Raw genomic sequence first — 115,343 nt, 5'->3', positions numbered from 1 at the left:
AGTTATATTATCATGTACTTTTCTCTTTTGTCAATAGTCGTGTTATAATAATATTCTTAGAAAATATTGTTACTAAATGGTAGGAGTTGTATAACTGTGAAAATATCTGATTCAGAATTAGAAATATTAAGAGTGATTTGGGCCCATAATGGACGCATGATGTTTTCTGAAATTGTTGATGAAATACATGCACTAGGATTTGAATGGAAAAATAATACGATCCTAACGTTCCTTGCTCGATTGTCAGAAAAAAAAATCTTAGACGTTCAAAAAAAAGGCAGACGAAACGAATATATTGCGCTCTTAACAGAAAAAGAGTATTTAGAACAAGAAACGAAAGACTTTGTAGGAAAATTTTATGAGGGAGAAGTAAAAGGATTGATTGCTACTTTGGTTGAAAATGAATTGATTTCAGATAAAGAAATTGAAGATTTGAAAGAATATTGGAGAAAAAATAAAGAATGAGAACTGAAAACATATTGAACCTACTTATTTCTCTCAGTATTTCTGGTTCAATTCTTTTTGGTATTTGGCGTTTCATTCGATTCTTCCTTAAAGAAAAATACTCAAGACGTTTGCAATATTATTTATTATTGGTTGTTTTATTGCGTTTTGTTTTACCCTTTTCTCCTAACGAAAGTATTGTTGGCAAACTTTTTTCGTCTATTGAATCGACCTCTTTTTATGAAATGATTTATGGTTCTCCAATCAAAAGAAATCCGACTATTTTTATTGGTGATAATGTGAGCTTTAACAATAATATCATCATTGGAAGTAAAGAACATATTTTTGCGCCATACATACTCTCTATTTGGCTTATCGTTGCATTGGGTTTGATGATTCGAAAACTCACTAAATACCAAAGTTTCACTAAATACGTCAAATCTGATTGGCAGCCAATCAATGATCCAGCTATACTTGATATTCTGGCGACTGTTTGTGAGGAAAAACGTGTGACAGCTGCAATCGATGCATATACGACGCCTCTTATTACTTCACCATTATTGTTGGGAGGAAAAAAGAATTACATTGTGTTGCCTCATGAACATTTATCTTATGAACAACTGTATAGTATTTTTTCTCATGAAATGACACATTATAAAAATAGAGACCTTCTTTATAAGTGGTTCATGCAGCTGATTTTATGTATTCATTGGTTTAATCCATTTGTTTATTTTATTGAAAAAGTCATGAATCAAGAATGTGAATACGCCTGTGATGAAGCAACGACCCAACATTTTACCAATGAGCAGCAATTCAACTATGGTGCTACATTGATCGATATGGCAAAACATTCTGGACGTTATAATGAGAAAGTGGCCTCGATCACACTTTATGAAAATACGAGTGAAATAAAAAATCGTTTAGAAGCCATGCTTTTATTCGAGAAAAGAAAAAAGCTTAGACGAACTCCAGCGATTCTATCGATTACTATTTTAGTTGTGATTGCCTTTTTCTTAGGTGCTTATACTACCAGACCTATCGAAAACCAAGAGGAAGATGTTCCTACAGACACAATAACACCGACACCAAATAAACCATTAGGTAGACACTTCTCATAACAACTAAAACTGAAATAATAATGATACGCATAAAAAATATCCGCCCAAGGTTGCTCGGGCGGATATTTTTCTCTATTTCTTCGGTTCGTCTTCATCCATTTTCAGAACTGCCATGAAGGCTTCTTGAGGAACTTCAACAGATCCGACTTGTTTCATACGTTTCTTACCATCTTTTTGTTTTTCTAATAACTTACGTTTACGAGAAATGTCTCCACCGTAACACTTAGCCAAAACATTTTTACGCAACGCTTTGATAGTGGAACGAGCAGTGATTTTTTGACCAATTGCTGCTTGGATTGGTACTTCGAATTGTTGGCGAGGAATTAATTTTTTTAATTTCTCAACAATCACTTTACCACGTTCAAACGCAAAATCTTTATGCACAATAAAGCTCAATGCATCGACTTTTTCGGAGTTTAATAAAATATCCATCTTCGATAAATTACTCTTACGATAACCGATCATTTCATAATCTAGTGAAGCATAGCCTTTTGTACCTGATTTTAAACGGTCAAAGAAATCATACACAATCTCAGACAACGGCATATCATAAATAACATTCACTCGATATTCGTCTAAATAATCCATTGTGACAAACTCACCACGTTTACGTTGAGAAATTTCCATTACGGCTCCAACGTATTCATTCGGTACCATAATTGTCGCTTTAACGTACGGTTCTTCAACAAAATCAACCGTACTTTGGTCTGGGAATTCAGCAGGATTATCCACGACGATTTTTGTTCCATCTGTTTTTGTGACATGATAGATCACCGATGGCGCTGTTGTAATCAAGTCAAGATTAAATTCTCGTTCTAAGCGTTCTTGAATAACATCCATGTGCAGTAAGCCTAAGAAACCACAGCGGTAACCAAAACCTAATGCTTGAGAAGATTCTGCTTCAAATTGCAATGCTGCATCATTTAATTGTAATTTTTCCAACGCTTCACGTAATTCTACATATCGAGAATTATCGATTGGGTAAAGTCCGCAATACACCATCGGATTCATTTTACGATATCCAGCCAATGCTTCTTTTGCAGGATTATTTGCTAAAGTTACGGTATCCCCTACTTGTGTATCACGAACGGTTTTGATTGCCGCTGTAATGTAGCCAACATCACCGACCATTAAGAAATCACGACTGATTGGTTTTGGTGAAAAAATACCTACTTCCGTCACTTCAAAGGTTTTATTGTTATTCATCATCATGATTTTATCCCCAGGTTTTACCACACCATCCATGATTCGGACATTTAAAATAACCCCACGATAACTATCATAGACTGAATCAAAAATCAACGCTTTTAATGGTGCTTCAAGATCACCCGTTGGTGCTGGAACAATATCTACGATTTGTTCTAAAATATCTTCGATCCCAATTCCTGCTTTAGCACTAGCTAGCACAGCATCACTAGCATCGATCCCAATCACATCTTCGATTTCCGTACGCACACGTTCCGGGTCTGCTGCTGGTAAATCGATTTTATTGATTACGGGAATGATTTCCAAGTCATTATCTAAAGCTAAATAAACGTTCGCTAACGTTTGGGCTTCGATTCCTTGCGCTGCATCGACCACCAAAATAGCTCCTTCACAGGCAGCTAAACTTCTTGAAACTTCATAGGTAAAATCCACATGTCCAGGAGTGTCGATTAAATGGAAAATATACTCTTCGCCATCTTTCGCTGTATAAGTTAACTCAACAGCATTCAGCTTGATCGTAATCCCACGCTCACGCTCCAAATCCATCGCGTCTAATAACTGGTCTTGCATTTCACGATCAGAAACCGTCTCTGTTTTTTGTAAAATTCGATCAGCAAGTGTTGATTTTCCATGGTCAATATGAGCAATAATGGAAAAGTTACGAATTTTTTCTTGTCTTTGCTTCATTTCATTTATATTCATTAATAGTCCTCATTTCTTTTATGAAAAGCTGAATGAGCTTGTGATTATGTTCAATCAGATAGTACTGGCTCATCGCTCAGATCATTTTCAATCAGCACTTTCCATTATAGCAAGATTTCCACTAGAATTAAAGAACTTTCATTTGTTTATCCTTGGCTTTTACGAATCTATTTCATTTATTAGAATTAGTCATAGTTATTCGTTACACCTTTGCTTTTCCTGACTTCCAAGATAAAAAATTTTGTGCTCCATCTAAAGTATCAGTTTCTTCATGATTTGGAATTAAAAAAAGAACGTAACCTACTCGTTTTCAGTTAAAAATCCGCCTTTACCATTTCTTAGTAAGCAAATACTCTATTTATTCCTATTTTTTTGATATACTGGAGGTAGAAAAACAATTGGAGATGGAAAAATGGACCAAAAAGAGTTCAGAGATAGTTTAGAATTAAAAGCTGTAGATGAAAAATATGTCGATCAATTCAATGAATTATTGAGTTATGTTTTTCAGTTTACAGAAGCAGATTTAGAAGAAAGTGGTTATGAAAGTAAAAAAGAATTGATCAAATCAAAACAACCTATTTTAGCGCAATCAAAAGTTTTTGGGTGGTTTCATGAGGAGCAACTTATTTCCCAAATTGCAATTTATCCTTGTGAAGTAAATATTCACGGGACACTTTTTAAAATGGGCGGTATTACTGGTGTTGGAACATACCCTGAGTATGCCAATCATGGTTTGATGCAAGATCTTATCCATCTTGCGCTAAAAAACATGCGGGAAGATAAACAGTGGATCTCCTATCTTTATCCATATAGTATTCCGTACTATAGAAGAAAAGGCTGGGAAATTATGTCTGATAAGTTGTCCTTTAAGATTCGTGATACGCAGTTGCCTAAACAAGTTCAGGTGCCTGGTATGGTAGAACGTGTCAGTGTGGACCATGAGGATGTTTTTACAGTTTATGCAAAATTCGCCCGCCAAAACCACGGCGCTTTGATTCGAAGTGAATTCAACTGGGAAGAATATTGGCGCTTTGAAAATGAAGATGAACGAACAGCTGCTGTTTATTATGGGGCAAATCAAGAACCTTTAGGTGTGCTTTTTTATTGGGTAGCCGAAGATGTATTCCACATCAAGGAAATGTTTTATATCAACCAAGAAGCACGTAATGGATTGTGGAATTTTATTTCTGCTCATTTTTCGATGATTGATTGGGCTGAAGGTGATATTTATAAAAATGAACCACTTGCCTTTTTATTAGACGATAGTCAAATAAAAGAAACGATCGAACCTTATTACATGGCAAGAATCGTCGATGTAAAAGAGATGTTGCAAGCTTATCCTTACGCCAGCACAGCAAAACCGTTTCATTTTGTCGTTAGTGATCCAGTTGCTGAATGGAATAATGGCGTGTTTAGCTTATTGTGGGATGAGGAAGATCAAGTTTCTGTCACAAATGAAGCATTGGGACAAGCGGTTCATATCGATATTCAAACATTGACTTGCTTGTTGATGAATTACCGTCGTCCCACATACCTACATCGAATTGAACGTTTAGAAACAGACAAAGAGACGCTGAATTCACTAGAGCGAATATTTCCTGATCAAGAAGCATACTTCAGCGATTATTTTTGATGGTATTCTAAATAAATGCTAAAAAAGGATGATTGAATGGATGATTTCGTTGTTATTCCAACTCTACTAGCTGACAAAAACAGTCTGCAATTATCATTTGCAGAAATAGAAGCAAATATGAAGCAAAATCATCTACTACCTGAACTAGCTAAAACGTATAGTGCCTGGTGGACAAAAAAAGAACATTCCTATTCAAGCGCTTGGACTGCCTATGGTTATCAAGTAGATACAGTTGATTTAGTAAATCAACGTGTCTTTTTCTCCAAAAAATAATAAGACAACATAAATTTAGAGGTGACGAAATGAAAATATACTTTGCTGGACCAATGTTTGCGAAGTCTGATTTGCTTTATAATGAACACTTAGTGAAACAAATTCGTGCATTAGAAGATTCAATTGAGGTCTATCTACCACAGGAAAATGGTGCAATCAACGATAAAACCGCCTATGCAGATAGCAAAATGATTGCCTTAGCTGATACCGAGAAAGTGCTTGAAAGTGATCTATTGGTCGCTGTACTTGATGGTATTACAATTGATGCGGGTGTAGCTTCTGAAATTGGTGTAGCGTATGCTAAAAATATTCCAATCATCGGATTGTATACTGATACTCGCCAACAAGGTTCGGACAATCAAAAAAAATTAGCTGCTTTAGGAACAACAGCTGAAAATCAATTCCACTATCTTAACCTATATACCGTTGGACTTGTAAAATTAAATGGGCGTATTGTTAGTGATGAAGATGATTTTTTAACCTTAATCAAGAAACAGTTAACTAGCTAATGTAGTTAGTTATCCTAAAAATAGAAACACTGGAGGTTTTTATATGAAGTTAGAATTTGAAGACAAGCAAGAAAAAAGTGCTTTTTATTTTCTACTGATATTTGGTATCATCACATTAATTGTTAACATCATAAAAACATTTTTAGTTCAACCAACGGAACAATATGTCTTACTGACAGCTGAAATGATTGCGGGGATTGCGATTATCTTCTTGCCATTTGTTTTTACCAAGTTTACCGGACTTATTTTTCCAAAGATGGTTCGACTTTATTATTGGTTTTTCATTTGGATTGCTGTTTTTCTTGGAACTGGATTACGTTTGATCATTATCGTTCCATTTTGGGATAAAATTCTTCATGGCGTTAGTCCGATTTTACTCGTTGCTGTTGGTTATGCCATTATCGGCTATTGTTTACGTGATGCAGATTTTTCAAAAATCAGTCCTTGGTTATTTATTATTATGGGCTTTGCCTTTGCTGGATTGACAGGTGTTTTCTGGGAGTTTTGGGAATTTCTCTGCGATTCTCTTGGTAATATGAATTTACAAAGATACATGACCGAGGCGGGACAACCTTATATCGGCCGTGCAGCATTGATGGATACGATGGGTGATTTGTTTACGAATACAATTGGCGCATTGATTTTAACCGTCTATAGTTTTACACAAAGACACAAACCTGAGTATTTTAAAGCGTATGCCTTTAGAAAAGTGAATAAATAAAAAACAGCAACTTTAGAAATTCTAAAGTTGCTGTTTTTTTTTATTCTACTTCTAACTCAACGGAAATATTGCCTCTTGTAGCTTTTGAATAAGGACAAACTTCATGAGCTGCTTTCACTAATTCTTCGGCCGTTGCACGATCAACATCGTCAATTTTTACAGTTAAGACAACCCCAACTTGGAAACCAGATTGTTCATCACTAAATAGTGAAACAGTCGCTTTCACTGTGCTTTTTGATGTGATCTTTTGTTTTGACATCACAAGTTCTAACGCACTATTGAAACAAGAACTGTATGCTGCAGCAAATAATTGTTCTGGGTTTGTTTTATTTTCTTGATGTGGACCTGGAGAGGTTACTTGATAACTAAATGATTTGTCTGGTGAAAAAACTTCTCCTTCTCGTCCACCAGTATTAATGATTGTTGTTGAATAGATTTTTTTCATGATTCGTTCCTCCAATTCATAATATCATTACTCTATCGTACAATTATATTGTACACAACATTTATAGAGATGTACATTAATTTGCTTTATAAAATTGATTCGTCTAAAAAAACTTTAAAAAGATTGGGTCGATTTTCCCTTCTTTTTAAAGTCTGATTTTTTCTATTCTATTGGTCAACTTCTCTTATTTGTTTACTCAAAGAATTGATTTGTTTAATTAATGAAAAATAGTCTTCTTGATTAAAATCCAATTGGTTCAAGCAACCTTCCACTTGATCATAAATCTCATTTTCCAACTGAACGGCCTTTTCTGAGAGTGAAACAATTACAATTCGTTCATCTTCTGGCAAGCGATCTCGATGGATATACCCATTTTTTTCCATTCTTTTTAACATCGGAGTCAAGGTTCCAGTGTCTAATTCAAGTTTATCTCCAATATCTGATATACGTTGATCCGAAAATTCCCATAGAACAAGCAATACTAAATACTGCGGATAGGTCAAATTGAATGGTTTCAATGCTTTTGCATACATTCGATTAAATTGTTTTGAAGCACTTTGTAAAGAAAAACACAATTGCTCTTCTAATCTTCTACTTTTTTTATCCACTAGATCCCTCTTTTAGCTGTTATGATAATAGTTAGATTCTACACAATATCGTTTTTAAAATCAATTTATTTCTACTTGTATAAAAACTGAGGTAGTCTATAAAAAGACTACCTCAGTTTTTTAACTATTCTTCTAACGCTTCATTTTCAAAAACTAATTGTTCGTTTAATAAACTGATCGTCACTTTTGTTTTCGGTAAAATACGTCCTGAAACAATTTCTTTTGCTAATGGTGTTTCTACTTCTTTCGTGATAAAACGTTTCAATGGCCGTGCTCCATAAGCTGGATCATAACCACTTTCAGCGATCCATGTTTTCGCTTCGTCAGAAATCACTAATTCGATTTCTTGATGCTCTAAACGTTTCGCTAATTGAGCAGTCATTTTTCCGATGATGCCTTTGACATTTTCTAAACTTAATGGTGTAAATAAAATCGTATCGTCAATTCTATTTAAGAATTCCGGTTTGAAATTACCACGTAAAATCGTCATCACTTGCTCTTCTACTTCATCTGGAATCGTTCCTTCTGCCGTAACGCCTTCTAACAACAATTGAGAACCAATATTACTTGTCATGATCAAGACTGTATTTTTGAAATCAACAACGCGACCTTTAGAATCTGTTAATCGGCCATCATCTAAGACTTGTAGTAAAATATTGAACACGTCTGGATGAGCTTTTTCAATTTCATCTAATAAAACGATGGTATATGGGTTGCGTCGAACAGCTTCCGTTAATTGACCACCTTCTTCATATCCAATGTAGCCTGGAGGTGCTCCAACTAAACGAGAGACACTGTGTTTTTCCATATACTCACTCATATCGATTCGAACCATATGATCTTCTGAATCGAATAAATCTTCAGCCAAGGCTTTAGCAAGTTCTGTCTTCCCAACCCCTGTTGGTCCTAAGAACAAGAATGAACCTAGCGGACGGTTTGGATCTTGCAATCCAGCACGTGAACGAATCACTGCATCACTAACTGCATCTACTGCTTCATCTTGTCCAATAACACGTTTATGAAGCGTTTCATTCAATTTCATTAATTTTTCCCGTTCGCCTTCTACAAGTTTCGTTACTGGAATTCCAGTTAAACGGCCGACAACTTGGGCAATCTCATTTTCAGTTACGGCTTCTTGCACCATACGAACATGCTCTTTCGCATTTTTAGCTTCAAGTTCTTTTAGTTCTTCTTCTAATTGTGGAATCGTCCCATGGCGAAGTACGGCTGCTCTTTCTAAATCATAATTATTTTCAGCATCTTCTAATTCATGTTTCGCCTTGTCGATTTCTCCACGCTTGTTGCTGACAGCATTAACTTCTTCTTTTTCAGTTTCCCATTGCATCTTCATCGCGTTGGCTTCTTCACGCAGATCTGCTAATTCTTCTTGCAAGGCGCTCAACCGTTTTTTACTAGCATCATCAGATTCTTTTTTCAACGCTGCTTCTTCGATCTCTAATTGCATCAAACGACGCGTTACTTGATCAAGTTCAGTTGGCATTGAATTCATTTCAACCCGAATCGTTGCACTCGCTTCATCGACTAAATCAATGGCTTTATCTGGTAAGAAACGATCTGTAATATAGCGATCAGATAAAGTAGCTGCTGCAACTAATGCATTATCGTGGATATTCACGCTATGATGAATTTCAAAACGTTCTTTTAGTCCACGTAAAATACTAATCGTATCTTCAACCGTTGGTTCTTTTACTAGAACTTTTTGGAATCTTCGTTCCAATGCTTTATCTTTTTCCATATATTGGCGATATTCATCTAATGTTGTGGCACCAATCAAATGTAATTCTCCACGAGCCAACATTGGTTTTAACAAGTTTCCCGCATCCATGCTGCCTTCTGTTTTGCCAGCCCCAACAATGTTATGAATTTCATCGATGAATAAGATGATGCGTCCTTCGCTTTTTTTCACTTCTTTTAAGACTGCTTTTAGACGTTCTTCAAATTCACCTCGGAACTTAGCGCCAGCAATCAATGCTCCCATATCTAAAGAAAAGATTGTTTTGTCTTTTAAATTTTCCGGTACATCTTTACGGACGATTCGTTGTGCCAATCCTTCTACGATTGCTGTTTTACCAACACCTGGTTCACCAATCAAAACAGGGTTATTTTTTGTTTTACGAGAAAGAATCCGAACGACATCACGAATTTCTTCGTCACGTCCTATGATTGGGTCTTGGCTACCGCTTTTCACTTGTTGGACTAAATCTACCCCATATTTTTCTAGTGCTTTGTATTGTTCTTCTTGATTTTGAGAAGTCACACGATCTCCCCCTCTCATGTCTTCTATATTTTTACGTAGTTCTTTTTCCGTGATTCCCTGACTTGTTAGATACTTTGTCAAACGATAATTTTTCAATTTCATCAACGCTAAAATCACGATTTCGGTCGCTAGAAATTCATCTTGAAATGATTCTCTTAGTTTGTCTGCTTCCGCTAATAAGTTAAACAGATTTTGACTCATACTTTGACCGTATTGAATGTTGCTCCCTTGAATACTTGGATATTCATCAATTGCTTTATCGATTTCTCGCTCAAAAGCCTCTACATCTACTCCTGCATCTGTATAAAAATTACGACCAAAATGATTCGGCTGTAAAAAAATCTTCCATAAATGAGCAATATCGATTTCCTGATGATGACGGGTAACTGCTACCTGCTGCGCTTCTGCAATTGCCTCTTGTAAAGTTGTTGTCATTTTTTCGATATTCATAGAATTACCTCCCAAATTTGAAAGCTGTGTTAGCCCTCATAGCTAGATTATGTGACTAGCGGAATGTCCGCTTAGCCTGTACAAATAATAATAAAAATCGACGCATATATGTTTGTCACATTCTATTTTTATCTTTTTTCTAAAAGACTAGCCCACAACTTTCTACTATATAAATAGTATCGTTAATTTATCAAAAAGACATTAGGTCTTTTGTACGATTTTTTTAAGGTCTAAAGTCTGATTAATTTTGACCTTATGAATCAATTATACTCAATTGGTCAATAAAGGTCAAATAAAAAGCGATCTTTTTTTTGACTAAATTTTAAATCTATTTTAATGATAACGCAACTTGTTATTTAAGCAAAAGATATGCGATTATTAAGAAAAAAAGATTGGCATCCATAAGTGTTGGACCCAATCTTTTTATTGTTATTAAAGTAATTCACCAAAACGTTTTACATAGAACGTTTTAACAATCATCACTAACAGTAGATAACTAATGATTGTCAAACCTAACCACACAAAATAGTTTAGCGGTAGTTCTGCTAAGCCTAAGTTTTGACCAAAACCTGTAAACGGCAAAATCGTCCCGACCGCAATCCCTAATGAAGTAATTGTCGTTAGAATAAATGATGCCCGGCTTTGTAAAAATGGAATCTTAGGCGTTCGCAAAGTATGAATCACTAATGTTTGAGACCACAGCGATTCGATAAACCATCCAGCATGGAAAATAGCAATAAATGTTGCTTGTTGGGCTGGGGCTAAGTCATGATAATTTCCGCCAAGCATTTGAGGACAAATAACAAAGTACATCAACAAATAGGTAGTAATATCAAAAACAGAACTAGTTGGACCTAACCATTTCATGAATGAACCGATTTTCGATGCATCCCATTTCTTAGGTTTTTCTAAATAGTCATCATCAACGTGATCCCAAGGGATTGACATACAAGAAATATCATATATCAAATTCAAAAACAGCAATTGTAACGGTAGCATTGGTAAAAATGGTAAAAAGATACTTGCAACCACAACTGAAAACATATTCCCAAAATTAGAGCTCGCTGTCATTTTGACGTATTTCATGATGTTTCCAAATGTTGTTCTCCCTGCTAATAGTCCTCTTTCAAGAACCATCAAATCTTTTTCCAACAGAATAACATCCGCCGATTCTTTTGCAATATCTACAGCTGTATCAACAGAAATTCCCACATCCGCTTCTTTCATGGCAGGAGCATCATTGATGCCATCCCCCATGAATCCGACAGTATGACCTAGCTCTCTTAAAGCTTGAACGATTCTTGTTTTTTGTTGCGGAGTTAATTTCACAAAAATAGCATATTTTTCCGCAATCGTTTTTAGTTCCAAATCGTTCATACGAGCAATTTCATTTCCGCTTATAAGTTCTTCATTTGCTAAACCAACTTGCTTACAAACTGATTTTGTTACGAGTGCATTGTCCCCGGTTAATACTTTCACGCCAACGCCATGGTTTTTTAAGGCTTCTAAAGCCGTTTTTGTCGTTTCTTTGGGTGGATCAAGAAAGGCAAGATAGCCAATCAAAACCATTTCATTTTCATCTGAGACAGAAAATTCATCTACCGTGGCAGGGTTTGTTTTTTGGGAAACAGCGAGTACACGTAAGCCGTCCTCATTTAATTCTTCAACTGTTTTTAATAGCTCTTTTTTCAGCTCTTCCGTTAAAGGTGTTACTACGCCTTGATAGTCAACAAAACTTGAAATCTCCAACATTTCTTCTACAGCGCCTTTAGTGATCATTTGTGTTTTTCCAGAAGGGTCTTCAATTACAACACTCATGCGGCGGCGCTTAAAATCAAAAGGAATTTCATCTACTTTCGTGTACTTAGAAGAATCTATTGATAGCTCTGATTTTGCTGCATCAATAATTGCGACATCCATTAAGTTTTTCAAGCCTGTTTGATAGTAACTATTGAAAAAAGCATGACGTAATACTCGACTATCTTCTTTTCCATCACAATCTAAATGATACTCTAAAATAATTTTATCTTGCGTTAGTGTACCAGTCTTATCTGTGCATAAAATATCAATTGCACCAAAGTTTTGGATCGCGTTCAAATTCTTGATGATCGTTCCTTTTTTTGCCATACTTGAAGCGCCTTTGACTAAGTTTGTCGTAACGATCATCGGCAACATTTCTGGTGTTAAACCAACTGCTACAGATAAGCCAAATAGAAATGCTTCGAACCAATCTCCTTTTGTTAATCCATTTATTAAAAATACTGCTGGAGCCATGACTAACATAAAGCGAATCAGTAGCCAAGAGGTTTTACTGATCCCTACTTCAAAATTTGTTTGAGGATTTTTGTCAGAAACGTCTTGTGCGACTTTTCCAAAAAGTGTATCATCGCCTACTGATACAACAATACCTTCTGCACTTCCACTAATGACATTACTGCCCATGAATACAATATTTTCATATTCAGTTTCTACGCTATTCGCTTTCAGTTTATAATCTGCTCTTTTTTCTACTGGATAACTTTCGCCTGTCATTGCGGATTGTGAAACAAACAAATCCTTTGTTTTTGTCAAGCGAATATCAGCTGGAATCATATCCCCAGCAGATAATTTTATGATATCCCCACAGACGATTTCTTCGATTGGAAGTTCTTTAGTCTTTTTTCTCCGGACAACAGTTGCTGTCACTTTCACCAAATTATTCAATTTTTCAGCGGCCTGATTTGATTTAACTGATTGGATCAATGTCATCGTTCCACTGATCAAAACCATCGCGACAATAATCAAAACACCGACTAGATCACGATCTTCTGGTAGTGCGATCACATAATCTGTCACAAAAGAAATGATTGCTAACGTAATCAATACAATTGTAAACGGGGTAAAATACGCTTTGATTATTTCGACGAACAATGGTGTTTTCTTCCTATGTGAAATACTATTTTCTCCATATGTTTCTCTTGATAAGACTGCTTGCTGATGCGTAAGTCCGCCTTTGGAAGAATTGAAATAAGATAAGATATTGTCTATCGAATTTCTCGCAAAATATTCATATGGTTGGTTTCTTTTTATCGTTGTTTCTGTTCTTTTCTCCATTTGTTTCTCCCACTTTCTAAAACTCTTTTGAATGAAATTTTCTCTTCTTTTAGAAATGGACCAACGGAAAAGGAGCGCTATTTATAGGAGTTCTCTGACTATTCTAGAAACAAATAGACAATAATAAGCTCACTATATTCAATAACGGGATTCTTTTTACATCGGTCCTTGATCATCTGACTACTGTCATCCATTTGTTTCCATCTCCTTTAACTGTATAGGTTTATTGATTCTAAATTTCTCTGTGTTCTTTTGTGTCTGAAGTCTTTTCTCAAATCGTTTTAAACTGACTAATCCTTCTTCATACTCACAACCGCTACTTTGATACCCAAAACGATCATAAAATCCCCAAGCTTGCTTACGTCCTGTTAAAATTATGGTCTGAAATTTCATAAGTTCCGCAACTTTTTCCGCAAATTCAAGCAATTTCTTACCTAGACCAATACCATGATAATTGTCATCTATGGCTACTTGTTTGATTTGCGCCACTGTTTGGCTTTTTTTTGAAAGAAGTAAGGTTCCTACAACTGCCCCATCCATCATTACAGCCATATGAATATCGTGCTTTTCATCCACTGGCAACTCGGTGATCCATTCTTTACCTGAACTAGTTTTAAGTAATTTATTTCTTAAATGAATTCCGATCCAATAGTCTTCACTATTCCAATCAATAATCTTCACCATCACTGTTTTACCATTTTGATTCCTCCGTTCTTTTAGTTGCTCATTTGATTAATTTCGATAACCTCCGATAATTGGGATAACTCCGAAATAATTGTATTGACTGCCAAAGTACCATTTCTCGTGGCTTCAATTTCTAAAAAGAGTCTTACTTTTTTTCCCGCTAAATCTGTGCAAGAAAATTTAGTAAACGTTAAACAATATCGATCTAGTAACTGAATGATCTCCGTTCTCAGCATAACTTCACTGGTATTACTTGTAATTACTGAAAGGTAATGGATTGACTCTGTTTGCTCTTCATTTTGAACCGTGTAATCATCTATTTTAAAGGATAAATTTCTCAATAAAATATTGACTAACATCAAAACAATAGCGCAAGTAACTCCTTCAACTGCAAAACCTGCTCCAATCATACTTCCAACTGCCGCTGAGCACCATAAGGTTGCCGCGGTGTTAATACCTGTTACACTAAATCCTTCTCTTAAAATCACTCCTCCAGCTAAAAAGCCAATACCGCTAACGACTTGAGCCGCTATACGAGTTGGACTGCTGTCATCTTGAATCAAGGTTGATAATGACACAAATTGACAAGCACCAAATGTTACCAAAGTCATCGTTCTCATTCCAGCTAACTTTTTCCGCCATTGTCGCTCTGCACCAATAATCATTCCAGCAAAGATACTAGCAATAACGTTCATTAAAAATGCATAGGCCTGCTCCTTTCTTTGATTTGTTTTTAGATGAAAAAGCAAAAACCTTCCGCCAAAACTCAGCGGAAGGTCATAAATAAGCGCACAAAAAAAAGCCTGTATGATCTAGTCGTTGAGTTTTGGCACTATACAACGTAAAAAGCAGAGCTTTTAGCTACCTTATGAAAAGCCTTGTAATCGACAATCCCTGTTCTACCCATTGGCATCTCTCGATGTTTTTGGGCAGTAGCCTGTGTTTGTATAGGAGCCTCACCTAACAAATCTATTTAGTTATCTTACAGGTGAAACTATACCACCCTTTTTTAATGACTGTCAACATTTTTCTTTAAATTATTTTTTTGAACATCAAAAAAGGAGTAAAAAAAAGGAATTCAATCACTGTGTTATCGTGTTTGAACTCCTTTTTTTATTAAATTTTTTCTACTTTTAAAACTGAGTTTCCAGCAACCTGTGGCGGGATCGACATGGTCATGGCTGGTAAATCAACTAAAGTAAATTGAATTTTATCGCCACTTTTCAGGTCTTCTTCTTTCAGACCATTCGCTAATTGTTCCGCTGAAACATTCAAAATAACACCGTCATTTTTCATCATATTGAGAATGTTTTCTGGATCTTCAATTGCTTCGACCTTCGTTAAAACCAAACGAATCGACTGATCGACAATCTCATTTTTCTTAGCATCTTCAAGTAAAACAGCAGTAAAGAGTGATTTTTTTTGCTCTATATTACCCGATGATTGTTCTGTAGACTGTTCCTTTTTACTCGTCATAGAGGTCGCCCCGCTTTCTTTTGACTCACTTTTGGTGTTCTTTGTACAAGCTCCTATGGCTAATACTGTTGAAATTGCTAGTATAGCTATCAAAGATTTCTTCACTATGCTTCCTCCTTTGATCGTCTTCATACACTCTTATACATCATACTGCAAACTATTAACGCCATCCGAAAGTAGATCAGTTCCAGTTTCCATTTCATTCGGATCGTATTTCGCTTGAGCTACTAATAAATCGATCGTAAGATTATTTAGTTTAGCTGATTTTTCTAATTCTTCTAAAAAACGTTCTTTCAATAATTCGCGAAGCACTCTTAATGCTTCATTATCTGAAAATACCAACGAGCTCCATGTCGGTACATGTTGATCAACAAGATACAACGCATTGCTATTGTTCATACTTTCTTGAAAAACAGATGTAACCAATTTTAATAGCTCTTTTGTTTGTTCATCCGTCATCAATTTCTTCAAGCTATCCCAATAACGAACACGAATAACAACTGTGTATAGGTCTGCTTTGAACCGTTCTGAAAGGTCTGTAAGCATTAAAAAGTCGCCTTCATATAAAGAAAGTGTTCGTAAATGTGTTTCGGCATCAAGCGTATTTAGCTGTGCGCTATCTTGTCTTAGTTGTTGGTTCTCTTTTTCTAATAATCGTACTTGATAAGTTATTAGAAAAATACTTAAACAATACAATGGGGGGACAATAAGCCAAAATAATGAGCCATATGAAAATTTCTCAAAAAAGACATATTGATAACTTACAAAAGCCAATTGGCCGAATACAAAGACTAATGTAAACACCATTCCAGGGACGATTCCTGTAAAGAAAGTGATCACAACTAAAATAAGTGTAATTAATAAATTAACCAAATCACTAAAAAAATCGTTTACTCCTAAACCAATAAAAATCACAGTTACTACGACAAGTGTGATGAAAAATAATAGAGCTAGATCCATAATTATACTAACATATTTTTTATCTCGTACCATCGTTATTCCCTCCTTTTATATTTTTTTTAAGGATAAAGAACGTTGAAAGGCCAATGATAAACAATACTAGTAAAAAGACTGTAATATAGACCGCAAGTTTATGATTATTGATGACTCTCTCTCCAAGGTTTTCTTGGTCTGATCGACTTACATCTTTTTTAAAGCGGTAATCATAGCGTTTATAATTATTATCTATTACTACCGTATCTCCTTTATAAACAGCGTTGTTCTTTTGCGTATCTAGTTGTGTAGAAGCTAAAAATACTGTTTCTGGCGTTGTCCCCGTCAAAACAAGCATTGCTGCACTTTCTTTATAAGGAGAAAATAACAATTGTGCTGTTCCAATTTGTTTTCCGTACTCTTCTTCAATACTTAATTTTTCGTTTGAAAGGAATGTTTTGAACGATTTATCATATTTGAAAAACAACTTACTATTCAGACTTTTGATCAAGGGATTATCTTTTGGAGTTCCTAAAACAATCAAGTTATGTGTAGATAAAATTGCCTCTTTAGGAGGGGTTTTAAAATAAGTTATTTCCCCTACATTACTTTGTGCATAGTTCCCAATCAGATTAAAAAGATTTGTTACTGTTTTAAAATAATGTTCATCCATTTTTTCAGGTAGTATAATGCCTAAATCACCGAAGGAATGACTTTTTATAAACATGTTGGGATAGTTTGAAAACAACATCGTATCTAATTCCTGTGTCTTGATAAATGCAGCCGACGTGTTTTCAATATACGCCCAAGGTGTCTGATTCGTTTTTACATTTTTCGGATTCTTAACAATTAAATCAAACCCAACTTTTAAGACAAAGCTATCGGTCATATCTAAGTCATCAGGAAATTCTAAAAGCAACTCATCCGCACTTGCCTTAGCTGCACTTAATTTTTTACTTCCAATTGGCCGATCATTGATAGATATAGTCACTAAGGATGTGTCAAAATCTAAATTATCGGCATAATTAAATTTTAAATGCATTGTGCTCCCATTTGTGTTATTACGGTCGACTGGTAAATTCACAAAATACACTTGTTCTTGATGATTTGCACCACTTAACTTATCCCCACTTGAAGATAATGGATAGTTTCCGTCAAATTCTAAAGTAGAACTAAAAGTCGCCGTCGTGTTGGTAATTTCTTTGATTGGTTTTTCCGTCTGTGTCATCAACTCTTGATTGCCCAAATACCTTCCAGTTCGAATCAAAAGATCTTCATTTTTTGAAGTAGCGATCAATACGTGCTTTTCACCAGAATCTATCAATTGCAGTATCGCTTTTTCTTCTAAATTTTTATCACTGATTTGTTTTCGATATTCTTCTGGAATACTATCATACAATCCAATTATCATTTGATAGGGTTGATCGCGTTGCCCTTTTAATGAGTCTAGTTGTAATAACTCATTTTTTGTTGTAATGATCCGTGACGCACCAGCCAATGCATATGTTGCGGCTGATAATTCCTTTTCTGACGCATTCTCTGAGACTAAAATAACACTTTGCTTATTGGCAATAGTGTCTGCACCAATAAAGTGATTGTAAAATGAGTGAATCATTTGTTCTGGCAACATCAAATCATATTGAAAGTTAATATTGGACCCCTCATATATTGTTAGCCAATTTGCAGGCGTTTCGATCAAATTATATGAATTTTTCTCGGATCGATTGATGATTTGTCCTTAGATTGTCAATGTATTCGTCTCTTTGATCAATTCTAGAGGAACATTGATTTCTTTTTGCTGGATATCTCCTTTATGTTCTGGTCGCCATGAGTAAAATTTCACTCCATTGATTGCTACAGTTAAGTCAGAGTCTTGTGAATTTTCCAGTTGAGTAATTTGATAACTAAAATTCAATGTTGCTTTTTTTACATCCCAGTAATCAATTTTTGTAAAGTACATCGTCGCTTTGACAGATGCCCCTGTTAAAGAGGTTGTTGTATTTTGAAACGGCTGAGTAAATGTATGATTATCTTGTTCAGCGTTTTCTGCAAAGACTGCCTGACTATCAACTAAAAATAGCAACCCCACTAAACTAATTAATATGATGCCTATCTTTTTCATAATTCGATTCTCCTTACTTAAATCGTTCTGTTTTATACCATTTTGTTTGTGCTTGTTGATGAAAAATTGCTTCCTTGATGTACATAAACATGCCATAAGCTGCTACAACTAACCACATTTGACTATATGTAATATAGATCAATGCGATGATCAATAGATTTTCCACCTTCATTTCGCCTTTTTCCGTTGAAATACTCACTTATGTACTGAAAATAAATAACAGTACTGCTAACGCCCAAAGAGAATTGCTAAACCCTTCTAGTGTCGTATGCAAATAACCTGATACTGATAAAACGAGCATAATATCAGATAAAACTAAGGATGTCATCAAAAGAAAATAAATTGATAAGAAGTAAAGAATATCAAAACGAATTCTTTTCGCCTTAGGATGAAAAATCAATTTAGTATTTTTTACGATCACATAGATATTTCCTTTTACCCAACGAGTTCGTTGGCGAAACCAAATGGACAGTGTTTGAGGTTCTTGTTCCCAAGTAACTGCTTTGGGTTGGAATTTTATTTTATACCCCATCATATAAATCCGAAAACTAATTTCGGTATCTTCCGCTAAAGCTTTTTCATCCCAACCACCAATGGCTTCGATGATTGATCGTCGAACCACAAAATTTGTGCCTGGAATCGTACACAGCTTCATCAGTTCAAATCTACCAGCTTGAGCCATCCATTGAAATGCCAAGGTTTCAATATTGATGAAACGAGTTAATAAATTAGTGTCTTTATTACGAGTACGAAACTTTCCAATCACAGCTCCATATTCATTCCCATTCATCAGTTCAGCAACGAGATACGTTAAGGCATTCGTTTCGGGTGTATTGTCTGCATCGTAAATGGCGATTACTTCACCTTTCGCTTGTTTAAATCCGATATTCAGTGCATTCGATTTCCCTTTACCACCAGTTACAGCATCCGTATTGATGACTTTTAAATTTCGATTTGGAAATTGCTTGCCTAAGTCTGCTAATAATTCAGCGCTGTTATCACTAGAATTATCGTTGATCACGATTACTTCATACTGATCCGCAGGATAACTAAAATTCAACAATGCTTCAACAGTTCGTACGATCACAATGCCTTCATTATGCGCAGGAACCATAATTGAGACAAAAGGTATCTTACCTTCTTCCAATTTTGGTGGGGCAAGTTTGTCTGTTTTTAAATAATAAATGTACCCAAAAATTACCAACACGATATTTACGATCAGCAATGACCAAATTATGATCGTTGCCGCCAACATGATACCATCAGCGACTGTCATTTGTGATCCCCCTTTTTCTGAATATATTTTGAACGATAATTTCTTCTACCAAAGAAAAATAATACAGCTAAAACGGACATCGTTGCGACAACGACAACAATCAACACCACATTTGTAATATTAAATAAACGAGCAAATTGTCCTTTAAATGTCGTTTCAGGAATCACTTTATTCGTCACATTATTAAGTGAATTCACTAATTTCCCATTTAGATACCTGCGACTATTTAGCAGTTCGATATGTTGCGTTTGGGTTTGCAAGTCAAACTCAAAATGAGATTTTCCGATTTGATAAAAAAACAAGGGTGATTGATCTATTTTCTTTAAAACAGTTGCTATTTCCTTATCAGAATCAGGAAAAGAAAAACTCATCGTAACGGGCATTGGAAATTCATAATCCGAAGTATTTCCGTTACGCTGCCATGTGACGCCTTCCAAATAGTCAAAAGGAATGTTAAAAAACGCCGTTTTAAAAATCGTTGATTTTTTTGTTCGGCTACGATAATACTGTTTCTCTATCGCTGGATTTTCTCTCAAAATTACTGTTTTGCTCAATTCTAGACCATCAGCTTGGTATTGTGCATCTTGATTCCAATAGCCATATGCAGAAAGTCCAACTGGGAAAATACTTTCCTCGATAAATAAACTGATTTGTTGTTCTAACATTTGCGAAAGCGCATGATTGTCATTTAAATTAACATTGTTCACTACGGGAACTTCCAAAAAAATAATACCAGTACCCGATTCAAACGATCGCAGTATATCAGTAAAAATATCAAAAGGAGCCGTTGTATTATTCTGATTGGTGCTCGTCGTAGAAATAATATAAGGAATATTCGTCTTGGCTAACAACTGTTGGAATTTTGACGCAATACTCATATCTTTCATAGGATTCAATCCATCAATCGTTAAAATAGGACTAAAAGATTGATGTTCGCCTAACCACTGATTGACCAACTCCGCACTTTTCAAAAATACTGCTCCTTTTTGACTGAAAAAAGGCAAAAAGCCATTGTTCTTTTCCAACACCCCAAAAGGAATTTCTTCATAATCTATTTCCTGCGTTTCCAATAGCCCAATCGATAGACCCGCAGAACCCTCTAGAACTGTTATTTCATCTTGGTAGCCTAATGTTTGAGAATAAAAATGTTGTTCATCTTTCAATGTAAATTGCCTATGACTTAATTCCCGCCATTTTCCAGAAAAAAGACTTTGCTCATCTGCTGTCAATTTAGGACCAATATGCAACTTTTTACCTGAAAAAGCCTGTCGATCTTTCACGAAATGTTCACTAAGCTCTTTTTGTGGCCAATTGATCAGTGTAATGACACCGTCATAATCCGTATTGCTTAACATTCCTCCAATATATTTATCTGTCTCTACTGTTTGTACGATTGCACCAGAACTTGTTAATAATCGTTGAATAGCATCCACATCATTTTCTTTTTTTTCCGCTATATTCAAGCTATCGTAAACGAATAGGATTCTCGGAGGCTCATTTGCAGAGGCAACACTATAGGGATAAACGAAAAAAAACAGCAGTACTGAACACAGTCCAATAAAGCCCCACTTGAACCTATAATTCATCCTCAAATCCCTCCTTAATCACCATACCATCCATCCAAACACGTTTCCCAATAACATCTGACCAAATCAATACCGTAATAAGATCTAAATACAATGAAACTAAGAACAAATGTCGAATTAAATCTGCATCACCATGAAGTATGATTGATGAAATGAATACAACAAACAAATTCAACATAAACCCAAAGACAAGAAAAAAGCGAACAATCACTTCTGATTTTCGTTGTTTGAAGCCATTATAAAATCCCACACCATATATCCCAATCATTGTGACAGCAAACAAGATATAAAAACCAAATGATTTGGGAAAAACAGCCGCTTTTATTCGATTATAAAGGGTAAAAAATCTCGTTTGTTTCGTCTCTTCTAGGTTTGCTTTTTTTCATAATTCCCTAACTCAGAAGGTTTCACTAAATAGACATCTTGAACTGCCAAATCCAATAATTTTTTTAATTCCGTTGGATGGTTTACATAATTTAAAAGAACCCAAACTGGATTTGTCTTTTTGAGTAAGTCTTTTTGAACCTGATCCGAATCAGGAGCGACAGGACTATATTCATCAAAATAAGAGGTTCCTTTTGCTAAACCGTATTGCTGATTTATTCCGCCATCTCGCATCCGCCGGTCTGGGGTATTGGTTTCCAGCATGACGCCTCTAGTTAAACTATGATACAGATCACGATCATAATTAGAGGCAGGAATGAACACTGCTGCTAATAATGTGAACCCCATCATCGCCCCCAACACAGTCCATAGTGCTAAACGACTTCCCTTGCTTTTAGCAAAAGCGAACAAGCCAAGTCCAACGAAAAATAACCCAACGATCAATAGATATTGTTGGCGGGAAGAACCAATCAACACAACTGTACTAATAAATAGTAACGGATATACCCATGCTTTTTGTCTTCCGCGAGCCACTCTATATAAATAAATAATTGCAGCAAAAATATATAAAGAACCTAAAAAACTGACCGCTTCAGCATAAAAAGAATTAAAGTAGATCGTATAAGATGTATCACCTAAGATAAAAATGACAAATAACGCAATCAAATAACTTCTTTTCCTTGAAACACCAACGGTCAATCCAGTCATGAGCAAATAAATACCACCTAGGTAAACAATCAAATATACCCCACCTAAAAAACGAATATCAAATAACTCTGAACTAAAAAAGATCTTATTCAACCAAATGGCCAGACTAATAAAGAGTTGTTGAGTAGAAGCAAACGTTTTAGGATATTGATTGTAATACTGCATAATTGAAAAATTCTTGTTAAAATAAGTAAAAAATTGATAGTCGTTACTCTTTTCAATAAACAATCCACTACTATTTAACACTCTATAATAGCTCCCGTTATCCCCTAATCCATTGATTGGAGGGACAAATAACAAAATACTGGTTATGATCCCAACGACAATGACTGCAAAAAGCGTAGGAGAAATGTATTTCGAAAAATAGCGCAGATACTTTTGTCCGCTTTGTTTAAGTTTCATCACCATTCCTCCTCATTAATAATCATACGCTAAAAGAGCCATTAAATTATTGTATGAAAATACCTCTTTTGTACGAATATCACCAAAGCCACCATAAAGAGGGTTCTTCACTTCATCGATCTGAAAATTATTTAAAATCAAAATAGCCGAATCATATAATTCTTCATCATTGATGGCAACACCAATCAATGCTGCTAGGGCATAACTTGCAGCAGATTGATTTTTATCTACCGGTATCCCATTTAAATCGTAGGAGTTAAATAGCGTACCTTTACGTACTTGAGCCTTAATAAAATCAATACTTTCTTGCTTTTGGAGATCCACTTCCCCTAAATGAAGAATCGTTAGCAAGGATTCGATAATATTGATCGTACCAGTATTTTCATATTTCTCTTCTTTATGATTAAATTTCGTTTGATAAAATGGAAATGAATCTGATAAATAGCCATTGTTAATCAAATCATAATGATATTGAAGGTAATCAGATGACACATCATATTTTTTATAAAGATAGCCTAATACTTTCAGATCAATATAAAATAAAGAAGTATCCATCGATTTTTTCTTGTGATCTATATCATAAAAATCGATCAATACATTCTCATCCATCGAAGTATCCATAAAGTTTTTAGTGACGTCATCAATTTCTTTTTGATAATTCTCAAGACCAAAATGACCGCTTGCACCAATCAATGCACGAATAATACGTAAATCATCGACAGATGCATTTACTGGATATTTTTTCCCATTTTCATCAATACGATAACTGAACTGAACATCTTCATAAAATAAATCTTTCGTTTTTTTATAGAAACTATCAAATCGTTCTTTCGTATCTGTTAACTCAAGATTCCTTAAATAAATGCCTGAAGACTCACTTAATAATTCATGCCCTGTTGCAACTTCGCTTTCTTCTGATTGTGCCAAATAGTTTGTAGCGATACCGCCATCATCCTGCAACATTCGAGCATCAATAAAAAACTTCAATCGGTCTCTACGTTCTTTTGTTTCAGCTGATTGAAATTTCTTTTTCGGAATAAATGCTTGTTCGTTTGTTGTCATTAACTGTTCTATTTCAGGTATCACTTCTTTGACAACAATTTTCTTAGTTTGCTTTCTAAAAAAAATAAAGTAACCTCCTATTAGTACAAGAAAAATGCTTAAAATAAGTACGAATTTCTTTTTCATGCTTCACCTCAACAATTTATCTTTTCTTCTTAAAGTTTACATATTTTTCTCATTTTTTACTAATAATCAGCTATGAAAATACTCGTAATTCTATAAAATAAAAATAGTGTAGAAGCAAACTCATTGAGTCTACTTCTACACTACTACAATCTATTTAACGAACAATTGTCTCTATTCGTTATCCATTACGACGATCATTACCTGACATTGTAATTTCCTGTGCTAGATAACGGATACGTTCCATGATTCGACGAGCTTTCAACGGTTCTTGCTCTCCTCGCTGAGTCACAGATAAATGTTTCTCTAGATCCTTTAAATCAAGATTAGATGAAAAAAATGTCACTAATTGCTCTTGCATCCTGTACTGTAAGATCACACTTAATACATCATCACGAATCCAAGAAGTCATCGATTCTGCACCAAGATCATCAATCATTAAAACTGGTGATTTTTTAACTGCATCTAATTTTGGCCCTACCATGTCTTTGCCAATCGCTTGTTTCATCTCCACTGTAAATGTTGGAAAATGAACAATCGTAGTCACAAAGCCTCGTTCAGCTAAACTATTAGCTATCGCACCTAATAAAAATGATTTCCCTACACCAAAAGTCCCTTGAAGATACAGGCCTTTATGAAATTCTTTTGGCTCTGATGTATATTCATTCAGAAATCTCATCGTTTCCGCCATAGCTTGCGCTCGTCCTTGAGAGGCCGTGTCAAATCTGCTGAGACTGGCTTCTCTTACATCTTTAGGCATGTCCATCGCACGAACACGCTTGCGAATCTCCTCTTCTTTTTGCTTTGCAATAAGCGCTTCTGTTGGCACATAAGTGACATCGATATAATGGAAATTCAAGGTTAGTTTAGGTTCATAACCAGGGGCGATCATTGTTGGATCATTCAATTGATATTTACGTTTTTCTTGTACAAATTCATACAGTTTTGAATAGCTTTTCCGAATATCATCATCAGTCAAACGTTCACGATTTTCCTGAATAAACTGTTGTACATCGTTATCTTTCAATACAACTTCAACTAGCTCATTATAGCGGTCGTTCATGTCTCTACTTTGAATGATTTTGGACATTTCTTTTCCGACATCTTCCATTAATTTCCGCCTCCTTTACTCAAGAAATCTTGAATTTCTTTATCTAAGCGCGCTTGTTCTTCTTTGGATAATTTTTGTTCCTCAACTGGATTCTCTACCCAATCAGGTAAAGTCTCTTGACGAATCGGTCGATTGTTTTGACCATATCGCTGTCTTGTTTGTTTTTGCTCTTTCCCTTTTTTCGCTAGCTCTCGAACATGCTCTATAGCTTTTTCTGGTGAAAAAATACCACTTTGCGCCCACTCATTTGCAATTCGATTTACATAGTCAGCTTTTAAGGTTGGTTGTTTTTGAATATTGTAAACATAGTTAATCAACACATTGATCACACTATTGGGCAGACCAGACTTACTAACTAAGTATTTGACCAAAGAACGCTCTTGCGGTGTCGTATATCCTCCACGTCCACTCTTCAAGGCCTCTAGATAATTCAGAGGGAAATTATTTTCACTATCCATGATCATCTGAATATCTTGAGTAGAAAATCCGTTCATTTTTAATGAGTTGTAGCGGTATGTTTGCTGATCTTCTGCGGACAAATCGACTGCATCATTTTTTTGATATTCACTAGTCCTTTGCTTCTTATCAGGATCATAGGTTCTATATACTGCTCGTTCAAACTCTTTCACATCGATTTTGCTCGTGTAATAATCAAATGACTTTGAACAGAAGTCGATCATATCGATTTCTGTGATTCCAAATAAATTGTGAAAAACAAATACTTCTTCCTTGAAACCATCAGAATTATCCGGCAACTTGACTCCCAGTTTTTCAATGCCTTGAACAAAGTAAGTCCAATCAAAACTTTCATCCACCGCACTTATTTTTTGTGCAGGTCGTGGGTCGTTGAATGATTGTTCCATTTGACTGAGTTGCTTGCTTTGAGAAATCATTTGCTCTTCTTTGAATAGATAAACATCTTTAAATCGAGCAGAAACTTCTTCAAATCCTGTTAAATTTATAAATTTAGGTTTGAAATGGTTAAATAGCTTGTCTAATTTTCTTTGCCCTACACTGTTTAAAAGCGTCAATGACAATACTTCATCTTTAAAGAAGCGTTCAGCCGTTTCAGGATGATTCAACCGATATAAAAATTGCACACCTAGCTCAGAATTATGTTTAACAAAGGTCGACAATAACCCGATGCCTTCTAATTTTTTTCTAGCTGCTTCGATTTGTTTCGTACTAATATCCATCATTGTGATCAAATCGGCATGAAAAAGTGACTCACTCATGCCAGATTCCTCAACTTCTGATAACAATGTCAAATATAAACTAAGCGCTTGTGCACCTATAATCGGCTGATATAAAAGCGTCACTATAGCTTGCTCTTGATCAGACAAAGGGGATGCAATTGTCGCTTGAAAAATACTTTTAGGATGGACTTCTTTCCAATTGTCTTTCAAGGAAAGACCTCCTTATTTATTTGGTGTATCTGAATTTGAAGATTTTGCTTTGTCTACAATTCCTTGCAGTTCCTTCAAGAATACACTCATATCTTTAAATTGACGATAGACACTGGCAAAACGAATATAAGCAATTTCATCTAAATTGACTAAATCTTCCATAACATACTCACCGACTAACGTCGTTGAGACTTCATTTTCACCTAAACTACGTACGCGATTTTCAACGTTATCAACAATTTGTTCCATTTGCTCCATTGCAACTGGACGTTTTTCAGCAGATCGAATCAACCCACGTAAAATTTTCTCTCTATTAAATTCTTCTCGGTCACCATTTTTCTTGATCACTAGCAGTGGTGCCGCTTCAATTCGTTCAAATGTTGTAAAACGGTAATTGCAATTCTCACATTCTCTACGACGGCGGATTGCACGACCATCATCCGCTTGGCGGCTATCGATTACACGAGAATTATTATGATGACATCTTGGACAACGCATAGTGTTCACCTCATTTTATCTTATAGTATCTATCATTTTGTTTATTTTTTAATTTACTACCTGTATTATAACATGAAATGCTTGAGAAACCATCCATCTACCATGACTTCCTAAAGAATTTAATTGTGATTTAATATGATAAATTCAAATGTTCTGTTAAAGGAAAAAAAGAAAAAGGACATGAGACTTTTTTGCCTCCTTGTCCTTACTCTCTCATTTTTATCGAGTCGTCCAACCAGTTTTAAGAATCGTTCCTAATGAATAACACCTGATCCCAAATAATAAAACAGAATAAAAAAAGGAATACACAAACGTTATTAGGTATGTTTTTATATTTCGCTTTGTATAAAAAATATTTGATAAATAACTTACCAGTATGAAATAGACTACGGCGACAAAGGAGACTTCAACACCAATTCCTAATTTATGTTGCCAAAGCAAGGTAAGCGTCACAATAACATTATATAACCACAAATACGTTTCCAACAACTGCCAAACCATAGAAAAAGGTCGAATAAAACAGTATCTAAATGAAAATAGCGTCATTATCAGTGCAGATTTAGTCCAACGAACTTGTTGTTTAAAAAATTTTTTGAGCGAATTGGGGACATCTGTATAGCAAATAGCCGTTGATTGATAGACTGTCTTATACCGTCGTTCTAATGAAATATCAGTAAGTAAACGGTCATCTCCAGCAGAACAAGGTATGCCCATAAATGTTTCTTTTCTAAAGGTTCTCATATTTCGCTTTACAAAATTAGCTCGGTGCATACTTAATGCACCTGAACACACAATGACATTACCGGTTTGTGATTGTGATGCACGTCCGATTTGAAAGGAATTGGAATAAATAATATCTTGCAACCTCGTCCAAAAATTATCTGAAAGATTTCGAACTTCAATTTTCCCAACAACCGATCCAACTTTCGGATCACCAAAAGGACGAATCATTTCTTCCAATGCTGTCTCAGTAATCTCCCCGTCAGAATCAACTAATAAAAATAAATCACCTGTAGCCTGGATAAAACCAACTTCTTGAGCCTTTTTCTTCCCACTATTTTGCTCTAATCGCACACTTGTCAACTTGATATTTTTATTGACTTCATTTATATCTACTAAATTTTCTATCTTTAGATTTTTTATGGCTAAATACGCATCTTCATTCTCACTGCCGTCATCAATAAAAATAATCTCATGAATTGGATATGTTTGTTTCAGCAACGTTAGAACAGCTTTTTCAACAGATTCTTTGTCTTCATTAAAACTGGGAATAATCACTGAAATTTTGAATTTTTTCACAGGTCCTCTTGAAGGCAAATAGGTTAAGGCTAGACTCAATTTTGTCACTAAGTAAACAAAATTGATAGAATATAAAAACATGACGATACGATATTCCCTACTGGATGTATTTATTCTCCACAAATAAATTAAATATAACAAAAGTAAAAACAATGAAAGATAGAGTATTTTTTCTCCATATTGTTTGATTTTGATCATATTTAAACCAAAGTCAGATCATAAAACAATTGACTATTTCTTATTATATTTGCTTTATTATCTTCATAAAGTTGATGATTTACTGCGTAAATGACCATATCAAATTCTTTCAATTGATGGTATTTTTGTTCTAACCTACTCACATTATTTTGTGTTATATTCGTCGTTGAATAAAGAATATCATCATAAACAACAATAGTTGAATTTCGTTCTTTTAATTTTTGAATCAACGAGATAACGGAGGACATTCTGGTATCAGCAACATTTTTTTTGTAGGTTATTCCTAAAATAGCGATCTTCATTTCATCCAGTTTTTTATCAAGATTTTTATCATGATTTTTACCAATATACGCAACAATTTTATTTAGATAATAGTCTAACATCGAGTCATTGATTTCTCCTGCGGTTTCGATCAACGGCGTTTCTACTCCTCTTGCTCCCATCAACCACGTTAAATAATATGGATCAACCGGAATACAATGACCTCCGATACCTAAACTAGGTGTAAATTTCATAAACCCAAATGGTTTTGTAGCTGCTGCTTCGAGTACTTCATATACGTCAATAGATAAATCATCCGAAATTATTTGAAGCTCATCCGCTAATGCAATATTGACTAAGCGGAATGTATTTTCATATATTTTAGCCAGTTCAGCTGTTTTTAAATTAGAAACAGAAGAAACATGACTACCAAAAAAAAGCTTCGCTTCTGATAAGCATTCGGCTGTATGTCCTGCAACGATTCTTGGAATCTTTGCACTTAATGATTGCGTATTGCCCGGATCGATTCGTTCTGGAGAATATGCGATGAAAAGATCGACACCGATAGTGTAGCCAAGTTTTGAAAACACAGCTACAAGGTATTCTTCAGTCGTTCCAGGATACGTTGTACTTTCTAAAATAATCAATGAACCTATTTTCACTTTATTTTTAATCAACTCAACTGCTGATTTAATATAACTTAGATCAGGAATTTTATTTTTGTCGATTGGCGTTGGCACATCAATAATGTAGACATCTTTTTCTCGGATCAATTGTTCCTCATATGTAAAGACTGTCCCATTTGCTTTTAGCATTTGAACTGTTTCGTCCGTGACAGTGTCCAGGTGACTTATCCCTTTATTTAGCAGATCAACTTTGCGCTTATCAATATCGAAGCCAATGACTTTATGCCCTTTTTTTACATGATTTACCACACTGGGTAGCCCAACATATCCCAAACCAATCACAACTACTTCTTTTTCCATTTTTTCTCCCCACTATCCTTTTTTGTAAACTTATTTGTTCACAAAAGATAACACATATCTGACAAATTTGTCTATGATATTACGGGAAAAACAGTTATTTAAAATTATGTATAAAAATGTCTGTTTTTCATTCCAACAATTGTTTTAAACGAAAAAAACCACGTAATAAACAGTGTTTATTCGCGGTCTTTTTCTTTTGAATTTTGTTTTTTTAGATTAATATAAAAAAACAAACAGCATTTCATGTTATATTATCAAAAAATATTTTTTGCGATCCATTTTTTAACATCTTTTTCAGTCTCTTGTATACTATTTTGATTATCAAATACAATATCTGCCTTCAGCTTTTTCTCTTCAATCGACATTTGGCTGGCAATCCGTTGTTGCGCTTGCGTTTTTGTTAAATGGTCTCGTTCCATCAAACGAACTAATTGTGTTGCTTCTGGAACGTAGACAACGGCTACCTTATCAACATATTTATCATAGCCCCCTTCAAACAGCAACGGGATATCAACAAGGACCAATGAATTGAGACTTTTTTTCTCTGCAATCTGATTTAATATTGCCTCCTTCAAAAATGGAGAAAGCAGTTCATTGAGTTTTTTTCTTTTCGTTTCATCAGAGAAAATGATTTCGCCTAATTTTTTGCGGTCTAAGGAACCCTCTGGATTTAAAATCTCTGAGCCAAACGCTAATACAATTTGCTTCAATCCAGGAGTGCCGATTTCAACGATTTCTCGCGCAATGATATCGGCATCTACGATAGGGAAACCTAGACTCTTAAATACAGCAACGACCGTACTTTTCCCCGTTGCGATACCACCTGTCAGACCTAATACCATTCCCATCGATCAATTCCTCACTTTCAAGGTTTGACACTTCGGGCAAAAATGTGTGCCACGTTGGGCTACTTTTATTTTCTTGATTGGTGTCGCACATCGTGGACATGGCTTTTCAGTTTGACCATAAACATTTAGTGAAACTTGAAAAGTACCAGCTTCACCTAGGGCATTTAGATAACTTCGAATTGTCGTCCCTCCGGCCTCGACAGCACGCCCCAGCACATCAATGATTGCATGATACAAGCTTTCAACTTCCTTAGGTTTTAATGTATCCGCAGGTTGTTCTGGATGAATTTTCGCTTCCCACAATGCCTCATCCACATAAATATTGCCTAAACCTGTCACTAAACGTTGATCAAGTAACAGCGGTTTGATTGCTTTATGATGTTTTTTTAACCCTGTACGAAATTCTGATAATTTAAAATAGTCAGGAAGCGGTTCGGGTCCTAAAGCCAAAATCCCTTTATACTGTTCCCCTTGATTTTTAGGAACTAAAACCATGCGTCCAAATTTGCGAACATCTAAATAACGTAAATCAGTTCCATCGGTGAACGTAAAAATCACATGCGTATGTTTCGTCCATTCTTCTTCTGGGGTATGTGTTTCATATTTCCCTTCCATCCGTAAGTGGGAAATCATATCATAGTTCGTTAATTTGAATATCAAAAATTTCCCGCGTCGTTCCATTTTTTCAATGGTTTGACCAATCAATTGTTGTGCAAAGATATCAGCTTCTGGCGCTTCAATGATTCTAGGCCATAGAATCGTAACTTCTTTGATTGTTTTGCCAACAACCAATTTTTCCAGTCCTTTCCTGACTGTTTCAACTTCTGGTAATTCAGGCACGATTGCTCTCTCCTTAGAAGAAAAAGACCGAAGCGAACGCAACAAAGTGTGTTAAACTTTTTTCGTTTGGCCAGTCTTTTTCCTATTATTTTTATTAATTATTTTGCTTCATACCATGTTTTGCCCCAACTGCTGTCAGTCAGCAATGGTACATGTAATTGAACAGCATTTTCCATTACATCTTTAACTAGTGCGTTTAATTTGTCCAATTCAGATTCCGGTGCTTCAAAAACAAGTTCATCGTGCACTTGTAATAACATCGTTGCTTGCATCTTTTCTTCTTTTAACCGCTCTTGCATGTTGATCATTGCGATTTTCAAAATATCTGCAGCACTTCCTTGGATTGGTGTATTGATTGCTGTCCGTTCTGCAAAAGAACGTAAATTAAAGTTACGGGAATTAATATCTGGTAAATAGCGACGGCGATTATAAAGCGTTTCTACAAACCCCTTATCCTTGGCATCACGAACGATATCTTCCATATATGTTTTAACTCCTGGATATTTTTCAAAGTACGTATCGATATATTCTTGTGCTTGTTTTCTAGTAATGCCTAAGTTTTGTGACAAGCCATAATCACTGATTCCGTATACGATACCGAAGTTAACGGCTTTCGCTTGACGACGCATATTTGGTGTAACTTCTTCTGGTTTTTCGATACCAAAGACACGCATCGCCGTACTTGAATGTATGTCTTGCCCCTCAATAAACGCTTCTTTTAAATGTTTATCATCTGAAATATGTGCTAAAACACGTAGTTCAATTTGGGAATAATCTGATGAAAAAATCAACCAATCTTTTTCTCTTGGAACGAAAGCTTGACGAATTTTACGGCCTTCATCTAAACGAATCGGGATATTCTGTAGGTTAGGATCAACTGAACTTAAACGACCTGTTTGCGTTAAGGTTTGAACATATCTTGTGTGGATTTTATCATCCGGTTGAATTACTTTTAGCAGCCCTTCAACATAGGTTGATTGAATCTTGGCGATTTGACGATACACCAAAATATCTTCTACAATTGGCGCTTGTTCTTTTAGTTGTTCTAACACATCTACCGCTGTTGAATAGCCTGTTTTTGTTTTCTTAATAACAGGTAGACCCATTTTTTCAAATAAGATCACCCCTAATTGTTTTGGTGAATTTAGGTTAAATTCTTCCCCTGCTTCTGCATAGATTTTTTGCTCAATTTCGCGTAGTCGATCTGAAAATTCAATACGCATTTCTTTTAATCGATTTGCATCTACACGAATTCCTGTTATTTCCATATCTCCTAAAATTTTTGAAAGTGGCAACTCCATTTTATAGAATAAGTCTGCTTGATTCTTTTCGACTAATTCAGCATCTAGTTTTTCGGATAAGAAATCGATGGCATTTACTTTTCGTGCAAGGTGGCTAAAAAAGGCTTCATCCTCTTCTGGCAAGCCTTTTTTGGCTCCTTTTCCATATACTGACTCATCTGAATGGATGTCTGTATAGCCATAATGTTGTGCGACTCCTTCAATATCAGCGCTATTGTCATTTGTGTCCAATAAGTAAGCTGCTAATAGTACGTCAAAGGTGATGCCTTGCGGTTTTCCAACATATCGATTCAACGAAACATACGTCCGTTTTGCATCATATACTGTTTTCTTGTATTTATCTGATAACACCCACTCAACAAAAGGTTTGCTTTCAAATAGTGATAAGCTGTTGGTTACATAGACTTTCTTTTTATTACCCCAAGCTACTCCTACAATTGGAGACGTGTGATAATTATCTTCCAGCATCTCAACATATAATGCCATGTCGTCAGTAAACATTTCTGATGTGAATGTATCGACTACATCAAAATGCACATCTTCAAGTTCAACGGTTTCTTCCTCAACATTTAATTTGCTTAGCATTTGCTTAAATTCCATTTCTTTATAAAAGGGAATCAATTTATCTAAATCTTTGCCTTCGTATTTAAGCTCATCTATGTCAAGTTTTACTGGGGAATCCACATTGATTGTTGCCAAGCGTTTTGACATAAATGCTTGTTCTTTATCATTGATCAGATTCTCTTTCATTTTGCTTGGTTTCAAATTATCGATATTTTCATAAACGCCTTCAACTGAGCCATATTCTTTTAACAATTTAATCGCTGTTTTCTCACCGATTTTTGTTACACCTGGAATATTGTCTGAAGTATCCCCTGCTAAACCTTTCATATCAATAATTTGATTTGGCGTTAGACCATCGTATTTTTCTGCTACGTGCGCTGGCGTATAACTTTCTAGATCACTGACACCCTTAACGGTAATATCGACTTTGACTGAATCTGTGGCAAGTTGCGTTAAATCTCGATCTCCCGATAAAACAACTACATCGAATTCTTCTTTAGGAACTTTAGTTGCTAAAGTTCCGATGATGTCATCTGCTTCATAGTTATCTAATTCATAATATTTAACACCTAAACCAGTTAGTAATTCACGAATATAAGGCATTTGCTCTTTAAATTCTCCTGGTGTTTTCGAACGACCTGCTTTATATTCAGGATAAAATTCGGTTCTAAAAGTTGTTTTCCCTGCATCAAATGCAACTAAAACATGGGTTGGGTTTTCTTTTTCCATGACGTTTTCAAACATATTATTGAACGCGTACACCGCATTTGTATGTAAGCCATTTTTATTTTTAAAGCGTTCTAAAGAATTGTGCAACGCAAAAAACGCTCGAAATGCGACACTATTTCCATCTACTAGTAATAACTTATTTTTTGTCATCTTTTTTCTCCTCATCTTCAGCAAACTGGTTTCCCTCTTATTCTAACAAAAATCGGCCAACTTTGCAGTAGGAAGGAACTAAAGTTCGTAAAGCTTTACTGAAAACAAAAGAAAACCCGCTCTGCACACTCAGAGCGGGTCAATTAGGAGTTCACACAAATGAAATTTTTGTAACGTTTGTCTTTCTTCTATGTCTATATAGTACAAATAATATGTGAATATTATATGAACGAACGACTCCTAAAATGTAATTTTTTTAGGGAAAAACGTTCTACGATCCTATTTTTACTCTTTCTAACGGATGTCAGTTTCCTTATCTAAACGAAGAATGCCGATTTTTAGAGAAATGGCTTATAGAAGTTATTCATTCGTTTTTCGATTATCGACACCACGATTTTAACTAATCATTGATTGTTAAGTTGAGTAAGGTCAATTCGTTATTCCATGCTATTTTTCTTGCGATCTAACCAGAAAACACTCACTAGTACGAGTATAAATAGCCCTAACCAAAGGATGATTCGAGTATTTTTTTCACCTGTAGAAGGGAAATTCCCTCTTGATTGTGTTGTTGGTGTAATACTCGTTGTGCTTGGTTTAAAGCGAACCGTTTGTTGCTCGTTGTTTAAGTCTAAATGTTTAGCAATTATCTCGTTTCTACTTTCTAGTATTTCAGTAAACACGATTCCATCATTTGTGAACTGTTTCCCGTCAATTATAAATTCGAATTGAATTGTTATTTCTGTTTTTTCAGCGATAAACGTTTTCTCATCACTAATATCATTAATTAGTGAACCGTCTGACAAACGATGTGCTTTCACTTTGACAGTATATTGATTGCCAATAACTAACCCTGTAATCTTTGCAGATTCTTTAACGATCAAATTATCGGTTGGCTCAAGGACTTTTTCACCATTTTTACCTTGAGCTATTGTAGAAATACTCGGATCATTAAAACGAACCGTTTGTTCTTGATTGTTAAGATCATGATGTGTCGCAATATTTTCATCTTCATGACTTAGTGTTTCAGTGAAAACAATGCCATCACCACGTAATTCTTTTCCTTCAAAAATAAACTCAAACTCGATTATTTTTACTTCTTTTTCTGCCACGAATGTTACTTCCTTGCGAACTTTCTCATACACTTTTTCTGTCGAAAGTCGGTAGCCTTGAACGACAACTTTATATTCGTTCCCAATAATCAATTTTGTAATCTCTGCTGTCTCTTTTACTAAAACTTTTTGAAGTGGATCAAAGACTTGCTTTTGTTCATCGCCAAATGCTTTGGTTTTAATTTTTGGGTTTGTAAAGACGATTGTTTGTTCTTGATTGGATAAATCTTTGTGCTCCGCAATTGTTTCTTCTTCATACAGTAAGGTTTCTGTGAAAACGATACCGTCTCCAGCTAGTTCTTTACCTGATAGGATAAAATCAACTGTCTGTTCCATCTCCGTTTCAGTAGCTGTAAAGACCAACTCTTTTTTGATTTTTTCATACGGCTTACCTGTAGATAGACGGTAGCCTTGAACGATTACTTTATATTCGTCCCCAACAATCAAATCTGTTAAAACAGCGGTCTCTTTCACAGGGACTTTTGCATGAGGATCAAACAGTTGTTTTCCTTCTTCTCCATAGGCTTTCGTTGTAATTTTTGGATCAGTGAATCGAACCGTTTGTTCTTCATTTGTCAACTCTTCGTGATTTGCCATTTCTTCACTTTCATAAAAAAGTTTTTCTGTGAATACAATGCCATTTCCTTTAAGCTCTTGACCATCTAATTCAAATTCAAAAGTCAACTCCATCAATGGATGAGTTGCAATAAATGTTTTGGTTAATGCTGCATTTTCGTATGTTGTTTCATCACTTAATTTATACCCTTGAACCGTCGTTGTATACTTATGTCCAACCACTAAATCAGTGAATGTCACCGTTTCTTTTATGTTTACTTTTTTCTGTGGATTGAATAATTTACGGCCATCTTCACCTTGCGCTTTTGTTTTGATTTCTGGATCATTGACCTTGATTGTTTGTCCCAAGTCATTAATGTCTTCGTGTGATGCTACTTCTTTTTTCTTGACTGTATCATAAATGTATTCGTAAAAAACAATCGTTTTACCACGATATTTTTGTCCATCCAGCTTTGCTTTAACAACATGGAATCCTTCATAGGCAAGTGGAGCAAAAGAGCCATTTAAGGTATCTAGGACTTCTCCTGTTTTTTGATCAACAATTTTTGTTGTATAAAGATATGTGCGACCAGCGAAAAGCCATTTATACCGTATCGTGTCTTCTAAATTGATTTCCTTTGTCGGGTCAACAAATTTCTCTCCATTTTTCCCAGTAGCAGTGGTATTAAGCTCCACAGGTATCGTTTCGTTCTCTACATCCACTACAAGTACTTCCCCATCTTTTTCAGGCGTAACTTTAAACGTATAGTCATTTCCATTTGGTAAGAATCCATGTAACGGTTCTAATTCTTTGAAGATGTATCCATCTCGGTTATAAATCAAACTCTCAATGTTTATTTCTCCGTTAGCATCCGTTTTATACTCACCAATTTTGCTTTTAGTTACACCTGTTACTTTATACAATGCAAATGGTACGTCTTTTAAGGGACGGTTGGCATCTTTTTCCAATTTGATCAACTTGATTGGTTGTCTTGCCCAACGATTGGTAAATTGTCTAGTAAGCAATTGGTTGACTTCTACGATGACTTTTTGAGGTGTTTTGTCAATAACTCTACCGTCTGGTGCTTTGATTTCAGTCAAGGTCACTTCTGTTCCCATCAAAATGTCATCTAAACGAGCGATCCCATCTTGATCTGTCGTACGTTCTTCAACAATTCCTGAATATTCAAATCTAAAAACTGCATCTGCTAAAGGAAGTCCTTCTTCATCTACTTTGAGTGCAGCGATAGAACCTGTTTTGATTATATTTAAACGGATTTTTGTTTTAGTCGGTTCTATCTCACCAGCCGTTACCATTGTCTGTTTTCCATCTTTTACCCAAAAATACTGGGCACCAGAATTAGGAGAAGTTCTTTGAAAATTGATTTCACCATTCGTAGAGAGAACAGAAGGTGTAATTCTTAATGTATTTCCTTGTTTACTGATACTTGTATTTGTTCCGTTACTCACTTCACGATATTGGGCAAAGACACCTCTACTATCATTTAGGTCTACTGTTTCGCCCGCTACAACTGTAAATTCTTGTTCATCAAATGATGGTTTAGTACGATAGTTATTTATATTCGCTTCAATTTGAGCTTTATAGGCTTGATAGTTTGTTAATTCGCTTTGTACGCTAAAACCTAAAGATTCCCATACTGAAAATTGTGTTGCTATATATAGTTCATTAGAGTCAGCTCCGTTGGAACCAAAGTTTACAATGTTATTGATCACTTTTTTTTGACTATCACTTATTAATCCAACAGATGTATGCGGAACATACCCTTCACCTATATTGAAAGGAACACCTGGTTCTACACAATATGCTATCTTACCATCAATTCTAAATTTTTCTATTTGCGTCACTTGAATGAGCCATTTATCACCTATTTTTACAGAATATTTCATTGGTATCAGCTCTTGTGATCCAACAGCATATGTCTGGATAAACGGAATATTAATGACTTCGTTCTGATCATTTGTAACATAGATTTCAGCAGTTGGATTTGACTGAACATACGCTCCGTACATGTATCGTGCCAATGAAATGATCTCTTCATTGCTCAACCCCTGCACATCGTATGGGTCTGGTCTAGCAGCTAGCGATTCAGCAGAGCGCTCACCAATCGTTTCTTCAGATGATTCTTTGACAGATTCTTCGGCTGGTTCATTTTTATCATCCTCTGCTTCTATCTTTTCATCCAAATTGATTGGCGTATCGTCTGTTTGATCCGTCCTTTCTAGATTTTCTTCACTACTCTCTTTGACAGGTTCATTTTCTACTGTTCTGATTTTATCAAAATTGTCCTCTAAATTAAGTGTCTCACTTGCCGTAGTTTCACTTTCTGCATGGGCTACCATCGGTTCTATTACTGGTAAAAAATTAGATATCAACGTGAATACTAGAACCAAGAGCGTTATCAGTTTCTTACATTTTAATTTCATCATTTTCCCCTCACTAAATCATTTTTGAATGCGTTAGTCATTTTCCTAATAGGTGGCGAACGGATATTCATGCTCTCCCCTCCTTTTGAGTACAAAAAAAGACGACATTTTTTTGTCGTCTTGCTCGAGTTCTATTCTTATTTTCACCATAAATCTGATCTATATATTGTTAACCTATTCCAAAAGTTCCAACACAAATAAACTATTTTCATAAAACTCGTGTCCTGTCGTGAAGTTTATAGCAATCGTAACTTCAAACTCTATGGGAGTAGAATACGTCAATCGTCTCCCAATGATACAGCAATACCTTTTTCGGTTCTATTCTTTCGCCCTAAGCTGCACTGATAACGAAAGCGGTGGACCCACCGGATATTCAATTTTAGGATTATTTTCCTAATTGATACATTTTTCCATGTACTTTTAATTTTTGATTATAGTCTAAGCGATTTATTGTTTCTTTATAAGCATCGCCTTTACCAGTAAAATGCAACGCAGCTCCTCTATATGGCCGCTTTCCAATAATGGTTTTCTTGTGATCAAAGACAAACTGAATTTCTTGATAAATAGCCTCTAAATCAATAGAATCTACCACCTTATATTGTTTACCAATTAATCCTTCTTCAAAATACATTACACGTCTTTCAATCTTGCTTCCTTCTTTTTCAATATACCAATCATCGGAACGATTAAATAGTTTGATCTGTTTCCCATAGAACAAAATATCTGTTCTTAACATCTTTACAGTATCTTTTCTTCCCATATCTAGATCTCCAATTTTTTTATTGATTTCATTGTAATAAAGATTAAAAAGAAGAAGCGAACCTAAAAAAGGCTAGGGCACGCCACTATTTTAAGTGTAACGCGCCCTAGCCTAAATAAACACACAAACGAAAAAAAGAGTAAATACAAAACGGAAATTAATTCTTACCAACAAAATAAAAATAAAGAACTCCCTTTATTTTTATCTGTCAAAAGTGAGAAAAATTTGCTATACTCTAGATTGTGGCTTGCTTCAGTAAGCTACAGGGGTGCATTCCACGTAAAACAGTCCAAAGCTGTCTTATGGTGGACTAGTATTATGCTGACCTGGGCCTGAGAAACCCGGAGAGTGATACTAGTGCATCTCTATTTTTTTATAGTTGCTTCTTCTTCTTAAACTTCAATACCTGTTAAAATTACCATGCTTTTTAGAATAAAACAACTACTTTTTTATTTTTCAGGTAATTTTATATTTTTTTGATGAATAGCGAATAAAAAAATAATCCCGTTTTGCTATTTTATCCTTACTTTTTCATTGTGTTTTCTTACCTTATAATTATAGTTTTACAAACCATAGATTACCACCAATCGACAAGAAATGAGCTTTTTTCATATAAATGAATTGATTTAATTGAAAATCCATCTTATTTTGTGTGATTAATGAGCAAATAGCATTAACGTTTTCTAATAATTCATTGATTGCTTTTTCTTGAAATCTATAAAAAAGGAGAATATCACAATGTACGTACTAACAGAAGGAGAAACCTTAAAAAAATTAAGAAAGCTCAGAGGATTAAACCAAAAAGACTGTTGTCAAGGAATTATCTCTAGACATACCTACTCTAGAATTGAGCGAAATCAAACTAGTATACAGTATCATATTCTTTTAGAATTACTCGAACGGCTCAATTTTAGTTATCAAGACTTTTGGTTTTACAAAAATGAAAAGAATGCGCTTTATGCATCCAAAAAGAAACTATCCTGTATGGATAATACATTAGATCTTTATGCTTATTTTAAAGAGAATAAAAAAAAGAGTATCGAGAAATTTCATTGTTATTTATTATGTAAGTTAAGAATGGAGCAGTTTGATTTTGATACCGTTGAAAAGATAAATGATCGTGATTTACAGCACTTAAATAAGTACCTAAAGAAATTAACCTTTTTTTCGATTATTGATTTGACTTTAGTTTCAGAAATGTGTGATTATTTAGCCTATGATACAGTGAAAAGAGTTAGTTTAACTATTCTTAAACAAATCAATCTCTCTTCTGATTCATCTGAATTTACGCGTTCTCATCAATATGCGATTCATCTTGCCTTATGTACAAATACATCCATTGCTCTAAAAAATGAAGATTATTCGTTTACTAAAAAAATGTTAACCAAAACAAAAGATTTTTTAGAACAATACCCTAATCACTATTTTTTGTTATTTTTACATTTTAATACACACACTTTAAATTATAAACTAACCATGAATAATCACTACCTATCAAAATTATTTTTGTTAAAAGACTATATGAAAGAATTAGAAGACTATCAAACGGCAGAAAAAATTGAAACCCAAATAAAATCGTTGATTCAACATACAGCCTCCCTTCCAGAAATTACCATAAACTAAAATACAAAAAACGAGCCATTCTACCAATTAGAGTGGCTCGTTTTTATTTAATATCTCACTATTCGTTACGGTAAAATATTTCCAGCTGCGCGGTAAATTTCATACCACTCTTCTCTGCTTAGTTTGATTTCAGACGCTTTTGCAATTTCTTTGATTCGTTCTTTATTCATAGTTCCAGCTATCACTTGCATTTTTGCTGGATGTCTCAAAATCCATGCAGTAGCAAGGCCTGTTGCTGTTATGTTATGATGCGCAGCAATACGATCTAGTATTTCGTTTAAATCTGCGAACTTCTCATTTCCTATGAAAACACCTTCAAAAAAGCCATATTGATAAGGTGACCACGCTTGTATCGTCATGTCATTCAAACGAGAATAATCTAAGATGCTGCCGTCTCTATCGATACTTGCTTCATCCGTCATATTTACATGAATCCCTTGATCAATCATACCTGTATGTTTAATTCCAAACTGAAGCTGATTTGCTACTAATGGTTGTTTCACTGTTTTCTTCAATAAATCAATTTGCATCGGTTTTTGATTACTAACACCAAAATATTTTACTTTCCCTTGTGCTTCTAATTGGTCAAAGGCAGCAGCCACTTCTTCTGGTTCCACAAGTGTATCTGGTCGATGTAATAATAATGCATCCACATAATCCACACCTAAACGTTTCAAACTTTCTTCCACTGAAGAAATAATATGTTCTTTTGAAAAGTCAAACATTCCTTTACGAATACCACACTTCGTTTGAAGAATGATGTCTTCTCTTTTGATCGATGTCTCTTTCAATGCTTTGCCAAAAATTGTTTCGCATTCTCCACCACCATAAATATCTGCATGATCAAAAAAATCAATTCCATGATCATAGGCCGTTTCAATAATTTCTGCTGGATTTTCTGCTCCATTCATTCTCATACATCCAAGAATAACTGGTGCTACTTGTAAATCACTTGTTCCAAATCGAATCTTGTCCACGCAAAGACCTCCTAAAATTATATTCACTAGTCTAGTTTAACATATTTAGATGAAAGGGCTTCACTTTCTGACTTTTTTTAATAATTTTTCAATTTGAAAAAGGAGTGCTTCAGATAGTTCCCCATCAATAAGCAGAATAGGTTGGGCATATTTCTGCTTTAATGCCTCGTATACAACAGTCGTTAAAATAATATCGGTGTACGCAATGGATTGGGCTGTTCTAGCATAGCTCACAACTAGATTATACTTGCTGCTAAAAAAATCAACAATTCTTTTCCCCAAACCATTTTCTTGTTCGATCGATAGATCTGTCATTAAACAAACAAATATCCTTTTCTCATTATAGACAGGTGAAATAAGCGTACTTAATATCATGAAGTATCGATAAAATAAGGCATCTTTTGGAATCCGGAGATAAAATCGATTTTTCATGACCAGTGTACACAGACCTTCGTCGACTTTACAGATAAAACTAGGGTAATTTTCTTGCAATGTTTCTTTTGATCGTTCTCTTTCATAAGGCAATCCAGAAACCACTTCATAATATAAATGAAACCCAAAAAAAGCGACTACACTAGACTTGGAATGACTAAATTTTTTACCCCAAAATACTTGTCTAAATATGTTGGTTGCTACTAAGGTGTTTACGTAACAGGTTGTTTTTTTTACGTAGTGTTCTTCAATAATGTAGGCCTGTATACTAGAACCAAAATAGGGTAAAAATTTTGCCTGAATAATAATATAAAGATAGGCTAACTCTTCTAAATTCCAATCTCTTACACATTTCTCCACCTCCATTGTTGCGATAAATTTAGAGAAAACGGAACTGTTTTCAGTATATTGCATCCATTCTTTCTTAATCGAAATTTTTTCCCCGTTTTTATAGCGCCATGATGCAATTTGAACGATTCTAAACAGTGACTCTTTTTGAAGATCATTGATTTGCATTTGAAAAAATTTTACCAACAGATGCGTTAGTTGCCAGCTTTCATCTTTTCCTATCAATAAAAATTTATTTTTCGTTCCCTGATACGCAAACCAATAAAAGTGTAAAATCCATGCTCGAATTTGTTCTTCCTCTCCCATAAGTTCATAAGTGCCTCTTTTTAAATGGATATTAAATTTAGTTAGCCATTCATTCACTTTCTTCACTCTTCTTCTCATACTTGATTCGCTGATGTGCAATTTTTCTGCTAAACGTTTGGTTTTAATAGTTTTCACCTCAATCACAGCTTTTAGAAAAATAATCTCAGGTAATTCACTTAAATATTGAACTAAAAAGAGTTCTAAATACAAATCGTTCTCTCTTTTTAAATAGAAATACTTTTTGGAATGTCTGCGAATCTTTAGGTGTTCATTCAGTTCATAACGCTTAAATAAATTTTTTAGTTTCTTTATCGAGCGTATGATGGTTCGAACATTGACCTCCAATTTTTCGGAAAGTTGCTCTAATGAACTATTCTTATCTGTAGATTTCAGTAAATTAAACAGCCCAAGTAACTTGCTTGACTCAAAATCAAGGATGTCTTTATAATCCATACCCTATCTCCTTACTAATCGTACCCACTAATTCTATTTGTCACTTTCATAAAAAAAGCAATGAACATGCATAATTAATATACGCAGGATTCATTGCTTTTCATTTTTAATTTTGAATGCGTAAAGTCATTGCATTTGCCGCAACGATAACTGTACTCAAAGACATCAGAATTGCTCCAACTGCGGGATTCAGTAAAATCCCCCAAGGAGCTAAGATACCTGCTGCCAACGGAATTGCGATAATATTATACCCCGCTCCCCACCAGAGATTTTGAATCATTTTTCGACGTGTTTGTTTCGCTAAATCTAAGAAGCGAAGAATGTCTTTAGGATCACTATCTGTTAGAACTACGTCGGCAGAGTCAATCGCAACATCCGTCCCGGCACCAATTGCAACACCAATTGTTGCTCGAACTAAACTTGGTGCATCATTGACGCCATCACCGACCATCATAACCTTTTTACCATTGTTTATATAAGATTGAATGATTTTTTCTTTGTCTTCTGGTAACAACGCTCCATAAAAGTCATCGATTCCTAAATAATGAGCGACTGCCTCAGCTGCTACTTGATTATCTCCTGTCAACATTACAGGAGTAATTCCTTTAGCCTTGATATCCGCTATGAACTGCTTTGCTTCTGGTTTAATTATATCTCCCAATGCAATCATAGCCATTAAACGATTTTCTATAATTAAATAGCTTAACGTATTTCCTTGTTCTTCGTAATGCTGATTTATTGAGTGATCGACTGTCAGATTTAAACGTTTCACTTCTGTTTCATTCACTATCTTGATGATACGCCCGTTCACCGTGCCCGTTATTCCTATTCCAGAAATCGATTGAAGATTTTCTGCTTTATAGGCTAAAATTTCATTTTCCTTTAAATAATTCATGATGCCTCTTGCTAAGGGATGGTTTGCGTTATTTTCCAAAGCACCAATTATTTTAAATGCTTCAGTTTTTGTGAGTTCATTGTCTATCATTTCTATACCTGTAACTGTAAATTTTCCTTCTGTTAAGGTTCCTGTTTTGTCTAACATTACATATTCCATGTCATTTGCCTGTTCCAACGCATTTCGATTTTTTAATAGCAACCCATGTTTAGCTGCGATTGAAGTGGAGCGAGCGATTACAAGTGGTATCGCTAAGCCCAAAGCGTGAGGACATGCGATAATAAAGACCGTAACCATTCGTTCAAAAGCTATGCTCAAGTCTTTAGCTACGACTAACCAAATCACAAAGGCGAATAGTCCTGAACCTAGCGCAATATAAAACAACCACTTTGCTACTTGATCTGAAAGAGACTCAAGTTTCGATTTATCCGTCTGTGCCTTTTTGACCATATCCATGACTTTTGAAAGATATCCTGACTCACCAGTTCCTGTTATTGTCATTTCGATTGTGCCACTCCCATTAACTGAGCCTCCAACCACGTTGTCCTGTTCCTTTTTGGTAATGGCTTTCGATTCTCCCGTGACCATTGATTCATCTACTGTAGTATTTCCGTTATTGATTATGCCATCGGCGGGAATTTTATCTCCTGCTCTAACAATTAAGCGATCTCCTTCATGAACTTGTTGCAGAGGAACTTCTTCTTCACTACCGTCTTGGTTTAATCGTTTAACATTATCTGGTAAAAGCTCTGCCATTTTTTGTAACGCATCACTTGCGTTTGAAATTGCGTTCATCTCAATCCAGTGACCTAACAACATAATCACAATCAATGTTGCTAGTTCCCAAAAAAAGTCCATCACATGGTTTTGCGGCATTAACTTGTTCATGATAAAAGCGTACACACTATAAAAATAGGAAACGGAGATTCCCATCGCAATAAGTGTCATCATTGCAGGACTTTTTTGTTTCAGCTCCATTTTAGCACCACTTAGAAAAGGTGCACCACCGTAAAAAAACAGAATAGAAGCCAATACTAAAACGAGCCAATCAGATCCTAAAAAAGTAAATTGAAACGGTAAATTGACCCCCATCATTGGGGAAAGAAAAATGATGGGTATTGCCAAGATCAGGGACAACCAAAACTTTTGCTTAAAATTCCCCATATGCATTGAATGGTCCATACCAGACATTTGATCATGATCTGTCATTTTCTCCATAGTATGGGTGTGATGGTCCTCATGCTTTTCTTTATTTTCCATACAAAATCCCTCTTTCTCTAGGTATGATTTGTTTGCTCTCTCTCTTTGCTTTTGGACAATTCTTTAGGGAAAAATAGTTTAGCCTCATATAAAGCATAGCACATCCTATACATTGGGAAAAAGAAAGTCTCTTGATTGATGGGAAAACAAATTTTCTGCGTATATTAGTTATAAGATATTCAATTTAATGCCATGTATAACTTTTCAATAACCAAAGAGCATACGCCTGTTTCTCTTTCATTCGATCCCGTTTTCTATTATAGGAATCTTTGATGTATCTATAGATATTTTTTTCCGATTCTTGTTTAATTTCAATATACATCCGCTTGATTGCTTTTCTATTTGCCTTGTATTTTTTTTGGTTTCCTCCAGTAAACCCATAAAATATATCGATACCTTCTGATTCTTTAGCTACTGGTGAATGAAGAAATAACTCCTTTTGAGCTGATTTCAATTTTTTTAGCAGCTTTTCTGTTCGTTCTTTATCAAGGTTTTGTCTTATAATCATTTTAGAAAGACGAGTGTACTCGATCTTAGCAACATGATTATAAACCTTACTAGCGTACGCTAATCCTCTATGTAAAATATTGGCACTGAAAGACATGTTGACCAATAGTTTGTACTGATGGACACAATGTTCTTCGATTTTTTGATTACTTTCTCGATTTGGAATTTCTTTATTTAATTTTTCTAAAAATTGGTATAAAAGTTGATTTTTTTGCTCCTCAATTTTAGCTATTTTTTTCATTCTTTCCTTTTCCTCCTTAATAATGCATGTTTTTCGGTATTTTTTTATTCAATAAAACAATTAAATTACTACTTCTTTTATTAAGTTCATATTTTATAAAAAAAGTGTAACGTAATTTTCTAAATTGAGAATGCTACCGTTATGACTGAAATAAACAATTGGGAAAGTTCGCAATTGAATGTATTTCGGTATAAAAATCATAGCATTGAATGGAAAAGAAAACAAGAACAAAATGAAAAAAAAACGGTACACCTCTTCATGAAATAATGATATAGTAGAAGAAAGAATTGAACTCTTTTCACTTACGCGCTTGTTTTCTACTATTTTTTATTGTCAGTCAATGCAAAACAAGCTTATTATACGTTTAAACTTAGGAGGCATCATTTTGAAGATAGATTTAAAAGCTACAGGTAATAGGATCAAAGAAATTAGAAAACAGCACAACTATTCAATGGCTGCTTTTGCAAATTTAGTCGGAAATTCAAGTGCTAGTACAGTAAATAATTGGGAGAAAGGAAATAATTTACCTAAACAGGCACGACTAGAAAAAATAGCCATTTTAGGAAATACAACAGCTGATTGGCTCCGTTATGGAGATTTCAATGACTATATAAAACAGTTATTAGCCAAAGCCACTTTAAAAAAAGAGCTTACTGAAGAGCAACTTGATCAATTGATAGCTGATTTAAAAAAGCAAAAAATTACGTATTCTCAAGACTTAAAAATTTTAACCTTAGCAAATGAGTTGTTTCCTGATTTGTTTGAATCAAGTTATCTAGTAGGACTTTCACAACAACCTACATCCTTAATTGCTGAAGATTTTACTACGTATCATATTGAAAAAGATGCGTGCTACAGGGCTGATATTTTGCCTATCATTGAAGATTTGTTGCATGATTCTCCTCAAAAAGAAATCAATGCTTCCATACTATTTATTGTATTCAATCTGTTAAAGCGAGCTGAACATAGCAATGAATTTTTAACCATTCCTGAAATTTTAACTTTACTATCAGACGTGATCACAGATGATATTGCCTATCAACATACATCTACATCAAAAGTGGTTGATTACACTGAACTGATAAAAAAGCGCACGAAAGGAAAACGTTTATCTGATAAAACAGTGAAGAAAAAGTACGTGCAAACTAAAACGACTTTGGAAGCCTTACTTGATCAATTTTATTCAGAATATCACTAAAATTTCCCATTTATTTTTAGGCGTAGTACTGTTACAACCATCTTTCCTTATTAATAGTAAGTATCATATATTACAATTGGATGATATTTTTATTTCTGGATTTTAAATTTTATCATTTTTTAGGATTCTTTCTTCTCAAACATGATTATTCTTTATAGATTATGGTATACTTTATTTTGTCTTATTGAAGAATGTTAACGATGATTTTTCTAAAAAATCATACGTCTAAAATGATTATTATAAAGTGAGGAACTCCATTTGAAAAAGAAATTACTCGTTACACTTTCATTTATGTTGTTAGTAAGCGCCGCTCCGATTAGTGTAGTAGCAGATGAGATCGATCAAAAAATCGAAAATCAAACAAAGAAAATAGAAGATATTGTAAAAAATGAAAAAGATGCGAAAGAATACTTAGCAACTTTAGAAGCTGAAATTGAAACAATTGAAACTGAATACCAAGCAGTTCTTTCTGAGAAACAAAAACATGAAAAAGAAATGAACAAACTAAATAAAGATATTACTACTTTAGAAACTAAAATCAAAAAAAGAAATGAGCAGTTGCGAGCGCAAGCTAGAACGACTCAAACCAATCATGAACAAGAATCTATGTTAACTGTTCTACTAAGTGCTGAATCAATTTCTGATGCTATTTCAAAAGCTTTAGCAGTCAATACTTTAGTAACTGCTAATAACGATATTTTAACGGCTCAAAAAGAAGATAAAAAAGAACTGGATACATTAAAAATCTCTCTAACAGAAACGTTAAAAACACTAGAAAAGAAAACAAAAGAACTTGAAGAAAAAGAAGCGGCTTTAGCAGAAGCTAAACTTGAGCAAAATGTAAAAATCAATGAGATTGCTGCTAATCTTGCAACTGAGACTGCAGAAAAAGATAAATTTATCAAACAAAAAGAAGAAGCAGTTAAAAGAAAAGAAGCGCAATTAAAAGCCATTGCTGAAGAGAAGAAAAAAGAAGCAGCTGCAGCGGCTCTTGCTGAAAAACAAGCGAAAGTGCAAGCGGATAAGCAGGCGAAAGAACAAGCGAAAGCAAAAGAAGCAACACCTACTCAATCAACTGAAAAAGAACAACCAGCTACTTCAAATGATACAATTGAGAGTACTGATAATACAGAAAATAACGATGTTCCATCTGATAATCAACAAGCACCTACTCCTCCAGCATCTTCTGGCGGTTGGTCTGCTCCTGTATCTAATTTGACTATCAATAGTGGATTTGGTGGACGTGAAGATCCTACTGGAATATCTGGTACTTTCCACGATGGTATTGATTTTGGTGGCGGTAGCGGAACGCCAATTATGGCTGCTCGATCTGGTGAAGTGGTTAGCGCAAATTATAGTGGTATGGCTGGAAATCACGTTGTGATCAAACATGACAATGGCTATTATTCATACTATCTACACATGAGCAGTTTAAGTGTGGCCGCTGGACAATCCGTTAGTGCTGGACAAAACTTAGGTGGTATGGGCACTACAGGTAATTCAACTGGGGTTCATTTACACTTTAGTATTTCAACTGGCTTATGGAGCGGATTTGTTAATCCAGCACCATTCCTTGGTTTATAAAAAAGATTCCTAACGATACGAAATCAGAACGGTTCTGATTTCGTATCGTTTTTTCGTTTCCCCTACTTGTTTGACTATCTTTCAGCAATTCATTTAACCTCAGTTTGTTATCATGGTATAATTTAGGTAGATAAAGAAAGGTGTTGATGAACATGATCAAGAACTATTCAAATATCTTAGTTGCAGTTGATGGATCTAAAAATGCTGAACTTGCTTTGCAATATGGTGTTGCTATTGCAAAAGAAAAACATGCTACGTTGTATTTATTATCTGTAGTTGATGAAAATGCAATCAGTCATAGCTCTTACGCCTATTCAAAAGTACTTGCTGAAGAAAAAGAAGCAATTGAAAAAGAACTATTAAAAAATATTTATTATGCCACAGAACAAGGTTTAGAAGACGTAATACCTATTGTTGAGATTGGTAATCCAAAAGAAATGATTTCAACAATCGTTCCCATGAATCAAACAATTGATTTGATTATCGTAGGCGCTACAGGTAAAGGAATGATCCAATCAAATCAACTAGGTACAACAACAAGTTACGTTGTACAAAACGCTCCTTGTAATGTGCTTGTTGTGAAATAAGCATCTACCTATAAAACAATAAAAAGCGTATCGTCCACTTTTAACTCGTTGGACGATACGCTTTTTTTAATGCTTTAATTTTCCTACTAAAATAAATCGATGTTGTTGATTATAAACAAATCCTTTACTTAACAATTCCTTTTGAAGTTCAACTAACGAAGCAAAGTGAGTGTCTACAGAAAAATCAAGATATTCCCAAGGAATTTGTGTGGCATAATAAATCAATCCTTCCATATCACAAAAGTGCTGGTAAGGAAAATATTCGTTGGCATACAAAGAAGTAAAATGTTCTTTTAGCAAACCTTTTTTAGCTGTGTCTAAAGACCACTCCTGATTAGATTGCACAGCTGTCATAAGTTTCTTTGATAAAATCTGTCCATTTTGATCTCCTACTTGCTGGGTAATAAATATTCCACCTGGTTTTAATACTCTACGAACTTCTTTTGGGTCATACGATTCGTGACTGTTCAATACAAGATCGAAAGAATCATCTGGATAGCTTAATTGATCTGTCTCATCAACAAATGCAACAGTGACGCCTAAAGGTTCGAGCGACTCTTTTAATAGCTGGTAATTTTTTGGCCATCCCTCTGTTACAAAAGTCTTGTTGTATGGATGATGAAAGGTCCTAAGTAATTCTCCCCCACCTGTTCCCATATCTAATAAATCCATTTCATTCGTTAAATAGTGACGTACCAACGTTGAATAATCCCACGGTAGATTTTCTATTTCCCAGCGATTTCTCATATAGGAAAAATCCCATCCGCTAAAGTCCATTTGTTCAATTGAACACCAGTATTTTTTTAATTCATTTTTTTTCATAACAACAGCTCCCTTACAGTTTTAGTTTATTGTAAGTTTGATACAGTTATGGTCTATTCTGATAGAAAGGAAAATACTCAATACAGTCGCTATCAGTACAATAACTGTATCAAGTTGTTACTTCGTTGCATCACACTTTTTTTCATAGCAATCATCTCCTACGTTTTTTTACTAGTTTTTTACCGATATAAATCCATAAATAGCCCATAAGTGTACAAGAAAGCAATGCGCACAATAAAAACATAGCCCCTTTGTAAAAAACTGCTGGAACTAGACTCTCGAATAAAGGAATAACAAAAAGAAACAACATAATTGCAAATGCTACACCTGTTACATAAACGATTCCATTCACAAAATAAAAATCAGAAGCGCTCGACCTATCACGTTCTAACGGTAAAACAGTCTTTCCTTGGCCGTTTGAAAAACGAGTTTGATTGGTATTCATTGCATCAAATGTGCTATTATCGATATTACTTTGCTCTGAAAACTTTCTTTGCAGTTCTCGGTTATTCATCTTTTCTCTCTCCTACGAATCTTATGACTTCTAATAATACTAACTATTATATCATGAAAAAATAGGCTGAGATATGACATTACGAGTCCTATCTCAGCCTCAAGGAATCCGAATAAACGGCGGGAGCAGGAGAAACTCCTTCTTTTTAGTTTAATCTAATCCATTTCGATCAATCAATTCCTTATACCAAAGACCACTCTTTTTTAAAGAGCGCTGATCATTTTCTAGATCAAGTCGATAAAATCCATATCGATTTTTATATCCATTTAACCATGACCAACAATCAATAAATGTCCATGCGTGATAACCAAAGCAATTACTACCAGCTTCTATTCCTTTATGAAGCTGAATCAAATGCTCTTCCATGAATTCGATTCGGTAATCATCTTGAATCATCCCGTTTTTATCTAAGAATCGTTCCTCATCTGCCACACCCATACCATTTTCTGAAACATACCATGCAATATTGTTATATTCGTTTTTGATCATCATCGCTACATCATATAAAGCCTCTGGATAGATTTCCCACCCACGATAAGGATTGATTTTTTTGTTAGGCCAATCGTAATGATCGTAAAAATCTGCAGGTGAAACAGCTGGCTTATTCACATTTATGGGTGCTTGAACACGCCGCGGTTGATAATAATTCATACCAAGAAAATCTATCTTATTTTGTTTGATTTCCTCGATGTCTTTCTCATTAACCTTTGGTAACAAATCATTTTCAGCTAAACAGTCAATTAGTTCTTGGGGAATCGTTCCTAAAACGGTAGGGTCCAAAAAGCTTTTAGTATTTAGTAAATCAGCCATCCTTGCTGCAGCCAGATCTTCTGCAGATTGACTTTTTGGATAACAAGGAGATACATTTAAAATAATTCCGATTCGCCCTGAATAGTTTCCGTTTTTAAAGGCTTTGACAGCCATCGTGTGTGCCATTAAAGTATGAAAGCCAACCTGTATTGCCTTTTTGAAGTCATGGATTGCTGGATAATGATACCCGTATAAGTAGCCACATTCAATATGAACCATTGGCTCATTAAAGGTCGTCCACTCTTCTATCAAATCTCCGAATAAGTCAAAGCAAGTATTCGCATAAAAAGCAAAAGCATCCACAGATTCTCTCGTTTCCCATCCTCCTTTTTCCATAAGCCACCACGGCATATCGAAATGGAATAAATTAATGATCGGTTTGATACCATTAGCTTGTAGTTCAGAAAAATAATGACGATAAAATGTAACAGCTTCTTGGTTCACTGTTTTTCCATCAGGCAACAGACGTGTCCACGCAATCGATGTTCTAAATGAATTCATCTGAATATCTCTCATTCGTTTGGCATCCTCTGCATACGTTTCATACATATTAGAGGTATGTTCTGGTCCTTGATTTTTTTGAAACTTCTCGGGATTTTTTTCATACCATTTATCCCACGTTGAGGGAGATTTCCCATTTAAAGAACTATGCCCTTCTGATTGTGGAGCAGACGTTGCAGCTCCCCATAAAAAATACTCTGGAAATTTTTTCATTGGCTTTTCTCCTATTCGAATCTATTTAAATACTTTAAAAGCAACTCGCAAAACATCATATTCGCCCAAGAAAACCATTCTCGCGTGTACTGATTGGCGTCATTTACATGGATTCCTTCATGCATATGGTTTGTTCCTGCATCCGTTTGAACTAACATATTTAGTAATTCTGCTTGTTCAATTTGATTATTCGTTGTTAAACCCTGTATACACAACGCAATTGGCCAAACAAATTCTTTGGGCGTATGTTCACTTCCGATTCCTTTTAGCGCAGTTCCTTCATAATAATAAGGATTTTGGCTAGATAAAATTAATCTCCGTGTGTTTTGATAAATTTCGTCATCAATCGAGCAGTAACCTAAATAAGGTGCGGCTAATAAACTTGGGACATTTGCATCATCCATTAGCAAATAGTTTCCTAAGCCATCTACTTCGTAAGCATAAACCTTTTGACCTTGGTGTTCAACAATTCCCCATTTTTCTATTCCATTATCGATTTCTTGTTTCAGGTGTTCTGCTTGTTTTGCTAACGATTCATCTCCGTATATGTTGATTAGAATTTCCACTAAATAGCCCAATATCACTACGGCAAACATATTTGCTGGAATTAAATAATTATATGTACAACTATCGTCACTTGGACGGAAACCAGACCAAGTCATTCCAGTATAAGCACAAGGCTCTCCGAATCCATTATTGGAAAGCGTATCTTCTGGCCGCTCACCAAAACGTTCAAATCGATAGGGTGAATTTTCATGCTGTTGTTCTGTTTCAAAAAGGTTGAGGATCGTTTCGGCAGCTTGTTTGAAGTCATTTGTGAAATGAGCCGTTTCACCTGTTTTTTTCCATAATAAATAAGCCAACTCAATTGGATAACATAAAGAATCCACCTCATATTTCCGTTCCCAAATCCAGTCATTCATTTCAGTTAGATCTTGGTGATAACAATGACCATTTTCTGTTTCGTTAAAAGCATTGGCATACGGATCGATCAGAATACATTTTATCTGGCGATCAACTAATCCTCGGATCAATCGTTTAATGCCTTCATCTTCATTTGCTACTGCTAAATAAGGTTTGATTTGAGCTGAAGAATCTCGCAGCCACATCGCTGGAATGTCTCCTGTGATCACAAAGGTATCTTCTGCTGTTGTTTTTACAGTTGTCTCTAAGGTATTATCAAAACAATTAGAAAATACTTCACTCCATCTAGGATTTGTCGATTTTGCTGCTACTCTTTTTTTTAACTCTTCAATGACAGACTTTGAATAATTTGCGTTCATAATGATTCTCCTTTTTTATTTCCCTTTCAAAATCACTTCTGATTTGATCCAAGACTTGATCGTATCCTCATGATACATAGCTAAAATTTCTGTATATAAGATGTCGATCACTGTTAATACTGGAATTTGTGGGGAAATGCCTCCCATATCTTTCTTTCCCATAGAACTTGTTAGACAAAATGCTTCAGAAAATTCTTTATATGGACTCTTTTCATTAGCCGAAATCACAATTACTTTAGCATTTTTTTCAGAAACAATTTTGACTGCCTCTAAAACCGCTTCATTGTCACCAGAAATGGACGACACTACAACTAGATCACCTTGTTGTACGCCATGAGCCATCATCGCAATGGAATGTTCATCTTTGATTACGTTGACGATTTTTCCAAGTCGTGAAAATTTAAATTGGAAATCTTCGCCACAAAAAGCATTGTATCCTGTTCCCCAATAATGAATGATTCGGCCTTTATCGATCATTAAAGCTGCTTTTTTAACTTCTTCTTTATCCAATTTTTCAATAATATCATTGAGCAATAGAGAATAATTCAAATTCACGTAGCTGATACTTGAGTCTGTTTGTTTTTTTGCTCCTTTGCTGGAGTATTTATACAAGTAAATCAATTCCTTATAATTAGCCAAACCAATTTTTTTACAAAAACGGGTAATAGAAGAGTTAGAAACACTAAGCTTTTTAGCTAATTCCTGAATGCCTAATTCTTTATTTCCATCGAGAAAATAGTTTGCGATCACTCTTTCTACATCTGTAAACTTCTTCTGATTAGCCTGAATAATCAATTCAATGTAACTTTCCATAATCAAACACTCCTTTCACTTAGTAAAAAACAAGAGACTGGACTCCACTATACAGAGCCCAGTTTCTCTCATATTTAACAACTAATCTTGTGCGTTCAACAACTGACTTTCATCAAATTTCATATTCATACGAACAAATGGTGCATAAATGAATACGTCTAAAACGACTAAAACCGCTGTTAAAATCACTGGACTTAAATGGAACGCACCCAATATCCACGTACTGATAAAGATTGGTTCATTCCCTGAATTTAACACAACTAGTGGTACGACCCACCCTATTTTAGTGACGATATATGCGACAATTGCATTAAAAACAGGAACAAATACAAACAGGATAAACATCAATGGATTTAGGACAATCGGGAATCCGAAAATAATGGGTTCATTGATCCCAAATAGACCGGGTATAAAAGAAAGTTTTGCTACTTCACGACCACTATATGTTTTCGGTGTAAAAATCAAGATAGCCAAGATCAAGCCGAAGGTCGCACCTGAACCACCGATCATTGCATAAACATTTGTCATTGTATTAGGCGCAACTGAAATGTCCGCAAAGCTTTTTGTTTCAGCAAATTTCGCAACATTTTCTAAGAAAATCGGCAACCATAAAGCAGAAACAACGCCCCAAACAATATTAAAGCCATGCAACCCTAAGAACCATAAAATTTGTTCTAATAAAATAACTACGATAATTGCAGGTAAACCAGTTCCAACTGATGTTAGTGGTTGAACGAATAATTGACTGACTAGATCCATAAAGGAATTAAAATCAAACGCTTCGATGACCACTTTCATTACAGAACAAATCAAGAGCACAATTGAAATTGGAATCAACGCAAAGAATGAATCAAAAACATTTGGTGGAACATTTCCTGGCAGTTTGATTGCAATTTTATGTTTTGCCAAAATCGAATAAAGAAACACTGCAAGTAATCCAACAATTAATGCGGTAAACATCCCTTCATAACTGAAGAAATTGTTTGCATAACCTTGAATGATATCAGCAGAACCATCAGCAAAGTTCACATTATTTGGTACCATTACAAAATAAGCAGCAAAAGCTAAGAGAGTTGCCAATAATGGATTGATATTTGCTTCAGGATGTTTTTTCATTAATTCTTTTGCGTAATTATAAGCAGTAGAAAATACAATCAATAACGCTACGATTCCTAACGTACCTTGATACACATTTCCAAATATTGCAGAGGCTGTCTGACCGATTGCGGTTTCGCCAAAGAAAGCATCGATCTGCATTTTGATCAAGTTGGAAAATGACCCTACAACTGTAAATGGAATACTACTAATAAACGCATTTTTAATGGCTTGCAAGACACTGTTGTTATCCACTTTATTGGCAATTTTTAATAATGGATCTTGAATTTTCTCGATATCTATTTTCATCTTAAATCGACCTTTCCCATGTTATCTTTCTATTGAAACAGTTTTAATTTCTCCTGGTTTAAACGTACCTAACGAAACGTCTTTTACTTTTCCTACGGATTCCAGTAGATCACCATTCAACGCTACAAAACGAACATTGCGTTCCGTTGCTAAGGTGATTTTTTCATTTGAAACTGGTTCATCTAACGACGGATTATACAAACGAATATTAAGCCATTGGCTATCACGACTTAACTCCATGGCACTGAATACTAAATTTGAACAGTTGACCTCAAAAAACTCTTTTAATGGAAGCAATTGGTCTACTTTATTACTTTGGAAATATTGAATTGGATTTGTAAAACGATTCAGCGTTTGAACTTGATAATATGGACTAGTGACAGAATATAGTTGGTATTCTTTTTGAACATTTGCTGGATCAAAAACATCCGCGATCATCAAGGATAACGACATCTCTAACTCTCCCAGTAATTGACTATCTGGAGTAGGAATGTAGCGGTATTGATTCCCAGAAGCATCACCAGGTCTTCTCAATAACTCTGGTCTGCCTAAGAACCCTACACCTCTAAACAATGTCAGATACAAGCGACTATTCATCACTTGATACTCTTTAATCCCTTTGCTCATCAGGGTCCAACTAGTATCGTTATCATGGATTGTTGCACAGTGGATCATTGGATAGATTTCTGTAGGCTCTTCTTTCCAACCAAGCGCTTGCCAATCATGAATATGAGGATCTTGATTGTTTCTTTCAACAATTCCAAATAAGGTATCGGCATAACTGACAGTACTTTCAACCGGTGTTTTTACAACAAGACGCATACGATGATCTAATGCTTGATTGTTGACTTGAATCGTCATATCGATCCGCTTTGAATCTTTGTGAAGCGTTATTGTAAAGGTATAGTTGATTTCAGCATTTAATTCACCTAATTTTCTTGCTTGTAAATCTTTTGGTAGCAACCAGCTTCCTTTTAACGTCATCTTGGATAAAAATTTACCTGTTTGTACAGTTATATCCGTCGTGTCAAAAGATAATTGATGAATTTGATCATAATACGCTGGTGAGTAATCGTATGTATCCCCTTCATCGCCAGATTCTTCCATATAAAGACAATTCTCATAGGTCTTGCCTTGGTCTTTTACTAAAATTGAAAAATCACCTTTTGAATATGAAATTTTGTACGTCTCATTTTCAATGACTGTTTCTTTTATAAGAGAAGTCTTGTTGTTATCTGATTTACTGGGTTGCTCTTTTACTGTAACAATCGTATAACTAAGAGGCTTTGTTTCTTGAACGAAACTTACGTTGTGAATATAGTAGTATTTTGCTTCATCGTATTCACTTTCCGAGCGTCTCACTTCTCCTGCATAGACTTTTTTTGTTGATAAAATTTGATACTCTAATTCATTATTACTTTCATCGAACAGCTTGATATCTGCTTGTTTTGTGCTCACTTCGACAATATATGGATCTGTTCTTGTGTATGGTAATGTATTAAATAGCACCAAATCATTTTCTTGGATATCCTTGATAGATTCAGAAATTTTTCTTACAAGATAATCAATTGTTGAATAAGACAGTTGATCCGCTTCTTTATATCTAGCCAAAATCATTTCATTCGTTTTATCGGTATTACAGCCACCAATACTATCGTGAGCATGATTTTTCAGCAATAATTTCCAAATATAGTCAAGTAACTCCCGTTTAAATGGAATCCCTAAATCATCAGCCATCACCATCAATGGCTCCAACTGAAAAATCAAACGATTCTCGATCGTGTCATTTAATTTTTTTAAATCATATCTTGATGAATAAATAGAGCGATGGATCTTCGATACACTTCCGCTCATAAACTCACCTTGAACAGTCGGCAGTTCTGCGGCTTTTTCTCTTAATAAATTAAAAATATGCGGATAATTGCTTTCTTCAATTTTGTATTCGGTACCAAATTCTTCGTTCACGTTTTGAATGATTGTTTTTAAATCACGATCTACTGCTCGTTGGTCTCCTCCAACAGGCAATGTCACAATTTCTGTCGCACTATCTTCAGAAACAAGATCCAGCACATTTTTTTTCTGATAAAGCTCCCCTTCAACCAATGCGACTCCTGCATAATAGCCATTGCGGATATTGATTGTTAGAACTTTAGAACCATCTTCGGCTGTCCAATAAAACTCACGACTTTTCGTTACTTCATTTGGCATGCCGCGCCAAAAAACAGCATCCGTTATACCAAAACCATTGTAAATTTTAGGCATATCTTTCCCTTGCCCAAACGAATCAGGTAAATAGCCTAATGATGTATGTCCACCTAAACGTTTTGACATGTCGATCCCGATTTGTAAATTTTTCACGACTGATTCTCCCGCTACCACAAATTCATCCATTTGCGTATACCAAGGGCCGATAAATAATTTGTTTGCTTCTACTAACGTTTTGATTTTCGTTTCTTTTTCTGGGTAAACTTTTAAATAATCGTCGATGATACTCAGTTGACCATCCAAATAATAATAATCCAGTTCGTTATTTTCTAATGCATAAATCACCTCATCCATATGATAAGAAAATTGGATAAATGCTTCGTTATCACTAAAATACCACTCACGATCCCAGTGGGTATGTGCAACGACATGTATCTTCTTCATTTTATTGTCTCCTTCCATCACTGTTCTTATTTAATATACTTTGCTTTGGTCAAAAAGAAAACGATTTCGGTAATATTTTCAACTATTTTCTAAATAAATGATAATTTATGAAAATAGTTTCTTTTTACGCGGCTTTAAAATTCTAAAAGAAGAAGCTTACCAATCATGATTGGTAAGCTTCTTCTTTGCTGTTATTTATGTTAATACTTCATACTCTGCTATAGTACTTGAAATAATTCCTGATCGTTTTGGTTCTCCTGTTGCTTCTTGTTTTGTTTCTTTTCTTTGATGCATTTTTTTGAACGATTGGCTTTTCACCCAATTTTTTTGATGTTCTTTTGAAGTCCAACGGCTTAAAACAACCAATTCTGTTACGTCGGGATCATCTGGCAATTGACGATGCATTAGTTGGAAATTTAAGAATCCTTCCACGGCTTCCATGCTTTCTTTCGTATGACCTGCAGTGAACTGCTGAATAATCTTTTGAGAATGTGCTGTTTCTGTTTGGATCGTATTCGTTACAATATACATATTTTTCCTCCATTTATTTTATTTTGGTGATTCTATAAAGTAATCTTCAATTATTTCGCCTTGATCAAAATGTAACACTCGTTGACAGGTTCTGCTAAGAAATTCTTTATCGTGTGTGATGACTACGACTAATATATTTTCTTGGTGCAGCCAACGAATCGTATTACTGACTTCTTCCATATGCACTAAATCTAACCCACTTGTAGGTTCGTCAAAAATGATGATTTTCTTCCCAGATAATAACGCACTAGCAATTGCTACACGTTGTTTTTCCCCCCCAGATAAGGTTTGAGGGTGGCGCATTAATAGCGGCGTTAGATTTAGCATCGCAACGATTTTTTCAAACTCATCTGTATGTTTTACATTCAAACTAATTTCTTTCTCCACTGTTTCAAAAAACAATTGTAAATTAACGTCTTGCATAACAACAAAACTTTCTTTTATCAATGCTTTTGGTCTCATCTCTTGACCGTTTAACTGAATAACGCCTTTATTTGGTTTTAGTAATCCAGATAAAAGTTTTGAAAATGTTGATTTCCCTGCACCATTGTGGCCTACAATCCCAGTAATGTAAGAGCTAGTCAGTGTCAATGACGGAATGTTCAACATGGATGCCTGTTTCCGATAATGAAAAGCTAGATTCGTAAACGTTACACTTACTTTTTCGGTATCTTTCTTTTTTTCAGCGACCTTTGTAAAATGTGTTTGTTCGAGAGAACGTAATCCCAGGTTCTGAATTTCAGAAGCAGATTTAGCTTTCATTTGTTGCTTAGTGTAATTCCCAATGATTTCGCCATTTTCCATGACCACATAGCGATCAGCAAGGTCCGTCAAGTAATATAATCGATGTTCAGAAACGATGATTGTCATGCCTTGATTTTTCAATACTTTTAAATAGTCTTTTAATCGCTCAATGGTCATTTCATCTAAATTACTTGAGGGTTCATCTAACAAAAACAGTTGGTGTTGCAACATACTGGCAGATGCAAATGCAATCAATTGTTTTTGACCGCCAGATAAATGAAACATACTTCGTTCTAAGAATTCTTCTAAAGAAAATAAGCGCGTAATTTCTTTGATTCTATCAATCATATCTTTTCTTGGTACACCATAATTTTCCATTGCAAAAGCCAATTCAGAGTATACATCACTTGTAAAAAATTGTGTTTTAGGATTTTGAAACACAACCCCAATATCGCGAACATAGTCATTAAATTCTTTCGTCAACAACGCTTGATTTAAAACAGTTCCCGAGCCAGTTATTTCTCCAGTATATAATTCAGGAATCAAACCATTTAAGATTCTGAGTAAAGTAGATTTACCACAACCACTCTTACCACACAACACAATAAACTCTCCTGCTAGAACCTCCAAGTCTACTCCCTGAATGATTTTTTCATGCCCTTCATATGCAAATGCCACATCATGTAACTCGATCATCCAATCAGCCTCCCAACAATCCCACATAAAATCAGCATCCCTATTAGTAAATAATCTTGTATTTTCAATCGAATTTCATAAACACTTGTATGAGCCTTAGGATTAGCTAACCCGCGCACTAATGCTGCTGAAGATAGATCAAGTGAGGTATTTTCTGCTGACATCAAAATGGGAACGATGATGTATTCCATCGTCTGAATAGGATGAATAAACAATTCTACCGTAGAAACTGCAATTCCACGATACTTCATGGCATTGCGAATACTCTTGAAATCTTGAAAAAGTGTAGGGAAAAATCGAAATAAGACAGTAAGAGGAATGATTAGCCCAAAAGGCACATGGCATTTTTTTAACGCGGCGATCCACTCACTGATTTTCGTCCGATTCATCGCAAAAGTGGCTGCCATGATCGTAGGTAACATCCGACGATTTCCAACAAACAGAAAATCAAAAAATGCTGCCACCCCATTATCAATATGTGGAAACAATAAATAATCTCCTAAAACAAGTAGCCAAAAAATACCATAAAAGATCGTTCCTTTTTTAAACCCACCATTTAAGCTAAACAAAAAATATAGCACAGTAACAAACAAAATTTCCACATTAAATGGCAAAGGAAACATTAACATAAAACTGGCAAATAAAATCGTGCATAATTTACTTCTGGGATCAAATGTTACGTATGTTTTTTCCATAATTTTTTCCTTTGGCTTTATCAAAATGTTTCTCATACACTTTTTGTCCGATCATGATTCCTACAATACTACAGACGATCACAGCTACAACACAAACATAAAAAGTTGTTGTCGTTATCGGGGCGAAAACTTTATCAATATAAACTGAATCTTTGCCACGTGCTATCAATGAATCAATATACGCATTTTTCATAAACCATAATGGCAATACAGGACCCATCAAGCCAAAGCTAAAGACTGTATAACTAACCATTGTCCGTAATTTTTCCGATAATTTTGTTCGATATTGAATCCAATCAGCTAAAATAGCACAAAGGATATTAGGTAAAAACGAGAGTGGAAAATGACCTGATACTAAAAAGAACAACCCCATTACGCTTCCCATGATCGTAATTGCACCAAATCGTGGAATACGATGAATAACTAATAAATAAACGATTCCCGCAAAAAGTGCCGTAGCACTTGGAATTAATATTGAATTAAAAGCCGGTATCGTAAAGCGTAATAAGACCATAGCAATCGTAACAACTAAAAAATAAATAGCTGTGTAAATGCCAATTGAAATAAAATCTTGAATTTTTAACTTTTTCATGCTTATAATTACCCTTCTTGTTTAATCATAAATAAAAATAATAGCTGTCCAAATGACTCACTAGTAATTCTCAACTGAAAGCGTCCTGGTTTTTCAAATTGTGCGCTTGGCAACAATAATCGTTCATCTTCCAATTCAAACGCTAATGAATACCCATTTTCAGATGTTTTTTTCGTTTTGAATAATTCAAAGTCAGCTTTTTCTTCCGCTAATTCTTTCACTAGTCTAGGATCAAGCGACAAACAAATGACTTCCCCAAAAGTATACTCCGATTTTGATAGCTTAGGAGGAAAACTCATTGGCTGTTTTAAGTGTGTTTCAAACTGAACATCTTCAAATCCTTCTGCCAAGATGTCGATCTTAACAATTTCATTGGTTTCCCAATGATCAAACAATTGATATCTAGGTTCTTTCGTATTCGCCAAAAGACCAAATTCTAAATGATTTTCAGGTTTGTGGTATAAATAATCCGGCCAAAGAAGCGGAATCGTCTGTCCATTTTTGGTCACAGTAAAACTATAGACGAATTTCCCATATGCTTCATGAAACTGATCATAGGTGTTGATTTCATATTCCGGTAGAAATTGAACCATCGCTGCATAACTATAATGTGCAAAAGAATATAGTTCGTTCACATATTCTAGCTTATCCTGAATGGGATGGACATTTTGCCCAATTTTTTCTTCAAGTAACACTCTAGAACCATATGTACCATCTAAAAATAGACGTTTCCTTTTATAGCCCGTAATCGATACAGTATCCTCTTCCAATACAGGTACCAAAGACTGAATTTTTTTAAATTTCTCTTTGAATTCAGGATAAGCTTCTTGTTTGATTTGGGCTACAATATAGTCTTTTCCAGTGACGTAAATAGGAACGTGTTTCATACTATACTTGTTCTCATTTACCATGATTTTTTGTTGGTTTGTATGAGGAAATCTACCGATGATTTGTTGAAATGTTTCTGATAAGTGATAATCAGTTTCTTGAACATTTGGGCAATCCGCTCGATAAAAATCAAAAAATGTCATTGTTGTTTCACCGATAAAATAACGTGGGTATACTTTATCTTCAATATATAATTGATCGTTGATCTTAACAGAGCAACGTTCTGTCGCTACAGTATCATATGCTATTATGTTATCATTTATTTTAATTTCATTCATTGAAGCGCTCCTTTCCTTATTGGGTTAGTATATCACAACGACATGATAATGAGAATCATTATCAGTAAAATATAATCTTATCTTCTTTTCAATTCATTGAATAAAACAAAAGAGGCTGGAATATAACTCTACGAGCTATATTCTAGTCTCAAAAAATACACACGTTAGGTACACTATTGTTCCTCTTTAAATTGAACTGATTCTAATGTGTCGTTCCTGCATTTACTTCACTATCTACTTCGGTTCTTACTGCCGCTTCAATTGCATAAATAAGTGATTCTGTAATGTGTTGAAGCGACATTGAGGGTGTTCCTATAGGTCGATTGATTACTTGTTCTGGTACAAATGGAACATGCACAAAACCACCTTTAATCCCTACAAATTCTTTATCAATCATATACAAGAGTCGATACATGATATCGTTACAAACAAAGGTTCCAGCTGTATATGAAATATAGGCTGGCAAATTATGTGCTTGAACATTTTTCATCATTGCTTTAATCGGTAACGAAGTAAAATAGGCCGTCTCGCCATTTTCTTCCACTTTTGTTCCAATCGGTTGATTGCCTTGATTATCTGGTATTCTTGCTTCTGCTAAATTGATTGCTACTCGTTCAAATGAAACGGCACTGCGGCCGCCTGCTTGTCCAACACAAATCACAATGTCTGGCGCATGCTCTTTCATTGCTGCTTCAAGTATTCTAGCACTCTCCCTAAAAACAGTTGGTATTTCTAATTTAATGATTTGTGCTCCAGCCACTTCATTTGGAAGCTGTTTTACTGCCTCATACGCGGGATTCACTGAATCTCCCCCAAATGGATCAAAACCTGTGATTAAAACCTTCATTCTCACTGACCTCCTTATATATTCAAATGCAAAATCCCATCAATTATCAAGATAGAAGCTAAACGCAAACGTATTCCCTTAAAACATACCGATTTTTTCTTCGGCATTATCATAGATCGTTTGTTTTCTTGTTTCTTCGATCTTTTCCCATTTATCTCCATAAATATGTTCTAAACGACCATAACGATCATAAGACAAAATAAATCGATGTTCACCCTCTTTATCATTTACTACCGTGTATAGTTTATCTTCTTCATCTTGACTGATTTGCCAAGTGCCTGCTTCAAACTCGTTTGCAATCGGCTCATCACTATTCTTTTCAAGCAGTTTTTTTACATTTTCCGTTACATATTCAGGATTATCTTTTATGTTTTCTTTACGTTCATCTGACAACAAATAATAAACAACAAAGAACTTTTGAGACATTAATGGACGTACTTGAATATCCGTCCATAGCGCGTCAAACTTCTCTTTCGGTAATACTTCCCAACCCTCTCCATAGATATTAGAGATTTTGTCGTCTTTATCCTCTTGAAGAATGATAAACGGTTCGTCTTCCTCTAACAGAGTCAGTGCTGTTACATACCCGTACTCTGAGACAGTATCTGGAGACGAATGAAAAGCATATCTAGAGTCGATTGTGACTTCTGGTAAGTTCTCTAATGACATGTTTTGAGCCATCTCTTTAGCATGACCAACTAATTTTGTCTCTATAAAAGTTTCCCGTTCTTCATCTTCTCGGTCAACGTAAAAATAATAAACAAATTGGTCATAAAGATTCTCGCTCTCTTTTAATTCGGACAGCTCATTTGAAAAATAATTATCCTGCGAATCATTCTCGCCGCTTAATAAAGTTGTAAAGTCTGGTGTAGTGGTATAAGAAGAATGTTCATTCAATCTAGAATACGAGCTACCTAATTTAACAAGTCCAATAATCACAATAAAAACGAACCACATATAGTTCCAGCTACTTTTTTGTTTCTTTTGAGGAACGTTAAATGGTTTTTCGACTTGAAAGGCAGCTACTTCATTTGGTCTGAACATAGAAGGATTCTTTTTCCAAATGCCCTCCCAACATTCGTTCACTTGCGGGTATTTCTTTAATTTGAAATAAACGTATCCCCTCAATAACTCGACGGCAGTTTGAGGAATCATTAATTCACTTTTATTGTAATAAAGGACATCATTAGCCGCGCCATTATGCTTAGCCCACTCATAATATTTACTAAAAAAGGCAGTGTTTAAATCATTTTTAAGCGATTGCGCTTCACCCAATAATGTCTGAAACGATTTAATGGTTTGCTTGTTTTCGAGTCTAAAATCATGTAGCAAAAGGTAGGCCATCTGCAAAATGATTACATCACGATCTTTGATTGTTTCTTTTTGACATAGCGCTAAGTGTTCCTCCCACAAAGCCGAATTCAAGACTGCCTTATTTATTATTTCAGCTAATTCGTATCGACTAGTAAAATAGGGAACACGTTCTTCTTTTGGTAGGGATTGATACATATCAAATGAAAATAGTGGTACATTTTTAATGTCAGACCATTTAGAAGCGAAATACTCGGCTGAGTTATAATCTTTAGCCATTGAATCAAAATCAAATAAACCTCCTAGATAATCAATAACTTCTCTTGATAATACACGATAATTCACTAGTAAAAAATGTTGCATCACTTTACTTATATTGTTATGTTCGTCAATTGACCAGTCTAACTCATTTGAAAATAAAGGTGCCCAATTGTCGATAGCTGAAAAAAAATCCATTCTTTCGTAAAGGCTCTGCAAGTCTTGATTAAAACGAGTCAGAACATCGATCGGCCTATTATCGATTTCTTGCTTGTGTTCAAAATAAGACTCCTGAGGCTCATTTTGATTTTTTGTTAGGGCCTCTTTTTCCTGTTCTGTTAGTGCCTGCTTCATTTTATCTGGTAAATCGTCTTGGTCCCTTTCTTGTTCTACTTTATCTAAGACAAGGCTGGATTCTTTCGGACGATTACTTTCGATGATTGTACCAGATAGAAAAGTAGCAGAATCATACGCTTCTTTTAATTTTTGAAAAGCTAAAGGTTCCTCGTCGATATTGATCTTTTTTAACTTTACTGCATAAGCCTTTTTGATTTCCTTCTTATTTGAAGTTGGCTCTAACCCCAGCATTTCCCAACAATTCATGACCCCATCTCACTTTCTCATTTCTCCAAAGACATTCCATTCTCTTTTTGTTTTCTATTATTATTATGGCAAAGATGACTAAGAATGACAATAGTAGAAGCATTTGGCTTTCCCTCATAAATAAAAAAAGTACAAATCGACGTTTTTGAACCGACGATTTGTACTTTCTTTTCTTCTCTAGTCATTATTTTCACTCATAAATTTTTTTACATCTTCTGCAATTGTTTTTGATTGGTTGTGATGCAGATAATGCGTTCCGGGAAGCTCAATTACCTCTCCTCTAGTCACACTTGCTGCTTGCTCTTTATGAAGTTCAAGCCAATTATCTAATGTTGCATCATTTTCTTTTGCTACAAATAACAACACGGGAAGATTTCTCGGAAAAGATAGTTTTTTTGCGTCTTTAAAAGTGTTATCTAACGCTTTGCCTTCTCTTCTCACGGTGTCATTACTTAGGTTTTTCAAGTTAAGCATGCGCAGCTGATTGTACGTCTCATCGTCCATTCCTTCAACTTTGAAACTTTCTGGGCTTAATTTAACAAGTACACGCATCAATCCAGACTTTTGAATAAAATTAGGTAAGGTATCATCAAAACCCGTCCAAGGTTGATCAGGTAAACTTGTATCAATACCAACGAAAGCTTTAACCGTTTGAGGATACGTATCTACGTAATTCAATCCATAAATTCCTGCAATTGAATGCCCCATCAAAATAAAGCGATCGATGCCTAACTTCTCCAACACTGCATGGATTTCTTCCACCATATTCTTCGCACTACGCTCTCGTTTCGTTTGACTACTTAGTCCATACCCAAAAGGTTCAATCGTCACGACTCGATAATCGTTTGTCAATTCATTTGTTAATGGTTTGAAATCTAATCCTGGACTAGCTGTTCCATATCCTGGAAGCAGTACAATCGTTTCTTTGCCTTGGCCTTCATCGAGTACATTCATTGTTCCGTCAAATACTTTGATTTTTTTACCATACTCTTTTATTTGGCTCGCTTCTTTTCGTAAACTAACCTGATTTACACCATAAATACCAGCCATAGTCACAGTTATCAAGCCTAAAAATGCTAACAAAACAATCATAAGAACATGTAACACACGTTTAAATCCACGTTTTTTATTTTTTTTCATTTTCAGCCTCTTTTATTCCATTTATGATTTTTTCCATTATTTCATCACTTAATAAATTAAGTTTGATTCCCTCTAATACATATTTTGTTGCATAGAGTTTATCCCAAAACGTTTCGATCGTATTTGGAAAAAGGGCCACAATAAACCAGGTCCCTAAAAGTAAAACGATGATTTCTGACACTTGCTTTGGGTATTCGATCTGTAAAGATTTATCGTTGTTTCCTTCGTTGATAAACCGTTCGATTTGTGGTGCTAAAACTTCGTTAGTGTTCATGATATACATCATAAAAAATTTAGGATTATCAAATAGGGAATAGGCTAATTGAAAGGATGCCCCTACTTCTTTATTGAATAGTGTTTCTAATAATAAATGTTGCATCTTCTCTAATCCATTAAGGTCTGTACGATTGCTGATGTCATTAAGATAAGCTGTATCTGGAATCAAACGTCTAACAACTCCGTCAATAATAGCCTCCTTAGACCGAAAATGATGATAAATCGCCCCACGAGATAATCCATCTAACGCATTGACAATATCTTGAATCGTTGTTTTTTCATAGCCTTTTTCTACAAATAATCGAGTTGCCGCATCTAAAATATCTTGAACCGTTGCTTCGGTGTCGTATCGTTTCGTCAATTTTATTCTCCTTTCGAAAAACATACCGGATGAATGTTTTTTTATAGAATACACTTTATTTATACTCTAGTCAAAGAATATGATGACAAAAAAACTGCCAAGTGACGTATTCTTATTCGCCATTTGACAGTTTCTATTTTATTCATGTTCAGTTAACGTAATGACTTTACTCGCAACTTCCTCTAAAAAAACTTGGTCATGTTCAACCAAAAGCATAGCTGGTTTGACTGATAAAATCAGTGCTTTTAATTGTTCTTGATTAAACACATCCAGATAATTTAGAGGTTCATCCCAAATGTATAATTCTGCTGGTTGTGCTAAAGATTTTGCTAATTCGACTTTTTTTCGTTGGCCCATACTCATTTGTTCGATACGGTTTTGAAAGACTTCTCTTTCCATCCCTAATTTATGCAAATTATTAAGAAACGCTTGATGATCCAATCCTTTTTTTTCGGAGAACTCAAGTAAGGTTCCATGATTATCTTCATAATTTTGACGAACATAACTTATTTTTAAGTTGGTTGGTCGAATAACATCTCCTGAACTTTCCCCATCAAATTGGCCAAGTAAAAAACGGATGATCGATGATTTTCCAGAACCATTTCGTCCAGCTAAAGCAATTCGTTGGCCCTGATTTACTTCAAAAGAAATCGGCTGAAACAACGTTTGCCCTGCATACCCCAATACTAGATTTTCGACTGCTAATAATCGTTTGTGATGGGCTGGCTGATAATTCATTGTTAATGGATCGATATATTCGATATCTTTTAACAGTGCTTCTTTTTCAGATAGTTGAGACTCCATTCGATGCTCAATCGTTTTTGCACGCTTCATTGTGCGGGCAGCTCGTGCACCAATCGCTCCAGTATCATAGATTGCGCCACTGCCTTTTTCTGATGCTTTACCATATTTATCTTGCTCTTTAGAGCGGGACCATTCAGCCTTTTCTGCCGCTGTTTTCTTCAAACGGCTAACTTCTTTTTTCAACTTTTCATTTTGAGCCAATTCGAATTCATCTTTGATTTTCTTTTGCTCTTCATAAACTGAAAAATTCCCTTGATACAGCTCTAATTGGCTTTTCTCGATAGATAAAACATGATCGACCACTTCATCTACAAAACTACGATCGTGGCTGACTACGATAAAACCTTGGCGTTTCTTTTTTAAATATTCAGCTACTTGTTTACGTCCTACAATATCCAAGTGATTGGTTGGCTCATCGATCAAGGGAAAATGATACTCATCGATAAACAACAGTGCCAATAAGACTTTCGTCTGTTCTCCACCAGAAAGTGTCTCAAAATCACGCCATAAAATCTCTGGATCGACTTGCAACAAATTCAGTTCTCGCTCAATTTCCCATTGTTCAAACTCACTGATTTCTTGCAACACGTAATAGGTTAATTGTTGTTTGTTTTCAATTGGTTGTGGAAAATACAGAAAGTCCAATTGATGGATAATTTGCCCGTTATAGGCTAATTTATTTTGTAAGATATTTAGCAGTGTGGTTTTACCACGACCATTTCTCCCAATCAAGCCTAGTTTCCACTGTGTATCAAAGTTTAGATTTGCTTGATCAAAAAGTAACGTTCCTTGAGTATCATAGCCAAAGGTTATATTTTTTAGTTCAATTTTTGACATCGTCTCACCTCATTAAGAAAAGCGGAAGGAATCTTTCTTATTCCTTCTGTTCTTTTCAGAATCGGTCATACATTTGAGCGTACACAAAAAGATCCATACGCTGAAAAATCAATGCCAATCCTGAAAATCTGCACACTGCTCCCTTGATGATTCTTCAAGGTACAGTCTGAATGCAGCTTCAACAAATTGACTTAATTTTTCAACGCACGGATCCCTCACTTCGATTTTATTTCATTCAATATATCATGTTGTTTTTAGTTTTGTCAACTCCACATGTCTATAATTCTCAAAAATAATGGACAAAATGCATGTCCAACCTTGATGGACAGAAAAATTACGATACAACTACTTTTATTTATTGAATATAAATTTTCAGCTTTTCATATTGATTCTTATTATTTTTGAAAAAAGACTGTCAATCTCTATGATTCCTCACTTTGTCACCTGTTTTTCCTCTATACTAAGACTAAATAGAGACTACCTGAACGGAATCAAATGATAAGGAGATTATACAATGAAAATTGAACACATTGGTTTATGGGTAACAGACTTAGAAAAAATGCGGATCTTTTATGAAACGTATTTCAATGCAACTGCCTCTGAGCTTTACCACAATAAAAAAACAAGCTTCCATTCTTATTTTTTAACTTTCAATGATGGGGCAAGACTTGAACTTATGCAACGAGATGACGTCACTGAGCGCAATCATAAAGAAGAGAGTCTTGGTTTTGCACATTTGGCGATCTCTTTAGGCAATAAAAGCAATGTTGACACGCTTACCAACATTTTAGTGATGGAAGGTTATACATTATTAAACCCACTTCGAACAACAGGTGATGGTTATTATGAGTCTGTTATTGCAGATCCAGAGGGCAATCGTATCGAGTTAACGGTTTAAATTTGATGACAAATGGAGGAATTATGATGGATGTAAAAGCAATTGTGTTAGATATTGATGGCACTCTTTTAAATGATGAAAAAAAACTAACGACGTTAACAAAAGAAGCGCTGATCAACGCTCAAAAAAATGGGATCAAAGTTATTCTTGCTTCTGGTAGACCGACACCTGGCATGCTGAAATATGTTGAGGAATTGGAGATGGCGAAATACAATGGCATGATCGTTTCCTATAACGGCGCTCATGTCTTAGATGTCTCTACACAAAAAGAATTATTCAGCCAACCACTTTCGATTGAAAGCAGTAAAAACATATTAGAACATTTGAAACAATTCGATGTAAAACCGATGATTGCAAAAGACGAATATATGTATGTCAATGACGTCTTTGATGGGATGTTGGATTTAGGAGATCCTGATGGGTTGTTCAATATTATTAAGTATGAGTCACGTGGTGGAAACTTCCAATTATGTGAAAAAGAAGATCTCGCGGCTTTTGTTGATTTTCCTTTGCATAAAATTCTCGTAGCTGGTCAACCTGATTATTTACAAGAAAATTGGCAAGCCATTCTTGCACCATTTGAACAATCAGTCAGCGGTATGTTTTCTGCACCTGTTTATTTTGAGTTTACTGATAAGGGAATCGACAAAGCCAACGCGTTAGAACAAACCTTAAAACCACTTGGCATTCATGAAGAACATATTATATCATTTGGCGATGGTCATAATGATCTGTCCTTGATCAACTATGCTGGGATGGGTGTAGCAATGGGAAATGCTGTAGATGATCTAAAAAAAGCAGCAGATAAAATTACATCATCCAATAATGAAGATGGTATTGCCAAAGCATTGGCTGAATTACTATAAGTCAAAAGATCAGGATTATTTTCCTGATCTTTTTTCACACACATCGATCATAATCAGTTATAATTCATTTATACGAGTTGAGCTGAAAGGTGGTTTATGTGATGAATTTGATCCTTAAATTAAAAAACTTAGATAAACTTACTACAAGTGAAAAAGCACTTGTTGAATATATTCTCGAATTTCCAGAAAAAGTCATCCATTTTTCTCCAAAAGAATTAGCCGAGCATTCATTTGTTTCGATCTCAACCATTTACCGTTTGATAAATAAGCTTGATCTTGATGGCTTAAATGACCTTAAATTTGCTCTGGTAAATTATTTAAATGAGCATACAAGTGACCAGATTATCGATATTGATTATCCCATCTCATCTGAAGATAATCATTACGCTATGACTAAAAAACTAAAAACAGTCTATGAACAAACGGTTCAATCCACAATCGATGCAAACAATGTGGAAATCATGGCGTTTACAAATGTACTACTTGAAAATGCCAAGTTTGTAGACGTTTATGCTTCCTCTGCAAACATATATTTTGCTCAAAATTTTCAATTTCAAATGCAGGAAATAGGAAAAAGAATTCATGTCCCAATTGATGATTATATCCAAAATTTATCTGCCGCAAACAGCACACCTGATCATTTAGCTATTGTCGTATCTTACGAAGGACGCGGTTCCAGTGTTAAAAAAATCCTGCAAACGTTAAAGAAAAACAACAGCAAGATTCTATTGATCACATCGAAAAACAGTCCACTTTTAAACGAGGAAGTAGATGGTATTTTACTTTTTTCATCCTTGGAGAACCATTATAACAAAATTTCTTCTTTTTCAACAAGAATGTCGTTAATGTACCTATTTGATCGTTTATATCTTAGTTTTTTCAATCATGATTATGAACGAAACTTGGCGTATAAGCTAGAAAATTATCAGAAAATGAACCCTAATTTAGTTTAAGGATCTATACAAAACAAAAAAATCGTCCAGTCACTATTTGTCTGAACGATTTTTGTTTTATCTTATTGTAAAAGTCCTAAGTCACTTTTCATTTTTAATACACGATAGACAGATTGATTTAACTCTGCCTCGGAGTATGCCCCTTGCTCAATTCCTTGTAGAACATAGGGGATTTGCTCTTGAAAAGATGATGACAAAATCATATCGTTTCCCGCAATCAAGGCTTCTAAGCCCGCTTCTTCTTGCGAAATAAAATTAGCTAATCCAGCCATATCCATATCATCTGTCATAATAACCCCTTGAAACCCTAATTCATTTCTCAATACATCATGTACCGGTTTAGAAATGGACGCTGGTACGGTATCATCAATACTTGTTACTATATTATGTGAAATCATGATACTATCTGCACCCGCAGTAATACCTGCTTTAAACGGTAAGAAATCATTTTGTCTTAATGTGTCTAAACTTCTATTGTCGTAAACGATTTCTACATGAGAATCACGGTTATCGCCATAACCAGGAAAATGTTTTAACGTAGAGGCAATTTTTTGTTTTTTTAATTCCTCTACGCTGATTTTAATATACTCACTTGTTTTTTTCGCATCTAAGCCTAACGTTCGATCATAAATAAAGGCCTCTGGATCAGTAGCAACATCTGCATCTGGAAATAATCCACCTTGAATTCCATAAGAACGTAGAATTTCTGATTTTTTCTGAATATCAGAACGTATTCCATTAAGACCCGACTGTTGATAAATTTCCATAGGTGATTTAAACGGCTCAGCTACCAAGCCATTTCCCCCACTTAAACGTGTCACAAGTCCGCCTTCTTCGTCTGAAGCGATAAACAGTGGCAACTTACTCACTGATTGGTACGAAGCAATTTTTTGCTTTAGGCTAGCTGGTGATTCACCTTCAATGTCACGACCAAATAATATATAACCGCCTAAATGGTTCGCTTGAATACTCTCTTGTTGCCCTTCAATCGGTACTCGAGCTAAAAATAATTGCCCGACTTTTTCTTCTAAACTCATTGAATCAAGTAGCTCTTGAATTCTTTTTTCTTGATTTTCCACCGTCACGTCTTCCTCACTTTGGGTAGAATTGTTTTCTGCTGAAATGCTTCTTGCGTTTGTCTCATGTGTCTCTTTTGTTGATACAGCATGATCACTTTTATTTACGAACCAAATAACACTAAAACTGATTCCAAATATCAATAACAAGATGGCCACTGCGCTCATTATCATTGTTTTATTTTTGATGGTATTTCCTCCTTGCTTCACCGCTCTCATTTTAACAGTGTCACTATATTATAATTATGTTGGACCAAATCAGTCAATTTTTTCACCTATTTGCGCCTGATATTTTTGACAAAAAATTGTTGACATGAGATGCTTTCACTGTATCAAACTACAAAAAAGAGAGAAGGTTGGATTTTTATGGCAACAATGGTTTTTGTAAATTTTCCAGTCACTGACGTAGCACGCTCAACAGAATTTTATGAAAAATTAGGGTTTAAAAAGAATCAAGAATTTTCTAATGAACAAACTAGTTCGATGGTTTGGGATGATCATTTTTGGATCATGTTGTTAGATCATACATTTTATAGTCAATTTATCAAGGATAAAAAAATTGCAAATGCGGAGACAGAAAGTGGTGTTTTAATCGCGTTCAGTATGGAAAGTGCTGATGCTGTGAAAAAATTTGCTGAAACAGCTAAAGCAAATGGCGGCGATTTTTACAAAGTAGACATGGGAATCCCAGAAGACATCATGTTTGGATTAGAAGTGTTAGATCCAGATGGAAATATTTTGGAACCTAATTGGATGAAGATGTAAAATATCCTATTCAGCTTTAAGTGTGTTACGCGGATAATCAATTCCTCTCAATTAACTTCATTTCAAAAAGAGGCTGAGACAGGAACTCTACGAGTCCTATCTCAGCCTCTATAAATGGCGGGAAAAGCTGTAATTACAGCGTTACACTTCGATTATGTCACTTTCTACGTGAGAAGGCACTAAGAATTGAATGCTTCTAAAACAAACTAAGTTTAACACCTCTATCTGCCCTGTTTTGCTTCCGTTTAGTCCTTTCAACGGTTTGCAAATAAATTCCTTTGGAAGATGTTCTGGTAAACATTTCAAATTCGGTGTCATCAATTCATTCAATTCTGGACATTCAACAGCCTTCCTATCATAGAAAAGTGTCAATAATTGGCAGACAGGTTTCAACTTGTTTGCTTATTTTGTTGGTTGTAATATTGTCACGCTTTCTTCTTTAAATTCTTCTATATTTGATTCTGGAAGCGTCGTCGATACTGGCCATAAAACTATGTTTTCTCCATCCCAATACATATCTTTACCTACTGTATATGAACCATAGTTAATCAACAAGTGATTCCCTTCTACCTCGTAGGTTGCAGTCAGCCATCTCTCTTCACCATCTATTTTTTCTTTACAAAGAGTTCCATCAAAAATCACTGTACTGTTTTCACCATTATTCCCTTTGATAATCGATGTCCATGAAGACTGACCTGCTAAATTAGGATTTATGGCAGGTTTTAGTTTTTTGATAGTTTCCTCTGTGTATGGGAAAATTTCTTCATGGTGCGGTTCTAATACCACTCGTTTTTCTCTCGCTGTTGTAGGCTCTAAAACCAAGTTGTTTCCTTCTTTTTTCACTTGATAAGAATGAACTTCTTCGATTGTTTGATCGTTATCGTCAATTGTTTCATAAAACAAATCTAATTGATTCTCTTTAAAGGTATATCTAGGCGTCCCTTGCGTAAAATAGTGAATGATCACACGAACTTTGTCTTCACTAAAACTGAAATATTTTTCTTCATTTTGAACTTTCCAATATTTCGTTGAGTGTAAATTAGTGGTTGTTTGTTCGTTTTGACCTGCTGCAGAACCCGACGCTGCACTGGAAGCATTTGACATATTTACCTTATTTTTCCCTTCACCCTTTGGCCAAACCAACGTTCCTACAAACAGTAAACATACGACAACAACACTAGAAATAATGATTTCGCCCCATTTGTATTGTGACTTACGAAACCACGTGTTTCGTTGCCGTGATCCAGTTTCTAATGCTGTTAACGCTTCTTCTGGCACGTCGATTTTTTTCATTGCGTTCTCTAAGATCTTTTTTTCATTGTTAGACATAGTAATCCTCCCCTAATGCTCTTTTTAGTGCGTCACGTCCACGTTTTAAATTCGTTTTGACTGTTCCTTCTGGCACCGTCAACAGTTCACTAATTTCTTTCACTGAAAAATCTTGATAATAATAGAGTTGTAACGTTAAACGGTATTTATCTTCTAAAGATGTCACAGCTTCCAATACGTCGATTGTTTGATTTGTATTTTTGGATAAATCTGCTGGCTCTTCAAACTCAGAGGTGTTTTGCAATGCACGAATTTTGATTTTTTGGTTGATTACTTTACTTGCTTGTCGGGCCATTATCGTACAAAACCAAGTCAAAAAATAATCTGGTTCTTTCAACGTATGGATCGATTTCATTGATTGAATCGTTGCTTCTTGCATGATGTCTAGAGCATCATCTTTGTTACCAATATAAATGTATGCCATTTTATAGATATACGCATGGTTTTTTCTTAGTATTTTCCCTAGTGCATTATGGTCTCCTTTGATTGCTTTTTTAATCAACAAATTCTCTGAGTAACTAAACTTCCCCATTTTATCACCTCCTCACCCTAATAGTGTCAAAATTTTGTCTTTAGGTTTCACTAAATTTCTCTTTATTTTTATAACTAAAAAAGGTGTCTGGGACATAACTCTGCGAGTTATATCCCAGACACCTGGCATCCGTATAAACGGTGGGAGCAAATGGTCCTCAATGCTTCGAGGATCGAAGTGAAACGAGAACTGTAGAGGCAGAAGCAACTACTACGCTTCGCTTCGATCACATCAAATTCTAAGTACTAAAGCACTACGATTTGAAGGCTTCTTATTTATTTCTCGGAGTTAAACACTTCTGTTCCAACCTCAGATCAATTTAAAATCAATGAAGCACTGCTTTATTTTTCAAGTTCTTTTTTGCGTTGGTTGATTCTTGCCTTATTTACTGGGATAAACAGCTGAGGATCAATTTTTAGCAGTAACATCAATACAATAGTCGTTGTGATTGCTGTCGCTAAACCACTTAATCCGTTCATCACAAAAGAAAACAGCCACGGATTCATGCCCCAAAGAGCAAAACTTCCCCAAAACATGACACCCGCGACGAAATGCCAAAAATAACGCATAAGTGTGCCAAAAAATGAAGCATACATAATTATTCGGCTACTTTTTGCATACTCTTTATCTCGTATTGCTTGTTGTAACTTTTCGCTGTACACTCCTGCAAAACCAGCAAATCCAAACGCTAAAATATACTCAATAATGACCTGTGCTGGCATTAAATAATAGACTTGGGCTAATGGAAAATGCAACAATCCCCAAATAAACGCCGAAAAAAATCCTGCCTTCGTTCCTCTTCGTAAAGCATAAAGTGTAATTGGGATCATGCCTAATGATATTGAAAAACTACTTCCAATATTCGTCGGAATAAAGGACAAGACCATCGCGATTGCGGCAATAATCGTACCTTCAATCCAAATTTGTAATTCTACTTTTCTTTGCATAAAAAAATCCTCCTTGTAGAACAGCCAATTCACAAAGGAGGAGTAAAAGTTTCTATTTACTCCATCACAATTCCTACGCTCGTACTAACGAACAGGTTCGAAGGGTTTAGAGTTGCTACTCATTCTCAGCCATGGCTCCCCTTTGTGATGGGTTCTATTTAGTTTTTATTGTGTCATAATCAATGACAACACTAAAAGATTAACATGCTATCTGCTAAAAGTAAAGAATCTACTTACGAGAAAGATATTTTTCTGATAAGAACAGTATAGCATTTGGTCCGCTTTATAGAATAAAATAAAAAGAGTATTAAAAAAATCGGTACATTAGCTGATACATCCCCACTATTGGCGATGCTAAGTTCTTACAAGATAAGCTCCCCATGATTCAAAGTGTCCAAATAAACGGTGGGAGCAGAAACTGTATCATCTATTCAGCCTTACTTTGTTTAACTTAAAATATATTTTATCTCTATAACCTAGTATTCACCTTTTATAACAAAAAACGAGCCACGAATCGTTCCAGCTAACTTGGATTTTTGACGAGCAAATTTGAATTTACCTTCAAACTCTTTTGGAATATCCATTCCATCCGATAATTTAAACCCAACTGCACGTTTTCCGCCTTCTTCAAGCGTATACATCACATTAACGACTAAACCATTTTCGTAAAAAACGTAGGCCATCTTAATCCCCTCAACTTCAAACGTTGAGACTTCAAGTGCTTTATATGGAAATTTCATCTCTCGTTCAGCCAAAATCTTTTCAATCCAAGCGAGTGTTTCTGGCTCTTCACTAACTGGGACTGTTATGAATTCGTGTTTGTATTTATTCCAGTAGTAACGCGCTTCATTTGCACGTAATCCAGCCAATGTCTCAGCAACTGGAGACGTTTCCAACCCAATTGTTGAAACCTTCTTAAAATCTACTTTATATCCCATTTTTACTCCTCTTTTCTTATATGTATAGAAGTATTATAGGGGATGAATGAGCTAGTGACAAATAATAAAGACTAGCATTTCACTATTCAATTTTTTTGGAAAAAGGTGTAGAATTGTATCAGAATGAATTAGGAGGTATGAAAGTGAAAATTTTATATATTTCGATATCTGGCAACACGCGATCATTTGTCCAACGTTTGGCAACATATGCTTGTGATAAATATAACATGAAAATCGAAATCAAAGAGATTCATGAGAACTCAGCTTTTGAAGATGAAACAACTCCTTTTGTTACCTTTGTTCCAACTTACTTAGATGGCGGAAATGGTGTGGATAATGGCGATACAGAGATTCTTACTGAAGCGATGCGGGACTATTTGGAGCATCATGATAACTATCGCTATTGTTTAGGTGTGGTTGGGAGTGGCAATAAAAATTTTAATCATCAGTATTGCTTAACAGCAAAACAGTATGCACAAAAATTTAATTTTCCTTTTTTAGCAGATTATGAACTCAGAGGAACACAAGAAGATTTGGAACGTGTTTGTAGAATTTTAGCTGAGTTAATCAATAAATGATTTCATTTAACCTAAGAAAATAAGAGGGTGCTTTTTAAGCCCCTCTTATTTTCTGGTTTTATCTTATAGTAATTCTTTTCTTAATTCTTCATCTGTTCGATCAGATAAATATTTAGGGGCAATATCTAAAACTGTGTACGCTCCAAAATGTTTTTCTTTTGCTAACCGAACGCAAGCTCTAGCATAAGCAACTAAAACACTGGCAGTAAATTCAGGATTACTTTCTAATTGCAACTTGTATTCAATCACTTGTTTGGTCTTTTCGTGTGTTGTTCCAGTGTGAATCACGGTTCCGCCATGAGGCATTGCTTTATGATTTTCATTCAGTTCGTTTTGAGAAATAAAGTGAACTTCTGTATCATAGTCAGCAAAATAATTAGGCATCGTAATAATTTCATTGCGAATTGCTTCTTCGTCTACCCCTTCACCAAGAACTACAAAACACTCTCTAAAATGTTTGTCCCTAATTGCTAACGCTAGTTCTTCACCTGCTTTAAGTTTTTCAATGACTTCACTATTTGGAATAGTATATTGAACTGCATCAACTACACCTTCAATTCGTCGTAAGGCATCAGAATGACCTTGACTAACACCTTTGCCCCAAAATGTATTCGTCTGCCCCACCGGCAAAATACTTTGCGCATACAACCGATTCAAACTGAATAAACCTGGATCCCATCCCGTTGAGATAATTGAGGTTGTTTGATTTTCTTTTGCTACATGATCCACTTTAGCAAAATGCTCTGGAATTTTTGCATGTGTATCAAAACTATCAATGGTATTAAATAAATGTGTCCATTCAGGGGTTTGTGTTGGTAAATCAGTTGCTGAACCACCGCACAAAATACAAACGTCTATCTCCCCTTTTTTATCTTCGAGCTGATCCATCGTAAACGCTTGAGCGCCTTCTGTTTGAACTGATTCAGGAGCTCTTCTTGTATAAACACCTACTAATTCCATATCTTTTTGTTGTTTTAGGGAACGTTCAACGCCACGACCCAGGTTCCCGTACCCGATGATTGCTACTTTTATCATACTTACATTCCTCCACTTCTATAACTCAAATTATAGCAAAAGAGAAAGTGGTCTGACAATTGGAAGTTCAAATCATTGGATTGATACAACTGAACTAGTTTAAATTTAATTGTTGTTTTAGTGCTGTTATGACCTTATCTCGTTCTTCTTCGGAGATCCCTTGATATGAAATCCCTTCTTCACCAGTATACCCATCACCCGTAAACCCTTCGCCTTGCATTTGATAACTTTCAATATTCTCCAAAGCCTTTTGATAATTTTTCATCAATAACATCATTTGATCCAGTGTCATATCCGTCTGACCATTTTCTCCAATAACATCCAGTAATTCTTGGTAGCGAAGGACGCTTTTCATTGAGGTCAATTCTTTGGTAAGCTGAATTGTAACTTCACGTTGTCTTTTTTGTCTACCATAATCACCCAGGGGATCTTCATAACGCATTCTCGCATATTGAAGTGTTTCCCAGCCGCCTAGATGTTGTTCTCCTTTTGGATAGTGAATCCCCTCAGCATCAAATTCAAAATCATTATTGACCGTTACACCGCCAACAGCATCGCTTAATGCCGCCAAACCGTCCATATTAATCACAAAATAATGATTGATGGGAATCTCTAAATAATGTTCGACTGTTTCAATCATCATCTCATCACCACCAAATGAATGAGCATGATTGATCTTGTCATAAACCCCATCTTTTCCGATGATTTCAACATAAGCATCTCTTGGGATACTGGTGATCGTTGTTTTCTTCAACTGATTATTAACCGTTACGACCATTATCGTATTTGCTCGAAGATCCGTTTTACGTTTTGAATCATTGGCAATCCCTAAAAGTAAAAAACTAACTGGCTCACTATTCGTCAACTCAACTGATTTCGTTTTACGATTCAATGGTTGATAGATTTTATCTGCGGTTTTTTGAACATTTTTAAAAACTGTAGCACCATAAACTGACGCACTAGCAACTACTAATAGAAGCAGCGTTAACACACTTAAAATTGTTTTTTGTATAAATCTTTTTTTCGAAAGAGCTGTTTGAAATGTTCTATTTAGATATATTCTTTGCAGGCAAACATAAGAAAGATTCACCCAAGCAAAACTCAATAGAAAACCTGCCATAACATCACTTGGAAAATGAACCCTTAAATAGATTCGACTTAATCCAATCAAAAGAACATAAGCAATCACTATTTTTTTTAGTAATAAACCCTTTTTGTTTTGCTTTGAATAGATCGTTTGGACACTCAATAGAATTGAACAAGCTAAACACATCGCCAACAGTGAATGACCACTTGGAAAACTGTAAGAAGTCTTTTCAACTAATTGAGTGACATCGGGGCGAGGTCGTGCAACTGTGATCTTGAGTATATAGCCTAATGCGCTGACAACCAATATGTTGCTACTCATCCAAATCGCTACTAACTTATGTTTATTTCGCCATAAGATAACTGAAACGATCAAACTAATGATAAAAGTTGGAATGATCGTCGCCGTTTTAGCAAATACAGTTACAATACTGGTTATAACAGCATTTGCCTCCCAATCAAATTGATAAATCATCGAATCTACATAAGTAAACCACGAAACCTGGTTTACAACTAAAACTGTGAGCACTGAAAACAGCACGATACTAACTAAAGCTGGCGTAAATTTTTTTTCTTTTAACGTATTCATGTAATAAATCCCTTCATTTCTCATATTCAATATGAGCGTAAGCGCAATGCTGGTTTTTCTAACTATCCAAATGATTCCAAAGAAAAACCGCTTGAACTTACACTCCTAACAATCAGAAGTGAAACATTCAGCGGTGGATTTCTCCGTCGAGTTACACTCCTAAAAAACACAAGCAGGTACCTAGACGTTAAAAAAATCAGCAAATAGACAGCCTATTTACCAATATAAAAAAGCCAAACATGTTTCCCTATGACGTTTGACTTTTAATCAATCTCATCGTCTGAGTTTTAGCACTATACAACGTAAAGAACTATTCTTAGCTATTTTATGAAAAGCCTTAATTCGACAATTCCTGTTTTACACATTGGCGTCTTTCGACGTTTCTGCGCAATAGCCTATGTTTGTATAGGAGCCTCACCTAACAAGGTTATTTATCTATTTATTTTTTTAAATAATAACGCTGAAAATTGTTTTTTTCAAGCTATTTTAAGCCTCTTTATGTTTTCTTAATTTAAAACAAACAAACTTCACAGCGTATTTTTTGAGTAAAGAAAAGAAGCACTTATCAAAATGATTTTGATAAGTGCTTCTTTTTCAGTCGTTTTTACTCGTCTAACTCTTCAAATTGTGAGTTATAAAGTGATGCATAATAACCACCTTGTGCTAGTAATTCTTCGTGCGTTCCTTGTTCTTTGATATCACCGTCTTGCATATAAAGAATTTTATCTGCATCTTTGATCGTTGATAAACGGTGAGCGATAACAAATGACGTACGACCAGCCATTAAGTTGTTCATTGCCCCTTGGATCAAGCCTTCTGTTCTTGTATCAACAGAAGATGTGGCTTCATCAAGGATCAAGATCGGTTTGTCTGCTAAAATTGCACGAGCAATTGTTAGTAATTGTTTTTGACCTTGGGAAATATTTGAAGATTCTTCATTTAATTCCATGTTGTATCCGCCAGGTAATGTTTGGATAAAGTGATGAACATGGGCAGCTTTTGCTGCTTCATAGACTTCTTCATCTGTTGCATCTAACCGGCCGTAACGAAGATTTTCCATGATAGTTCCTTTAAATAACCACGTATCTTGTAGAACCATCCCGATATTTTTTCGTAAATCTGCACGATTAAAGTCTTTGATATTGTGCCCATCGATTTTAATGGCGCCAGAAGTTACATCGTAAAAACGCATCAATAATTTGACCATCGTCGTTTTACCAGCTCCAGTTGGTCCAACGATTGCTACCGTTTGACCTGGATCAACATGTGAACTGAAATCATTGATAATGATTTTATCTGGCGTATAACCGAAACGAACATGGTCAAAATCGACCATCCCTTTCGCTTTATCGATTTTAACTGGATTTGGTACAGTTTGTGCTTCTTCATCTTCTTCAAGAAATTCAAAAACACGTTCCGCTGCTGCAGCCATTGATTGAAGTAGATTTGATACTTGAGCCAATTGCGCGATTGGTTGTGTTAAGTTGCGGACATATTGGATAAATGCTTGAATATCTCCGACAGTGATCGTACCATTATACGCTAAGATCCCACCAAAAATTGCTACTGCAACATAGCCTAAGTTTCCGACAAAGTTCATGATTGGTTGCATCAAACCAGATAGAAACTGAGATTTCCAAGCTGATTTAAACAAGACATCATTTTGTGTTTTAAATTCTTCAAGAGAGTTTTCTTCATCATTGAATAAACGTACAATATTGTATCCACCGATTGTTTCTTCCACTTTACCATTGATTACACCAAGATATTCTTGTTGTGTCTTAAAGTATTTTTGTGAATTTTTTACAACGATTAGGATCAAGATCATTGAAATCGGTACGATCAAAATTGCAATTCCTGTCATTTTTACAGAGATTGATAACATCATAACGATAACCCCAATAATGGTAAAGACAGATGTGATCAATTGTGTAATTGACTGATTTAATGATTGGCCTAGTGTATCTACGTCGTTTGTGATACGTGAAAGTACTTCACCAGTTGTACGACTTTCAAAATAATTCATTGGCATACGATTGATTTTTTCTGAAATTTCTTTCCGCATGCGATATGTGATTTTTTGCGAAATCGTTGACATGATCCACCCTTGGATAATACCAAAAGCAGATGCCACTAGGTATAAACCTAGCATGAATAATAGAATACCGCCGATTTTATCAAAATCAATGCCACCGGTTCCTTGGTATTTTTTGATTAAGCCGTTGAATAATTCTGTGATCGCTTGTGATAAAATTTTAGGACCCCAGATATTAAATACGGTTGAAGCAATTGCAAAGATCATTACAAAGAAAACGGGTATTTTATAAGCACCAATATAGGAGATTAATTTTTTTAGTGTTCCTTTAAAGTCTTTGGCTTTTTCTACTGGAGCGCCTTGTCCAGGTCCGCGGCCGCCACGAGGGCGATTTTTTGTTTGTTCTGCCATTATTCTTCGCTCCTCCCTACTCAGCTTCTTCTATGCCTAATTCAGCATTGCTCAATTGTGATTGGGCAATTTCTTGATAGACAGTGGATGTTTTCATTAATTCGTCGTGTGTTCCATGATCGACAACACGGCCTTCATTTAGAACGATAATATTATCTGCGTGAAGAATCGTTGAGATTTTTTGAGCAACAATGATTTGTGTCGCACCTTTGATGTTTTCAGATAATGCTTTACGCAAAGCCACATCTGTTTTATTGTCAAGTGCTGAAAATGAGTCATCAAAGATTAAGATCTTAGGGTTTTTCGCCAAAGCTCGAGCAATAGATAAACGTTGTTTTTGTCCACCAGAAACATTTGTTCCGCCTTGAGAAATTTCACGATCATAGCCTTTTTCGTTAGAATCGATAAATTCTTCAGCTTGGGCAATTTCAGCCGCTTTTTTCATTTGAGCATCCGTGATAGCAGCATCCCCAAATTTGATATTAGACGCAATATCACCTGAGAATAAAATTCCTTTTTGTGGCACAAACCCAATAATTTCATGTAATTTATGCAAACTCATTTCGCGTATATCAATTCCATCGATCGTGATTCTTCCACCCGTTACATCAAATAAACGTGGAATCAAGTTTACGATTGTTGATTTTCCTGAACCAGTTGAACCAATCAAGGCCGTTGTTTGCCCTGGTTTAGCCGTAAAATTGATGTGATGTAAAACATCTTCATCTGCATCACCATAGCGGAATTCTACGCCTTCAAATTTCACTTCACCTTTAAAGTCATGATCATCTTTAGGATGTTCAGGATCTTTGATTGTTGGTTCTGTTTCAAGGACTTCTTCAACACGACCAGCTGCAACATTGGCACGAGGTAGAATGATCGAAACCATAGACAACATCATAAAGGCCATAACGATTTGCATCGTATACGTGATAAACGCCATCATATCCCCAACTTGAAGTTGACCGTTGTTCATGTTATGTCCACCGACCCAAACAATCAATACGGAAATACCATTCATTAATAGCATCATTACTGGCATCATGATCGACATTGCACGGTTAACGAATAATTGAGTTTTCATTAAATCTGTGTTGGCACGGTCAAAACGTTTTTCTTCAAATTTTTCACGAGAAAAGGCACGAATGACAGGCAAACCTGTGATAATTTCACGAGAAACTAAGTTCACTCTATCCACTAAATTTTGTAAAGCCTTGAATTTAGGCATTGTTGTTAATAACAAGCTCAATACTAAAACTAGAACTGCAGCTACTGCAACTCCAACGATCCAGCCCATGCCTGTTCCTGTTTGGTAAACATTATAGATTCCACCAATACCTAAGATCGGTGCGTATAAAACGATACGCATGATCATCACAATTCCCATTTGCATTTGTTGGATATCATTTGTATTACGTGTGATCAATGAGGCAGGAGAAAATTTTTCCATTTCAGTATTTGAAAATTGCAAGGTCTTTTCATATTGACCAACGCGCAAATTTCTACCAACAGATGCGGCCACGAGAGAGGCAATCAATCCAACAATTATCGCAGCAACCGCTGAGACAAGCGTTAAAAGAACCATTTTCGTTCCTGTTTTGACCATATAATCTGTTTGGATTTGTTGCGTATTCATATCTAATGCTTTATATTCAGCAAGTGTTAGTTGAATACCAACCGTTTTCATTGAATCTTCACCTAGATCACCTAAGCTTTTTTTTGTTTCCTTACGTGCAGATTCAACTTTAGCTGGCATTGCATCTGTCGTTGTTTTAATTGAATCAGCTAGCTGTTTGGCTTCAGCACCTTTGGCTTGCGCTTGGGTAGCCAATTCTTGCGCTTCTTGTCCTTGTTCCATTGCTGTTGCTGCATCTGTCGCAGAAGCAGCCGCCGTACCAGCTTCTTTAGCTTGCTCCCCTAAAGTTGTGGCTTCTTCACCAAGTTTTTTTGCTTTAGTAGCGTCTTCACCGATTTTTTTATAGTCCTCGATGATTCCTTTTGCTTCACCTGCGCTTGATGAGTCTTTTGATTGAGATGAAGCCAGCATCATCATTGGTAGATTAAAGATGTCTGCTAATTTTGCTTCTGTCATATCTTCTTGAAGGTTTAGTTTATACACTTCAACTTCTTTTCCATCGATTTTTTCAGTCGACAGTTTGTAATTGTCTTCAATTGTTTTTTTCTCATCATCTGTCATGAACATTTCGATTCCCTGAAGAGTTGTTTTCCTGATTTTTTCAGGTGTGGAATATTCAAGCCCTCCTTGTTGAATACCGACATCGACGATACCCGATGTTAATTTTGGTAAGCTTAAATCACTATTTGCCTGTACAACTAAAAGCACAAGAACTGCGATGACCGCATACCAGTATTTGCCGAGATATTTGAAAATCTTCACTATTGGTCACCTTCCTCTTTCTGGGAAATTTGTTGGGAGTAGTCTACGAATTTCGCAGTCAGCTCGATGAACTGTTTCGTCTCTGTTTCTCCCATTAGTTTAAAAATCTGCACAATCTTATCACGCATTTCTTTCTTTTGTAGCTTTGCTGCTTTTTTTCCGCAATCGGTCAAGGTAACATTGATACGGCGGCGATCATCCGGATCCATCTTACGTTCGATTTGCCCTTTTTTTTCTAAACTACCTAAAACTACAGCAATACGCGCGCTAGATAAGTTCAGTGATTCAGCTAGGTGTTTTGGACTAGTAGGTTCACCATACCGCGCGAGAAATTTGATCACGATACTTTCACCCTGATTGCTTTTTTCTAGTCTACTAAAAGCACTATGCCGATTTTGAACCATTAGTCGCATCAGCTCTTGTTCGGCTTCTTCTGCGTATGACATATGACTCCTCCTTTTTTCAAAATAATTACTTCCACCATTAATAGCTAACAGTATTAGTAACTAATGCTGTTTGATATTAACGCAAATAGCTTTTGATGTCAATAGGATTGATTCAAAAAAATAAATGAATACGGTTTTATTTAAAAAAGTTAAAAAAGTGTTCTCTATTCTATTGTATTTTTGGATGAAATGATAAATAAAAAACCTCCAAAAGTTAGATTTTCAGGTCTAACTTTTGGGGGTCAGTACAACGCGACTAGATTTTCTATTTTTTCTGCTGATTGGAAGATTTTTATATTATACGAATACCACCATCTATTCAGCATTCAAGGCAGCCATCGTAATATAATTATATGGTTGATTAAAATGGGGTAAAAAGAACAAATCGAGCAGTTTTAGTTCATCAATAGTAAGATTTTTTTGTATTGCAAGGGAAAATAGATGGATCGCCATAGAAATATCTGCACGTGATGACATTTGTGCACCGACTATACGTCGTGTCTCTTTTTCATAAACAATACGAATTGCAACCGAATGATTCTCCGTCATAAACGCTGGTTTTTGCAAATCGGTGTAATCTGTATATAACACCTCAAGCTGATGCTTTTTGGCTGCTTCTACTGACAGACCTGTTGAAACCATATTTAAACCAAAAATAGAGATCCCATTTGATCCTTGTACGCCGCTTGATGCCAGTGGCGTTCCACCAACATTATGACCTGCGACGATCCCAGAGCGTACAGCGTTCGTTGCCAATGCAATATATGTCATTTTTCTTAATGCGTTAGAGTAAAGAGTTGCGCAATCTCCTACCGCATAAACAGAAGGATCACTAGTTTGCTGATTTTCATCCACAAGATAAGCACCATTTTCAAATAATTCTAAGTTGCTTTTCCCTAAGCTATTATTGGGTAAGAAGCCTATCGCGTTAATTACTAAATCAACTGCATATTCCCCTTTATTCGTTACGATTTTTTCCACTTTGTTTGAGCCTTTATAAGCAGTGGCGATTTCATCAAAATGTAGTTCAATACCGTTTACAGATAAATTACGATCCATTTCATCTGTAAACTCTGGGTCATAGTAGTTTGACAGTGAGCGTGGTGCACCATCAAACAGAAGTACATCCTTTCCACGACGCTTGATCGCTTCAGCGATTTCACCCCCAATATAACCCGCGCCGATAACTGCTACTTTTCTGATTGAAGTCAATCCTACTAACTTATCCACGGCTTGTCCGTCTTGAAATTTCTTTAAAAAATGAATGTTTTCTAAGGTATTGCCTGGTATTTGGGGCGCTATTGGAATAGAACCTGTCGCTAAAATCAACTTGTCATATTCCTTATAAAAGGTTGTTCCGTTACTGTCTTTACAAAAGACCTTTTTAGCGTAAAAATCAATTCTTTCAACTGCTGTTTCTAAATAAATGCTTGCACCTTTCGCTTCAAATTCTTCCTTAGTAGCGTAAAAGAGCTGATCTGATGATTCAATTTGTCTGCCGACCCAAAGTGCTGTTCCACAACCTAAATAGCTTAGGTTTGAATTTTGCTCGATCATCGTGACTTCTTGATCTGGATAATGCGCAAGTAATGTATTGGCAGCTGCGATCCCGGCATGGTTTGAACCAATAATAATTGTTCGTCTCATTTTGTCCCTCCAGTTTATTGAGTAAAAAAGACGAAACACATAACGGTTATCAGTGTTTCGCCTCTTTTAGATTTTCGTTATTGTGCTTGTGTCATCGGTAAAATAGTTTCAACTTCTGAATGTGGACGTGGGATGACATGAACAGATAATAGTTCACCCACTCGTTGTGCCGCTGCAGCTCCTGCATCTGTTGCTGCTTTTACAGCACCAACATCTCCACGTACCATAACCGTTACGATTCCGCCACCAACTAACTCTTTTCCTACTAATGATACGTTAGCCGCTTTGACCATTGCGTCTGCCGCCTCAATTGAACCGATTAATCCTTTTGTTTCGACCATTCCTAGTGCATCTGATTTCATTATAATTTCCTCCTAAGATTCTATATATTATTTTTTTTGATCACAATTTCAGTATTGGGTGTTAACCCAAGTGCATTTGCTTCTTCTGTATCAATGTGGCATTCTAACCCCGAATTTTTGACCGCTCGAATAATAACATTCGCTAAACTGCCGCCTCGTTCACCTGGTAATTCAATTGTGACAGACTCACCGTCATGTACACCAAATTGACTTGCCTCGTTTGGCAACATATGAATATGACGTTTTGCGACAATCACGCCTTCAATGATTTCGGCAGATCCTTTAGGACCAATCAGCGTTACGCTCCCTGATCCAGTTAAATCGCCAGACAAACGCAAAGGAGCTTTGACGCCTAGTTTAAAAGAATCACTTTGTAAAATTTCTACTTGAGTTTGTTTTCTCACAGGACCTAGAATGCGTACTTTTTCTATTGCACCTTTTGGTCCGCAAATCATCACTGTTTCTTTACAGGCAAATTGTCCTGGTTGAGACAGATCCTTCAATTTTGTTAATTGATAATCGTGACCAAATAATTTTTCCACCTCTTTTTGAGATAAGTGGATATGGCGATTTGAGATACCTACTGGAATTCGTCGAGGTTTCGACACTGTTGTTGTTTGAGTTTGGTTTGGTTCAGCCAATTTCTCTAGCAATTTCCCCAGTAACTCTTCATAATTATCCAACTTCATCATTCCTTTTCCAGTTAATTCATACTTGCTAAGACTTGGCGAACGACATTCGCTAATTTTTCTACATCCGTATCATTGATTGTCTTGTTCTCTGTCGGCAATGATGTCGTTATAGTTGCTTCTGTTTTTCCGTAAGTAAAAGTTGGATCGTCTTGTACTAATGTAGTGACTTCTTTTAATCCATATGCCACTTTTTTGATGTTTAATAGATGTTTTGGTCCAACGTTTTCTGAGACTGAACTACCACCAAAAGTGCCACAACCTAAGGTAAACGAAATCGGTAATCCTGTACTGATTCCTGTTCCACCTTGGCTACCTCCTGTGTTGACTAAAATTCGTGAAGCAGGTTTAGCGGCAAATTTTAGTACGATATCACGGTCATTGGTGTGTAAACTCATCGTATGCCCAATCCCATTTTGCAATAATTGAATACTTAGATCACAGGCTTCTTCCCAATTATTAACAACATAAAAGGCTAAAACTGTTGTAAGTTTTTCAAAGGATAAAGGATAGCCTTGTCCAACACCGCCTTGTGGACCAATCAAGACTTTCGTTTCTGCTGGAACGCTAATTCCTGCCGCTTCAGCGATGACTGTTGCAGCTCTTCCCACAAATTTTGCATTCATAGCATAGCCATTTTTGAAGAGTAATTTACAGACTTTATCTGTTTCTACTTCTGACATAAAATAGCCACCTTGCGCTTTTAACTCTCTAATGACAGAGTCTTTATTGACTTCTTCGCAGATAATCGATTGCTCAGATGCGCAAATAGTCCCATTATCGAATGTTTTAGAGGCTATGATTTTTGCTACTGCACTTTTTACATCAGCTGTTCGCTCGATATAGGCTGGTGAATTCCCCGCACCTACGCCTAAGGCTGGTTTTCCTGAACTATATGCGGCTTTCACCATTCCAGGACCACCTGTTGCGATGATCAGGCTCACTTCTTTAGCATGGAGTAATTCGTTAGTGCCAGCCATTGTTGGAATAGACAAGCAACTAATGATGTCATCTGGTGCTCCTGCTGCTACAGCAGCACGGTTTAATAAGTCGGCCGCTTTTTTGGTACACCCAACCGCTGTCGGATGTGGTGACAAAACAATGGCATTTCTTGATTTTAATGCGATCATCGCTTTAAAAATAACCGTTGAGGTCGGATTAGTGGAAGGAATGATCCCTAAAACTAAGCCAACTGGTTCTGCCACATCAAATGTGCCTTTTTCAGGGTTTTCTGCTATGATGCCAATTGTTTTCTCGTTTTTGATTTCTTCATATAGTAAGTGTGATGCCGCATGGTTTTTGTATGTTTTATCCATTACTTTACCAAAACCTGTTTCTTCGACCGCTCGTTCAGCCAAACCAACAGCATATTTACTCGCCGCTGTCTTCATACTTTGTAAAATTTGATCAATTTGTTCTTCTGAAAAAGCTGCGATTTTATCTGCGGCTTCTTTCCCTTTACGTGTCAAATCGCGGGCTTCTTGAACAGAACGTAAATCTTTATCGAACATTTCCATTTGTATTCCTCTATTCGTTAATTATTAAACTATCCATTAGCGCTTTGATCAATTTTTCTTTGTTTGCACGATGGATATTTTTTTGTGGGATGCTAAAAGTTGGCTGCTCTTTTGCTAATTTTCTAAGTTCAGTTACTTTCATTTGCTGCAATTCATCCAGTAATTTCTCTTTAGGCTCTTGTTCAATCATTTCTGTTACTTCTATTATTTCTATGTGCTCTTCTTTCGATTCAGGTGCTTTTCTCTCTTCTATTTTAGTGACTTCTTCCACGAAAGAACGTGCATCAACGTCTGGACGCGCAATGACATGAGAACCAGCTAAAAGTCCTTCCCCTAAATGCTGAACGCTAGCGATTGCAGCTTGTATAGCTGTTTCGACTGCTGCGACATCACCTGTGATCAGCACCGTATTTAGACCACCACCAACTTGCTTTTTACCTAAACAATGAACTTCGGAAGACTTCAACATAGCATCTGTGGCTTCGATCAACGCCAATAATCCTTTCGTTTCAATCATGCCGATTGCTTGATTCATTTTCTACACCCCACTTTTTAATTTTCCAGATAAAATCGTTACTTTGTTTGAAGTAGACCATTTAACAGCAGAATATTGTGGGACATAAACGATATCTCCTTTATTGACATCAAAAATCGTATCATCAATTGTCACCTGAAGATCACCTTCTATCACATAATTGATTGTCTCAACCGTCTCTTTTTCATAGAGCTGACTCGCTTCTATTTCTAAGATTCCAAGATTAAAATGTCCTCCTTCTGACGTTAAAATTTCCTGATAATGAACGCCATCATCTGTATTATTGACAGGTGAAAGTTTTATCGTAGAGCCCCGGATTATTTTTACCCCACTTGAATGTTCTTGATAGTCAAATGGACAATCGTCGAACTCGCTCATCCCAGCTTCACTCAACAGATTTTTTAACAAAGACACTAATTGTTCTTTTGTGATTTTCTGTGTATCAGACAAAGTATCTTGCCGTTTGGACAGTTTTTCTTGAAAGGTCATGTGATAGTCTTCTGCTAAATCTTTGGCAGAAGGTGTGATGATCGTTTGGTTATCGATCAAAATCATTTGGTTTCCTTTGTTATGAAGTATTTCAATATCTTTTGCACAAATCAGTTTTTTCATTTTGTCACACTTTCTTTAGACAGATTCACAACTTTCATCAATGATCCCGATTACTGCAGCGTCTACAGGAATAGCATCATCTTCTAACATACGTCTGGCTGCTGATCCTGTGGTAATGATCACTCGATCTCCTATGCCTGCACCGATCACATCACAGACAATCATTCGTTCGCCATCTCTAGACCCTCCAGAAATCTCTGCAAGCATTAATTTGAGTCCATTTAACCTTTCTGATTTTCGTGTCGCCCAGATTGTATCCATCAATTTTGCGGTTACCATAAGCGATCATTTTCCTTTTTTTTAATCTCTTCCATTGCAGCAATAACTGAAGCGGTATCCCCAAAGATAGCTAACAAAATCATATTTTGTGGGCAACTACCTCGTATATCTTCCACAGTGACTCCAACGGCCTTTTCAGCAATATCTGCTGCACAAACCATTTCGATTAATTTTCCTTGAACTAATCCTACGGCGTCAGGAATTCCTAGATTATCTTTAGATCCTCTTCGACGGTTTAAAATAGCCAATGTTCCTTCGCCAGGCGTCTTGATAATACGACAATCCATTTTGATTCCTCCTTAATATAAAAGCGTAGCAGGCTCGTTTAGCTTCGACTGAAAAATAGGAAAAACTAACTGAGGTGCTTTTTACCTCATTTAGTTTTTATCTTTTTTCCGAGAAGCTAGCCTGCGTAGCTAGATATGGTAACAACGTTCCGCTTCGCTTCACCTTGTACTTTTCAACATCAGTTCTTTTCGTTCACTGTGTTTCAAAGCAAAACAAATCGCTTAATCCTGTAAAAAATTAGGAAATTAGCATTGAAACGTTTTTTGTTTCACTGACGATTTGTCTATTTTCATAAGGATTAATTTGTGTAGTTCGCTATGTTAAGACTTTATCGGTACAGCTTATGGCAATTCCTAAAGGCGTCACAAACATTGGATTCGTTGGTTTGTACGTTGGAATTCCTGTCGCTTTTTCAATAATTGTTTCAATATTTTTGAGACAAGCGGTGCCACCTACTAAATAAATCCCTTCAACATTATATCCTTGTGTTTGTTGAATGATGATCGAAGAAATTTTCTCGATGACTGGTTTTAAAGTAGGCAAAAGCTCCTCATGATTCTTTCCATTTCGTTTATAGGTTTCAGCTGCTTCAAATGGGAATTTATACGCCCCGGCAATCACTAAAGATAAATGTGTACCGCCTGTCGCTTCATCTGCAACTTTGACTACATGTCCATTTTCCACAATAGAAATTCCAGTCGTTCCACCGCCAATATCGACAACTGCGCCATCTGTTATATTCAATAATTGATTCGCAGCAGTTGGTTCATCCAGTAGATTGGTCAATTCAAACCCTGCGCTTTGTACCACATTTTTAATTGCGCCACCATCTAATTCATCTGTCCCAGGCGGTAAAGAAGCCGCAGCATAAACTAACTCTGTCTTTAATGTTTGTTCTAATTCTTCTTTTAGCTCTCGAACCAGTTCAACTGCCCCAATATAATCAACAACCATACCGTCACGAACAACATCTGCATATCGGTAGGCACCTGCTACAGGTTTACGATTTTCATCTAACACCGCTAAAACAACACAAGCCGTTCCTAAATCAATACCCGTATAGTAGATTTTTGACTCTTGTCTTTTTGGTTTTTTTATGACTTTTTCGAACGCTGCAACAAATTCATTACAGTCTTTCATTGATTGTCTTTTCATCTGTTTCTCCTAGTAATTGTTTCTTTAGTTCAAGAATCGATCGACTGGCCTTTACTAGTAGGGGACCATACTGAGGATACTCGCTTTGAATTAAACGTATGATGCCATAGATTTTCTTTAACTTGATTAGCAATACCCCTTGCTCACTAAAAATATGGACCGTTTCTAATCGAAATTCTTCTACTTCATTTAAAGGAGTCTCATTATCCATTGGTTCATTCCCTAAAGAGTGCATCAGCATTTTTTCTAAATCGATGATTTTTTGACTGATGCTCAGTTGCTGCTTCATAGCGAATAGCGCTGCTTCTAGCAGTTCTGCTGATAACACTTCTTTGTAACCATCTAATGAAGTAAGTGCCTGTTTCGTTGCGTTCGTTTTCTCCTGCAACTCTGTTTCTGACAGTATTTGAATTTTTTTATCTAAAAGAAATTGCTTTGCTCCAGGTGTGAGCCGTACATGATCTTTTAAACAAAATTCCTTAAATGCTTTTTTTTGAAAATTCATTCTGAGTTCGTTTTCCGTCACAAAATGCATTAAAAACCACCTCTTAACAACCTCTTATATAGTTGTTCTAACTCTTCCAAACTTGGTTTTCTAGGATTTGTGACCGTACATTTATCTTCCATTGCTTTTGCTGCCATTTCTGGGATTGCTACTAAAAATGCTTCTTCTTTTATTCCATGATCTGTGATCAATGGCGAGATTTCTAATTGTTTCAATTGACGATTCACTCCGTTGATCATCGCATGAACCGTTGCTTTTGGCGTTCCTGATTGAAATCCTAAACTAGTAGCAATGCTTTGATATGTGGCTAAACTTGGAATTTCCTTTTCTAGTTCCAAACCAGCGTTATAGCGAATAACATGCGGTAACAGCAGTGCATTGGCTCTACCATGCGGTATATGAAATTTCCCACCTAACGCATGTGCTAAACTATGACAAATTCCTAGTGAAGCTTCACTAAAAGCCATACCAGCCAAACAAGAAGCATTGTGGACTTCTTCTCGAAGTGTTATATTTTCGCCATCATGAACGACTGAAACTAAGTCTTTCCAAATAATCTTCATGGCTTTTTCACTAAGTGCATCTGTAAAATCAGTTGCATTTGTTGACGCCAAAGCTTCCATACAGTGAGTAAATACATCAAAACCAGTATCGGCTGTCACATTTTTAGGTACACTAACCGTTAATACAGGATCCAAAATGGCTAAATCTGGAACCATCTGCTCATCCACTAAAGCATATTTACTTTCGTTTTTCGGGTCAGAAATTACGGCAAACGACGTTACTTCACTGCCTGTACCACTTGTTGTTGGGATACAGATAAGTTGAATCGATCTATTTTTTTCAGCTGTCGTATACATATGACGAATGACTTTAGCCGCATCCATTGCAGAACCGCCACCTAACGCAATGATTCCGTCAGGAGTAAAATCAATGGCTGCTAGCAGTCCATTTGTCACAACATCAATTGTTGGATCAGGGATAATCTCTGAAAAAATACTACAGCAACTGTCGCTATCATGGACTAACTGTTCGACTTGTCTAGCAGTTCCATTTTTGACCATAAATGGATCACAGATGATCAAAACTCTTTTAAGAGAGAGAGACTGGATAGTCGACAATGCGTTTGCTCCTGTAATAATTTTTGTTCCCATTTTAAACTGTTTCAACATTTAAATTCCTCCTTTCACCTAATTTTTTCAGCAAACACCCTTATTTCTTCATTATCTAAATCGAGAAAAACCTGCTGTGTTGTACAGCCAATTTCTTCTAGTATCTTTTTTGCCATTTGTTGTTGCGCTATTCTGTTTTCTTTTGTTTCATAAATTGCTACACCTATCACAGGAACTCGAAGCACATGTGCAAAGTTCGGAGGATATGTCTTTTTGCTACTTGGAATTGGTACTAAAAAGAGCACTTTGCTTGCGTTTTGTTGTAATGAAATAATGTGTTTGTGCATCCATGGACTTTCAAGATACGCACTTGGAACAATAATTGTTTCATCCGTATAAGAGATATTCGCGACTTTTCGAATCGGTCGATTGGTATGTTCAATTGCTTCAGCAATCAGAATATTGTGTTTTTGATTAGGCCCAACAATTAGAATCCGTTTTTTCATGTTTTACTCACTGGAACAATGTCATAATTCAACTTTTCTTTTAAAATTGTGACAACGGCTTTTAATGCGACTTCCACACTTTGAACATCTCCACTAAGCAAAACAGATCCCGTAAATCGATCTAAAAATCCAACGTCAACACCAGCACTTTTCCCAGCAACATCAGCGGCAATAATTGCTGCTTCCACAGGCGAAATCGTTAAAATCCCGATTGCTCCTTGCGCTTCGATCCCTAATGATTCATAAACCTCTGGAATTGGTGATGCAATAACATGTGCTAGTGTCACTTGTTTGCCGGGAACAGATTCTTCAATAACTCGTCTTGGAGCGTCTTCTTCCATTTTCATGACACATCCTTTCTAATGACGAACAACTCGAACAGGGAACGCATATTCTTTGATCCAACCTTCAATCCGATCTAACTCTTCCTCAGATAATGAAGGATCACCAGCTACTGGATATTCCATGCCTAACTGCCCGTATTTATTCACCCCTAGTTTATGATAAGGAAGTAAATCAATTCCTAAAAAGTTTGGATAGTCTTTATATGGAAGTAAAAAATCAATAATCTGTTGAATCTCTTCACGGCTATCATTAATCATTTTCAACATTGGCATCCGGATTTGAACTTGATGTCCGGTTTCTAAAACCTCTTTTAGGTTTTTTAGAATTTTTTCGTTACTAATACCTGTTAATTCATTATGGCGAACAGAATTCATATGTTTTAAATCAAACAAAAACAAGTTGACATATTCGGCTATTTTCATTAATCGATCCATTCTGGAATGACCACAGGTTTCAATCGCGGTATTGATCCCATCCGCCCGACAAGCCTGTAATAAAGCTAAGGCTGCTTCTGGTTGCGCTGTACATTCACCACCACTAAGCGTAACGCCGCCACCAGACTGTTCATAAAACGCATCATCTTCATGAATCACTTCCATCAATTCAGAAATCGTCTTGATCTCACCCGTAATATTTAGAGCGGCCATTGGGCAAACGTCCACGCACGCGCGACAGCCATTACAGGCAATGTCGCGGCGTACTTGATGCTGATCATTCTCGTCCATATAATGAATTCCCATCGGACAGACTTCCACACACGCACGACAATCACTACAGACGCTCTCTTTATACATTACTTCAAATTTGCGCTCAAGCCCTTCTGGATTTGCACACCATTGACAACGCAGTGGACAGCCCTTGAAAAATACGATTGTACGAATACCTGGACCATCGTATAGACTATATTTTTGTACATTAAAGATCATCGCTTGCCGTTCGATTGTCGTTGTGTTTTGAGTCGTCATTTTTCCATCTCCTGCTCTTAAAACTTCGTTAACATTGTTCGGCTGATGATTTCATCTTGAACATCCTGACATAATTCAACGAAAAAGGCACTATAGCCTGCTACTCTAACGATTAAATCACGGTACTGCTCAGGGTGTCTTTGCGCTTCTAACAATGTTTCATTATCTAAATAGTTAAATTGCATTTCGCCATTTCCCAAAATACTTGCTGTTTTTAATAGCGTAATCAAACTTTCTTCGCCTTCAGGTGTATCCAATAAGCCTGACATGATCTTAAAGTTATGCACCATTCCCATATTCATCGTATCATTTGCCATTTTGGAAATAGATTTCACAATAGCAGTTGGGCCTTTAAAGTCAGCACCTTGTGACGGGCTAATACCATCCGATAATGGAATCCACGCTTTTCGTCCATTTGCCGAAGCACCTGTCATTTGACCAAGTGGTGTATTATTTGAAATCGATAATGTTCCATGACATAGTTCTGAATATAATGTTTTGTATTGACGGTGTTCTGCTTCTGTAAAGTGGATCAACTCTGCTGCAATTAAATCAGCGTAGTCATCGTCATTACCGTATTTTGGTGCGTTCAGGCAATCTGTACGAATTTGGTCATAGCCAACAAAATCAGCTTTTAACGCACGATTTAATTCTTCTAATGTGTATTTTTTTTCATCGAAAACGAGTTTTTTGATTGCTGCCATTGAGTCTGCATACGTAGCTAAACCAGACCAAACAACTCCTGGTCCAAAATTATACATCGCCCCGCCTTCTGCAACATCTTTACCACTTTCCATACAGCCTTCATACATCAAGGACATTAATGGTTTCGGTGCTAAGTCACGATGCACTCTTTGTGTAATGACTGTTGCAACCGATGACCATTTCGTAACATATTTGATCTGCTCTTTAACGGCTTCTTCAAATTGTTCATAGGTCTGATATTGAGAAATATCACCTAAATCTGGACAAACTTCTTTGCCATACCATAAAGGAACACCACGATTTAAAGCTAGTTCAATACAGATTGGCCATTGTGTATAGGCAGTTGACGTCCATTGATATAAACGACCTGATTTTTGCGGCTCAACACACCCCATTAAACAATAATCACGAGCATCCTCGATCGATACGCCTTTTGCCAACATCATTTTGATATGCGTATCATCAAAGTGACAAGCAGGGAAACCAATTCCCGCCCGTACAACGTCTACTATTTTTTTCAAGTATTCACGTGGTGAGCGATTATGGATACGACAAGCTAATGATGGTTGATAAACTTTTACATGTCGAACTGCATCCATCAATAGATACGTTAATTCGTTAGTAGCATCATGCCCTTCACGAGTCACACCACCCACACACATATTTACGAATGGTTGGTAACCAGCAAAGAATTTAGAACCACCTTCACTTGTGATCCACATCATTTCAGACATTTTGATCAGCATACAACCTGCTAATTCAAAGGCTTCAAATTCATTCATTTTCCCTTTTTCTAAATCATTTTTGAAAAATGGATACATGTATTGATCCACCCGTCCAATTGACATGCCTGTTTGGTTTTCTTCCACCACAAGCAATGACTCAATCGTCCATACTGCTTGGATTGCTTCCCAGAATGTTTCTGGTTTATTTGCTGGTACTTTTGCATTTATTTCAGAGATTTTTTGTAATTCTGCTTTTCGTTTTGGATTTGTTTCTTTTTGGGCTAATTGAGCAGCATATTCAGACATCCGACGTGCGTAAATCATCACACCCTCAGTAGTATCGATTAATGATTTATAAAAGTAGATTTTTTGAATATCATCAGGATTTTCATAGTTCAGTTTTTCTAAATGTTCTTTGGCTTCTTTTTGAATATCCAGCATCCCTTTTTTCATCAAAATGACATCGTACCCTGGATTGGAGTCGCCACCACCATTTAGCTGATGATACGAACAGTCTGAAACAAAAGACTCTCCTGATAATTCCCAAACACCTGCTTCACGGAATTGATCTTCACAATATTCATCGATCGATCTCCCTTTCCAAAACGGAAACAGTTCTTCACGCATGATTTTTTTATCTTCATCTGAAATATAGAATGGATCTTGGGGACGACTTGAAATGGTTTCGATTTCCTCTTCCATCCAGCGCCAAGCGATATCAGGGGAGAATGCACCCGCACGTGGCGCTCCGTTCGGTGCTCCTACGATCAATTCATTCTCTTGAATAACTAGTGGTGCTGTTTCGCAACATCGTTTAAATGATTTTGCACGTAAAACATTTTTAGGCATTCCTGGATTTTCTTTTGCAAATTCAGTGATCACTCTCGCACGATGTGTTGTGATCGTAGGTTTTTGCGTTAGGTAATTTTTCTTTAACGCATCTAAACGAGTGGTGATCCCATTTGGAATGGTAGAATCATTGTCTGCTGCAAACCCGCCACTCGTTGAGTTAGTACTTGTTGTATCCTCTGCAACGGTTGCAAACATCTTCATCAAGGCTGTGCGTTCTTCTGAACTTAACTCTTTTGTCGCTTCAGCTAATTTTGCCGAAAATTCTTTAATGTCCATTTTATTCCCTCACTTTACAACAATTTATTTTTCCATTATTTTTTGTAAGATTTTTTCTAAAGCGGCTGTTTCTATGTTTACGTCTGGTTCATTTGTTCTATCTTCAATAATTCCATCGAGTGGATAGCTGATTTCTCGAATATACGTTAAATCTTTAGCCGTAATATTTTTGGCACTGATCCCTTTCCCCGCTGTAAAACCACCCAGAATAACGGATACAGGTAAAGTCGATTCCAATCCTATACTTGCTCTAGTCGCTGGAGCATTCACTATCATCCGTCCAACAGGTTTCTTTAAGGCAAATTCTCTCAATACTGACTTATTATGAGAATGGATCGCTAACGTATGCCCATTATTTTTTTCCTTTAATAACCGAATCGATTTTTCGCAAGCATGCATCCAATCAGGTTCTAAATAAAAGGCTAATACCGGACACTTCATTTCATTGGCAAATGGGTCTTCGTCGTGCATATAAGCCTGTTCTGAAACGAGCACTTTAGTTGTTGAAGTAACACATATATTTGCCTCTTTGGCCAGCCATTTGGCATCTTTCCCTACACAAGTTGGATTGATTTGGTTATTTTTAGGCTGCAAAAGTGCTAGTAAGTTTTCTTCTTCTTCTTTTGATAAAAAATGTGCCCCGTATTCCTGCAACAATGTTCTAACTTCAGAAGCGATGACGTCTTCAACAATTAGGTACTGTTCTGCAGCTGGAAGTAAACCACAATCATACGAACGACTATCCACGATTGCCTTCACAGCTTTTTTAACCTCTGCTGAACGTTCAATAAAAACAGGTGTGGCACCAGATCCGCCATAAATGACTGGCTGTTGGTAATTGGCTGCGTTGATATAATTTTGATTACCAATAGCTAAAATCATTGAACTATGCGGACTCGTTACTATTTCCTTTACTCCATTTTCTGTGACAGAACGGATGCATGCTAGACATCCTTTTGGTAACCCATTTCGTTCACAAATCTCTTTGACTTTTTGAAAAACGAGCTGTGTTGTTTTTTGAGACTTCCCATGTGGAATAAGTACCATTGCATTTCCTGATTTTATTCCGATCGTTAAACTATAAAGAGTATTTAAGGTCGCGTTTTCGGCTGGTAATAAAACTGGGATCACGCCTAATGGAACCCCGACTTGTAGAATATTCCCCGCTGAATCTTCTACACTATTTCCAACACAAACCTGCTGATCCAGCTCTTCGGATAACGCTTTCATTAATTCAACAATCAATTGTTGTTTATCGTTGTACTTTCCCATATTTGTTTCTTCTATTTCACTTGCCAAAAATCGACTAATTTCAGGCTCAATCTCTTTAAAGAGCTGATTGACAATTTTATCAAGATTCTTTTGCTCATATTCTTTCAATAAATGTTGGGCATCTCGTGCCGTTTCAACTAAAATACGTGCCTCTTGAATTGATAATAGATCTTCATCTACATATTGCATCTATACTGCATCTCCCTCCTCAACAGGTAAAAGATTACTTAATTGATAACGATCGATCATTTTATTTAAATCCCCATGAGGACTTGCGATTACAACTGAGCTGTAGACTTTTGCACCTAATTTCTCCACAGCTGAAATGCCCGCTTCAACAGCGGACTGACATGCCGCAACGTCTCCTTGTACGATGACAGAAATATATCCTGAGGCAACATTCTCATACCCGACCAACTCAACATTCGCAGCCTTGCACATTGCATCACAAGCCTCCAGAACAAAGACTAAGCCAAAAGTCTCAATTGCGCCTATTGCTTCATACGTCTTCACTTCTCTTCCTCCTTATACTAACCATCAATATCATGAACCGAGACAATATCACCCACATAAGAAATTGGTCGTGGCATCACATTATGTGCTGTCAAATTACCGATTTCCTCTGCTGCTTTAGCGCCTGCTGCAACTGACGCTTCAACCGCCGCAATATCCCCTTTGATCATGACTGTTACTAAAGTAGAGCCTATATTTTCGTAAGAAATCAGTTCGACATTGGCAGCCTTTAACATTTCATCCGCAGCTTTTAATGCTGGAACAAGTCCAATTGTTTCTACTAATCCTAAAGCTTCTTCGCCACGATACCTCAAAGCGTTTCCCCCTTACACTAAACGATATTTTTTATCAATATATTTATCGACGGTTGCAATACCATCACTTGTAATTTTGTAGTAAATAACTAATTTGTCATTGTCATCTAAATCATAGGTCGTCAATTCCACTAATCCATTGGCCTCAAGTGCCATCATATGTTCTAAATACAATTTCTCGTTAAACTGTTTTTCTGACCCATACTGTGGCTCTAATTTCTCCATGATTTGAACAACATCTGTCTCTTTTTGATCATACATTTGATTTAAAACAGCTGTTCTACTAGGCAAAAGCATATTATCCTTCCCCCTTTTTAAATAAATCTAACGGATTCATTGTTACTAAAATTGCACCGATCACAATAATAATTGAACCAATCACCATCGTTGGCGTTAATGCCTGTCCTAGGAAAATAACACTAAACAGTACACCCCAAAATGCATACGTTACATTCAATGACATGCCGATTGCTGTACCCACCATTGCATTGGCTTTGTACCATGATAAAAATGACACAGCAGCACTTAATCCTGATAAAACTAACCATAAGACTGGCGTTACCGCAGCTAAAGTACCAAATAGTAAATTAAAGGCACCGACAGCTGGCACAATGAAGATCAACACAACAAGACCTGAGATCAATTGACGTAAATTAACGGCAACATCTGTATCGATCATCGCACCACCGAAACTTGAAAAGACTCCTTCTAAGCCCCAAGCAATCGCTGCAATAAGAGCGCAGATAATTCCTAGTGTAAAATTAGGCGCTCCTTCTGGTTTCACTAAGTTGATCGTGATAGCTCCTGCTACGACAACGACCATTCCCAATACAATACGTGCAGTTGGTTTTTGCTTTAGAAATATCCAAGAAAATAAAGCACCAAACAAACTACATGTAGCGGAAATAGGAATCGCATATGCTCCAGCCATGGCTAAACCAACTAGATAAGCACCATTTGCAATTGGTCCACCTAAAAGAAAACCAATCACTAATAATTTACCAGGCTTCGTATGAAGGGTTCTCGTTAATTCTTTTAATCTGCCTTGTTTTGCGTTATAAAACAACAGAAATATCCCGGCAAACAAATCATTCAAGCCAGAGCAGACAAATGGTGCTGCTAGAAATCCTGCTGCACTTATTAATGGGTCATAACCACTCGCAACAACAACGAGTGTCGAATAAATACCATATGTGATCCCTGAAATAATACCATTACTGATCCCTTTTACTCGGAATCCCTTTTTAGCGTCTTCCATCTTAACGTCCGCACTCACACAAGAAATATTTTTTCCAGTTTCCATGTTTCGTTCCCCTTACTCGTTATTTTTAATTATCTATTTGGTAGAATTGTTTCAACTTCACTATGTGGTCGTGGAATAACATGGACTGACAATAGTTCGCCGACACGTTCTGCCGCCGCTGCACCTGCGTCTGTTGCTGCTTTAACTGCACCAACATCTCCTCTAACCATTACAGTCACAATACCGCCACCAACAAACTCTTTTCCAATTAGTGAAACATTTGCCGCTTTTACCATCGCATCTGCTGCTTCGATCGATCCGATCATTCCTCTTGTTTCTACCATTCCCAATGCATCATGTTTCATGTTTTTCTTCCTCTCACTTCTAATTTAAAAAACGCTTTCTTTTTGACAAAATCATCATATTGGATGACCCTAAGGGCGTAGTCAATCTATTTTTTATTTTTTTTTGTGTATATAACACAGAATCATCTGTACTAATACAATACTAATTCTTAATTGGACTGTCTAATTGAGAATCAACGCTTAAAACTGCACTATATTTTATCTCTAATTCAGCTTGATAATTATTCTCATTCTAATTCTTTCTTTTAATACCATTTTTCAAGTAGTACACGTCATGATCAATTATTCACATAAAGAAGTACTTGCAATTCTCCAGTTGTTTATTTTTTGTCTCTATTGACTGCATCATTTTGCCAATAATAACGTCATCTATTAACATAAGCTATATAAAACAATATATTAACTGGCGTTTAATAACATAAAAAAAGCTTCCCCTATAGGGGAAGCTTTGAAGGAGTTTACATAGAAAAAGAAGTAACAATCTGACTAGATTATTACTCCTATCTCATTCAATGCTGAATCTTTTCAGTTGGTATCAATAGTTCAACAACAAAATTATCAACATTCATTGTTGACCAATAATCAATGACGTACCGTTGAAAAACTTCATTTTTACATTGGTAATGGTTCTCTTTTGCCCACGCTTTCATTTTCTTGTACTGTTGACCAATGTTGGCCAGGTCACCGATATGATAGCTAGATAGAAACATTTGTCCGCCAATCGTCCGCTTTGGCATATTCGTATTTTGTGCGCTGATCGGCTTTTGCATGATCATCATTTTTGAACAATGAAAATCATCTTCACCACAATCCTCAAAACGTAAAATAACTGGCCCCGTAATTGTGCAATTCTGTTCTTCTAAATAATTTACCCAAGGAATATTGATTACTGCATCCATATAGTTTTGACTAAATTTTTGCTCTAAAAATACATAGCTTTCTTGCTCAAAATATTTGACATTTACACTTTGTATTCTATTTTCGCTAGCTAGAGTTCCTTCTCTGATCAAACCTAGCCAATCGGAAACAGCCGTAAAACTATCATAAATTCTTTGCTCTTCAATCTTTAGTTCTTCAAGCTTCGTCAAAAACATCGTTTCATGGTAAAAGTAGTCCCCAGAGTGTTGAACCCCTTTCATTTCCTGTAATTTAAAGCCCATTTGTTTATAGTATTTAATTACTGGAATGCTGTTCATTGTTTCTTCCGTATAATACCGATAGCCATTTTCCAAACATACATGATCCGGTTTCAATAATCCCAATTGCTCATAAAAACGTAACGTTTTGCGGGAAACATTACATACTTTCGCAACTTCACCAATAGAGTACATTTGATTCGTCTTTTTCGATAGTTTCGTATTATTCATTAGACATCTCCATTACTCGCAGCCACTTATATTATTGAGAATATCTGCACAATTGTCAAGTGAATTTCCAACTTATCTTTGTTTTATTTTTTTATAAAATAACATCCGCTATATAATGCTACGACTATTCTTGTTTTATATTTTCCTGATTTCATTCATAACACAAGACTATTGGGTTAACAGATTTGAAGAGCGGAACAAAACTAAAAAACAGTTTTGTTCCGCTCTTCAAATCTTAATAAATAGCTATCATAAAACAGTTTCTTTGAAAATAGACACTCTTTTCTAAAACTTTTTTTATTTTTTTAGTATTTATAATTTACTTTTAAAATAACATCAATTCGTGTCGATTGCTGAATGATTCATCAACCGATTGATATGAACCCCTAAATAGACAATTTCATTTTCTGGTATTTGTGTATGGTAGGTTTGATCAATATAGTTTTTTACTTTGGTTGCACTCTCCATTGCAACCGGATAGAGCGACCACATTTGGCGATACAATTCATCTTCTTTTTCTTGAAGAAGTGCGTTGGTAAAAAAACGATCCACAAAAAAGCGAACATGGGTAATAAAACGTGAATAATGAACTGAATTTGTATCGATTTCTTGTCCTAGCGAATATCTTACCATATTAACGATTGTTCCAACTAATTTGGCCTTTTTTAAGCCATCTTGATCTTCCAGATTACCTGATTGCGCATTGATTAAGTGAAAAGCAATATTAGATGCCTCTTCATTTGGCAGTTCAATTTGATGTTTTGTCTTCATTTGTTCCAGCGCAACCTCACCGATATGAAATTCTTTTGGATAATAATTCTTGATCTCCCAATATAAACGATTTGAAATGTTTAATCCTTTTTCACTCCGTTCAACAGCAAAATGCAAGTGATCTGACAGCGTTAAATAGATGCTAGTATTCAATTTATAAGACAGTTCTTCCTCTGCAATTGTGACAATTTCTTTCGTTATTTCAAAAAATTCCATTGGAATTTCAGCCACTAGCTCAGCAAATTGAGAAGACTTTTTCGCTTCTATCGGTAAAAAAATCTTATCAACAGAAGAATCAGAAATAATGTCACCGATTTTCTTGTCATATCCAATCCCTTTACCCAACGTAATCATCTCTTGCCCTTCTTTTTCAACAAGGACAACACTTGAATTCAATACTTTTTTCACCACAATCATCAAGATCAACTCCTTGCTTCCTACTCCAGTAAACTGGCACCATTTGTTGCAATCACTTCTTGGTACCAATCAAAAGAATCTTTTTTTGAACGGTCATAAGTGCCATTCCCTTCATCATCTGCGTCCACATAAATAAAGCCATAACGTTTTGACATTTGTGACGTCCCTGCACTTACTAAATCGATTGGTGCCCAGCTCGTGTAGCCAATTAAATCGACCCCTTCATCGATTGCTTCTTTCATTTGCTTAAAGTGTTCTTTAAAATATTCTACTCGATACGGATCATGAATTGCGCCATCTTCCACGACATCGACTGATCCCATGCCATTTTCCACAATCATTAATGGTACATTATAACGATCATATAATTCGATCAATGCGATTTTCAGTCCTTTGGGATCGATTTGCCAGCCCCAATCAGTTGATGGTAAATACGGATTTTTTACGCCTAAAACCGTATTTCCTGGTGTTCGTTCCGCATTTGGATCACCAGATTCTGCCATCGACATATAATAACTAAAGGATAGAAAATCAACTGTATTTTCTCTTAAAATTTGCCGTTCTTCAGCTGTTATTTCGATAGTGATTCCTTTGTTTTTTAATGTTGCTTCAATCATTTTAGGGTATTCACCCTTAACTTGTACATCTGCATAAAAATTATTTTCAAGGTTTTTCTTTAAGGTTAATTCTACATCGATTGGTGCACACGTTAAAGGATATGTCATTAATTTTGTTAGCATACACCCAACTTTATTGTTAGAATTTTTTTCATGTGCCACTTTTGTAACCAACGCACTGGCAACAAATTGATGATGTAATGCCTGATAAATCTCTTGTTCTTCTTTTCCAGGTGTACACTTATCTGGTACGATTCCAGCTGTTGTAAAAGGGTGTCGGTGAATACTGTCGATCTCGTTAAATGTTAACCAATACTCTACGTACTCTCCAAATTCTTCAAAACAAACAGTTGCAAATCGAACAAAGTCATCAATTACTCGACGGTTGACCCAGCCATTATACTTTAAACTAAGAGCTAATGGCATCTCATAGTGTGACAATGTGACGATTGGTTTGATCCCAAGACGTTTCATCTCTTTGAATACTTCTTTATAAAACGCAATTCCTTTTTCATTTGGGTATTCTTCCTCACCAGTAGGGAAAAGTCTAGTCCAAGCAATCGATAAGCGTAATGTCTTAAAACCTAGTTCACTAAATAAAGCCAAATCTTCTTTATAACGGTGGTAAAAATCAATGCCTCGACGTTTAGGATACCATTTATCCGTTTTATCTGCTATCGCAGCTTTTATCGTTTCTGTAGAAATATCCATGTGAGCGGCATAATCTTTATTATCAACATCTGGCTTATAACTTGCGATATCCGCTACAGATAAGCCCTTACCATCAAGGTTCCAGCCTCCTTCTACCTGATTTGCAGCGATTGCACCGCCCCATAAAAAATCGTTTGGAAATGTCTTCGTATTTTGCATAATATCCTCCTAATTTTGAGTTGAAAGCACTCATTTAGCTTCGACTAAATCGCTGTTTATCTACCTAATTGGGGCAATAGACAATACATCTGTCTGATTTGTCACCCTTTCTAAATGATGCGATGGTTGTACATGATAAGCTTCTTTGTTCGTTACCACACACACGATCGTCGGATCAAGTCCAGCATCCTTGATTTTATCTAAATCAAATGTAATTAACTTCTGTCCTTTGACTACCTTATCCCCAACATTGACAAACGTTTCGAAACCATCACCGCTTAACTGCACTGTGTTTAAACCAATATGAAATAGAATTTCTGCTCCATTATTCGTTTTTAAGCCTAATGCATGTTTTGTTTCAAATACCATTGTGATCTCACCTGATTCTGGTGCGACTAAACAATTATCTTCTGGAATAATCGCAAGTCCCTCTCCGATCAAACCACTCGAAAAAACATCATCTTTCACTTCCGATAAAGAAATTACCTTGCCAGAAACAGGGCTAATTAGCTGTTCCGTATCTGCTTCAGACACGATTTCCATCCCATCAGCTTTTTCTAGAGCCACCTCATCCTTATAACTAAACAATACCGATAAGAATCCAACGACAAATGAAATTCCCAACGTAACAAACGCCCAAATTAAATTCATTGGATTTGCTTTGTCTACAAACAATGTAATACTTGCCAATCCCGGACCAACTAACGCAAATCCTTTGATTGCCATGATTCCAGCAAAACCACCACCAACTAAACTGGCAAACATCACACTATACAATACGCGTTTATTTAAGATCGTTACACCATACAATGCAGGTTCCGTAATACCAAACAACGCTGATATTCCAGCCGATACTGCAGTGGAACGTAATTTTTGATCCTTCGTCTTGATACTCACGGCAAAACAAGCCCCTGATTCAGCAATATTATGTGCCAAAGATGCTGGCAAATAGAGTAATTCAGCACCAATTTCGCTCATTGAAGAGACAGCATAGGGAATCATCGCCTTGTGCATGCCTGTCACAACCATGAATGGTAAAACGGCTGCCAATACCCCTGTCGCTACCCAGCCGAAATGAGTATACAACCAAATAATCACTGTTGAAAAAACAGTCCCTACATTGTATCCTAATGGTCCTAAAATGAGTAATGCGATTGGAACTGTAATCAATAAACTCATCATTGGAACAAAGAATATTCGAATCGGTTTTGGTGAATATTTTGTAAATACTTTTTCAATTTGCGCATAAAACAACACTGTTAAAATTGCTGGAAAAACTTGTGATGCATACGCAATATTCGTTACACCAAAGCCTAGTAAATTGGCACCTTCAGCTAACATCGTAGACATATCTGGCAAAATCAAAGCACCTACTGCCGAGACAGCTACCAATTGATTCACTTTCAATTTATTTGCTGTTGTCATTGCGACTAAAATAGGGAGAAAATATAATGGCGCCCCGCCTATCAAATTAAGAATCTGATATGTTTGGCTTTGATCACTCATCAATCCCGTTACAGACGCAAGTAATAATAATGATTTCAGAACACCGCCACCTGCGATGGCAGGAACTAAGGGTTGAAAAATAGAAATAATAAAATCAAGTATGACAGCTCCTATTTTTTGTTTTCCCTTTTGGCTATCACTTGCTGACAATTCTCCAAGAAGAGACTTCATTTCATCATAAACTTCTACAACATCATTCCCGATAATCACTTGACATTGAACATTTTGACGTACACCGATCACTCCCTCGACTTTTTCGAGTTTTTCAACATCAACAAGAGAATCATCCTTTAAGGTAAAACGTAAACGTGTTGAGCAATGTTCAAGATGAGAGACATTTTCTTTTCCGCCAATCCATTTTAAGATCGACACAGCAGTTTCTTTGTAGTTCATCACTTATTCTCCTTTATAATTAGTTACGCAAATTGGCCAAATTCTACGCAAAAAAACAGACAGAAACTAAATAAAACACTCAACAGAATCAAACTCTATCAGTTGAAAAATGCTTTATTTAGGTCCTGCCTGCATTACCAGTCACATGCCTGTTATTAATTGTCTTTATGTTAGCACAGATTTTTTGAAAACGCAACCACAAAAAAAGTTGTATTTTCATTTTTTTAATTGCTTAACTCGCATAAGAAAAAAACAACAAACGTCTACCTTTTAGGTCACTACATTTGTTGTTTATTTTTATTATCCCTTTATTTCATAGTCAACTTTTTAAAACTAAGCTGGAGGTATAAATTGGATAATTTTTTTATTAAAATGAGAATAGCCACATGCAATCGCCATAACGATTAGTAATAATTCTAATTCAAACCCACCAACGAAACCAGTTCCAGATTTCAACATAAAAATAGCTGAACCTAGTATCGCAACAAAGCCTAACGAAACTAAAGGAACTAATAAACCGATAATCATAAAAATACCACCTATTACTTCAATCAATGCAATAATTACGGGCATAAACGCTGGTAGTCCTAACCCAACGAAGAATTCTGTTGTACCGTTCATATCTGAAAATTTAGCAATTCCATGTAAGAGCATTGTAGCACCTAACATTATTCTGATTAATAAAATACTAGTGCTTGTTGCATTTTTTAGCTGCATTAATTTGTAACCTCCTTTAATTGATGGTTTATTATATCATGCAACAAGTTAACTTACAATAAGTAAGTGAATTTTTCTTGAATGGATAGACTTTTTTTACTTTGATCATCACCTAGTCTTCTAACCAACACTGAATAAATCATTCAAAAAGAAAAAGTTGACATGTCTATCTCATCGTAATCAATGTCAACTATCTTATCCTCTATTATTCACTGTTTAGTAAATTTGTCAGTTCAAATCCTGTATTCATTTTAGAATAAATCGAACAAACAACAAAAAGTTCTTTCCCTGCAAACTTCACCATCCTGTACCGTCCCGAAGATGCTGGTATATGATGATGACCATGAATAGCACCAATTATATTGTACTCTTCAAATAGCTTTTCAATTTTCGGTTCTGAGCAATGATATTCTTTATTATAAGCTGTGCTATCCGATGAAAGCATACTTAGTTCATTGAACAATGGCGCATGTGAAACAATTACAGTTGGTCTATCGTATTCATTGTTTAGTAGCTGTGTTAATGCTTTGAAGATAAATTTTTGTTGTGTCTTTTTTCGCCTCACTAATACAACTGGAATCGTCAGTCCAATATAACGAATGCCGTTATGAAGAACACTACTATTATTTAACACATTCATTTTCGGAAATCGTTTTTGAATTTCGACTGTTACACTTTCATAATAGATATGACCTCCTGTAGGTAATTTTGGCCAAGTCTCATCTGGATTTTGCATAATATCTTGGAACCACTTATTTTTGAAAAATGGGTGCCATTTTTCCCATTCCTCATTTTCCATATTCTGATTTTTTGGTAATACATCTGCTAAATCATGATTGCCAATAACATACAGTCCCTTAATGTCTTCATTGAGAACAGAAGCATCCGAAATATCACCAACCAAAATATTAAAATGATCATTCGTAAAAGCAAGTTCTCTGTCAGTAGTATGAATATCAGAAACAACATTTATTAAGTTTTTATTTTCTATTGGAAGAACATTTTCAAAATAATGTTCTAGTTCTCTAGGATCCACGCTATGAGCAACATAGTTTTTCCGAACTTCTGATAGTTCTTTACCAAATTCTGATCGTAAAAGTACCTTATTATTGGTCTGTGCAACGTGTTTATTTGCAACAATTGATTCTTCTATTGTTTGTTTAATATCTTGGGGAAGTAAAGCTAATGCAGGTTTCATATCTGTTTCTAAGGTTAAATATCTATCTGAAACAACCCTTTCTTGATTAGCTGGTTTCAATAGTTGAACACTGTTTCCGTCAGTTATTATAGGTAATGCTTGAGTCAGTTGAATGACAAACTTCAGGTATTCTGAAATATAGCCTGCGATTCCTGTTTTTTGATTTTCACTAAATAAAAATTTCCCTGCAAGATTAGCTGAAAGAGCACCTGTTTCATCATGTTGCAATAATCGTCCTAAAATTTGAATCTCGAATAAAGGATTTTCGAATATGGTATTATACGCCTCAATCACTTGAGGAGCACTCTCATCCATCTTTTTGTTCGTTACTTGGAAAATACTTAGCTTCAGATAGGTTTCTAAATTTAATTTATGAGACTCTATGTACTGACGTGCTGCTTCTGGATAAAGTAAATATTGGATAGCCGCGCGTTGTATGTAGTTTCTAGCTGTATCATATGGAATGGCTGAATAAACAAGATCGCCTCTAGAGGATATGTTTAACGAATTTGCTTTCATGTTATAGGTTAATTGGAAGTACTCATTTTTAAACACTATTTTATTCACTGAACGTCGTTTATTTTCTGGGTAAAGATCAAAACGTTTAGAAAGTTCCAAAGGTAATCGAATGTCAGTATCCGCTTTTTTCTCAATGAATAACGTATTTTTATGGTCATTTTGTGTCATTTTTTTGTCCCTCTCCCTAGTTTTTAATTAGCAACTCCTCTTTTTAGAACACAACTTATTCCTTAATAAAAGTTACTTTGTCCTCTGCAACTAAGTGGATAGATGGTACTCATTTAAATTGTATTATGGCTTATTGAACAAAGCAAATTCTTTTCAATCTATCTATTTTTACAAGTTTTTTTAACAAAATAGAGAAATCAAATGTCCAATGATTTCTAAATCAGAATACCTCTTTGTTAGATTCGTCAGTATCAATTAAAAATGCTACTTTGTAATTGTTTTAGCGGCTAAGAAAAAGCTGAGAAGATGAGATCTGCCTTACATAAATTCTTACGTATCAGCACCCATACATCTTTTAAACAAAAAAAATCAGAATCACAATTGACTCTGATTTATATTTTTCATCTTCATTAAGATACATTCTGATTGATCCATGTTTCTACTTTGTCTATTGAAATCCCTTTTTCAGGTGTCCACTCAATTTTAGAAACCAATTCCCCCTCAACAAACTTAGCGATTGTTGGTGTATAATTGACATTATACAACTGTTTGAAATTATCCCATTCCTTTTCATCTTTTCTCAACTTTGCAACATTTAAATACTTCACTTTTGCTTCTAACTTTTCCTCCACTATTAAATCAATTAGTCTAGGTTCAAACAAATTGCAGTCACTGCAGGTCGGGCGACCAATATAAACAACCAACTCATTTTCATTTGAGTAACTCTGAAAATTATCCACAGTAATGCTGTCTAAATAATCATAAATCTCAGGGTACGCTGTCTTTTTTTCTTTTTTTAGTTTAGCGATTTTTTTATCCATTGTTTTTTGATTGTTCGTATTATATATATTACCTAAAATAAATACTGACATCGATGTGATACATATTACACTTAGATACAACCACTTTTTCATTCTTTATCTCCTTCATAATATTAGGTTCTTTTTTTTAATGTATCTGATAGTTTTAGTAAACAAACAATAGTAGTCAGTTGTATAATGATGGCTACGATAAATTTGGTAAATTTGCCATGAAATGAAAAGTAATGCCAACTCTCAATAAGATTTAATGGGAAATAATTATCTGGGATTATTTGAGCGATGCCAAATGAAATACCTAATAAAAGCAATAGCACACTTAAAATAATTGACGGCTGTGAAAAAAGTGTATCTGCCAATTTTATACAGCATATAAATACAATTATTCCTAAAATACCCAAGAAAATTCCTTTAGTCAAATACACTTTTAAAGGAATAACTAGATACTGATTATTGGAAACAACAACGATAGGAAAATCAGCACTTCCCATTCCAGAATAGATTGTACCCACTAAAAAAGCAATGATACTCGAAGTAAGTAGTATGACGCAACTTATACTGATTGCTAGATACAATTTTGAGTATTCAATCGCCTTTCTTTTGATAGGTAAGGTATACAATAAACTTATTCCACTATTTTTTTCACCACTCCATAAATCCATAAACAGCAAGATAATTACACCCATTCCTAAAAAACTAAAGCTATTTTTCAAGAACGTTAGTAGAAATAAAAAGCCAGTAGTCCCTTTCTCATCAAAGGACTCATCTATGTTCTGTGATTGTAATATTTTGAGTCGTTTCAATTGTGTAATGATCGCCTTGTTTTCCCATAACGCAATACCATGTTCTTTTTCCAGAGACAGCATCTGTTTGAATAAAATGATTTGATAGGGATAACTTTTTATATACTGATTATTTTTTTTTAACGTAACTACTATGTTTAAGTTGTCTGCAATGTCACTTAATAAATTAAGCTGTTTTGTTTCCTCCTTACCAAGTCCTTGACCATCCGATAAAGTCAAAATATTCTGTGTCGCAACATTGTAAAATGAAACGGTCTGTCGAATATCTTTTTTCCTTAATTCATTTTGCCGAATGATGGTTTGGAAAAAAGTTGCTCCTAAAAAAAACACGATCAAGGAAAAAATAAAAAGATTCTTCTTTTCTTTTAAAAATTTTTTAAGCTCAAAAATAAATAGTTTTTTATTCATCGTCAATCTCCATTAATTAAGTAAATAAACTAAAATAAGCTGCTTCGGTTTTACTTATTTTCTGGATACAATCATAAATAAGCACATCGTTAGACTGGCAAATTTCCTCAAGTTTCTCTTTTTGACATTCATTTAATGTAAAAAGAAATTCCACAGAATTTTTTGATTGCCAAAAAAAGCCGTTTTTAGTTAATTCAGTCTCTATTTTTCGTATATCGCTTAGGAAATAAAAATAATCAACAGGAACATCTATTTCGGTATTTCTAATTAATTTTTGGTCATGTAAAAAAAGAATATTACTAGTCAATTTTTCAATTTCATATAAATTATGCGAGGAAATAATTATGCTTACTCCCTTATTAAACAATTCCGTCATAATTTCTCTAAAAAGCTTGACACTACTTGGATCCAATCCATTTAAAGGCTCATCCAACAATAGTAACTGAGGTTGACTGATTAATGCGATTGCCAATAACAAATGTTGCTTCATACCTAGAGAATACTTTTTAACTCGTTTATCAAGATAGTGACTCATTCCTAGACGATCACAGATTTCTATTATTTCTTGTTGTTCAACATTATGACAAGCTGCGACAAACGCTAAATGTTCTCTAGCTGTTAAATTATCATACAGTACACGATTGTCTTGTAAATATGCTAGATGCTCAAAAATTTTTTCATTCGTATTTTTTTCTGAAAAAATCATTATCTCACCGTGATCAGGTTTTTCTAAATTTGAAATTATATTAAATAATGTTGTTTTTCCATATCCATTCGGTGCAACAAGGCCAATAATTTGCGGTTCTTTTAATTCAAAATCAATATCATCTAAAACTTGATGGTCACCAAATGATTTTGACACTTGTATTAATTGAAGAATCATATGCTCTCCCTCCTATAAAACTATTAAATGATACTTTTTCGTTTGAGTAATAGATTTAAACCTATAAATAAGAGAAAACTTGATATCAACAGTACAATCAGTCCTGTAGTGAAATTTATTGTCGGATTTTCAAGTACAGTAGCTACATTATTTCCTAAATAATAGTTTAGATTTTCAACAACCATTTCGTATTCTACATTAACATATGCTTCTGTGCTAAAATATGCTGGCGTAAAATCTTTCCCAACAAAAATGTTCGAGGCTTCTAAATAAACAAAAGGATTAAACGGTGCTAATTGCCGAAAATATGGTAAAAGACTGAGTTTATTCATAGCAAATAAAAAGGAACAAGTACAAATTAAGGAAAGCAACGAACGTTTCATAAACAAAGTGAAAACTCCATAACATAAAAAAACAAACAATAAGACACAGATAAATAAAAAAGAAACTTGCAGCCAGTAGCTCGAAGCAGGTAGAAAAAAACTAGAATGCATTGGTGAGATCAATGGATAATTTAGCTGTCCTACTCCTCCAACAATTGTTGCCAATCCAAATGAAAAGAATATGCTTCCACAAAAAAATACTATGACATGGATCATTGTCACGTTTAAACTATGCAAAAGATAAGAGCGTTTATCCGTAATTGT

Annotated in this window: 101 protein-coding genes, 2 pseudogenes and 3 riboswitches (1 of these 106 running past the window's edge); of the genes and pseudogenes, 15 read left to right on the top strand and 88 right to left on the bottom strand. The window is 35.6% G+C overall.

Features of this window, described 5'->3' with window-relative positions:
- The first annotated feature begins 96 nt into the window (after window positions 1-96).
- Both I586_RS09750 and I586_RS09745 read left to right on the top strand, forming a co-directional pair.
- The gene (locus I586_RS09750) at window positions 97-465 is read left to right on the top strand and encodes a BlaI/MecI/CopY family transcriptional regulator (RefSeq protein ID WP_010765299.1); all 369 of its coding nucleotides are present in this window, start codon (window positions 97-99) and stop codon (window positions 463-465) included.
- Window positions 462-1,562 (top strand): M56 family metallopeptidase, encoded by a 1,101-nt coding sequence (locus I586_RS09745; protein WP_010765300.1) that lies wholly within the window; start codon window positions 462-464, stop codon window positions 1,560-1,562. Before I586_RS09750 ends, I586_RS09745 begins: the two co-directional genes overlap by 4 nt.
- A gap of 72 nt (window positions 1,563-1,634) precedes the next feature.
- Here I586_RS09745 and lepA read toward each other — a convergent pair whose 3' ends face one another.
- Complete coding sequence (lepA, locus tag I586_RS09740; RefSeq protein ID WP_010765301.1) at window positions 1,635-3,470, bottom strand: translation elongation factor 4; 1,836 nt, start codon at window positions 3,468-3,470, stop codon at window positions 1,635-1,637.
- Between the two features lie 412 nt (window positions 3,471-3,882).
- Here lepA and I586_RS09735 point away from each other — a divergent pair, with 412 nt between their 5' ends.
- The 4 genes from I586_RS09735 to I586_RS09720 are packed head-to-tail and all read left to right on the top strand — an operon-like array spanning window position 3,883 to window position 6,606.
- Window positions 3,883-5,103, top strand: a complete 1,221-nt coding sequence (locus tag I586_RS09735) for a GNAT family N-acetyltransferase (protein ID WP_010765302.1) — start codon at window positions 3,883-3,885, stop codon at window positions 5,101-5,103.
- Window positions 5,104-5,139: 36 nt separating this feature from the next.
- Entirely contained in the window at window positions 5,140-5,376 is a 237-nt protein-coding gene (locus I586_RS09730; protein WP_010765303.1) for a DUF7662 domain-containing protein, read from the top strand.
- A gap of 29 nt (window positions 5,377-5,405) precedes the next feature.
- Entirely contained in the window at window positions 5,406-5,885 is a 480-nt protein-coding gene (locus I586_RS09725) for a nucleoside 2-deoxyribosyltransferase (protein ID WP_010765304.1), read from the top strand.
- Window positions 5,886-5,928: 43 nt separating this feature from the next.
- Entirely contained in the window at window positions 5,929-6,606 is a 678-nt protein-coding gene (locus I586_RS09720; RefSeq protein ID WP_010765305.1) for a DUF2238 domain-containing protein, read from the top strand.
- Between the two features lie 40 nt (window positions 6,607-6,646).
- Here I586_RS09720 and I586_RS09715 read toward each other — a convergent pair whose 3' ends face one another.
- The 24 genes and pseudogenes from I586_RS09715 to I586_RS09600 form a co-directional block, all read right to left on the bottom strand.
- Window positions 6,647-7,051 carry an organic hydroperoxide resistance protein gene (locus I586_RS09715; protein ID WP_010765306.1) on the bottom strand — a complete coding sequence of 135 codons (405 nt, stop codon included), beginning with the start codon at window positions 7,049-7,051 and terminating at the stop codon, window positions 6,647-6,649.
- 167 nt (window positions 7,052-7,218) lie between these two features.
- Entirely contained in the window at window positions 7,219-7,659 is a 441-nt protein-coding gene (locus I586_RS09710; protein ID WP_010765307.1) for a MarR family winged helix-turn-helix transcriptional regulator, read from the bottom strand.
- 124 nt (window positions 7,660-7,783) lie between these two features.
- The gene (gene clpB, locus I586_RS09705; protein ID WP_010765308.1) at window positions 7,784-10,387 is read right to left on the bottom strand and encodes an ATP-dependent chaperone ClpB; all 2,604 of its coding nucleotides are present in this window, start codon (window positions 10,385-10,387) and stop codon (window positions 7,784-7,786) included.
- Window positions 10,388-10,819: 432 nt separating this feature from the next.
- The gene (gene mgtA, locus I586_RS09700) at window positions 10,820-13,480 is read right to left on the bottom strand and encodes a magnesium-translocating P-type ATPase (protein WP_010765309.1); all 2,661 of its coding nucleotides are present in this window, start codon (window positions 13,478-13,480) and stop codon (window positions 10,820-10,822) included.
- A 186-nt stretch (window positions 13,481-13,666) separates the two neighbouring features.
- On the bottom strand, window positions 13,667-14,164 hold the full coding sequence (locus I586_RS09695) for a GNAT family N-acetyltransferase (protein ID WP_010765311.1): 498 nt from the start codon (window positions 14,162-14,164) through the stop codon (window positions 13,667-13,669).
- 32 nt (window positions 14,165-14,196) lie between these two features.
- Window positions 14,197-14,913 carry an MgtC/SapB family protein gene (locus I586_RS09690; protein WP_244147875.1) on the bottom strand — a complete coding sequence of 239 codons (717 nt, stop codon included), beginning with the start codon at window positions 14,911-14,913 and terminating at the stop codon, window positions 14,197-14,199.
- Between the two features lie 55 nt (window positions 14,914-14,968).
- Window positions 14,969-15,139, bottom strand: a riboswitch (M-box (ykoK) riboswitch).
- A gap of 141 nt (window positions 15,140-15,280) precedes the next feature.
- Window positions 15,281-15,745 carry a hypothetical protein gene (locus tag I586_RS09685; protein WP_010765313.1) on the bottom strand — a complete coding sequence of 155 codons (465 nt, stop codon included), beginning with the start codon at window positions 15,743-15,745 and terminating at the stop codon, window positions 15,281-15,283.
- A 33-nt stretch (window positions 15,746-15,778) separates the two neighbouring features.
- Window positions 15,779-16,633, bottom strand: coding sequence for a hypothetical protein (locus tag I586_RS17395; RefSeq protein WP_010765314.1), 855 nt, complete (start codon window positions 16,631-16,633; stop codon window positions 15,779-15,781).
- Window positions 16,620-18,203 (bottom strand): cellulose biosynthesis cyclic di-GMP-binding regulatory protein BcsB, encoded by a 1,584-nt coding sequence (locus tag I586_RS09675; protein ID WP_341830611.1) that lies wholly within the window; start codon window positions 18,201-18,203, stop codon window positions 16,620-16,622. The genes I586_RS17395 and I586_RS09675 overlap by 14 nt, the downstream gene beginning before the upstream one ends.
- A gap of 108 nt (window positions 18,204-18,311) precedes the next feature.
- Entirely contained in the window at window positions 18,312-18,695 is a 384-nt protein-coding gene (locus I586_RS17555; protein WP_010765316.1) for a cellulose biosynthesis cyclic di-GMP-binding regulatory protein BcsB, read from the bottom strand.
- Window positions 18,696-18,708: 13 nt separating this feature from the next.
- Window positions 18,709-19,971 (bottom strand): annotated as a pseudogene (locus I586_RS09665) (glycosyltransferase family 2 protein).
- Window positions 19,968-21,557 (bottom strand): hypothetical protein, encoded by a 1,590-nt coding sequence (locus I586_RS09660; RefSeq protein WP_010765319.1) that lies wholly within the window; start codon window positions 21,555-21,557, stop codon window positions 19,968-19,970. The pseudogene I586_RS09665 and the gene I586_RS09660 overlap by 4 nt, the downstream one beginning before the upstream one ends.
- A pseudogene (wsfD, locus tag I586_RS09655) lies at window positions 21,547-23,051 on the bottom strand (glycan biosynthesis hexose transferase WsfD). The gene I586_RS09660 and the pseudogene wsfD overlap by 11 nt, the downstream one beginning before the upstream one ends.
- Before the next feature lie 15 nt (window positions 23,052-23,066).
- Window positions 23,067-24,239 carry a hypothetical protein gene (locus I586_RS09650; RefSeq protein ID WP_010765322.1) on the bottom strand — a complete coding sequence of 391 codons (1,173 nt, stop codon included), beginning with the start codon at window positions 24,237-24,239 and terminating at the stop codon, window positions 23,067-23,069.
- A gap of 178 nt (window positions 24,240-24,417) precedes the next feature.
- On the bottom strand, window positions 24,418-25,347 hold the full coding sequence (dnaI, locus tag I586_RS09645; protein WP_010765323.1) for a primosomal protein DnaI: 930 nt from the start codon (window positions 25,345-25,347) through the stop codon (window positions 24,418-24,420).
- Window positions 25,347-26,753, bottom strand: coding sequence for a replication initiation and membrane attachment family protein (locus I586_RS09640; RefSeq protein ID WP_010765324.1), 1,407 nt, complete (start codon window positions 26,751-26,753; stop codon window positions 25,347-25,349). The genes dnaI and I586_RS09640 overlap by 1 nt, the downstream gene beginning before the upstream one ends.
- A 12-nt stretch (window positions 26,754-26,765) precedes the next feature.
- Window positions 26,766-27,251, bottom strand: coding sequence for a transcriptional regulator NrdR (nrdR, locus tag I586_RS09635; RefSeq protein WP_010765325.1), 486 nt, complete (start codon window positions 27,249-27,251; stop codon window positions 26,766-26,768).
- A gap of 219 nt (window positions 27,252-27,470) precedes the next feature.
- Window positions 27,471-28,550: a glycosyltransferase gene (locus I586_RS09630; protein ID WP_244147873.1), complete on the bottom strand. Its 1,080-nt coding sequence runs from the start codon at window positions 28,548-28,550 to the stop codon at window positions 27,471-27,473.
- Between the two features lie 200 nt (window positions 28,551-28,750).
- Entirely contained in the window at window positions 28,751-29,995 is a 1,245-nt protein-coding gene (locus I586_RS09625) for a nucleotide sugar dehydrogenase (protein WP_010765327.1), read from the bottom strand.
- A 254-nt stretch (window positions 29,996-30,249) separates the two neighbouring features.
- Window positions 30,250-30,843 carry a dephospho-CoA kinase gene (coaE, locus tag I586_RS09620; RefSeq protein ID WP_010765328.1) on the bottom strand — a complete coding sequence of 198 codons (594 nt, stop codon included), beginning with the start codon at window positions 30,841-30,843 and terminating at the stop codon, window positions 30,250-30,252.
- A gap of 3 nt (window positions 30,844-30,846) precedes the next feature.
- Complete coding sequence (gene mutM / locus I586_RS09615) at window positions 30,847-31,683, bottom strand: DNA-formamidopyrimidine glycosylase (RefSeq protein ID WP_010765329.1); 837 nt, start codon at window positions 31,681-31,683, stop codon at window positions 30,847-30,849.
- Window positions 31,684-31,781: 98 nt separating this feature from the next.
- Window positions 31,782-34,427, bottom strand: coding sequence for a DNA polymerase I (gene polA, locus I586_RS09610; protein ID WP_010765330.1), 2,646 nt, complete (start codon window positions 34,425-34,427; stop codon window positions 31,782-31,784).
- A gap of 437 nt (window positions 34,428-34,864) precedes the next feature.
- Window positions 34,865-38,539: a VaFE repeat-containing surface-anchored protein gene (locus I586_RS09605; protein WP_010765331.1), complete on the bottom strand. Its 3,675-nt coding sequence runs from the start codon at window positions 38,537-38,539 to the stop codon at window positions 34,865-34,867.
- A 382-nt stretch (window positions 38,540-38,921) separates the two neighbouring features.
- Window positions 38,922-39,296, bottom strand: coding sequence for a hypothetical protein (locus I586_RS09600; protein WP_010765332.1), 375 nt, complete (start codon window positions 39,294-39,296; stop codon window positions 38,922-38,924).
- Window positions 39,297-40,034: 738 nt separating this feature from the next.
- On the opposite strand from I586_RS09600, the gene I586_RS09595 reads away from it, so the two are divergent.
- Window positions 40,035-40,919: a helix-turn-helix domain-containing protein gene (locus I586_RS09595; protein ID WP_010765333.1), complete on the top strand. Its 885-nt coding sequence runs from the start codon at window positions 40,035-40,037 to the stop codon at window positions 40,917-40,919.
- 65 nt (window positions 40,920-40,984) lie between these two features.
- Here I586_RS09595 and I586_RS09590 read toward each other — a convergent pair whose 3' ends face one another.
- The 4 genes from I586_RS09590 to I586_RS09575 all read right to left on the bottom strand — a co-directional run bounded on the left by I586_RS09590 (window position 40,985) and on the right by I586_RS09575 (window position 46,338).
- Window positions 40,985-41,896 carry an aldo/keto reductase gene (locus I586_RS09590; protein ID WP_010765334.1) on the bottom strand — a complete coding sequence of 304 codons (912 nt, stop codon included), beginning with the start codon at window positions 41,894-41,896 and terminating at the stop codon, window positions 40,985-40,987.
- Window positions 41,897-41,956: 60 nt separating this feature from the next.
- Window positions 41,957-43,435 (bottom strand): helix-turn-helix domain-containing protein, encoded by a 1,479-nt coding sequence (locus tag I586_RS09585; protein ID WP_010765335.1) that lies wholly within the window; start codon window positions 43,433-43,435, stop codon window positions 41,957-41,959.
- Between the two features lie 106 nt (window positions 43,436-43,541).
- Window positions 43,542-45,548: a heavy metal translocating P-type ATPase gene (locus I586_RS09580; RefSeq protein ID WP_279615037.1), complete on the bottom strand. Its 2,007-nt coding sequence runs from the start codon at window positions 45,546-45,548 to the stop codon at window positions 43,542-43,544.
- A gap of 226 nt (window positions 45,549-45,774) precedes the next feature.
- Window positions 45,775-46,338 carry a hypothetical protein gene (locus I586_RS09575; protein WP_010765337.1) on the bottom strand — a complete coding sequence of 188 codons (564 nt, stop codon included), beginning with the start codon at window positions 46,336-46,338 and terminating at the stop codon, window positions 45,775-45,777.
- A gap of 385 nt (window positions 46,339-46,723) precedes the next feature.
- Between I586_RS09575 and I586_RS09570 the strand changes: the two genes are divergently transcribed.
- From I586_RS09570 to I586_RS09560, 3 genes are all read left to right on the top strand, one after another.
- Window positions 46,724-47,536 (top strand): helix-turn-helix domain-containing protein, encoded by an 813-nt coding sequence (locus I586_RS09570; protein WP_010765338.1) that lies wholly within the window; start codon window positions 46,724-46,726, stop codon window positions 47,534-47,536.
- A 258-nt stretch (window positions 47,537-47,794) separates the two neighbouring features.
- Complete coding sequence (locus I586_RS09565; protein WP_010765339.1) at window positions 47,795-49,120, top strand: peptidoglycan DD-metalloendopeptidase family protein; 1,326 nt, start codon at window positions 47,795-47,797, stop codon at window positions 49,118-49,120.
- Between the two features lie 152 nt (window positions 49,121-49,272).
- Entirely contained in the window at window positions 49,273-49,707 is a 435-nt protein-coding gene (locus tag I586_RS09560; RefSeq protein WP_034702158.1) for a universal stress protein, read from the top strand.
- Between the two features lie 66 nt (window positions 49,708-49,773).
- Here I586_RS09560 and I586_RS09555 read toward each other — a convergent pair whose 3' ends face one another.
- From I586_RS09555 to I586_RS09475, 18 genes are all read right to left on the bottom strand, one after another.
- Window positions 49,774-50,529 carry a class I SAM-dependent methyltransferase gene (locus I586_RS09555; RefSeq protein ID WP_010765341.1) on the bottom strand — a complete coding sequence of 252 codons (756 nt, stop codon included), beginning with the start codon at window positions 50,527-50,529 and terminating at the stop codon, window positions 49,774-49,776.
- 151 nt (window positions 50,530-50,680) lie between these two features.
- On the bottom strand, window positions 50,681-51,043 hold the full coding sequence (locus tag I586_RS09550; RefSeq protein ID WP_010765342.1) for a hypothetical protein: 363 nt from the start codon (window positions 51,041-51,043) through the stop codon (window positions 50,681-50,683).
- 150 nt (window positions 51,044-51,193) lie between these two features.
- Window positions 51,194-52,567: a glycoside hydrolase family 1 protein gene (locus I586_RS09545; protein ID WP_010765343.1), complete on the bottom strand. Its 1,374-nt coding sequence runs from the start codon at window positions 52,565-52,567 to the stop codon at window positions 51,194-51,196.
- 11 nt (window positions 52,568-52,578) lie between these two features.
- The gene (locus tag I586_RS09540; protein WP_010765344.1) at window positions 52,579-53,850 is read right to left on the bottom strand and encodes a glycoside hydrolase family 125 protein; all 1,272 of its coding nucleotides are present in this window, start codon (window positions 53,848-53,850) and stop codon (window positions 52,579-52,581) included.
- Between the two features lie 15 nt (window positions 53,851-53,865).
- On the bottom strand, window positions 53,866-54,663 hold the full coding sequence (locus I586_RS09535) for a MurR/RpiR family transcriptional regulator (protein ID WP_010765345.1): 798 nt from the start codon (window positions 54,661-54,663) through the stop codon (window positions 53,866-53,868).
- Window positions 54,664-54,744: 81 nt separating this feature from the next.
- Entirely contained in the window at window positions 54,745-56,067 is a 1,323-nt protein-coding gene (locus I586_RS09530) for a PTS sugar transporter subunit IIC (RefSeq protein ID WP_010765346.1), read from the bottom strand.
- Window positions 56,068-56,088: 21 nt separating this feature from the next.
- The gene (locus tag I586_RS09525) at window positions 56,089-58,716 is read right to left on the bottom strand and encodes a glycoside hydrolase family 38 N-terminal domain-containing protein (RefSeq protein ID WP_010765347.1); all 2,628 of its coding nucleotides are present in this window, start codon (window positions 58,714-58,716) and stop codon (window positions 56,089-56,091) included.
- 195 nt (window positions 58,717-58,911) lie between these two features.
- Window positions 58,912-59,247, bottom strand: coding sequence for an antibiotic biosynthesis monooxygenase (locus I586_RS09520; protein WP_010765348.1), 336 nt, complete (start codon window positions 59,245-59,247; stop codon window positions 58,912-58,914).
- Between the two features lie 18 nt (window positions 59,248-59,265).
- The gene (locus I586_RS09515) at window positions 59,266-60,687 is read right to left on the bottom strand and encodes an ABC transporter ATP-binding protein (RefSeq protein ID WP_010765349.1); all 1,422 of its coding nucleotides are present in this window, start codon (window positions 60,685-60,687) and stop codon (window positions 59,266-59,268) included.
- Window positions 60,684-61,382, bottom strand: coding sequence for an energy-coupling factor transporter transmembrane component T (locus I586_RS09510; protein WP_010765350.1), 699 nt, complete (start codon window positions 61,380-61,382; stop codon window positions 60,684-60,686). The genes I586_RS09515 and I586_RS09510 overlap by 4 nt, the downstream gene beginning before the upstream one ends.
- On the bottom strand, window positions 61,357-61,974 hold the full coding sequence (locus I586_RS09505) for an MptD family putative ECF transporter S component (protein WP_010765351.1): 618 nt from the start codon (window positions 61,972-61,974) through the stop codon (window positions 61,357-61,359). Before I586_RS09505 ends, I586_RS09510 begins: the two co-directional genes overlap by 26 nt.
- Before the next feature lie 8 nt (window positions 61,975-61,982).
- Complete coding sequence (locus tag I586_RS09500) at window positions 61,983-63,140, bottom strand: hypothetical protein (RefSeq protein ID WP_010765352.1); 1,158 nt, start codon at window positions 63,138-63,140, stop codon at window positions 61,983-61,985.
- Between the two features lie 202 nt (window positions 63,141-63,342).
- Complete coding sequence (pcp, locus tag I586_RS09495) at window positions 63,343-63,987, bottom strand: pyroglutamyl-peptidase I (RefSeq protein ID WP_010765353.1); 645 nt, start codon at window positions 63,985-63,987, stop codon at window positions 63,343-63,345.
- A gap of 78 nt (window positions 63,988-64,065) precedes the next feature.
- Window positions 64,066-66,159: a J domain-containing protein gene (locus I586_RS09490; RefSeq protein ID WP_010765354.1), complete on the bottom strand. Its 2,094-nt coding sequence runs from the start codon at window positions 66,157-66,159 to the stop codon at window positions 64,066-64,068.
- A 17-nt stretch (window positions 66,160-66,176) separates the two neighbouring features.
- Window positions 66,177-66,344, bottom strand: coding sequence for a hypothetical protein (locus I586_RS17250; RefSeq protein ID WP_010765355.1), 168 nt, complete (start codon window positions 66,342-66,344; stop codon window positions 66,177-66,179).
- Window positions 66,337-67,299 (bottom strand): alpha/beta fold hydrolase, encoded by a 963-nt coding sequence (locus tag I586_RS09485; RefSeq protein ID WP_010765356.1) that lies wholly within the window; start codon window positions 67,297-67,299, stop codon window positions 66,337-66,339. The genes I586_RS17250 and I586_RS09485 overlap by 8 nt, the downstream gene beginning before the upstream one ends.
- The gene (locus tag I586_RS09480; RefSeq protein ID WP_010765357.1) at window positions 67,286-67,936 is read right to left on the bottom strand and encodes a TetR/AcrR family transcriptional regulator; all 651 of its coding nucleotides are present in this window, start codon (window positions 67,934-67,936) and stop codon (window positions 67,286-67,288) included. Before I586_RS09480 ends, I586_RS09485 begins: the two co-directional genes overlap by 14 nt.
- Window positions 67,937-68,074: 138 nt before the next feature.
- Window positions 68,075-69,577, bottom strand: coding sequence for an Lsa family ABC-F type ribosomal protection protein (locus I586_RS09475; protein WP_010765358.1), 1,503 nt, complete (start codon window positions 69,575-69,577; stop codon window positions 68,075-68,077).
- Between the two features lie 514 nt (window positions 69,578-70,091).
- Here I586_RS09475 and I586_RS09470 point away from each other — a divergent pair.
- From I586_RS09470 to I586_RS09460, 3 genes are all read left to right on the top strand, one after another.
- Complete coding sequence (locus I586_RS09470) at window positions 70,092-70,475, top strand: VOC family protein (protein WP_010765359.1); 384 nt, start codon at window positions 70,092-70,094, stop codon at window positions 70,473-70,475.
- Window positions 70,476-70,501: 26 nt separating this feature from the next.
- A complete protein-coding gene (locus tag I586_RS09465) occupies window positions 70,502-71,341 on the top strand; it encodes a Cof-type HAD-IIB family hydrolase (RefSeq protein WP_010765360.1) in 840 nt (279 codons plus the stop codon).
- Between the two features lie 101 nt (window positions 71,342-71,442).
- On the top strand, window positions 71,443-72,294 hold the full coding sequence (locus tag I586_RS09460) for a MurR/RpiR family transcriptional regulator (RefSeq protein WP_010765361.1): 852 nt from the start codon (window positions 71,443-71,445) through the stop codon (window positions 72,292-72,294).
- Window positions 72,295-72,356: 62 nt separating this feature from the next.
- Here I586_RS09460 and I586_RS09455 read toward each other — a convergent pair whose 3' ends face one another.
- A complete protein-coding gene (locus I586_RS09455) occupies window positions 72,357-73,589 on the bottom strand; it encodes a glycoside hydrolase family 3 protein (RefSeq protein ID WP_010765362.1) in 1,233 nt (410 codons plus the stop codon).
- Window positions 73,590-73,736: 147 nt separating this feature from the next.
- On the opposite strand from I586_RS09455, the gene I586_RS09450 reads away from it, so the two are divergent.
- Entirely contained in the window at window positions 73,737-74,135 is a 399-nt protein-coding gene (locus I586_RS09450) for a VOC family protein (RefSeq protein WP_010765363.1), read from the top strand.
- Between the two features lie 402 nt (window positions 74,136-74,537).
- Here the strand turns inward: I586_RS09450 and I586_RS09445 are convergent, their stop codons facing one another.
- The 4 genes from I586_RS09445 to I586_RS09430 form a co-directional block, all read right to left on the bottom strand.
- A complete protein-coding gene (locus tag I586_RS09445; RefSeq protein ID WP_010765364.1) occupies window positions 74,538-75,464 on the bottom strand; it encodes a hypothetical protein in 927 nt (308 codons plus the stop codon).
- Entirely contained in the window at window positions 75,457-75,996 is a 540-nt protein-coding gene (locus I586_RS09440) for a sigma-70 family RNA polymerase sigma factor (RefSeq protein ID WP_010765365.1), read from the bottom strand. Before I586_RS09440 ends, I586_RS09445 begins: the two co-directional genes overlap by 8 nt.
- A gap of 341 nt (window positions 75,997-76,337) precedes the next feature.
- On the bottom strand, window positions 76,338-76,943 hold the full coding sequence (gene thiT / locus I586_RS09435) for an energy-coupled thiamine transporter ThiT (protein ID WP_010765366.1): 606 nt from the start codon (window positions 76,941-76,943) through the stop codon (window positions 76,338-76,340).
- Between the two features lie 53 nt (window positions 76,944-76,996).
- A riboswitch (TPP riboswitch) is annotated at window positions 76,997-77,095 on the bottom strand.
- Between the two features lie 324 nt (window positions 77,096-77,419).
- On the bottom strand, window positions 77,420-77,881 hold the full coding sequence (locus I586_RS09430) for a hypothetical protein (RefSeq protein ID WP_010765367.1): 462 nt from the start codon (window positions 77,879-77,881) through the stop codon (window positions 77,420-77,422).
- Between the two features lie 143 nt (window positions 77,882-78,024).
- Here I586_RS09430 and nrdI point away from each other — a divergent pair, with 143 nt between their 5' ends.
- Window positions 78,025-78,459, top strand: coding sequence for a class Ib ribonucleoside-diphosphate reductase assembly flavoprotein NrdI (gene nrdI, locus I586_RS09425; RefSeq protein WP_010765368.1), 435 nt, complete (start codon window positions 78,025-78,027; stop codon window positions 78,457-78,459).
- A 63-nt stretch (window positions 78,460-78,522) separates the two neighbouring features.
- Here the strand turns inward: nrdI and I586_RS09420 are convergent, their stop codons facing one another.
- The 36 genes from I586_RS09420 to I586_RS09245 all read right to left on the bottom strand — a co-directional run.
- Complete coding sequence (locus tag I586_RS09420) at window positions 78,523-79,494, bottom strand: diaminopimelate dehydrogenase (RefSeq protein WP_010765369.1); 972 nt, start codon at window positions 79,492-79,494, stop codon at window positions 78,523-78,525.
- Between the two features lie 94 nt (window positions 79,495-79,588).
- Complete coding sequence (locus I586_RS09415; protein ID WP_010765370.1) at window positions 79,589-81,169, bottom strand: phosphatase PAP2/LCP family protein; 1,581 nt, start codon at window positions 81,167-81,169, stop codon at window positions 79,589-79,591.
- Window positions 81,170-81,434: 265 nt separating this feature from the next.
- A riboswitch (M-box (ykoK) riboswitch) is annotated at window positions 81,435-81,602 on the bottom strand.
- A gap of 171 nt (window positions 81,603-81,773) precedes the next feature.
- Window positions 81,774-83,615: an ABC transporter ATP-binding protein gene (locus I586_RS09410; RefSeq protein WP_010765371.1), complete on the bottom strand. Its 1,842-nt coding sequence runs from the start codon at window positions 83,613-83,615 to the stop codon at window positions 81,774-81,776.
- Window positions 83,616-83,631: 16 nt separating this feature from the next.
- On the bottom strand, window positions 83,632-86,013 hold the full coding sequence (locus I586_RS09405) for an ABC transporter ATP-binding protein (RefSeq protein ID WP_010765372.1): 2,382 nt from the start codon (window positions 86,011-86,013) through the stop codon (window positions 83,632-83,634).
- Window positions 86,013-86,459 (bottom strand): MarR family winged helix-turn-helix transcriptional regulator, encoded by a 447-nt coding sequence (locus I586_RS09400; RefSeq protein ID WP_010765373.1) that lies wholly within the window; start codon window positions 86,457-86,459, stop codon window positions 86,013-86,015. The genes I586_RS09405 and I586_RS09400 overlap by 1 nt, the downstream gene beginning before the upstream one ends.
- A 315-nt stretch (window positions 86,460-86,774) precedes the next feature.
- A complete protein-coding gene (gene nox / locus I586_RS09395) occupies window positions 86,775-88,106 on the bottom strand; it encodes a H2O-forming NADH oxidase (RefSeq protein WP_010765374.1) in 1,332 nt (443 codons plus the stop codon).
- A 77-nt stretch (window positions 88,107-88,183) separates the two neighbouring features.
- A complete protein-coding gene (locus tag I586_RS09390) occupies window positions 88,184-88,468 on the bottom strand; it encodes a BMC domain-containing protein (RefSeq protein ID WP_010765375.1) in 285 nt (94 codons plus the stop codon).
- A gap of 20 nt (window positions 88,469-88,488) precedes the next feature.
- Window positions 88,489-89,160 (bottom strand): phosphate propanoyltransferase, encoded by a 672-nt coding sequence (locus I586_RS09385; protein WP_010765376.1) that lies wholly within the window; start codon window positions 89,158-89,160, stop codon window positions 88,489-88,491.
- A gap of 11 nt (window positions 89,161-89,171) precedes the next feature.
- Window positions 89,172-90,674, bottom strand: a complete 1,503-nt coding sequence (locus tag I586_RS09380; RefSeq protein WP_010765377.1) for an acetaldehyde dehydrogenase (acetylating) — start codon at window positions 90,672-90,674, stop codon at window positions 89,172-89,174.
- Between the two features lie 10 nt (window positions 90,675-90,684).
- Complete coding sequence (locus I586_RS09375) at window positions 90,685-91,209, bottom strand: BMC domain-containing protein (RefSeq protein WP_010765378.1); 525 nt, start codon at window positions 91,207-91,209, stop codon at window positions 90,685-90,687.
- A 3-nt stretch (window positions 91,210-91,212) separates the two neighbouring features.
- Window positions 91,213-91,821: a cupin domain-containing protein gene (locus I586_RS09370; RefSeq protein WP_034702145.1), complete on the bottom strand. Its 609-nt coding sequence runs from the start codon at window positions 91,819-91,821 to the stop codon at window positions 91,213-91,215.
- A 15-nt stretch (window positions 91,822-91,836) separates the two neighbouring features.
- Window positions 91,837-92,100 carry a EutN/CcmL family microcompartment protein gene (locus I586_RS09365; protein WP_010765380.1) on the bottom strand — a complete coding sequence of 88 codons (264 nt, stop codon included), beginning with the start codon at window positions 92,098-92,100 and terminating at the stop codon, window positions 91,837-91,839.
- Window positions 92,094-92,387 carry a BMC domain-containing protein gene (locus I586_RS09360; protein ID WP_010765381.1) on the bottom strand — a complete coding sequence of 98 codons (294 nt, stop codon included), beginning with the start codon at window positions 92,385-92,387 and terminating at the stop codon, window positions 92,094-92,096. The genes I586_RS09365 and I586_RS09360 overlap by 7 nt, the downstream gene beginning before the upstream one ends.
- 316 nt (window positions 92,388-92,703) lie before the next feature.
- Window positions 92,704-93,543, bottom strand: a complete 840-nt coding sequence (gene eutJ, locus I586_RS09355; RefSeq protein ID WP_010765382.1) for an ethanolamine utilization protein EutJ — start codon at window positions 93,541-93,543, stop codon at window positions 92,704-92,706.
- Entirely contained in the window at window positions 93,515-94,078 is a 564-nt protein-coding gene (locus I586_RS09350; protein WP_010765383.1) for a hypothetical protein, read from the bottom strand. Before I586_RS09350 ends, eutJ begins: the two co-directional genes overlap by 29 nt.
- Window positions 94,078-95,220 carry a 1-propanol dehydrogenase PduQ gene (locus I586_RS09345; RefSeq protein ID WP_010765384.1) on the bottom strand — a complete coding sequence of 381 codons (1,143 nt, stop codon included), beginning with the start codon at window positions 95,218-95,220 and terminating at the stop codon, window positions 94,078-94,080. The genes I586_RS09350 and I586_RS09345 overlap by 1 nt, the downstream gene beginning before the upstream one ends.
- Before the next feature lie 14 nt (window positions 95,221-95,234).
- Window positions 95,235-95,666 carry a EutP/PduV family microcompartment system protein gene (locus I586_RS09340; protein WP_010765385.1) on the bottom strand — a complete coding sequence of 144 codons (432 nt, stop codon included), beginning with the start codon at window positions 95,664-95,666 and terminating at the stop codon, window positions 95,235-95,237.
- The gene (locus tag I586_RS09335) at window positions 95,663-96,007 is read right to left on the bottom strand and encodes a BMC domain-containing protein (RefSeq protein WP_034702141.1); all 345 of its coding nucleotides are present in this window, start codon (window positions 96,005-96,007) and stop codon (window positions 95,663-95,665) included. The genes I586_RS09340 and I586_RS09335 overlap by 4 nt, the downstream gene beginning before the upstream one ends.
- 18 nt (window positions 96,008-96,025) lie before the next feature.
- Window positions 96,026-96,976: a choline TMA-lyase-activating enzyme gene (gene cutD, locus I586_RS09330; RefSeq protein WP_010765387.1), complete on the bottom strand. Its 951-nt coding sequence runs from the start codon at window positions 96,974-96,976 to the stop codon at window positions 96,026-96,028.
- A gap of 17 nt (window positions 96,977-96,993) precedes the next feature.
- A complete protein-coding gene (gene cutC, locus I586_RS09325; protein ID WP_010765388.1) occupies window positions 96,994-99,534 on the bottom strand; it encodes a choline trimethylamine-lyase in 2,541 nt (846 codons plus the stop codon).
- 24 nt (window positions 99,535-99,558) lie between these two features.
- Window positions 99,559-100,995 (bottom strand): aldehyde dehydrogenase family protein, encoded by a 1,437-nt coding sequence (locus I586_RS09320; RefSeq protein ID WP_010765389.1) that lies wholly within the window; start codon window positions 100,993-100,995, stop codon window positions 99,559-99,561.
- A complete protein-coding gene (locus tag I586_RS09315; protein ID WP_010765390.1) occupies window positions 100,996-101,319 on the bottom strand; it encodes a BMC domain-containing protein in 324 nt (107 codons plus the stop codon). It lies immediately after the preceding gene.
- A 17-nt stretch (window positions 101,320-101,336) separates the two neighbouring features.
- Entirely contained in the window at window positions 101,337-101,633 is a 297-nt protein-coding gene (locus I586_RS09310; protein ID WP_010765391.1) for a BMC domain-containing protein, read from the bottom strand.
- A gap of 12 nt (window positions 101,634-101,645) precedes the next feature.
- Window positions 101,646-101,930: a hypothetical protein gene (locus I586_RS09305; RefSeq protein ID WP_010765392.1), complete on the bottom strand. Its 285-nt coding sequence runs from the start codon at window positions 101,928-101,930 to the stop codon at window positions 101,646-101,648.
- 1 nt (window position 101,931) lies between these two features.
- A complete protein-coding gene (locus tag I586_RS09300) occupies window positions 101,932-102,936 on the bottom strand; it encodes a DMT family transporter (RefSeq protein WP_010765393.1) in 1,005 nt (334 codons plus the stop codon).
- A 29-nt stretch (window positions 102,937-102,965) separates the two neighbouring features.
- A complete protein-coding gene (locus tag I586_RS09295; protein ID WP_010765394.1) occupies window positions 102,966-103,241 on the bottom strand; it encodes a BMC domain-containing protein in 276 nt (91 codons plus the stop codon).
- Between the two features lie 509 nt (window positions 103,242-103,750).
- Window positions 103,751-104,608, bottom strand: a complete 858-nt coding sequence (locus I586_RS09290; protein WP_010765395.1) for a MerR family transcriptional regulator — start codon at window positions 104,606-104,608, stop codon at window positions 103,751-103,753.
- Window positions 104,609-104,944: 336 nt separating this feature from the next.
- Window positions 104,945-105,796 (bottom strand): PRD domain-containing protein, encoded by an 852-nt coding sequence (locus tag I586_RS09285; protein WP_010765396.1) that lies wholly within the window; start codon window positions 105,794-105,796, stop codon window positions 104,945-104,947.
- 20 nt (window positions 105,797-105,816) lie between these two features.
- A complete protein-coding gene (locus tag I586_RS09280; RefSeq protein WP_010765397.1) occupies window positions 105,817-107,283 on the bottom strand; it encodes a glycoside hydrolase family 1 protein in 1,467 nt (488 codons plus the stop codon).
- A gap of 60 nt (window positions 107,284-107,343) precedes the next feature.
- Complete coding sequence (locus I586_RS09275) at window positions 107,344-109,182, bottom strand: beta-glucoside-specific PTS transporter subunit IIABC (RefSeq protein WP_010765398.1); 1,839 nt, start codon at window positions 109,180-109,182, stop codon at window positions 107,344-107,346.
- Window positions 109,183-109,515: 333 nt separating this feature from the next.
- Entirely contained in the window at window positions 109,516-109,899 is a 384-nt protein-coding gene (locus I586_RS09270; protein WP_010765399.1) for a DoxX family protein, read from the bottom strand.
- Between the two features lie 205 nt (window positions 109,900-110,104).
- On the bottom strand, window positions 110,105-111,784 hold the full coding sequence (locus I586_RS09265) for a metallophosphoesterase family protein (RefSeq protein WP_010765400.1): 1,680 nt from the start codon (window positions 111,782-111,784) through the stop codon (window positions 110,105-110,107).
- A 410-nt stretch (window positions 111,785-112,194) separates the two neighbouring features.
- On the bottom strand, window positions 112,195-112,698 hold the full coding sequence (locus I586_RS09260) for a thioredoxin family protein (RefSeq protein WP_010765401.1): 504 nt from the start codon (window positions 112,696-112,698) through the stop codon (window positions 112,195-112,197).
- Window positions 112,699-112,718: 20 nt separating this feature from the next.
- The gene (locus I586_RS09255; protein ID WP_010765402.1) at window positions 112,719-113,813 is read right to left on the bottom strand and encodes an ABC transporter permease; all 1,095 of its coding nucleotides are present in this window, start codon (window positions 113,811-113,813) and stop codon (window positions 112,719-112,721) included.
- Window positions 113,814-113,829: 16 nt separating this feature from the next.
- On the bottom strand, window positions 113,830-114,696 hold the full coding sequence (locus I586_RS09250; RefSeq protein ID WP_010765403.1) for an ABC transporter ATP-binding protein: 867 nt from the start codon (window positions 114,694-114,696) through the stop codon (window positions 113,830-113,832).
- A gap of 23 nt (window positions 114,697-114,719) precedes the next feature.
- A protein-coding gene (locus tag I586_RS09245) for a hypothetical protein (protein ID WP_010765404.1) crosses the window boundary here: on the bottom strand, window positions 114,720-115,343 show its 3' portion. It continues 612 nt past the right edge of the window; only the last 624 of its 1,236 coding nucleotides appear in the window; the start codon falls outside the window, past its right edge; its stop codon occupies window positions 114,720-114,722.

The sequence above is a fragment of the Enterococcus moraviensis ATCC BAA-383 genome, from assembly GCF_000407445.1.
In the GTDB taxonomy this organism is placed as follows: domain Bacteria; phylum Bacillota; class Bacilli; order Lactobacillales; family Enterococcaceae; genus Enterococcus_L; species Enterococcus_L moraviensis.
This window is presented reverse-complemented; position numbering and strand designations above follow the sequence as displayed.

What these genes read in the sequence shown, in the direction of transcription:
- I586_RS09745 (WP_010765300.1), top strand. Translation starts at nt 462, where the DNA reads ATGAGAACTGAAAACATATTGAACCTACTTATTTCTCTCAGTATTTCT.
- lepA (WP_010765301.1), bottom strand. Translation starts at nt 3,470, where the DNA reads ATGAATATAAATGAAATGAAGCAAAGACAAGAAAAAATTCGTAACTTT.
- I586_RS09735 (WP_010765302.1), top strand. Translation starts at nt 3,883, where the DNA reads ATGGACCAAAAAGAGTTCAGAGATAGTTTAGAATTAAAAGCTGTAGAT.
- I586_RS09730 (WP_010765303.1), top strand. Translation starts at nt 5,140, where the DNA reads ATGGATGATTTCGTTGTTATTCCAACTCTACTAGCTGACAAAAACAGT.
- I586_RS09725 (WP_010765304.1), top strand. Translation starts at nt 5,406, where the DNA reads ATGAAAATATACTTTGCTGGACCAATGTTTGCGAAGTCTGATTTGCTT.
- I586_RS09720 (WP_010765305.1), top strand. Translation starts at nt 5,929, where the DNA reads ATGAAGTTAGAATTTGAAGACAAGCAAGAAAAAAGTGCTTTTTATTTT.
- I586_RS09715 (WP_010765306.1), bottom strand. Translation starts at nt 7,051, where the DNA reads ATGAAAAAAATCTATTCAACAACAATCATTAATACTGGTGGACGAGAA.
- clpB (WP_010765308.1), bottom strand. Translation starts at nt 10,387, where the DNA reads ATGAATATCGAAAAAATGACAACAACTTTACAAGAGGCAATTGCAGAA.
- mgtA (WP_010765309.1), bottom strand. Translation starts at nt 13,480, where the DNA reads ATGGAGAAAAGAACAGAAACAACGATAAAAAGAAACCAACCATATGAA.
- I586_RS09695 (WP_010765311.1), bottom strand. Translation starts at nt 14,164, where the DNA reads ATGGTGAAGATTATTGATTGGAATAGTGAAGACTATTGGATCGGAATT.
- I586_RS17395 (WP_010765314.1), bottom strand. Translation starts at nt 16,633, where the DNA reads ATGGTACGAGATAAAAAATATGTTAGTATAATTATGGATCTAGCTCTA.
- I586_RS09675 (WP_341830611.1), bottom strand. Translation starts at nt 18,203, where the DNA reads ATGTTGCCAGAACAAATGATTCACTCATTTTACAATCACTTTATTGGT.
- I586_RS17555 (WP_010765316.1), bottom strand. Translation starts at nt 18,695, where the DNA reads ATGAAAAAGATAGGCATCATATTAATTAGTTTAGTGGGGTTGCTATTT.
- I586_RS09660 (WP_010765319.1), bottom strand. Translation starts at nt 21,557, where the DNA reads ATGAATTATAGGTTCAAGTGGGGCTTTATTGGACTGTGTTCAGTACTG.
- I586_RS09650 (WP_010765322.1), bottom strand. Translation starts at nt 24,239, where the DNA reads ATGAAAAAGAAATTCGTACTTATTTTAAGCATTTTTCTTGTACTAATA.
- dnaI (WP_010765323.1), bottom strand. Translation starts at nt 25,347, where the DNA reads ATGGAAGATGTCGGAAAAGAAATGTCCAAAATCATTCAAAGTAGAGAC.
- nrdR (WP_010765325.1), bottom strand. Translation starts at nt 27,251, where the DNA reads ATGCGTTGTCCAAGATGTCATCATAATAATTCTCGTGTAATCGATAGC.
- I586_RS09625 (WP_010765327.1), bottom strand. Translation starts at nt 29,995, where the DNA reads ATGGAAAAAGAAGTAGTTGTGATTGGTTTGGGATATGTTGGGCTACCC.
- coaE (WP_010765328.1), bottom strand. Translation starts at nt 30,843, where the DNA reads ATGGGAATGGTATTAGGTCTGACAGGTGGTATCGCAACGGGGAAAAGT.
- polA (WP_010765330.1), bottom strand. Translation starts at nt 34,427, where the DNA reads ATGACAAAAAATAAGTTATTACTAGTAGATGGAAATAGTGTCGCATTT.
- I586_RS09605 (WP_010765331.1), bottom strand. Translation starts at nt 38,539, where the DNA reads ATGATGAAATTAAAATGTAAGAAACTGATAACGCTCTTGGTTCTAGTA.
- I586_RS09600 (WP_010765332.1), bottom strand. Translation starts at nt 39,296, where the DNA reads ATGGGAAGAAAAGATACTGTAAAGATGTTAAGAACAGATATTTTGTTC.
- I586_RS09595 (WP_010765333.1), top strand. Translation starts at nt 40,035, where the DNA reads ATGTACGTACTAACAGAAGGAGAAACCTTAAAAAAATTAAGAAAGCTC.
- I586_RS09585 (WP_010765335.1), bottom strand. Translation starts at nt 43,435, where the DNA reads ATGGATTATAAAGACATCCTTGATTTTGAGTCAAGCAAGTTACTTGGG.
- I586_RS09580 (WP_279615037.1), bottom strand. Translation starts at nt 45,548, where the DNA reads ATGGAGAAAATGACAGATCATGATCAAATGTCTGGTATGGACCATTCA.
- I586_RS09575 (WP_010765337.1), bottom strand. Translation starts at nt 46,338, where the DNA reads ATGAAAAAAATAGCTAAAATTGAGGAGCAAAAAAATCAACTTTTATAC.
- I586_RS09560 (WP_034702158.1), top strand. Translation starts at nt 49,273, where the DNA reads ATGATCAAGAACTATTCAAATATCTTAGTTGCAGTTGATGGATCTAAA.
- I586_RS09555 (WP_010765341.1), bottom strand. Translation starts at nt 50,529, where the DNA reads ATGAAAAAAAATGAATTAAAAAAATACTGGTGTTCAATTGAACAAATG.
- I586_RS09550 (WP_010765342.1), bottom strand. Translation starts at nt 51,043, where the DNA reads ATGAATAACCGAGAACTGCAAAGAAAGTTTTCAGAGCAAAGTAATATC.
- I586_RS09545 (WP_010765343.1), bottom strand. Translation starts at nt 52,567, where the DNA reads ATGAAAAAATTTCCAGAGTATTTTTTATGGGGAGCTGCAACGTCTGCT.
- I586_RS09540 (WP_010765344.1), bottom strand. Translation starts at nt 53,850, where the DNA reads ATGAACGCAAATTATTCAAAGTCTGTCATTGAAGAGTTAAAAAAAAGA.
- I586_RS09535 (WP_010765345.1), bottom strand. Translation starts at nt 54,663, where the DNA reads ATGGAAAGTTACATTGAATTGATTATTCAGGCTAATCAGAAGAAGTTT.
- I586_RS09530 (WP_010765346.1), bottom strand. Translation starts at nt 56,067, where the DNA reads ATGAAAATAGATATCGAGAAAATTCAAGATCCATTATTAAAAATTGCC.
- I586_RS09525 (WP_010765347.1), bottom strand. Translation starts at nt 58,716, where the DNA reads ATGAAGAAGATACATGTCGTTGCACATACCCACTGGGATCGTGAGTGG.
- I586_RS09520 (WP_010765348.1), bottom strand. Translation starts at nt 59,247, where the DNA reads ATGTATATTGTAACGAATACGATCCAAACAGAAACAGCACATTCTCAA.
- I586_RS09515 (WP_010765349.1), bottom strand. Translation starts at nt 60,687, where the DNA reads ATGATCGAGTTACATGATGTGGCATTTGCATATGAAGGGCATGAAAAA.
- I586_RS09510 (WP_010765350.1), bottom strand. Translation starts at nt 61,382, where the DNA reads ATGGAAAAAACATACGTAACATTTGATCCCAGAAGTAAATTATGCACG.
- I586_RS09505 (WP_010765351.1), bottom strand. Translation starts at nt 61,974, where the DNA reads ATGAAAAAGTTAAAAATTCAAGATTTTATTTCAATTGGCATTTACACA.
- I586_RS09500 (WP_010765352.1), bottom strand. Translation starts at nt 63,140, where the DNA reads ATGAATGAAATTAAAATAAATGATAACATAATAGCATATGATACTGTA.
- pcp (WP_010765353.1), bottom strand. Translation starts at nt 63,987, where the DNA reads ATGAAGGTTTTAATCACAGGTTTTGATCCATTTGGGGGAGATTCAGTG.
- I586_RS09490 (WP_010765354.1), bottom strand. Translation starts at nt 66,159, where the DNA reads ATGAATTGTTGGGAAATGCTGGGGTTAGAGCCAACTTCAAATAAGAAG.
- I586_RS17250 (WP_010765355.1), bottom strand. Translation starts at nt 66,344, where the DNA reads ATGACTAGAGAAGAAAAGAAAGTACAAATCGTCGGTTCAAAAACGTCG.
- I586_RS09485 (WP_010765356.1), bottom strand. Translation starts at nt 67,299, where the DNA reads ATGAAAAAAAATAAAAAACGTGGATTTAAACGTGTGTTACATGTTCTT.
- I586_RS09475 (WP_010765358.1), bottom strand. Translation starts at nt 69,577, where the DNA reads ATGTCAAAAATTGAACTAAAAAATATAACCTTTGGCTATGATACTCAA.
- I586_RS09470 (WP_010765359.1), top strand. Translation starts at nt 70,092, where the DNA reads ATGAAAATTGAACACATTGGTTTATGGGTAACAGACTTAGAAAAAATG.
- I586_RS09465 (WP_010765360.1), top strand. Translation starts at nt 70,502, where the DNA reads ATGGATGTAAAAGCAATTGTGTTAGATATTGATGGCACTCTTTTAAAT.
- I586_RS09460 (WP_010765361.1), top strand. Translation starts at nt 71,443, where the DNA reads ATGAATTTGATCCTTAAATTAAAAAACTTAGATAAACTTACTACAAGT.
- I586_RS09455 (WP_010765362.1), bottom strand. Translation starts at nt 73,589, where the DNA reads ATGAGAGCGGTGAAGCAAGGAGGAAATACCATCAAAAATAAAACAATG.
- I586_RS09450 (WP_010765363.1), top strand. Translation starts at nt 73,737, where the DNA reads ATGGCAACAATGGTTTTTGTAAATTTTCCAGTCACTGACGTAGCACGC.
- I586_RS09445 (WP_010765364.1), bottom strand. Translation starts at nt 75,464, where the DNA reads ATGTCTAACAATGAAAAAAAGATCTTAGAGAACGCAATGAAAAAAATC.
- I586_RS09440 (WP_010765365.1), bottom strand. Translation starts at nt 75,996, where the DNA reads ATGGGGAAGTTTAGTTACTCAGAGAATTTGTTGATTAAAAAAGCAATC.
- thiT (WP_010765366.1), bottom strand. Translation starts at nt 76,943, where the DNA reads ATGCAAAGAAAAGTAGAATTACAAATTTGGATTGAAGGTACGATTATT.
- I586_RS09430 (WP_010765367.1), bottom strand. Translation starts at nt 77,881, where the DNA reads ATGGGATATAAAGTAGATTTTAAGAAGGTTTCAACAATTGGGTTGGAA.
- I586_RS09420 (WP_010765369.1), bottom strand. Translation starts at nt 79,494, where the DNA reads ATGATAAAAGTAGCAATCATCGGGTACGGGAACCTGGGTCGTGGCGTT.
- I586_RS09415 (WP_010765370.1), bottom strand. Translation starts at nt 81,169, where the DNA reads ATGAATACGTTAAAAGAAAAAAAATTTACGCCAGCTTTAGTTAGTATC.
- I586_RS09410 (WP_010765371.1), bottom strand. Translation starts at nt 83,615, where the DNA reads ATGGCAGAACAAACAAAAAATCGCCCTCGTGGCGGCCGCGGACCTGGA.
- I586_RS09400 (WP_010765373.1), bottom strand. Translation starts at nt 86,459, where the DNA reads ATGTCATACGCAGAAGAAGCCGAACAAGAGCTGATGCGACTAATGGTT.
- nox (WP_010765374.1), bottom strand. Translation starts at nt 88,106, where the DNA reads ATGAGACGAACAATTATTATTGGTTCAAACCATGCCGGGATCGCAGCT.
- I586_RS09390 (WP_010765375.1), bottom strand. Translation starts at nt 88,468, where the DNA reads ATGAAATCAGATGCACTAGGAATGGTCGAAACAAAAGGATTAATCGGT.
- I586_RS09385 (WP_010765376.1), bottom strand. Translation starts at nt 89,160, where the DNA reads ATGATGAAGTTGGATAATTATGAAGAGTTACTGGGGAAATTGCTAGAG.
- I586_RS09380 (WP_010765377.1), bottom strand. Translation starts at nt 90,674, where the DNA reads ATGGAAATGTTCGATAAAGATTTACGTTCTGTTCAAGAAGCCCGCGAT.
- I586_RS09375 (WP_010765378.1), bottom strand. Translation starts at nt 91,209, where the DNA reads ATGAATCAAGCAATCGGCATGATTGAAACGAAAGGATTATTGGCGTTG.
- I586_RS09370 (WP_034702145.1), bottom strand. Translation starts at nt 91,821, where the DNA reads ATGAAAAAACTGATTTGTGCAAAAGATATTGAAATACTTCATAACAAA.
- I586_RS09365 (WP_010765380.1), bottom strand. Translation starts at nt 92,100, where the DNA reads ATGGTAACCGCAAAATTGATGGATACAATCTGGGCGACACGAAAATCA.
- I586_RS09360 (WP_010765381.1), bottom strand. Translation starts at nt 92,387, where the DNA reads ATGGATTGTCGTATTATCAAGACGCCTGGCGAAGGAACATTGGCTATT.
- eutJ (WP_010765382.1), bottom strand. Translation starts at nt 93,543, where the DNA reads ATGAAAAGACAATCAATGAAAGACTGTAATGAATTTGTTGCAGCGTTC.
- I586_RS09350 (WP_010765383.1), bottom strand. Translation starts at nt 94,078, where the DNA reads ATGCATTTTGTGACGGAAAACGAACTCAGAATGAATTTTCAAAAAAAA.
- I586_RS09345 (WP_010765384.1), bottom strand. Translation starts at nt 95,220, where the DNA reads ATGTTGAAACAGTTTAAAATGGGAACAAAAATTATTACAGGAGCAAAC.
- I586_RS09340 (WP_010765385.1), bottom strand. Translation starts at nt 95,666, where the DNA reads ATGAAAAAACGGATTCTAATTGTTGGGCCTAATCAAAAACACAATATT.
- I586_RS09335 (WP_034702141.1), bottom strand. Translation starts at nt 96,007, where the DNA reads ATGGAAGAAGACGCTCCAAGACGAGTTATTGAAGAATCTGTTCCCGGC.
- cutD (WP_010765387.1), bottom strand. Translation starts at nt 96,976, where the DNA reads ATGACGACTCAAAACACAACGACAATCGAACGGCAAGCGATGATCTTT.
- cutC (WP_010765388.1), bottom strand. Translation starts at nt 99,534, where the DNA reads ATGGACATTAAAGAATTTTCGGCAAAATTAGCTGAAGCGACAAAAGAG.
- I586_RS09320 (WP_010765389.1), bottom strand. Translation starts at nt 100,995, where the DNA reads ATGCAATATGTAGATGAAGATCTATTATCAATTCAAGAGGCACGTATT.
- I586_RS09305 (WP_010765392.1), bottom strand. Translation starts at nt 101,930, where the DNA reads ATGCTTTTGCCTAGTAGAACAGCTGTTTTAAATCAAATGTATGATCAA.
- I586_RS09300 (WP_010765393.1), bottom strand. Translation starts at nt 102,936, where the DNA reads ATGGAAACTGGAAAAAATATTTCTTGTGTGAGTGCGGACGTTAAGATG.
- I586_RS09295 (WP_010765394.1), bottom strand. Translation starts at nt 103,241, where the DNA reads ATGAAACATGATGCATTGGGAATGGTAGAAACAAGAGGAATGATCGGA.
- I586_RS09290 (WP_010765395.1), bottom strand. Translation starts at nt 104,608, where the DNA reads ATGAATAATACGAAACTATCGAAAAAGACGAATCAAATGTACTCTATT.
- I586_RS09285 (WP_010765396.1), bottom strand. Translation starts at nt 105,796, where the DNA reads ATGATTGTGGTGAAAAAAGTATTGAATTCAAGTGTTGTCCTTGTTGAA.
- I586_RS09280 (WP_010765397.1), bottom strand. Translation starts at nt 107,283, where the DNA reads ATGCAAAATACGAAGACATTTCCAAACGATTTTTTATGGGGCGGTGCA.
- I586_RS09275 (WP_010765398.1), bottom strand. Translation starts at nt 109,182, where the DNA reads ATGAACTACAAAGAAACTGCTGTGTCGATCTTAAAATGGATTGGCGGA.
- I586_RS09270 (WP_010765399.1), bottom strand. Translation starts at nt 109,899, where the DNA reads ATGCAGCTAAAAAATGCAACAAGCACTAGTATTTTATTAATCAGAATA.
- I586_RS09265 (WP_010765400.1), bottom strand. Translation starts at nt 111,784, where the DNA reads ATGACACAAAATGACCATAAAAATACGTTATTCATTGAGAAAAAAGCG.
- I586_RS09260 (WP_010765401.1), bottom strand. Translation starts at nt 112,698, where the DNA reads ATGAAAAAGTGGTTGTATCTAAGTGTAATATGTATCACATCGATGTCA.
- I586_RS09255 (WP_010765402.1), bottom strand. Translation starts at nt 113,813, where the DNA reads ATGAATAAAAAACTATTTATTTTTGAGCTTAAAAAATTTTTAAAAGAA.
- I586_RS09250 (WP_010765403.1), bottom strand. Translation starts at nt 114,696, where the DNA reads ATGATTCTTCAATTAATACAAGTGTCAAAATCATTTGGTGACCATCAA.